At 72.0% G+C, this 115,343-nt stretch carries 59 protein-coding genes and 1 pseudogene (1 of these 60 running past the window's edge); 27 read left to right on the top strand and 33 right to left on the bottom strand.

All coding sequences use genetic code 11. The features are described 5' to 3' along the window. Window positions 1-3,138: the 3' portion of an FG-GAP-like repeat-containing protein gene (locus ACIQOU_RS04295; RefSeq protein ID WP_401533752.1), read on the top strand. 450 nt of this gene lie to the left of the window's left edge; only the last 3,138 of its 3,588 coding nucleotides appear in the window; the start codon falls outside the window, past its left edge; the stop codon is at window positions 3,136-3,138. A 172-nt stretch (window positions 3,139-3,310) separates the two neighbouring features. Here the strand turns inward: ACIQOU_RS04295 and ACIQOU_RS04290 are convergent. The 4 genes and pseudogenes from ACIQOU_RS04290 to ACIQOU_RS04275 all read right to left on the bottom strand — a co-directional run. Further along, a pseudogene (locus ACIQOU_RS04290) lies at window positions 3,311-17,608 on the bottom strand (SDR family NAD(P)-dependent oxidoreductase); the annotation flags it as partial. A 128-nt stretch (window positions 17,609-17,736) separates the two neighbouring features. Next, a complete protein-coding gene (locus ACIQOU_RS04285; protein WP_401533751.1) occupies window positions 17,737-27,006 on the bottom strand; it encodes a type I polyketide synthase in 9,270 nt (3,089 codons plus the stop codon). Window positions 27,007-27,070: 64 nt separating this feature from the next. Then, window positions 27,071-28,243, bottom strand: coding sequence for an alpha/beta hydrolase (locus ACIQOU_RS04280; RefSeq protein WP_401533750.1), 1,173 nt, complete (start codon window positions 28,241-28,243; stop codon window positions 27,071-27,073). Continuing rightward, the gene (locus ACIQOU_RS04275; RefSeq protein WP_401533748.1) at window positions 28,240-30,732 is read right to left on the bottom strand and encodes a thioester reductase domain-containing protein; all 2,493 of its coding nucleotides are present in this window, start codon (window positions 30,730-30,732) and stop codon (window positions 28,240-28,242) included. The genes ACIQOU_RS04280 and ACIQOU_RS04275 overlap by 4 nt, the downstream gene beginning before the upstream one ends. 808 nt (window positions 30,733-31,540) lie before the next feature. Here ACIQOU_RS04275 and ACIQOU_RS04270 point away from each other — a divergent pair. Further along, a complete protein-coding gene (locus ACIQOU_RS04270; protein WP_401533746.1) occupies window positions 31,541-32,536 on the top strand; it encodes a LuxR C-terminal-related transcriptional regulator in 996 nt (331 codons plus the stop codon). Window positions 32,537-32,812: 276 nt separating this feature from the next. Then, window positions 32,813-33,388, top strand: a complete 576-nt coding sequence (locus tag ACIQOU_RS04265; protein WP_401533744.1) for a hypothetical protein — start codon at window positions 32,813-32,815, stop codon at window positions 33,386-33,388. A 64-nt stretch (window positions 33,389-33,452) separates the two neighbouring features. Here ACIQOU_RS04265 and ACIQOU_RS04260 read toward each other — a convergent pair whose 3' ends face one another. The 6 genes from ACIQOU_RS04260 to ACIQOU_RS04235 form a co-directional block, all read right to left on the bottom strand. Then, complete coding sequence (locus ACIQOU_RS04260) at window positions 33,453-34,067, bottom strand: hypothetical protein (protein ID WP_401533743.1); 615 nt, start codon at window positions 34,065-34,067, stop codon at window positions 33,453-33,455. Continuing rightward, entirely contained in the window at window positions 34,064-34,840 is a 777-nt protein-coding gene (locus ACIQOU_RS04255) for a carbohydrate ABC transporter permease (protein WP_401534631.1), read from the bottom strand. Before ACIQOU_RS04255 ends, ACIQOU_RS04260 begins: the two co-directional genes overlap by 4 nt. 155 nt (window positions 34,841-34,995) lie before the next feature. Beyond that, on the bottom strand, window positions 34,996-35,934 hold the full coding sequence (locus ACIQOU_RS04250; protein WP_401533741.1) for a carbohydrate ABC transporter permease: 939 nt from the start codon (window positions 35,932-35,934) through the stop codon (window positions 34,996-34,998). Then, window positions 35,931-37,208, bottom strand: a complete 1,278-nt coding sequence (locus ACIQOU_RS04245; RefSeq protein WP_401533740.1) for an ABC transporter substrate-binding protein — start codon at window positions 37,206-37,208, stop codon at window positions 35,931-35,933. The genes ACIQOU_RS04250 and ACIQOU_RS04245 overlap by 4 nt, the downstream gene beginning before the upstream one ends. Window positions 37,209-37,298: 90 nt before the next feature. Then, on the bottom strand, window positions 37,299-38,222 hold the full coding sequence (locus ACIQOU_RS04240; protein WP_401533739.1) for a PmoA family protein: 924 nt from the start codon (window positions 38,220-38,222) through the stop codon (window positions 37,299-37,301). A gap of 476 nt (window positions 38,223-38,698) precedes the next feature. Continuing rightward, complete coding sequence (locus tag ACIQOU_RS04235) at window positions 38,699-39,052, bottom strand: hypothetical protein (protein WP_401533737.1); 354 nt, start codon at window positions 39,050-39,052, stop codon at window positions 38,699-38,701. A 522-nt stretch (window positions 39,053-39,574) separates the two neighbouring features. Between ACIQOU_RS04235 and ACIQOU_RS04230 the strand changes: the two genes are divergently transcribed. The 4 genes from ACIQOU_RS04230 (at window position 39,575) to ACIQOU_RS04215 (ending at window position 43,465) form a co-directional block, all read left to right on the top strand. Then, window positions 39,575-40,378: a response regulator transcription factor gene (locus ACIQOU_RS04230; RefSeq protein ID WP_401533736.1), complete on the top strand. Its 804-nt coding sequence runs from the start codon at window positions 39,575-39,577 to the stop codon at window positions 40,376-40,378. After that, on the top strand, window positions 40,375-41,826 hold the full coding sequence (locus ACIQOU_RS04225; RefSeq protein ID WP_401534628.1) for a sensor histidine kinase: 1,452 nt from the start codon (window positions 40,375-40,377) through the stop codon (window positions 41,824-41,826). Before ACIQOU_RS04230 ends, ACIQOU_RS04225 begins: the two co-directional genes overlap by 4 nt. A gap of 371 nt (window positions 41,827-42,197) precedes the next feature. Then, on the top strand, window positions 42,198-42,431 hold the full coding sequence (locus ACIQOU_RS04220) for a DUF397 domain-containing protein (RefSeq protein ID WP_401533735.1): 234 nt from the start codon (window positions 42,198-42,200) through the stop codon (window positions 42,429-42,431). A 92-nt stretch (window positions 42,432-42,523) separates the two neighbouring features. Continuing rightward, on the top strand, window positions 42,524-43,465 hold the full coding sequence (locus tag ACIQOU_RS04215; RefSeq protein ID WP_401533734.1) for a DUF5753 domain-containing protein: 942 nt from the start codon (window positions 42,524-42,526) through the stop codon (window positions 43,463-43,465). 83 nt (window positions 43,466-43,548) lie between these two features. On the opposite strand, the gene ACIQOU_RS04210 is transcribed toward ACIQOU_RS04215, so the two are convergent. The 6 genes from ACIQOU_RS04210 to ACIQOU_RS04185 all read right to left on the bottom strand — a co-directional run bounded on the left by ACIQOU_RS04210 (window position 43,549) and on the right by ACIQOU_RS04185 (window position 51,132). Further along, window positions 43,549-44,394, bottom strand: a complete 846-nt coding sequence (locus ACIQOU_RS04210; protein WP_401533732.1) for an SAM-dependent methyltransferase — start codon at window positions 44,392-44,394, stop codon at window positions 43,549-43,551. Window positions 44,395-44,549: 155 nt separating this feature from the next. Continuing rightward, window positions 44,550-45,104, bottom strand: coding sequence for a hypothetical protein (locus ACIQOU_RS04205; protein ID WP_401533730.1), 555 nt, complete (start codon window positions 45,102-45,104; stop codon window positions 44,550-44,552). A gap of 182 nt (window positions 45,105-45,286) precedes the next feature. Further along, window positions 45,287-45,460: a hypothetical protein gene (locus ACIQOU_RS04200; protein WP_401533729.1), complete on the bottom strand. Its 174-nt coding sequence runs from the start codon at window positions 45,458-45,460 to the stop codon at window positions 45,287-45,289. 603 nt (window positions 45,461-46,063) lie between these two features. Further along, entirely contained in the window at window positions 46,064-47,992 is a 1,929-nt protein-coding gene (locus tag ACIQOU_RS04195) for an ABC transporter ATP-binding protein (protein ID WP_401533728.1), read from the bottom strand. After that, window positions 47,992-49,725: an ABC transporter ATP-binding protein gene (locus ACIQOU_RS04190; RefSeq protein ID WP_401533727.1), complete on the bottom strand. Its 1,734-nt coding sequence runs from the start codon at window positions 49,723-49,725 to the stop codon at window positions 47,992-47,994. Before ACIQOU_RS04190 ends, ACIQOU_RS04195 begins: the two co-directional genes overlap by 1 nt. Window positions 49,726-49,830: 105 nt before the next feature. Further along, window positions 49,831-51,132: a response regulator transcription factor gene (locus tag ACIQOU_RS04185; RefSeq protein ID WP_401533725.1), complete on the bottom strand. Its 1,302-nt coding sequence runs from the start codon at window positions 51,130-51,132 to the stop codon at window positions 49,831-49,833. 591 nt (window positions 51,133-51,723) lie between these two features. On the opposite strand from ACIQOU_RS04185, the gene ACIQOU_RS04180 reads away from it, so the two are divergent. The 9 genes from ACIQOU_RS04180 to ACIQOU_RS04140 all read left to right on the top strand — a co-directional run bounded on the left by ACIQOU_RS04180 (window position 51,724) and on the right by ACIQOU_RS04140 (window position 68,759). Then, complete coding sequence (locus ACIQOU_RS04180) at window positions 51,724-51,936, top strand: MbtH family protein (protein WP_401533724.1); 213 nt, start codon at window positions 51,724-51,726, stop codon at window positions 51,934-51,936. A 132-nt stretch (window positions 51,937-52,068) separates the two neighbouring features. Further along, a complete protein-coding gene (locus ACIQOU_RS04175) occupies window positions 52,069-58,530 on the top strand; it encodes an amino acid adenylation domain-containing protein (RefSeq protein WP_401533723.1) in 6,462 nt (2,153 codons plus the stop codon). A 94-nt stretch (window positions 58,531-58,624) separates the two neighbouring features. Beyond that, entirely contained in the window at window positions 58,625-59,944 is a 1,320-nt protein-coding gene (locus tag ACIQOU_RS04170) for a cytochrome P450 (protein ID WP_401533721.1), read from the top strand. Window positions 59,945-59,953: 9 nt separating this feature from the next. Beyond that, window positions 59,954-63,016 (top strand): amino acid adenylation domain-containing protein, encoded by a 3,063-nt coding sequence (locus ACIQOU_RS04165; RefSeq protein ID WP_401533719.1) that lies wholly within the window; start codon window positions 59,954-59,956, stop codon window positions 63,014-63,016. Next, window positions 63,013-63,834, top strand: coding sequence for a thioesterase II family protein (locus ACIQOU_RS04160; RefSeq protein WP_401533717.1), 822 nt, complete (start codon window positions 63,013-63,015; stop codon window positions 63,832-63,834). Before ACIQOU_RS04165 ends, ACIQOU_RS04160 begins: the two co-directional genes overlap by 4 nt. Further along, window positions 63,831-65,264, top strand: coding sequence for an enoyl-CoA hydratase/isomerase family protein (locus tag ACIQOU_RS04155; RefSeq protein ID WP_401533715.1), 1,434 nt, complete (start codon window positions 63,831-63,833; stop codon window positions 65,262-65,264). The genes ACIQOU_RS04160 and ACIQOU_RS04155 overlap by 4 nt, the downstream gene beginning before the upstream one ends. 54 nt (window positions 65,265-65,318) lie before the next feature. Next, window positions 65,319-66,455, top strand: a complete 1,137-nt coding sequence (gene pdhA / locus ACIQOU_RS04150) for a pyruvate dehydrogenase (acetyl-transferring) E1 component subunit alpha (protein ID WP_401533713.1) — start codon at window positions 65,319-65,321, stop codon at window positions 66,453-66,455. Further along, window positions 66,448-67,467, top strand: a complete 1,020-nt coding sequence (locus ACIQOU_RS04145) for an alpha-ketoacid dehydrogenase subunit beta (protein ID WP_401533710.1) — start codon at window positions 66,448-66,450, stop codon at window positions 67,465-67,467. Before pdhA ends, ACIQOU_RS04145 begins: the two co-directional genes overlap by 8 nt. Next, on the top strand, window positions 67,464-68,759 hold the full coding sequence (locus ACIQOU_RS04140) for a dihydrolipoamide acetyltransferase family protein (RefSeq protein WP_401533708.1): 1,296 nt from the start codon (window positions 67,464-67,466) through the stop codon (window positions 68,757-68,759). The genes ACIQOU_RS04145 and ACIQOU_RS04140 overlap by 4 nt, the downstream gene beginning before the upstream one ends. Before the next feature lie 124 nt (window positions 68,760-68,883). On the opposite strand, the gene ACIQOU_RS04135 is transcribed toward ACIQOU_RS04140, so the two are convergent. Genes ACIQOU_RS04135 through ACIQOU_RS04125 form a run of 3 tightly spaced genes read right to left on the bottom strand, consistent with a single transcriptional unit; the run spans window position 68,884 to window position 88,740 of the window. Further along, on the bottom strand, window positions 68,884-86,361 hold the full coding sequence (locus ACIQOU_RS04135) for an amino acid adenylation domain-containing protein (RefSeq protein WP_401533705.1): 17,478 nt from the start codon (window positions 86,359-86,361) through the stop codon (window positions 68,884-68,886). Further along, the gene (locus ACIQOU_RS04130) at window positions 86,358-88,262 is read right to left on the bottom strand and encodes an amino acid adenylation domain-containing protein (RefSeq protein WP_401533704.1); all 1,905 of its coding nucleotides are present in this window, start codon (window positions 88,260-88,262) and stop codon (window positions 86,358-86,360) included. The genes ACIQOU_RS04135 and ACIQOU_RS04130 overlap by 4 nt, the downstream gene beginning before the upstream one ends. Before the next feature lie 13 nt (window positions 88,263-88,275). Next, the gene (locus ACIQOU_RS04125; protein WP_401533703.1) at window positions 88,276-88,740 is read right to left on the bottom strand and encodes a hypothetical protein; all 465 of its coding nucleotides are present in this window, start codon (window positions 88,738-88,740) and stop codon (window positions 88,276-88,278) included. A gap of 41 nt (window positions 88,741-88,781) precedes the next feature. Here ACIQOU_RS04125 and dpgA point away from each other — a divergent pair, with 41 nt between their 5' ends. From dpgA to dpgD, 5 genes are all read left to right on the top strand, one after another. Further along, window positions 88,782-89,897: a 3,5-dihydroxyphenylacetyl-CoA synthase DpgA gene (dpgA, locus tag ACIQOU_RS04120; protein ID WP_401533702.1), complete on the top strand. Its 1,116-nt coding sequence runs from the start codon at window positions 88,782-88,784 to the stop codon at window positions 89,895-89,897. 61 nt (window positions 89,898-89,958) lie between these two features. Further along, entirely contained in the window at window positions 89,959-90,648 is a 690-nt protein-coding gene (gene dpgB / locus ACIQOU_RS04115) for an enoyl-CoA-hydratase DpgB (RefSeq protein WP_401533701.1), read from the top strand. Beyond that, entirely contained in the window at window positions 90,648-91,967 is a 1,320-nt protein-coding gene (gene dpgC, locus ACIQOU_RS04110; protein WP_401533699.1) for a (3,5-dihydroxyphenyl)acetyl-CoA 1,2-dioxygenase DpgC, read from the top strand. Before dpgB ends, dpgC begins: the two co-directional genes overlap by 1 nt. Beyond that, complete coding sequence (locus tag ACIQOU_RS04105) at window positions 91,964-93,280, top strand: PLP-dependent aminotransferase family protein (RefSeq protein WP_401533698.1); 1,317 nt, start codon at window positions 91,964-91,966, stop codon at window positions 93,278-93,280. Before dpgC ends, ACIQOU_RS04105 begins: the two co-directional genes overlap by 4 nt. Continuing rightward, on the top strand, window positions 93,277-94,089 hold the full coding sequence (gene dpgD / locus ACIQOU_RS04100) for an enoyl-CoA-hydratase DpgD (RefSeq protein ID WP_401533696.1): 813 nt from the start codon (window positions 93,277-93,279) through the stop codon (window positions 94,087-94,089). Before ACIQOU_RS04105 ends, dpgD begins: the two co-directional genes overlap by 4 nt. Before the next feature lie 22 nt (window positions 94,090-94,111). Here the strand turns inward: dpgD and ACIQOU_RS04095 are convergent, their stop codons facing one another. Beyond that, a complete protein-coding gene (locus ACIQOU_RS04095; RefSeq protein ID WP_401533695.1) occupies window positions 94,112-95,038 on the bottom strand; it encodes a S41 family peptidase in 927 nt (308 codons plus the stop codon). Between the two features lie 96 nt (window positions 95,039-95,134). Between ACIQOU_RS04095 and ACIQOU_RS04090 the strand changes: the two genes are divergently transcribed. Next, on the top strand, window positions 95,135-95,608 hold the full coding sequence (locus ACIQOU_RS04090; RefSeq protein WP_401533693.1) for an ArsR/SmtB family transcription factor: 474 nt from the start codon (window positions 95,135-95,137) through the stop codon (window positions 95,606-95,608). Window positions 95,609-95,678: 70 nt separating this feature from the next. Continuing rightward, entirely contained in the window at window positions 95,679-96,062 is a 384-nt protein-coding gene (locus tag ACIQOU_RS04085; RefSeq protein ID WP_401533691.1) for a hypothetical protein, read from the top strand. 34 nt (window positions 96,063-96,096) lie between these two features. Here ACIQOU_RS04085 and ACIQOU_RS04080 read toward each other — a convergent pair whose 3' ends face one another. The 4 genes from ACIQOU_RS04080 to ACIQOU_RS04065 form a co-directional block, all read right to left on the bottom strand. Beyond that, on the bottom strand, window positions 96,097-97,689 hold the full coding sequence (locus ACIQOU_RS04080) for an NnrS multi-domain protein (RefSeq protein ID WP_401533690.1): 1,593 nt from the start codon (window positions 97,687-97,689) through the stop codon (window positions 96,097-96,099). 121 nt (window positions 97,690-97,810) lie between these two features. Further along, window positions 97,811-98,470, bottom strand: coding sequence for a hypothetical protein (locus ACIQOU_RS04075; RefSeq protein WP_401533688.1), 660 nt, complete (start codon window positions 98,468-98,470; stop codon window positions 97,811-97,813). Between the two features lie 61 nt (window positions 98,471-98,531). After that, on the bottom strand, window positions 98,532-99,452 hold the full coding sequence (locus ACIQOU_RS04070) for a hypothetical protein (protein WP_401533685.1): 921 nt from the start codon (window positions 99,450-99,452) through the stop codon (window positions 98,532-98,534). Then, complete coding sequence (locus ACIQOU_RS04065; protein ID WP_401533682.1) at window positions 99,449-101,230, bottom strand: hypothetical protein; 1,782 nt, start codon at window positions 101,228-101,230, stop codon at window positions 99,449-99,451. The genes ACIQOU_RS04070 and ACIQOU_RS04065 overlap by 4 nt, the downstream gene beginning before the upstream one ends. A gap of 86 nt (window positions 101,231-101,316) precedes the next feature. On the opposite strand from ACIQOU_RS04065, the gene ACIQOU_RS04060 reads away from it, so the two are divergent. Then, window positions 101,317-102,039, top strand: a complete 723-nt coding sequence (locus tag ACIQOU_RS04060) for an NUDIX hydrolase (RefSeq protein WP_401533680.1) — start codon at window positions 101,317-101,319, stop codon at window positions 102,037-102,039. 414 nt (window positions 102,040-102,453) lie between these two features. On the opposite strand, the gene ACIQOU_RS04055 is transcribed toward ACIQOU_RS04060, so the two are convergent. After that, entirely contained in the window at window positions 102,454-103,866 is a 1,413-nt protein-coding gene (locus ACIQOU_RS04055; RefSeq protein WP_401533677.1) for a class I SAM-dependent RNA methyltransferase, read from the bottom strand. Window positions 103,867-103,932: 66 nt separating this feature from the next. After that, window positions 103,933-105,981, bottom strand: coding sequence for an APC family permease (locus tag ACIQOU_RS04050; protein ID WP_401533676.1), 2,049 nt, complete (start codon window positions 105,979-105,981; stop codon window positions 103,933-103,935). 472 nt (window positions 105,982-106,453) lie between these two features. On the opposite strand from ACIQOU_RS04050, the gene ACIQOU_RS04045 reads away from it, so the two are divergent. Together ACIQOU_RS04045 and ACIQOU_RS04040 are read left to right on the top strand one after the other, a co-directional pair. Continuing rightward, complete coding sequence (locus tag ACIQOU_RS04045; RefSeq protein WP_401533675.1) at window positions 106,454-107,125, top strand: potassium channel family protein; 672 nt, start codon at window positions 106,454-106,456, stop codon at window positions 107,123-107,125. Then, window positions 107,125-107,793, top strand: coding sequence for a potassium channel family protein (locus ACIQOU_RS04040; RefSeq protein WP_401533674.1), 669 nt, complete (start codon window positions 107,125-107,127; stop codon window positions 107,791-107,793). The genes ACIQOU_RS04045 and ACIQOU_RS04040 overlap by 1 nt, the downstream gene beginning before the upstream one ends. Before the next feature lie 142 nt (window positions 107,794-107,935). Here the strand turns inward: ACIQOU_RS04040 and ACIQOU_RS04035 are convergent, their stop codons facing one another. The 7 genes from ACIQOU_RS04035 to ACIQOU_RS04005 form a co-directional block, all read right to left on the bottom strand. Continuing rightward, window positions 107,936-108,685, bottom strand: coding sequence for a DUF3159 domain-containing protein (locus tag ACIQOU_RS04035; protein ID WP_401533672.1), 750 nt, complete (start codon window positions 108,683-108,685; stop codon window positions 107,936-107,938). Window positions 108,686-108,688: 3 nt separating this feature from the next. After that, complete coding sequence (locus tag ACIQOU_RS04030; RefSeq protein WP_401533671.1) at window positions 108,689-109,087, bottom strand: OB-fold nucleic acid binding domain-containing protein; 399 nt, start codon at window positions 109,085-109,087, stop codon at window positions 108,689-108,691. 113 nt (window positions 109,088-109,200) lie between these two features. Further along, on the bottom strand, window positions 109,201-109,887 hold the full coding sequence (locus ACIQOU_RS04025; RefSeq protein WP_401533670.1) for a response regulator: 687 nt from the start codon (window positions 109,885-109,887) through the stop codon (window positions 109,201-109,203). After that, window positions 109,884-112,436, bottom strand: a complete 2,553-nt coding sequence (locus ACIQOU_RS04020) for an ATP-binding protein (protein WP_401533667.1) — start codon at window positions 112,434-112,436, stop codon at window positions 109,884-109,886. Before ACIQOU_RS04020 ends, ACIQOU_RS04025 begins: the two co-directional genes overlap by 4 nt. A gap of 376 nt (window positions 112,437-112,812) precedes the next feature. Then, entirely contained in the window at window positions 112,813-113,574 is a 762-nt protein-coding gene (locus tag ACIQOU_RS04015; protein ID WP_401533666.1) for a DUF3710 domain-containing protein, read from the bottom strand. Between the two features lies 1 nt (window position 113,575). Continuing rightward, complete coding sequence (gene dut / locus ACIQOU_RS04010) at window positions 113,576-114,139, bottom strand: dUTP diphosphatase (protein WP_401533665.1); 564 nt, start codon at window positions 114,137-114,139, stop codon at window positions 113,576-113,578. Then, on the bottom strand, window positions 114,136-114,720 hold the full coding sequence (locus ACIQOU_RS04005) for a PaaI family thioesterase (protein ID WP_401533664.1): 585 nt from the start codon (window positions 114,718-114,720) through the stop codon (window positions 114,136-114,138). The genes dut and ACIQOU_RS04005 overlap by 4 nt, the downstream gene beginning before the upstream one ends. Window positions 114,721-114,778: 58 nt before the next feature. Between ACIQOU_RS04005 and ACIQOU_RS04000 the strand changes: the two genes are divergently transcribed. After that, complete coding sequence (locus tag ACIQOU_RS04000; protein WP_401533663.1) at window positions 114,779-115,243, top strand: DUF3093 domain-containing protein; 465 nt, start codon at window positions 114,779-114,781, stop codon at window positions 115,241-115,243. The last annotated feature ends 100 nt before the right edge of the window (window positions 115,244-115,343 follow it).

Below are 115,343 nucleotides of genomic sequence, written 5' to 3'. Positions count from 1 at the left end.
GGCGGCGACGGCTCCGGGGCGGACCGTGCGGGTGCGCGCGCGTCGGGTGGCTCGGTCCGCTCGGCCGTGTTCCGTGCCGGTGCCGCCGACGCCGTCGCGGCCGCCGACGACACGTGGTCGCCGTTGCTGACGATGACGGCCGAGGGGCACGAGGTCGCGTTCGCGTGGCCGGGTGCGCTGCCGGAGCCGGTCGTCGAGGACAACCGGGCGCTGTACGAGGGCGTGTTGCCGGACGTGGACCTGATGCTGTCCGCGCGCACCACCGGGTTCACCCATGTCCTGGTGGTCCACTCGGCCGAGGCCGCGGCCGCGCTGGCCGCCGATCCGCCGCGCTACCGGGTCACCTCGCCGACCCTGTCGTTCACGCTCGATCCGGGCACCGACGTGCTCACCGCGAAGGACGACGCGGGCCAGGAGATCGTGGTCTCGCCGACGCCGTTCCTGTGGGACTCGGCGGGCACCCATGACACGGACGAGACGTCCGCCGACCCGGACGCCGCGGCCGGCACCAACGAGAACCCCGAGGTCGTCGAGGAGGGCCCGGCGCGCCCCAGCGAGGAGCCTCCGGTCGAGGGCCGCGGGGACGCCGACCGCGACGAGAACGCGGTGGAGAACGACCCCGGCGAGCCCGGTGATGCCGGTGACTCCGGTGATTCCGGTTCCGGTGATTCCGGTGGCGTGGAGGGCGGGGCCGATCCGGTCGCGTTCGCCGCGGGCAACGCGCTGGGGCTGCCCGCCGCGAACGGTCCCGGCGAGGGTGCTCACGCCTCCACGGCGGGCGCGGCGTTCGCCGGTGACGTGCTGACGATCAGCCCGCCGAAGGGCTATCTCACCGAGACCGAGGGGCTGACCTACCCGCTGTTCCTCGACCCCTCCACGGTCGGTACCCGCTCCAACTGGACGACGGTGTACAAGAAATACCCCGGCTCCAGCTTCTACGACGGCGCCAACTACAACGAGGACACCAAGGAGGCCCGGGTCGGCTTCGAGCGGCAGACCTGGGGCACCGCACGGTCGTTCTTCAAGCTGAAGCTGAAGAAGTCCATCAAGGGCGCGGACGTCTCCAGCGCCGTCATGTCGGTCCTGGAGACGCACTCCTGGTCGTGCAGCAAGCGCACGGTCCAGCTGTGGCGCACCGACTCCTTCAACTCCAAGACCACCTGGAACCGGCAGCCGTCCTGGAAGCGGAAGGTCACCTCGAAGTCGTTCGCGTACGGCTGGAAGTCCAACAGCTCCTGCCCGGACACGAACGTCAAGTTCACCACCACGACGCTGGCCCAGGAGGCCGCGGACAACGGCTGGATGGACGTCAACATCGGTCTGGTGGCGTCGACGTCGTCGTCCGCGCCGACGGGTTCGGCGAGCGGCCTGGAGACGGACACCTACTCCTGGAAGAAGTTCAAGGCGGAGAGCACCGGTTCGCCGGAGATGACGGTCACGTACAACCGGAAGCCCAACACCCCGACGTCGGTGACGATGAGCCCCGGCACCTGTGACACCAGCACGTCCCCGTACATCAAGGTCGGCAAGTCCGAGACGCTCGCGATCAGCGCCAAGGGCACCGACCCGGACGGCGAACTCTCCAAGCTGGAGTTCGAGCTGTGGGAGACGGGCAAGCAGAGCACCACGACGCGGACGCTCAGCAAGAGCGTGAGGGACGGCGAGACCGGTGCCGTCGCGATCAAGTCGTACCTGGCCAACGGGAAGACGTACTCGTGGCGGGTGCGCGGCAAGGACGCCTCGACGAGCGGCGCGTGGGCGCCCACCGGCGGCGACGGGGTGTGCCGGTTCACGTATGACACCGCCCTGCCCGATTCACCCGCGCCGGTGATCTCGACGGACTTCCCGAGCGACAAGGACGACGGCATCGACGGGAACGAGGAGGACAGCGTTCCCGACGTCTGGTCGAAGAAGCCCTTCGGCAACGCCGGCAGCTTCACCTTCGAGCCCGGCTCGCCCAACGCCAGCGCGCCCGCGAACACGGACATCGTCAAGTTCGTCTACTCGATCAACAGCACCACCTACGCCGGCTGGGTCTGCGCGAACGGCGCCCAGGGCACCACGGGCGGTCTCACCAAGTCCTGCTCGACGCCGGTCAAGACGGCCACCGTCACCAATGTGCAGCCACCGGCCGCCGGGCCCAACACCCTGTACGTGAAGGCCGTCGACGCGGCCGGCAACATCTCGCCGAGCCCCACCAAGCACGTCTTCAACGTCACCCCGCGCTCCAAGGCCGACGGCCCGGGCGACCTGAACGGCGACGGGAACGCCGACCTCGCCCATGTCACCGCCGCGGGCAACCTCTGGATCGGCGCGGTCTCGCAGAACGGCACCTACCTGGTGAACACGTTCGGCACCCGCGAGAAGGGCGCCCTGATCAAGGACGGCGCCACCGCCCCGCACCTCTGGGACGGCAACGGCACCTACTCCCTGGTCACCCACAACGGTGACTTCGCGCCCGGCGACGGTGTCACGGACTGGGTGGTGCGCACCCCCGAAGGCCGCCTGTTCGTGTATCCCGGCGACGGCTACGGCTCGATCGACGTCAGCAAGCGCGTCGAGGTGCGGCTGCCGGCCAACGCCCCCGATCCGTCGACGTTCTCGGAGATCAAGGCGGCCGGTGACATCACCGGTGACGGGCAGCCCGAGCTGTTCGTGGCGGGCGGGGTCGGCGGGGCCGAGCTGTGGGTCCTCAGCGGCTACAGCGGCGGCGCGTTCGGTGAGGCCGTCCAGATGACGACGACCTCGTGGGCCCATGCCGACCGGGACTTCGTGGCCATCGCCGACTACAACGGTGACGGTGCGGCCGACCTGACCTATCGCACCGCGGGCGGCAACATCATCCTGCGCAAGGGCATCCTGGACAGCAGCGGCACGGGCACGGTCCTCAAGAGCCTCGGCCAGTCCGGCTGGAGCCTCGACGGGGACTCCGTGTACGCCTCCTCGTCGTTCACCCGGGCCGCGTTCCCGCAGGTCTACGGCACCCCGGACGCCACCGGCGACGGCATCCCGGACATGTGGGCCACCAACGCGGCCGGTGCCCTGCTCCTCTACAAGGGCGGCGCCGCCACGCTGGGCTCCCCGATCACCGTCCGCTCCAGCGGCTACGGCACGACGGTGGTCAAGCAACTGGGGTGAGCGGTAAGGCCGTTCACGACAGCACGTGGTTCCTGGGGTCGTGAACGGCACGGTGTGACGGAGGGCCGGACGGTGGCGTCCGGCCCTCTGTCGTGTGCGGAGGGGGCGGTCGGGCCGCCTCCTCGGCATCGGCCTCCCCGCCGCTCACCCCTCGGTGCTCAGCCCTCGGTGCTCAGCGCCAGGAGCGGAACTCCCTCAGCTGGTCCGGGGTGGTCACCGTCTCCAGGTGGTCGGTGTCCGCCTCGCCGCCGCCGAGGGCCGCGAGGAGGCGGCGGACCGGGATGTTGCGTTCGGTGCGCCGTGCGGTGAACCGGACCTTGGCGCAGTCCAGTTGCTCGGCGCGCTCGGCGAGCCAGGCCAACAGGCGTTCCTCCACGCCTCGGCCGAGGGCACGGCAGCTCATCGTCCAGGCGAGGACGTCGAGTTGACCGGCGTCGGCGCGGACGGCGAGCAGGCCGATCTGGCCGTAGTCGCCGTACCGGTCGCGCGCGGTGGCCGTCCACACCTCGCCGTGCTCCCGCCAGCGCTCCAGGTCCCGCCCGTCGGCGGAGCGGGCCCGCAGGGTGAACTGGTTGGTGCGGCGCACCAGTTGGGCGGCGCGAGGGGCGTCCTCGTCGGTGACGGGGCGGATCTCCACCGCCAGTTCCAGGCTCGCGAGGAACTCCTCGAACCCGGTCTGGGTGCGGACGGCGTCGCGTGCGCGTTCCTGCTCGTAGAAGCGGGCGCGCAGCCGGTCCTCGGCGGTGGCGGCGGCCGGGACGAGCGGCCACAACCGGTCCAGGAACGCGGTGAGTTCACCGGCGGGCGGGCAGGGCACCGAGTGGACCTGGGGCAGGGCCGCCCGCATCTTGGCGAGTTCGGCCGGGTTGTCGTCCAGGAACAGGAAGCTGTCGACGCCCAGGTTCAGCCGGCGTGCCGCCTCCTGGAGGCGTTCGGGCTTGGGGCCCCAGGCTGCCGACAGGACGCTGAAGTGCTCGGCGTCCAGGAGGCTTTCGGGGCGGTCCAGGACCGCGCGGACGGTCGCCTCGTCGTTGTTGCTGACCAGCATGAGGAGGGCGCCCGCCTCCCGCCACTGGAGCAGACGGCGTGCCAACTGGGCGCGGGCTCCGCCGAGTTCGACCGCTTCCGGGCCGATCTCGCCCGCGATGCCGCCCCACAGGGTCTCGTCGCCGTCGACGGCGATCACCTTCGGCGCCGGCCGCCGCACGGCGTTGACGGTCTCGGCCAGGGTGAGCGCCAGGGCCGCCTGGAACTCGGGGGTGAAGGGCAGGTGGGCCAGTTCCTCGGTGCCGGTGTCGAAGGGGTCCTCGACCTGGTGGTCGCGGGTCCAGTCGGCCGGGCGCAGCACCGCCACCCCGGGGGTGCCGTCGAGCGCGTCGGCCACCTCGGTCTCCCAGCGTGCCAGCCGTGCGTCGGGGCCGGCGGTGGGGGCGATGCCGACGATCAGCGGGGTGCCGGTCCGCCGCGCCAGTTCCCGTACCGCCGACGGGTAGGCGGCGGCCAGTTCGGCGAGGAGCGCGTCGTCGGCCGGGCCGAACCGTTCCAGGTCGGTGGCGCGCAGCAGGATCACGCCGAGGGCGGTGTCCGGGGCGTGCAGGGCGCCGGAGGGGTCCTTGAGGGCGGCGAGGACCTGGTGGTACGGGGCCTCCTCGACGGCGTGGGTGTCGTCGAGGGCCGCCTCGCACAGCACCGGGAGGTCACCGAGGGCGAAGGTCGCGGCGAGGGCGAGGACCGGGCGCCGTCGCTCCCGTTCCGGGCGCACCAGGGCCTCGGGGCGCTGGGCCGCCTCGGCCAGCAGCTCCAGGAACTCCTGGCCGAGGGTGAAGGTCGTCGCGGCGTCGAGGATGTCCGCGTTGTAGTCGAGCCGGACCCGTCCGGCGTCCGGGGTGAGGGTGACCATCAGGTCGAGGTCGCTGTAGCCGGTCCCGGCGGGCAGGACGTCGACGCCACCGGCCGGGGGCGCGCTGCGCACATAGTTGAAGTAGACCTCCACCAAGGGGGCGCCCGCCTGGTAGAGCCCTTGTGCGGCCAGTTCGGCGAGGGTGTCGGAGAACATGGCGCCCTGCTCCAGGACCTTCTCCAGGCGACCGTCGGTGCGGCGCAGCACGTCCTCGACGCGTTCGGCCTCCCGGGCCTCGGCGGGGAAGGGGACGGGGACGCCGAAGAAGCCGAGGGCGCCGGGCGCGTCGACGTGGATGCGGGTGTCGACCGGCACGGCCAGCACGAACCGCTCGCGCTCCCGGCGCCGGGCGAGCAGCACGGTGAAGGTGCCCAGGCAGAACGCGGCCGGGGTGATCGCGAGGGCTCCGGCGCGGGCCGCCACCCGGTCCATCAGCCCGTCGGGCACCGGCAGGGTGAGGCTGCCCGCGCGGTAGGACCGCTGCTCGGGGCGCGGGGCCGCGAGGGTGAGGTCGAGGCGCCGCACGCCGTCGAACGCGGCGGTCCACTCGGCGTCGACGGCCCCTTCGCCGCCGTTCGCGCCCGTTTCCTGGGAGCGCAGCAGCAGGGTGACGTCCCGGTTGGTGATCTCGGCGGGCAGGGGGGTGCCGGAGAGTTCGGCGTCGAGTTCGTCGGTGAGCAGCAGCAGGGACTGGAGGTCGCTGACCGCGTGGTGGGCGCCGAAGACCAGGATCTGGCCGCCGGGTCCGTGGTCGAGGAGTTCGAAGCGCCACAACGACGGTGTGGCCAGGTCGAACGCGGGTTCCAGCAGCGCGCGCAGCCGGTCGGCGGCGTCCGCCTCCGGGTCGGCCGCCTGGACCGACGTCCAGCGCAGCAGCGGGCCGGGCAGTTCGCGGTCCACGCGCAGGGCGCGGTCCTCGGCGACGACGGCGGTGCGCAGGGCGGCGTGCCGGGCGGCGAGCCGGTCGACGATGCCGGTGAGCCGTTCCCGGGTGGTCGGCTCGGGCAGCCGCAGCGCGAGCCCGATGGCGTGGGCCGCGTCGGGCACGCCCTGCTGGGCGGTGCGCAGCAGCCGGACGACGTCCCGGGTGGCCGGGAACACCGCGCTCGGCGGAACCTCGCCCTCCGGTTCGTCCGGTGCGGAACGGGTCCTGGTGGCCCCGTCGGCCAGCGCGGTCCGCAGGTCGGCCGCGAGGCCCCGGATGTCGGCCGCCGCGAACACCACCGAGGTCGGCAGGTCGACCAGGAGGTCACGCCCGAAGGCGTTGCGCAACTGGACGATCATCAGGGAGTCCAGGCCGAGTTCCTTCAGGGAGGTGGTCGGCGCGAGGCCGGTGACGCGGTCGCCGGTGACCTCGGCGACCTTGGTGCGCACATAGGTCTCCACCAGCTCCGCGTCGGGGTCGGGGTCGGCCAGGATCTGGGCGACCAGGTCGGTGGGTGCGCTGTCCGGGGTGGCGACGAGGTCGGCGAGGAGCGGCAGGGCGCGCACGCTCTCCGGGTTCCTGGCGAGGAACGGCCAGTCCAGGGCGGCCGGGGCGAGTTGCCGGGCGCCGCTGGTCAGGGCGCGGTCGAAGAGGGCGCCGCCTTCCTGCGGGGTGAGTCCGAGGAGCGCGCGGCGGCCTCCGGAGGCGGTGCGTCCGGCGGTCGCGGCGGCCATGCCGGCCTCCTCCCAGGCGCCCCAGTCCAGGCTGAGCGCGGGGCGTTCGACGTGGTGGGCCCAGGCGTCGAGGAAGGCGTTGGCCGCCGCGTAGGGGGCCTGTCCCGCCGAGCCGAAGAGTCCGGCGACGGAGGAGAAGAGCACGAAACTCCGTGCGTCCGGGGTGAGTTCGGCCAGCAGCGTGGTCCCGAGCACCTTCGGCGCGAGCACCCGCCGCACCCGTTCCTCGGTGAGATTCGCGAGGGTCGCGTCATCGAGGACACCAGCGGCGTGCACAACGGCGGTGACGGGCGCCCCGAGCCCGGCACGTACCGTGTCCAGCGCTGCCGTGAGAGCTGCGCGGTCGGTGACGTCGGCGCGGGCCATGACGATCTCGACGCCCTGTTCCCGCAGGCCGTCGGCCCAGCGGACGGCGTCCGGGGCGGCGGCGCCACGGCCCAGCAGGGCGAGCTTGCGCGCACCCCGGGCCACCAGCCGTTCGGCGACGACGCGACCGAGGCCGCCGAGGCCGCCGGTGATCAACTGGACGCCGTCGAGCGGGACTTCGGTGCTGTCGGTGACCTGGGCGCGGGCCAGCCTCGGCACCAGACGGCCCGACTCCCGCAGGGCGATGAGGAGTTCGGCGTCGGCGTGGCGGAGCTGGGTCCACAGGGCGTCGGTGCCGCCGGTGGCGGGCAGGTCGACCAGGGTGGCCGTCAGCTCCGGGTGCTCCTGGGCGACGGTGAGCCCGAAACCCCAGGCCAGCGCCTGCGCGGGGTGGGCGACGCCGGTCCCGTCGGCGGCCTGGGAGGCGCGGGTGACCAGGAACAGCCGGGGCGCCTTGCCCTGCCGGGGCCGCTCGGTGAGCGCCCGGACCAGGTGCAGGGTGCTCAGGCAGGTCAGCCGGGTCGCCTGGTCCGCCGTTTCGGCCGAGTCGATCGCGGGTGCGTCCAGGGCCGTCAACTGGACGACGGTCGTGGGGAGTTCACCGGCGAACGCCTCGTCCAGGAGGCGGGACAGATGGGCCGGCTCGGCCGGGTCCAGGGTGTAGCGGCCGGGGGCGTCGGCGGTGAACCCGGTGCCGCTGCGGGCGATCACATACGGCTCGGTGCCCAGGCGCGCGGCGAGATCGTCGCCGACTCCGGTGCCGTCCGCGAGGATCAACCAGGTTCCCCGGCGCGGGGGTTGCTGCGGTGCCGGGCGTGGCTGCCAGCGGACCTCCATGAGGGAGCGGTCCTGGGCGGCGAGGGCGGCGAGTTCGAACCCGTCGATCTCCAGGACCGGTCGGCCGTCCTGGTCGAGCAGCGTGACGTCCAACGTCAGCCGGTCGTCGTCGACGGAACGCACCCGGCAGGTCGTCCAGACGGGCGTGGTGCGGCCGGTGAGGCGCAGGGCGCCGATCGCCGCCGGGACGAACGGGCGCCCCGACGGGACCGCGTCCGGCAGAGCCGCCGCGTGGAAGGCCGCGTCGAGCACGGCCGGGTGGATCAGATGGCCCGCGAGCGGCCGCGCGGTCAGGCGGCCGAGGGCTGCCTCCTCCCCCGACCAGCCTTCGGCCAGGCCTCGGAAGGCGGGGCCGTAGTCGATGCCGGCGGCGGTGAAGTCGGCGTACACGGACGGGACTTCGGTGGCGCACTCGGCACGGAGGGCGGCGAGGGGGGAGTCGGCGGAGAGCGGGGCTGCGGTGCTCAGGGGGGCTTGTGCGAGGTGTCCGGTGGCGTGCGGGGTCCACGGGGTGCCGGGGGTGCGGGAGGCGATGGTGAAGGTGTCCGCGCGGAGCGTCAACTGCACGTCGACGGGGGTCTGTTCGTCCAGTCGGAGGGGCTGGACGAACTGGATGTCCGTGAGGTGGAGGTCGCCCTTGTGGAGGCGGGACGCGGCTTCGAGGGCCATTTCCAGGAAGGCGGCGCCGGGGAGCCAGACCTCGCCCAGGACGCGGTGGTCGGCGAGGTAGGCGTAGCGGGGGTCGCGCAGGTCGACGCGGGTCTGGAAGACATGCCGGCCGGGTTCGTCGCTCTGCTCGATGTGGGTGTCGACGAAGGGGGTCGCGCCCGCCCGGGGCGCCGGGGCCGGTGCCGTCCAATGCCGTTCCCGGGCGAAGGGGTAGGTGGGCAGCGGTGCCGGGCGGCCTGCCGGGAACAGCGCCGACCAGTCGGGGTCGTATCCGGCGGTGTACAACTTGCCTACGCCGGTGAGGAGTTCGCCCTGCTCGCGGCGGAGCGAGCCGACGGTGACGACGCGCACGCCCGCCTCGGCGGCGACCGCTTCGATGGACGCGGCCAGCGAGGGGTGCGGGCTCAGCTCGACGAACCAGCGGTAGCCGTCGTCCAGCATGCGCCGTACGGCGTCGGCGAAGCGCACCGGTTCGGCCAGGTTGGCGTACCAGTAGCCGGGGTCGAGCGCTTCACCGGCGGTGGGTTCGGCGGTCACCGCCGAGTAGAACGGGAGGGTTCCCGGCGTCGCCGCGAGCCCGTCGAGCCCCTTCAGGAAGGTCTCCCGGACGGCTGCCATCAGCGGGGTGTGCGAGGCGAACGGGGTGGACAGCTCCCGGGTGCGGATGTCACGGGCGTCCAACTCGCTGCGCAGCTGCGCCAGTTCGGCCGAGGTGCCCGAAATCGCCGTTGAGCGGGCGCTGTTGACGGCCGCGACGAAGAGGCGGCCCGCGTACGGGGTGAGCAGGTCGGCCACCTCGGCATGGGGCAACTCGACGGCCAGCATGCCGCCTTGGCGTTCCACGGGGACGACCGCGCGGGCCCGTCGGGTGACGACGGTGACGGCCGCGTCGAGGGTGAGCGCACCGGCGGCGTAGGCGGCGGCGATCTCGCCGAGGCTGTGTCCGAGGACCGCGTCGGGGCGGATGCCCAGCTCGCGCCAGGCCGCCGCGAGGGCCGCGTTCAGCGCGAACAGCACCGGCTGGAGGATCTCGGTGCGGTCGAACTCCGCGCCGCTGAGCGCGTCGAGCACCGACCAGCCCGCGATCCGCCGTACGGCCTCGTCGATGCGGGCCAGCTCCTCACGGAACGCGGTCGACTGCTGCGCCAACTCCCGTCCCATGCCGGGCCATTGGCCACCGTGTCCGGGGAACACGAACGCCACCTTGCCGGCCGGGACCTCGCCCGCGCCCGAGGGCAGCGGGGTGTCACCGGACGCCAACGCGTCGAGGGCGGTGCGGAGTTGGTCCCGGTCCTTGGCCACCACGGCGGCCCGGCGGTCGAAGTGGGTGCGGTGCCGGGCCAGCGTGTAGGCCAGCTCCGGGAGCGCGGCGTTCTCGGCGACCGTCCCGGCGAGGCGGGCGGCCTGGGCGCGGACGGCGTCGGGGGTGCGCCCGGAGAGGGTGAACAGGCCCGGGGCCGCCGGGGTTTCGGCGCGGGCGTCGGCCACCGGCGCCGGGGCCTCCTCGATGACCGCGTGGACGTTGGTCCCGCTGATCCCGAACGAGCTGATCCCGGCGCGGCGTACCCGGTCGGCGGCCGGGGTCCAGGGCAGATGGTCCTGGAGGAGTGCGAGGCCGCTGCCCTCCCAGGCGACGTGGCGGCTCGGTTCGGCGGCGTGCAGGGTGCGCGGGAGGGTCTCGTGGCGCAGCGACTGCACGACCTTGATGAGACCGGCGATGCCCGAAGCGGCTTGCGCGTGGCCGATGTTGGACTTCAGGGAGCCGATCCGCAGAGGGCGTCCTTCGGGCCGGGTGGCGCCGAAGACGGCGGCGAGGGCGTTCGCCTCGATGGGGTCGCCGAGCGTGGTGCCGGTGCCGTGCGCCTCGACGGTGTCGATGTCGGCGGGGGTGAGCCCGGACCGGGCGAGGGCGTGCCGGATCACCTCTTCCTGCGCGGGTCCGTTGGGGGCGCTCAGGCCCTGGCTGCGGCCGTCCTGGTTGACGGCGGTGCCCCGGACGACGGCCAGGATCTCGTCGCCGTCGCGCTGGGCGTCGGTCAGCCGCTTCAGGACGACCATCCCGACGCCCTCGGCCCAGATCGCGCCGTCGGCGTCGTCGGAGAAGGAGCGGCAGCGGCCGGTCGCGGAGACGCCGCGCAACCTGCTGAACTCGACGAACATTCGGGGCGTCACCATGAGGGTGACGCCGCCGGTCAGCGCGAGGTCGCACTCGCCCGCGCGCAGCGCCTGTACCGCGAGATGCAGCGCGACCAGCGACGACGAGCACGCCGTGTCGACGGACATGGCGGGGCCGCCCAGGCCGAGCGCGTAGGCGAGGCGTCCGGAGGCGACGCTGACGGCCGAGCCGGTGGTGACATAGCCGTCCATCCGGTCGAGCCCGGACGTGTTGTGGTAGCCGCTGTCGAAGAGGCCCAGGTAGACGCCGGTGGTGCTGCCCGCCAGGTCGGCCGGGACGATGTTCGCCCGCTCCAGCGCCTCCCAGGTGGTCTCCAGGAGCAGCCGTTGCTGCGGGTCCATCGCCGCCGCCTCCTTGGGGGCGATGCCGAAGAACCCGGCGTCGAAGGAGCCGATGTCGCTCAGGAAACCGCCCTCGCGGGCGTACGACGTGCCCGGTGTCTCCGGGTCGGGGTCGTAGAGCGCGTCGACGTCCCAGCGGTCGGCCGGGAAGGGGCCCACCGCGTCCCGGCCGTCCAGGACGAGGCGCCACAGGTCCTCGGGGGTGTGGACGTCGCCGGGGAGACGGCAGGCCATGGAGACGATCGCGATCGGCTCGTCGGTGGCCACCGGTTCGGCGCGGGTCCGCTGGGCGGCCGTCGGTCCGGTCACGCCCAGCACGGACGTCAGCAGATGGGCCGCGAGGCGCCGGGGTGTCGGGTGGTCGAAGAGCAGGGTCGCGGGGAGCTTCGCGCGGACCCGCGCGCTGACGCGGTTGCGCAGTTCGACGGCGAGGAGGGAGTCGAGGCCGTGCTCGCGCAGCGGCCGGTCGGGCTCCACGGCGTCCGGGGAGGTCAGGCCGAGGACGCGGGCGCTCTCGTCGCGGACCAGGGCGAGGACCTCGGCGGCCCGGTCGGCCTCGGGCAGCGCGGCGAGCCGGTCGGCGAGTCCGGTGCCGGTGTCGGCGCCGCTCACCGCCGTCCGGCGGGCCGGGGTGCGCACCAGGGAACGCAGCAGGGCCGGGACCGGGGCGGTGAGCCGCGCGGTGTCGAGCTTGGCCGGAACGACGGCCGCGGTACCGGCGTCGAGCGCCGCGTCGAGCAGGGCGAGCCCCTCGGTGTCGGTCATGGCGAGGGCGCCGCCGCTGGCGAGGCGGGCCCTGTCGGCGGCGCCGAGGTGCCCGGTCATGCCGCTGGTCTGCTCCCACAGGCCCCAGGCGAGGGAGAGGGCCGGGAGTCCGGCGCGGCTGCGGCGCTGGGCGAGGGCGTCCAACGCGGCGTTGGCGGCGGCGTAGTTGGCCTGCCCCGCGGTGCCGATGATCCCGGCGACGGAGGAGAAGAGGACGAAGTGCGTGAGGTCGTGCGCGAGGGTGAGGTCGTGCAGTGCCCGCGCCGCCCGCGACTTGGGGCGCAGCACCTTCTCCAGGCGTTCGGGGGTGAGGTGGGGGACGACGCCGTCGTCGAGGACGCCGGCCGCGTGCACGACCGCCGACAGCCGGTGCTCCGCCACCAGGGCGGCGAGGGCGTCCCGGTCGGCGACGTCACAGGCGGCCACCGTCACGTCGGCGCCCAACTCCTCCAGTTCCGCCTGGAGTTCGGGCATGCCGGTGGCGGCGGAGCCGCGCCTGCCGACGAGCAGCAGACGGCGTGCGCCGTGCCGGGTGACCAGGTGGCGGGCGACCAGGCGGCCCAGGGTGCCGGTGGCGCCGGTGATCAGGACGGTGCCGTCGGGGTCCAGCGGGCGCGGCATGGTCAGGACGACCTTGCCGATGTGCCGGGCCTGGCTGACGTACCGCAGGGCCTCGGGCGCCCGGCGCACGTCCCAGGTCGTGATCGGCAGCAGGGTGTACGCGCCCGCCTCCAGCAGGCCGAGCACCTCGGTGAGCATCTCCCGGGTCCGCCGGGGACCGGCCTCGCGCAGGTCGAAGGCGCGGTAGGAGAGTCCGGGGTGCTGTGCGGCGACCTCGTCGGCGTCGCGGATGTCGGTCTTGCCCATCTCCACGAACCGCCCCCCGTCCCCGAGGAGTCGAAGCGACGCGTCGACGAACTCACCGGCCAGCGAGTCGAGGACGACGTCCACCTTCGGGAACCGCCGCTCGAACTCCAGGTCACGCGAGTTCGCGATGTGCGCGTCGTCCAGGCCGAGTCCACGCAACGTGTCCCACTTGCCGGGGCTCGCCGTCCCGAACACCTCGGCACCGAGATGGCGCGCGATCTGCACGGCCGCCATGCCCACACCACCGGCGGCGGCATGGATCAGCACCTTCTCCCCCGCCTTCAGCCCGGCCAGGTCGACGAGGCCGTAGGAGGCGGTGAGGTAGGCGATCGGGACCGACGCCGCCTCGACGAAGGACCAGCCGTCCGGGACGCGGGCCAGCTGGTGCTGGTCGGTCACCGTCACGGGGCCGTAGCCGTCACCGGCGACCAGTCCCGTCACCCGGTCACCGACGGCGAGCCCGGTGACATCGGCGCCGGTCTCCAGCACGACACCGGCGGCCTCGTAGCCGAGCCCGGCGCCCTTCTCGACCATGCCGAGGGTGATGAGAACGTCCCGGAAGTTGACGCCGGTCGCCCGGACACCGACGCGGACCTCACCGCGGGCGAGGGGGCGCGACGCCGGCTCGTACGCGGCGAACTCCAGCCCCTCCAACGTGCCGCTCCCCGTCGCCGTGAGCCGCCAGGCGGGGGCGGCCGGAGGGACCAGGGCAGGGGCGGAGGGGGTGAGGCGGGGGGCGTACAGGCGGCCTGCACGGTAAGCGAGTTGGGGTTCACCGGAGGCCAACGCGGCTGCTATCGCGGGGGTGTTGGGCGCGAGCTGGGAGGTGCCGGTGGCGCCGGTGGCGGGGGCGTGGCCGTTCTCGCCCCGCCCGGCACCGTCATCCGGGCCGCTCCCGACGTCCACCAGCAGGAACCGGTCCGGCTGTTCGGACTGGGCCGAGCGGATCAGGCCCCAGACGGCGGCGAGTTCGGGGTCGGGGGCCGGGTCGGCGGGGCCGGTGGCGACGGCGCCCCGGGTGACGATCACCAGGCGGGGTGCGTCGGAGCGGACGGCGTCGAGGGCCTCCAACGCCGTGGCGCAGTGCACGACGGTCGCGTCCGGCGCCGTTTCCGGGCCCGTTGACGTTGCCGATGCCGTTGCCGCCGTTGCCTCCCCGGCCGCGACCGCCCCTCCGGCCGGTGTCTCGACCGGCGTCCAGGTCACCTCGTAGAGGTGGTCGACCGGGGTCGCGAGGGTCGCGCCGGTCGACTCGCGGAGGGTGAGGGTGTCGACGGTGAGGACGGGGGCGCCGGTGGTGTCGGCGGCGAGGAGGGTGATCTCGCCGGTTCCGGTGCGGCGCAGGCGGACGCGCAGCCGGGTCGCGCCGGTGGCGTGCAGGTGGACGCCGGACCAGTGGAAGGGCAGGCGCGGGGCGGCACCGGGGAACCAGTCGGCGGCCCGCAGCGCGTGCAGGGCCGCGTCCAGGAGCGCCGGGTGGAGGCCGAACTGCCCTGCGGTGTCGGTGAGTTCACCGGGCAGCTCGACGTCGGCGTACAGGTCGTCGCCGCTGTGGTGGACGGCGCGCAGGCCCTGGAAGTTGGGGCCGTAGCCGTAGCCCGCGTCAGCGAGAGTGGCGTACAGGCCGTCGACGGGGAGCGGCTCGGTGGCCGGGGGCGGCCAGGGGGTGAGGGTGTCGGGGGCGGCGGCCGGGGTGGTGGTGAGGGTGCCGGAGGCGTGCCGGGTCCAGGTGCTGGTGGAGTCGGGGGCCGAGGAGAGGGTGAGGGCGCGGCGGCCGTTGTCGTCGGGGGCCTCGACATGGACCTGGAGGCGCCGGGCCTCGCCCTCGGTGAGCGACAGCGGGGTGTGCAGGGTGAGTTCGTCGACGGCCGGGCAGCCCACCACGTCACCAGCGGTGACGGCGAGTTCGGCGAACGCGGTGCCGGGCAGCAGGACCCGGCCCGAGACCGCGTGGTCGGCGAGCCAGGGGTGGGTGCGCAGCGAGAGGCGGCCGGTCAGCAGCCACTGCCCGGTGTCCGCGACCGGCGCCGCCGCGCTGAGCAGGGGGTGTCCGGTGCCCTGGAGGCCCGCGCCGGTGAGCTGTCCGGGTCCGCCGGAGGAGGCGCGGTCGAGCCAGTGCCGGGTGCGCTGGAAGGCGTACGTCGGCAGGGGGATGCGGCGGCCGCCGGGGTGCGGGGCGGTCCAGTCGACGGGGATGCCCTGGACCCACGCCTCGGCGAGGGCGGTGAGCATCCGGGCCCAACTCCCTTGCTCCCGGCGGAGGGTGGAGGCGACGGCGGCGCCGGACTCCTCGACGGTCTGGGTGACGCCGACGGTGGCCACGGGGTGCGGGCTGACCTCGATGAACGCGTCGTGCCCGGCGCTGAGCGCGGCACGCAGGGCGGCCTCGAAGCGGACCGGGCGGCGCAGGTTGCGGTACCAGTAGGCGCCGTCGGTGGCGGTGACGGTGCGGTCCTCGCCGGTGACGGACGAGTAGAGCGGGATGCGGCCGGGCTCCGGGGCGATGTCGCCGAGGAGGGTGGCGAGTTCGGCCTCGATGCGCTCGACGTGGTGGGAGTGGGAGGCGTAGTCGACGGGGATGCGGCGGGCGTCCGGGCAGGCGGCGAGGAGTTCCTCGACGGCCTCGGTGTCGCCGCTGACGACGGTCAGGGCGGGCCCGTTGACGGCGGCGATCTCGATCCGGCCCGTCCAGGGGGCGAGCAGATCGGCGGTGTCCGCCTCGGACAGCGGCATGGAGACCATGCCGCCCTGTCCGGCCAGCGCGGTGATCGCCCGGGAGCGCAACGCGACGACGCGGGCGGCCTGTTCGAGCGGGAGGAGGCCCGCGATGTGCGCGGCGGCGATCTCGCCCTGGGAGTGGCCGACGACGGCGGTCGGCACGACCCCGGCCGACTCCCACAGCCGGGCCAGCGCGACCATCACGGCGAAGGACACCGGCTGGACCACGTCCACCCGCTCCAGCCAGCCGGCCTCGGGCCCGGCCCGCAGCACCTCGGTCAGCGACCAGTCGACGTGGGGCGCGAGGGCGGCCTCGCAGTCGGCGATCGCCGCCGCGAACACCGGTGCGGTGTCGAGGAGTTCGACCCCCATGCCGGCCCACTGGGCCCCCTGCCCGGGGAACACGAACACGGGCCGCCGCCGCACCACGGGCGCCTGCCCACGGACGACACCGCCGACGACGGCAGCGGCACCGGCACTCGCCTTCGCACGGCCGCCGGAACCAGAACCGGAACCGTCACCGGACCCGGCACCCCCCGTACCGCCCCCCTCCGCGTCCTCCCCCGCCGCGACCGTGTCGGTCAGCGCGCGGGCCGTGGCCGCGTCCGGGGCGATGACCACGGCCCGTTGCTCGAACCCGGCGCGGGCGGCGAGGGAGACGGCGATGTCGGCGGGGTCGGCGTCGGGGACGGCCTCGTTCAGGCGGGCGGCCTGGGCGGCGAGCGCGGCGTCGCCCTTGCCGGACAGCGGCCAGGCGAAGGCGGGGGCGCCAGGCGCGGGGGCGTGGGAGGGGTCGGCGGGCTCCTCCTCGGGGGCCTCCACGATCACATGCGCGTTGGTCCCGCTGACGCCGAAGGACGACACCCCGGCCCGGCGGGGTCGGCCGCTCTCCGGCCAGGGGACCGCCTCGCCGAGGGGGACGACTCCACCGCCGTTCCAGTCGACGTGCGGGGTGGGCTCGTCGAGGTGCAGGGTCGCGGGGAAGAGGCCGTGCCGCATCGCCATGACCATCTTGATGACCCCGGCGACACCGGCGGCGGCCTGCGTGTGGCCGATGTTGGACTTGACCGAGCCGAGCAGCAACGGCCGTTCCGCGGGCCGCCCTTGGCCGTAGGTCGCGATGAGCGCCGAGGCTTCCAGGGGGTCACCGAGGACGGTGCCGGTGCCGTGCGCCTCGACCGCGTCGACGCCGTCGGCGGAGAGCCCGGCGGCGGCGAGGGCCTGCCGGATGACCTTCTCCTGGGCGGGGCCGTTGGGGGCGGTGAGGCCGTTGCTGGTGCCGTCCTGGTTGACGGCGGTGCCGCGGATGACGGCCAGCACCTGATGGCCGTTGCGGCGGGCGTCGCAGAGCCGTTCGACGACGAGCATGCCCGCGCCCTCGCCCCAGCCGGTGCCGTCGGCGCCGGCCGCGAACGACTTGCAGCGGCCGTCGCGGGAGAGTCCGCCCTGGAGGCTGAACTGCACGAACGTCCCCGGCCCCGACATGAAGGTGACACCGCCGGTCAGCGCCAGCGAGCATTCGCCGCGCCGCAGCGCCGCCACCGCGAGGTGCAGCGCGACCAGTGAGGAGGAGCAGGCGGTGTCGACGGAGAGGGCGGGGCCGTGGAAGCCGAAGGTGTAGGAGATCCGCCCGGAGGCGACGCTGACCTGGTTGCCGGTGGCGACGTGGCCGCCCGCCTCACCGGGGTCGTCCATCCGGGGGCCGTACTCGTCGTCCATGACGCCCAGGTAGACGCCGGTGTCGGAGCCGCGCAGCGCGGCCGGGTCGAGGCCCGCGCGCTCCAGCGCCTCCCAGGCGGTCTCCAGGGCGAGCCGCTGCGCCGGGGCCATGCCGAGGACTTCCCGGGGGCTGATCCCGAAGAACGGCCCGTCGAACCGGTCGGCGTCGCGGACGAACGCGCCGCGCTGGACGTAGCTGGTGGCGGGGCCCTCGGGGGCGGCCAGGGCGTCGAGGTCCCAGCCCCGGTCGGTGGGGAAGTCGCCGGTGGCGTCCACGCCGTTCGCGACGAGCCGCCACAGGTCCTCGGGGGAGGCGACGTCGCCGGGGTAGCGGCAGGCCATGCCGACGATGGCGATGGGTTCGTCGGCGCGTTCCTGGAGGGCCGTCAGCTCGCGGCGGGTGCGGGCGAGGTCGGTCGTCGCGCGCTTGAGGTAGTCGCGCAGCGTGTCTTCGGTGACTGCCATGGGGTTTCGTCCCGGTTCTTCTCGTCGGGGGCGCACGGGCCGGCGGTGCGGCGCCGGCCCGTGCGGGTGCTTCCGGAGGGGGCGGATCTGCCGGGCCCGAGCGGGCCCGGGTGGGGTCAGATCTGCTGGTCGAGGTAGGCGAACATCTCCTCGTCGGAGTCGAACGACGGCTGCGCCTGCCCGGCGGACCCCGCCGGTCCGGCGGCCCCGTCGGCGGTGTCGGGCCCGGTCGCGGGGGTGTCGAGCCCGGCGAGGGTCTGCCGCAGGACGCGGACGAGGCCCTCGCGGACGGCGTCGTCCGCGCCGGCCTGCCCGGCCGCGCCGCGCAGCGCCTTCTCCAGCTCGTCCAGGGTCAGCACCCCGGCGGCCGGGCGGGCGGGTGCCTCGGCGGCGAGCTTGTCGTGGAGGTGGGCGGAGAGCTGTGCGGGCGTCGGGTAGTCGAAGACGACCGTGGTGGGCAGCCGCAGGCCGGTCAGGGCGGCGATCCGGTTGCGCAGTTCGACGGAGGTCAGCGAGTCGAAGCCCAGCTCGGTGAAGGCGCGGTCCAGGGCGACGGCGGAGTCGGCGCCGTAGCCGAGGGTGCCGGCGACGAGGGTGCGCACGGCGTCGGTGACCCGCTGGCGTGCGGCGTCCTGGTCGAGCCCGGCGAGGGTGTCCGCGAAGCTCTGGCCGCTCGCGGCGGCGGTCGGCGCGGATTCGGCGGCGCGGCGGCGGACCCGCACGAGTCCGCGCAGCGGGGCGGGCAGTTCGTCGCCCCGGGCGGCGCGGGCGCGCAGGGCGCCGAGGTCCCACGGGGAGGCGACGACGGCCGGTTCGGGTCCGGCCATCGCCGCGTCGAGCAGCGCGAGCCCCTCCTCGGTGGCCAGGGCGAGGGCGCCCGCGGTGGCGAGGCGGGCCTTCTCGGCGGCGCCGAGGTGTCCGGTCATGCCGCTCTCCTGGTCCCACAGCCCCCAGGCGATGGAGGTGGCGGCGAGCCCGGCGCGGGCCCGGCGCTCGGCGAGGGCGTCCAACGCGGCGTTGGCGGCGGCGTAGTTGGCCTGTCCGGCGTTGCCGATGATCCCGGCGATGGAGGAGAACAGCACGAAGTGGGTCAGGTCGTGATCGGCGGTCAGCTCGTGCAGGGCCCGCGCGCCCTCGGTCTTGGGCCGCAGCACCTTCTCCAGGCGTTCCGGGGTGAGCTGGGCGAGGACGCCGTCGTCGATGACGCCGGCCGCGTGCACGACGGCGGTCAGGGGGTGCCCGGCCGGCAGTGCCGTGAGGAGCTTGGCCAGGGCGTCCCGGTCCGCGATGTCACAGGCGGCGACGGTCACCTCGGCGCCCAACTCCTCCAGTTCCGCCTGGAGTTCGGGCATGCCGTCGGCGGCGGAGCCGCGCCTGCCGACGAGCAGCAGGTGCCGGGCGCCATGCTCGGTGACGAGGTGCCGGGCGACGAGGCCGCCGAGGGTGCCGGTGGCGCCGGTGATCAGGGCGGTGCCGTCGGGGTTGAGGGGGCGGGGCAGGGTGAGGACGACCTTGCCGGTGTGCCGGGCCTGGCTCAGGTACCGCAGGGCCTCGGGCGCCCGCCGCAGGTCCCAGGTGGTGACCGGCGTCGGCGTGAACTCGCCCTCGCTGAAGAGCCGCAGCACCTCGGTGAGCATCCGGCCCCGGTGCTCGGCCGCCAACTCCTGCACGTCGAAGGCGTCGTAGGCCACGCCGGGATGGTGTGCGGCGACCTCGTCGGCGTCGCGGATGTCGGTCTTGCCCATCTCCACGAACCGCCCCCCGTCCCCGAGGAGTCGAAGCGACGCGTCGACGAACTCACCGGCCAGCGAGTCGAGGACGACGTCCACCTTCGGGAACCGCCGCTCGAACTCCAGGTCACGCGAGTTCGCGATGTGCGCGTCGTCCAGGCCGAGTCCACGCAACGTGTCCCACTTGCCGGGGCTCGCCGTCCCGAACACCTCGGCACCGAGATGCCGGGCGACCTGCACGGCCGCCATGCCCACACCACCGGCGGCGGCATGGATCAGCACCTTCTCCCCCGCCTTCAGCCCGGCCAGGTCGATGAGCGCGTAGTGGGCGGTCACCCAGGCCAGCGGCACGGCGGCGGCCTGTACGAAGGACCAGCCCTCGGGGATGCGGACCAGGTCACGGCCGTCGACGACGGAGACCGGGGCGAAGCCGCTGCCCTGGACGGTGATGCCCGCGACGCGGTCGCCGACGGTCAGGTGGGTGACCTCGGAGCCGACGTCGGTGACGACACCGGCGGCCTCCCAGCCGAGCCCGGCGGTGTACTCCATCCGCCCGAGGGTGATCATCACGTCGCGGAAGTTCAGCCCGGCGGCCCGCGTCTCGAACCGCACCTCGTGCGCGCCGAGCGGCCGGTCGGTCGCGTCGCACGGCACCAGCGCGACGGCGTCCAGGGAGCCGCCGCCCTCGGGTGCCTCAAGGCGCCACAGCGGGGTGTCGGGCAGGGCGAGCGCCGCGCTGTCCTTGGCGAGCCGGGGCACGTACAACTCCCCTCCCCGCACCGCGAGTTGCGGTTCCCCGGTGGCGAGGGCGGCCGCGAGGGTCCCTTCCGCGTCGGGGGTGTCGAGGTCGACGAGGGTGAACCGTCCCGGGTTCTCCGACTGCGCGGTCCGCAACAGCCCCCAGACGGAGGCCTGTTCGGGATCGGCGGGCCGCGACTCCAGCCCGGTCGCCGCCGCGTCCCGGGTGAGGACCGTCAACGGCAGCCCGTCGTACGGCTCTTCGGTCAGCCAGCGGCGGACGACGGTGAGGGTGTTCCCCAGGGAGCCCGCGCGCAGCAGCACCCGCTCCGGGCGTGCTCCCCCGTTCAGGGACCCGGCGAGGGCGTCGAGGTCGTCGGGGCCGTCGAGGGTGACCAGGCCGGTGAGGGCGGCGGCCGGGGTCGTGGGGAGCTTCTCCCAGGCGACCCGGTGGAGGTGGGGCACGGGGCCCGCGGTGGCCGTGGGCAGGGCGCGCACCCTCAGCCGTTCGGCGGTGAGGACCGGGGTGCCGGCGGTGTCGGCGGCCTGGATGGCGAGGGTGTCGGGGCCGTCGGGGGCGAGGCGGACGCGCAGGGCGGTGGCACCGGTCGCGGCGAGCGTGACGCCCTGGAACGCGAACGGCAGCCGCAGTCCGCCGTCCGGGTCGGCGGCGACGTAGGGGTGCAGGGCCGCGTCCAGCAGCACGGGGTGCAGGCCGAAGCCGTCGGCGGTGAGCCCCTCGGTGAGGGCGACCTCGGCGAACGTCTCCTCGCCGCGCCGCCAGATCCGCCCCGCGGCCTGGAAGGCGGGCCCGTACTCGTAGCCGGTCTCGGCGAGCCGGTCGTAGGAGAAGTCGGCCGGGCTCGCGTCGGCCGGGGGCCAGGCGGTGGCCCAGTCGTAGGCGGTGGCCGGGGCGGCGTCGGCGTCGGCGTCGGCGTCGGTGACGGTGGCGGAGGCGTTGCGGACCCACTCCCCGTCGGTGTCGGTGCGGGAGTGCACCTGGACGGCGCCGTCCTGGGCGGCGACCTGGAGATGCAGGGCGCCGTCCTCGGGCAGGATCAACGGGGCCTCGAACGTCAGCTCCTCGACACGGGCGAGGCCGAGGTGGTCGGCGGCGTCCAGGACGAGGTCGAGGACGGCGGTGCCGGGCACGACGAGGCGGCCGCCCATCCGGTGGTCCGCGAGCCAGGGCAGGTCCGCGAGGGTGAGCCGCCCGGTGGCGACGGTGCCGTTGCCGTCGGCGCGCTCGATGCGGGCCCGCAGCAGGGGGTGCCCGGCGGGGCTGAGTCCGGCCGGGCCGACGTCGGCCGTATGGTCCTCGGTGACCCAGGCGCGCCGGTTGTCGAAGGCGTACGTCGGCAGGTCGATCCGGCGTCCGCCGGGGGCGAGGGCGGCGAGGTCGACGGGGACGCCCGCGCAGTGGGCCTCCGCGAGCGCGGCGCGCAGGGCGTCGGCCTCGTCCAGGTCCCGGCGGTGCAACGGCGTGACGGCGGCCGGGGCGGTCAGGCACTCCTGGGTCATCGCGGCGAGCACGGCGCGCGGGCCGACCTCGACGTAGGCGGTGGTGCGGCGCTCCTCCAGTTCGGTGACCAGGGAGCGGAACATCACCGTGCGGCGGACCTGCTCCAGCCAGTACGCCGGTTCGTGCCAGCCCACCTCGACGGTGCCGATCAGATCGGGGACGTAGGACAACTGCGGCTCGTGGAAGGCGAGTTCGTCGAGGACGGCGGCGAAGTCGGTGACCATCGGCTCCATCAGGGGCGAGTGGAAGGCGTGCGAGACGGTCAGCCGCTTCACCCGCCGCCCCCGCTCACGCCAGCTCTCGGCCACCGCGAGAACGGCGCTCTCGTCGCCCGAAATGACCACGCTGGACGGGCCGTTGACGGCGCCGACACCCCACAGGTGTTCCTGCCCCGCGAGTCCGGCGAGCACCTCCTCGTGGGACGCGCCGACGGCGACCATCGCGCCGGGCGCCTCCAGGGCCTGCATGAGGCGGCCCCGGGCGGTGACGAGGCGGGCGGCGTCAGCGAGGTTCCACACCCCGGCGACGTGCGCGGCGGCGATCGCGCCGACCGAGTGCCCGGCGACCTCGTCGGGGTGCGCTCCGAGGGACTCCAGCAGGCGGAACGCGGCGACCTGGTAGGCGAAGAGCGCGGGCTGCGTGTAGGCGGTCGTGTCGAGGAGCGCGGCGTCTCCGGTGCCGGACTCGGCCCACATGATCTGCTTCAGCGGGCGGTCGAGGTGGGCGTCGAGCGCGGTGAGCGTCTCGTCGAGGGCGGCGGCGAACACCGGGAACGCGGCGTGCAGTTCACGTCCCATGCCGGGGCGCTGGCCGCCCTGTCCGGTGAAGAGGAACGCGGTCTGGGCGGCGGCCCGGGCGGTGCCGGTGGCGGCGTTCGCCGCGAAGCCCCGCTCGCGCAGGTCGGCAAGCCCGGCGAGGAGGTCGGCGCGGGTGCGGCCGAGCAGGACGGCGCGGTGGTCGAGGCGGGCGCGGGTGGTGGCGAGGGAGTGGGCGACGTCCAGCGGGCGCAGCTCCGGGTCGGCGGTGAGCCGGTCGTGCAGGCGGGCGGCCTGGGCGCGCAGGGAGGTCTCGGTGGCGGCGCTGAGCGGCCAGGCCAGCGGGGTGTCGTCGACCGGTTCCACCGTCAACTCGGGCTCGGCCGGGGGCTGTTCGATGATGATGTGGGCGTTGGTGCCGCTGATGCCGAACGAGGAGATCGCCGCCCGGCGCGGCCGGTCCACCTCGGGCCACGCCCGGGGTGCGGCGAGCGGGACGACGGTACCGGCGCTCCAGTCGACGTGCGGGCTCGGCTCGGTGAAGTGGAGGATGCCGGGCAGGGTGCCGTGGCGCATCGCGTGGATCACCTTGATGATGCCGGCGGCGCCCGAAGCGGCCTGCGTGTGACCGATGTTGGACTTCACCGAGCCGATCAGCAGCGGCCGGTCCGCCGGACGCCCCGGACCGTAGGTCGCGATGAGCGCCTCGGCCTCGACCGGGTCGCCGAGCGAGGTGCCGGTGCCGTGCGCCTCGACGACGTCGATGTCGGCGGGGCCGAGCCCGGCGACGGCGAGGGCGCGGCGCACGACCTTCTCCTGGGCGGGGCCGTTGGGGGCGGTGAGGCCGTTGCTGGCGCCGTCGTGGTTGACGGCGGTGCCGCGCACCACGGCCAGCACGGTGTGGCCGAGGCGGCGGGCGGCGGAGAGGCGTTCGACGACGAGCATGCCGACGCCCTCGGCGAAGGCGGTGCCGTCGGCGGTGGCCGAGAACGGCTTGCAGCGGCCGTCGGGCGACAGCCCCTTCTGCCGGCTGAACTCGACGAACGTGCCCGGCCGGGACATCAGGGTGACGCCGCCCGCGAGCGCGAGGGAGCACTCGCCGCGCTTGAGGGCCTCGACGGCCAGGTGCAGGGCCACCCCGGAGGACGAGCAGGCGGTGTCGATGGACATCGCGGGCCCGTTGAAGCCGAAGGTGTAGGCGATCCGCCCGGAGGCGACGCTGAGGTGGGCGCCGGTCAGGAGGTGACCGTCGGTGCCGGGGGCGGGCCGGTCCTGGCGGGGTCCGTAGTCACCGACCATGAGACCGGCGAACACGCCGGTGTCGGAGCCGCGCAGCCCGGCCGGGTCGATCCCGGCGCGCTCCAGCGCCTCCCAGGAGGTCGCGAGCAGCAGCCGTTGCTGCGGGTCCATGGCCTGGGCCTCGCGGGGGCTGACGCCGAAGAACGGCGCGTCGAACTCGTCGGCGTCGTGCAGGAATCCGCCGCGGTGGACGTAACTGGTGCCGGAGCCCTCCCCGGACAGCGCCTCCAGGTCCCAGCCCCGGTTGGTGGGGAACTCGCTGGTGCAGTCGATGTGTTCGTCGACCACCCGCCACAGGTCCTCGGGGGAGGCGATGCCACCCGGGTAACGGCAGGCCATGCCGACGATGACGACGGGGTCGTCCGCGTCGGCGCGGGCGCGCGGCGCGGGGGTCGCCGGGGTGCGCGGGGCGCCGTCGAGCCGGTCACCCAGCTCCTGGGCGAGCCGCTGGGGGGTGGGGAAGTCGTAGGTGAGGGAGGCGGGCAGGGTGAGTCCGGTCGCGGCGGCGATCCGGCGCCGCAGCTCCAGCGCGCCCAGCGAGTCGAGGCCCAGTTCCCTGAACGGCAGCCCGGCGTCGGTGACTTCGGTGCCGCTGACCCCGCCGACGGTGTCGGTGATCAGCCGCAGCAGCTCCCGCGCCGGACGCCTCGGGGTGCGCTGCTCGGCCTGCGGTGCGGCGAATTCGGCGTCCAGCCAGTGCCGTTCGCGCTGGAAGGCGTAGGTCGGCAGCGCGGTGGTGCGGGTGCCGGGGGCGAGGAGGGTGCGGTCGACGGGGGCGCCGTGGACGTAGGCCTCGGCGAGGGCGCGGGTGAAGCGGGCGGTGCCGCCCTCGTCGCGGCGCAGGGTGCCGACGGCGGCGGCGGTGCGGCCGGTGGCCTCGGCGGCCTGCTCGACGGCGTCCAGGAGGACGGGGTGGCTGCCGCACTCGACGAACACGGCGCAGCCCTGCCCGAGGGCGGTGTCGAGGGCGTGGGTCAGGTCGACGGTCTCGCGCAGGTTGGCGTACCAGTAGGCGGCGTCCAGGCCGGTGGTGTCGAGGAGTTCGCCGGTGACCGTGGAGACGAACGGGATCGTGGTCGCGCGGGGGCGGACCGGGGCCAGCGCGGTGAGGAGTTCTTCGCGGACCTCCTCGACGAGGGCGCAGTGCGAGGCGTACCCGATGGGCAGCAGCCGGGTGCGGTGTCCTTGGCTCTCCAACTCCTCGGCGAACGCGGTGAGTCGGGTGACCGGTCCGGCCAGGACGGTGGAGCGGGGGCCGTTGACGACGGCGACCGACACCCCGTCCGGCAGTCGCAGCCCCGCGCGGGGCACGGCGACCGCCAGCATGCCGGCGCCCCGGCCCGCCAGTTGGCCGACGATCCGGGCGCGTTGGGCGACGACGAGGGCGCCGTCCGCCAGGCTGAGGGCGCCGGTGACGGTGGCGGCGGCGATCTCGCCCTGGGAGTGGCCGACGACCAGGTCGGGGGTGACGCCGTAGGACTCCCAGAGCGCGGCGAGGGAGACCATCACGGCCCAGAGCGCGGGCTGCACGATCTCCAGCCGGTCGAGGCCGGGCGCGTCGTCGGGTGCGGTGCCCTGGAGGATCGCGAGCAGGTCGTGCTCCAGGTGCGGGGCGAGGGCCGCGCAGCACTCCCGCAGCCGGGCCGCGAACACCGGTGCGGTGTGCAGGAGTTCGCGGGCCATGCCGGGCCACTCGGTGCCCTGCCCGGGGAACAGGAAGGCGGTGCGGCCGGGGGTGGCGGTGCCGGTGACGACGTTGTCGTGCGGCTCCCCCCGCCCGAGCGCGCCGAGGGCGTCCGGGTCGCCGCCGAGGACCACCGCACGCCGCTCGAACTCGGCCCGGGTACGGACGAGAGAGGCGGCGACGGCGGCCGGGGCGATGTCCTGACGGTCCGTCAAGTGATCGGCCAGGGCGGCTGCTTGAGCCTGAAGGGCGGGCGCGGACCGGGCGCTGAGAATCCAGGGAGCGGCGGCCCCCTCGGAGACCGAGGCCTCCTCGACGGCGTCGGAGTCCTCGGTGCCACCGGGCTCCCCGGCCACACCGGCACCCGGGTCCGGCAACTCGGCCAGGACCAGGTGGCAGTTGGTGCCGCCCATGCCGAACGAGCTGACGCCCGCGACGAGTCGGCGGCCCGGCGCGGGCCAGTCCTGGGCGTGGTCGGCGACGGCGAGGCCGAGGTCGGTGAGCGGGATGTCGGGGTGCGGAGTGCGGTGGTGGAGGGTCGGGGCGATCCGGCGATGGTGGATGCTGAGGACCACCTTGAGGAGGCCCGCGACACCGGCGGCGCCTTCCAGATGGCCGATGTTGGTCTTCGCCGAGCCGACCAGCAACCGTGCCTCGTCGGCGCGCCCGGCGCCGAGGGCAGCGCCGAGGGCGGCGGCCTCGACCGGGTCGCCGACGGGGGTGCCGGTGCCGTGGAGTTCGAGGTACTGGACGTCGTCGGGGGTGATCCCGGCGCGGGCGCAGGCGGTGCGGATGACGTCCCGCTGGGCGTCCGCGTCCGGCACGGTGAGCCCGGCGCCGCCGCCGTCGTTGTTGACGGCGCCGCCGAGGATGACGCTGAGCACCGGGTCGCCCGCGGCGAGCGCGGCGGACAGCGGCTTGAGGACGACGACGGCGCCGCCCTCGCCGCGCACATAGCCGTTGGCGCGGGCGTCGAAGACATGGCAGCGCCCGTCGGGCGAGAGCGCCCCGAACCGGCCGATGGTGTCGGTGGTCTCCGGCAGCAGCGCCAGGTTGACGCCGCCCGCGAGCGCCACCTCGGTCTCGCCCCGGCGCAGGCTCTCGCAGGCCGCGTGCACGGCGACCAGCGAGGACGACTGACCGGTGTCCACGGTCAGGCTCGGCCCGCGCAGCCCCAGTTGGTAGGAGACCCGGCCCGCGATGACCCCGCGCTGGGTGCCGGGGAGTTCATAGGCGGAGCCGGTGGCGTGCCGGTCGTGCAGCACGGCGTAGTCGTCGCCGTTGGCGCCGATGAACACGCCGGTCGCCGACGACCGCAGCCGTTCCGGGACGATCCGGGCGTCCTCCAGGGCCTGCCAGGCGAGTTCGAGGATCAGCCGGTGCTGCGGGTCCATCGCGGCCGCCTCGTAGGGCGGGATGTCGAAGAACCCGGCGTCGAAGCCGGCCACGTCGTCGATCAGCCCGGCCCTGCGGTACCCGGCGGCGGTCCCGGCGGGCCAGCGCTCCTCGGGCACGTCGACGACGGCGTCCCGGCCCGTACTGAGCAACTCCCAGTAGGCGGCGGGGTCATGGGCGCCGGGCAGGCGGCAGGAGACGCCGACGACGGCGATGGGTTCGTAGGGGGAGGCGGCGTCGGCCGACGGGTTCGCTGCGTTCATGGGTGGGGACCTCTGTGACTCGGGAGAACAGGAGCGGGGCGGGGAGGCGGAGCGGCGGTCGGCTCTAACGCAGCTCGTCCAGGAAGTTCACGATGTGCCCGAAGACGTCGAAGGCGGCGCCGCGTCCGATGAACGGGTCGACGTGGCCGTACCCGGCGACCTCGGTGTAGCGGACGTCCAGGTGGGGATGGCGGCTGGTGAGGACCTCGTGGCAGACCTTGTTGGAGTCGGCCCACAACTTGTTCTCGTTGCCGGAGATCAGCAGGACCGGGCAGTCGATGCGCCCGGCGGCGGCGACGGCGTCCACCGGGAGGGCGGCGTAGCGGCGGTCGCTCTGGTGCCAGCGGCCGACGGTGTGGGCGAGGTCCATCTGCCGCAGGTGCGCGGTGGTGGACAGCGGGGCGGAGCCGAAGAGTTCGGCGAGCCGGTCGTGGGTGCGCGGGTGCAGGTTCTCGTGGACGTAGAGCGAAGCGCCCATGCCCCAGGCCGAGTTGTGCAGGATCTGGCAGGTGGGGTCGGTGCATTCGGCGCCGCGTGCGGCGAGCGCGAAGGCGAGGGTCTGGCTGGAGAACAGCCCGGCCTTGCGGATGTCGACGGCCTGGTAACTCTGGCGGCCGCGCAGGAGTTCGGGGCCGATCATCATCGGCAGCCGGGACTTGCCGTACAGCTTGGGGGTGAGGAAGACGCCCTGCGCGACGACGCCGGACAGGCCGGGCACCAGGCCCGCGGTCAGGCTCAGGGACAGGGTGAGGGCGCCGATGCAGTGGGCGACGGCGAAGAGCTGCGCGTCGGCTCCGATGCGGCTGCGGATGTGGGCGACGGCCTCGGGGATGTCGTACAGGGCGACGTCGTCGTAGCTGTAGCGGGGGCCGCGTTCGTTGTAGGGCAGACGGCAGCTGCCGCGCCAGTCCAGGAGCCAGGGTTCGTAACCGGCGTCGAGGAGGGCCTCGGTGAGGTTGCGGGTCTCGGGCAGCGTGAACATGTCGGCGGACGCGGTGTGTCCGTGCAGCAGCAGCACGGCGGGGCGGGGCAGGTCGTCGCCCCGGTGGACGCGGCAGAGGGCGAGGTGGGTGCCGTCGGCGACGCGCAGCGGGATGTGTTCGAGCACGGCGCCGGTGAGGCCGTGGGCGACGAGGGGGCGCGGGGTGACGCGGACGCCGTCGAGGCCGCGGCGCAGCGGGGCGGGGGCGGTGCGGGCGGCGATCCGCCCGGCGCGCCGCAGGGAGCGCAGGATCATCGGGTCAGCTCCTTGTGGTCGATCGGGCGGGGGGTGGTGTCGGCGCGCAGGTCGAGGAGTTCGGCTCCGGCCCGCAGCATGGGTTCCATCAGCCCCTGGCCGATCTGGGAGCCGAACCAGGCCATCCAGGTGAGCTTGGCGAGGCGGCGTTCCTTGCCCGACAGCGACGACTTGACCTTGATGCCGTCGACCTGTTCGGGCAGGTAGCTCTTGCGGGGGACCTTGAGGACGCCGGTGACGGTGGCCTCCTCGCCCTCGCGGCCGATCTCGACGGCGAGGGTGAAGCACTGCGCGAGCAGGTCGCGGCGGGCGCGGGCGGTCTTCTGCCCCTCCAGCCACCACAGTCGGCCGTCGGCGTCGCGCAGGCGCAGCCGGTAGCGCAGCAGCGGATGCCGGATGCCGGGGCCGCGCGGCACGCCGTGCTGGGGGCGCACCCACAGGTCGCCGCCGGTGACGGTGAGCGGCTCGGCGTGCAGCCGGGCGCAGCGCAGGGTGCCGCCCTCGCGGACGTCGACGCGGCGGTGCTTGACCAGCTGGTACATGCCGGCGACGGAGAGGGTGAGCTTCAGGTGGGCGAACGTGTCGGGCGCCGCGCCGGCCGCGCCGAGGCGCCCGCGCATGGTCTCCCCGAACGACAGGTAGGGCTCGTCGTCACGGTGCGGGAGGCGGGCGACGCCGCTCTGGGCCATCCGCTCGAACGCCGCGGTCTGCGCCTCGGCACCGTACACCTCGGCCGGGGGCAGGTTGTGCCGGGCGACGAAGGCGTCGGTGCGGTGGCTGGTGGCGGCCGGGGAGTGCAGGAACGCCTCGCACAGTTTGTGCGCGGTGCGGTTCTCCATCATCCGTACCAGGAAGTCGAGTTGGGGCAGCTGTTCCTTGGCGGCCCAGGCGAGGAAGTCCGCGCGCCACTCCTCCCAGTCGACGACCTCGACGTTCATGCCGCTGAGCTGCATCTCGCGGACCATGCCGTCGAGGGTGCCGGGGCGGCCGGTGAGGTTGTAGGTCTGGCCCCAGGCGTCGGGGTCGCAGATGATCGCGGCGACGACCCGGCTGATCCAGTCGACGGGGGCGACGTTCATGCTGCGGAACGCGGGCAGGGTCCGCATCCGGGTGAAGGCGCCGAGCAGCCCGGTGCTGAGGTCGAGCGGGTTGTGGGCGCCGGTGACGGTGTGCCCCGCGATGCCGCCGGGCCGGAACAGCGTGACGCGCAGGCCGTGTTCACGGGCCCGGCGCAGGGCGACCTCGGCGGCCCATTTGGACTGGTTGTAGCCGCCGATCATCCGGTCGACCCGGCCCAGCGGCGAGTCCTCGTCCATCGCGGCGATGCCGAGTTCGTTGTAGACGGCCGTCGAGGAGACCTGGTGCAACGGCTTCGGCGCCCCGGTGGCGGCGAGTTCGGCGAGGGTGAGCGGGCCGAGGACGTTGGTCTGGCGCAGGGAGGCGTAGCCGCGCAGGAAGTCGACGGCGGCGCCGACACTGACGACGGAGTCGACGTCGTCGGCGAGCGCCCGCCAGGCCGCGTCGTCGAGGCCGAGGTGCGGTTTGCCGATGTCGCCGAGCAGGACGGTGATCCGGCGCCGCAACTCGCCCGACCAGGGCATGAGGTAGCCGGTGAGGGCGTCGGCCAGCTTGCGTTCGGCGGCCTCCTGGTCGGCGGCGCGGACCAGGCACACCACATGGGCGTCGCTGCGGCGCAGCAGGTCGAACAGCAGGTGGGCGCCGAGGAATCCGGTGGCGCCGGTGAGCAGGATGCGGCGGGGTGCCACGGGGTCGGGGGCGGCGACGAAGGGGAGGGCGTCGGCGCGGGCGAGATCGTCGAGGATCAGCGGCAGCCCGGCACCGGACGCGGCGAGCGCCATGGCGGTGGCGCCGGGGCGCGCGGCGGCGCGTGCGGTGACCCCGGGGGCTCCAACGGCCGTGGTGGCTCCGGTGACTTGGGCGTCGGCGTCGGTCGCGGTGGCAGCGGCGTCGGTGCCCGGTGAGGCGTCGGCGCCTCGGGCGGCCAGCCAGTGTTCCGCGAGCCTGCGGGGGCGGGCGTCGGCGAAGACGTCGTCGAGGCTGAGCCGCACGCCGTGCTCCCGGCGCAGCGCGGCGACGAACTCGACGGCGGCGACGGAGGACGCGCCCGCGTCGAAGAGGTCGGTCTCGGGGTCGAGGTCCGCCGCGCCGAGCAGCCGGGACGCCGTGGCCGCGATCCGGGAGGCGAGGCCGGTGACGTCCTGCGGGGCCTCGTCGGGCGCCGCCGGTTCCGACGTCGCGCCGGGTGCCGGGTCTCCCGGGGTGCGGCCGGGTGCCGGGTCTTCCGGGGGGCGGCCGGGTGCCGTGGTGGCGGCGGTGCCTGCGGTGCCTGCGGTGCCTGCGGTGCCTGCGGGGGCCGTTCCCCCCGTGCCGGTGCTGGACGGGGCCCGTCGCCGGACCCGGTTCAGCAGGCTGGACACCGCGTCGGGTGTCTGGTGCTGGCGGTCGTCGCCGCCCGTTGTCTTGCTCATCGCGTCATCCCCAAAGCCTTTTGCTCTCACCGCGGCCACGGAAAATCAGTCACCGAGGGACCGGATGCGTCCCTCATACGTCGTGACCCCGCCCTCAGTGGCCGTCGCGACCGTCCCGGATTCCCCGCGCAGAACTTCCTCGCACAGGGGTTCCTTGCGCAGGGTTTCCTCGTGCAGAGTTTCCTTGCACGGGTTGCACACGGGCTTCCCTATCGGCTCTGCCCTTCCGGAGCAGAAGATTCCGATGCTGTAAGCATCTCCGGGAAGAGGGGCGGCGTCACCCTTCCCAGGTGTCCTTATCCGGCACCTGCATAAACCGTCCTGATGGGCCGGTCGGGTAAACGACCGATGAATGCATGAATCGACCGACCTATGGACCGAGTAAAAGTACGGACCGTCCGCAGTGCGGACCGAGACAATAGCCACCGGGACAGCGAACGCGCCCACAGCCGCGTCACAGAGACCCGTACCCGCACCCCCGCGGGCATGACGTGCCCATGACGGCCTGCGCGGACGGGCCGCCATTCACCACGAAATACCTGAAATCAGATCTCATCGAATCGAACGGCGGAAAATATTCCGCTCTATCGATTTACACCTGATTCAGATATGCGCCGGGAGCATGCGTCACCTTGGCTGTCATTTCCAGACATTCAACCGGATGCCCTCTACACTGACCGGAACTTGTTGTCTTGAATCTGACCCCTATTCAGGGATTGACAGCCCTTGACCATGGCTAAGATGTGAAGCCTTGTTGAAGGTTCCAGTAAGGTCAGCGGATTCCCGTCATCCGCAGAAGGGACTGTGCATGCTGGAGGATCTCGGTCTCGATGAGACCTGTACTTCCGTCTACCGCACCCTCCTCTCCCAGCCGCAGGCCGGTTTCAACGAGTTGCACAGTCGACTCGGACTGAGTGAACACGATCTGTCGAAAAGCCTCGACCGACTCAGCGAGCTGGCCCTCATTCGGGAAATGTCGAGCGAGCCTCTGGTACTTCAGGCGGTGAACCCGGCGATCGGAGTCGAATCCCTCATCTCCCAGCAGCAGGCCCATATCGCGGCGGAGCAGGGGAGGTTGGAGAATATCCGACTGATCTCCATGCGACTCGCCGAGGAATTCTCCGCGGCCCGCCTGCGCGAACTCCAGGGAATAGAACGGCTCAACGGCGTCGAAGAGGTCAGGGACCGCATCCGGCTGCTGGCGAAGGGCGTCCGCTCCGAGTACCTGGTCTTCGCACCCGGCGGCGCCCTCACCGAGGCCGACCTCGCGGTGACCCGGCCCCGGGACGAGGCGCTGCTGCGCCGCAACGTCCGGATGCGCACCCTCTACCTCGACAGCATCCGCTGCAAGCCGTCGGCACTGGCCCACGCCCACCGGCTGGCCGACCAGGGCGCCCAGGTCCGCACCGCGCCGAGCCTGCCCCTCCGGCTGGCGATCGCGGACCGCTCGACGGCGCTCATCCCGCTCGACAACGAGAACAGCGAGGCCGACACCCTCGTCCTCACCTGCCCCGGCCCGGTGATCGCCCTGTGCGCCCTCTTCGACGCGCTGTGGGACCAGGCCACCCCGCTGGGCGCCCGCCCCTCGCCCGCCCACGCCGCCCCCCTCTCCCCGCAGGAGTCGGAGGTCCTCCGCCTCCTCGCCCAGGGCCACACGGACGAGGCCGTCGCCAAACGCCTGGGCGTCTCCCCCCGCACCGCCCGCCGGATCGCGGCCGACCTCATGGACAAGCTCGACGCCCGCAGCCGCTTCCAGGCCGGCGCCCGAGCCGTGGCCCACGGCTGGCTGGTCGACCAGGCCTGACCCCACGGGGGAAACACCGAGAACACCGCTTCCCCCCTCCGCCGAGGGCGCGAGCGCGGGCCGGCAGCACGGCCGACGGAGAGCGTGCGGCGCGTCAACTCCCCCACCGCGCACGGCAGTCCGAGCACCTTCGCCGAGTAGGACGGAACCCTCTCTCCCCTCGGGGAGAGACCAACCACCATCTGAACGCCCGGAAACCGCAGGCCGGTAGCGTCTGGTGACCACAGTCGGCGACCACCACGCCGAAGTCCCTCGCCCCGCTCCCCGGAGACCCCCATGCCCCGCACCCTCCCCCTGGCCCGCGTCGTCACCGACGCTCTGCAACCCCGGAACGTGCTGGTCGGCGGGATGCTCGGGGTCGGGCTTGCCGCGGCCGGGGAGTGGACGGGGCTGGTGTGGGGGTTGCTCGGGGCGGTGTGCGCCGGGATCGTGCCGGCCGGGTACATCGAGTGGGAGCGCCGGCGCGGCACGTGGGGTGACCGGCATGTCGTCGACCGCACCAAGCGGGCGCCGATCTTCCTCGTCATCCTCGGCTCGGTCGGCGCCGGTGCGGCGGTGATGGTGCTCGGGAACGCGCCGACCGGCATCCTCGCCGCGATGCTCGGGCTGTGGGTGATGACCGTGGCCCTGCTCGCCGTGAACACGGTCTGGAAGATATCGGTGGACTCCGCCGTCGCCTCGGCGGTCGTGACCCTGCTCGCCGTGGTCCACTCCCCGTGGTGGCTGCTCGCCTACGCGGTCGTGGCCGCCGTGTGCTGGTCACGGGTCGCCCTGCGCTACCACACGGTCGCCCAGACGGTGGCGGGCAGCGCGCTCGGCACGGCGACGTCGGCGGCGTTCCTGTTTGTCTGACGTTGCGTCAGGCACGTTGGCCCGTGCGGGTGTTCAGGAGTTCACCAGCCGCCCCCCTCTCCCCTCACCGAGTCAAGTCGCCCTGAAGCGCCGCCTCCTTCCCTCTCCCCCGCACCTCGATCGCCGTCAACGCCAACGCCATCGGGCCCGGTACCAAGAAGGCCAGCGGGAGCATCATCCAGGCGCAGAACGCCGATGTCGCGACCGCCAGCAGGATCAGGGCGGTGCCTCCGGCGTCCCGTACGGCGTCGCGGGCGGCGGCGCGGAGGGCTGCGGGCCAGTCGGTGAGGGACTCGGGGCGGGCGCAGGCCCGCAGGGCGACCAGCGCGGCACAGACGCCGATCAGCGCGGCGGCGACGGTGAAGAAGGCGCCGCCCGGCAGCCCCGCACGGGCCAGCGCGAGGTCGGCCGCGCACAGCAGCACCCCGGCGACGACGACCGCGCCCGCCATCAGGTCCCCGGCGCGCAGCCGGCGTCGGAGCAGGGCGATGTAGCGGCCCGCGGTCGCCGGACGGTCCTCACCCGCGCCGCGCAGGACCGCGCACGCCGTCGACAGCGCGGCCGGGATCGTCACAACGGGCAGGCAGGACACGGCCGTTGCGAGGCCGATGCTCAGGACGTCGGCGAACAGGGTGAACCGGGGGCCGAACACCTCGCCGGGTTCCCGTACCGCGCTCATCCCTTGAGTCCCGAGCTGGCCATGCCCTCCACCAGGAACCGCTGGAAGGCGAGGAAGAACAGCACGATCGGCAGCAGGGCGATCACCGACATGGCGAACATCGGGCCGAACGACGACTGGCTGGAGGCGTCGACGAAGGACCGCAGGGCGAGGGTGAGGGTGAACTTGTCGGGGTCGAAGAGGTAGATGAGCTGGGTGAAGAAGTCGTTCCAGGTCCAGATGAAGGTGAAGATGGCGGTGGTGATCAGCGCGGGCCGGGTCAGCGGCAGGATGATGTGGAAGAAGCTGCGGAACGGCCCGCAGCCGTCGATCCGGGCCGCCTCCTCCAGTTCGCGCGGCAGGGAGCGCATGAACTGGACGATCAGGAAGACGAAGAACGCCTCGGTGGCGAGGAACTTCGGCAGGATCAGCGGCCAGTAAGTATCCACCAGGCCAAGCTTGTTGAAGATGATGTACTGCGGGATCAGCACCGCGTGGTGGGGCAGCATGATCGTCGCGATCATGAACGCGAACAGCGGCCCGCGCATCCGGAACCGCAGCCGCGCGAACGCGTACGCGGCCAGTGAGCAGCTGAGGACGTTGCCGATGACCGCGCCGCCCGCGATCAGCAGCGAGTTGGTGAGGAGCCGGCCGACGGAGACGCCGTTGACGCCCTCCAGGGCGGTGGAGTAGTTGGACCATTCCACGTGGCGGGGAAGGAGGTTGAGGCTGGCGATGACCTCGTCGGCGGGCTTGAGCGAGGTCGCGAGCAGCCAGGCCAGCGGGTAGAGCATCACCAGCAGCGCGGCCAGGCACCCGGCGTGCAGGGCGATGCGGCGCCGGTTACGGACCAGCGGGGCCAAGGGAGTTGACGGCCCCAACCGAGGTGACGATCCGTCAGTTGCCGCAGGCGTCGGTGCGGTCGGTTCGGTCACGGGAGTCGTCGGCATCAACGGTCTCCTTCCGCTGCGTAGAAGACCCAGGACCGGGACGTGCGGAACAGCACCGCCGTGACCGCGCCGATGACCAGCAGCAACACCCAGGCCATGGCCGAGGCGTAGCCCATGTGGGAGGCGACGAAGCCCCGGTCGTAGAGGTACATGGTGTAGACGAGGGTGGAGTCGGCGGGCCCGCCCTTGCCCGCGCTGATCGCGAAGGCGGGGGTGAAGACCTGGAAGGCCTGGATGGTCTGGAGGACCAGGTTGAAGAAGAGGACCGGGGAGAGCATCGGCACGGTGATGGACCAGAACTGGCGTCGCCTGCTCGCCCCGTCCACCGCCGCCGCCTCGTACAACTCCCCCGGGATCTGCTGGAGTCCGGCGAGGAAGATGACCATCGGCGCCCCGAACTGCCACACGGTCAGCAGCGCGACGGACAGCAGCGCCCAGCCGGGCCGGTTGACCCAGCCGCCGGTGCCGAGCAGGTTGTCGACCGTGCCGCCGTCGTTGAAGATCGCCCGCCAGACCAGGGCGATGGACATCGACGCGCCGAGCAGCGAGGGCGCGTAGAACGCCGAGCGGTAGAAGGCGCGGCCCCGGCGCATGGACTTCAGGGCGAGCGCCACGCCCAGGGCCAGGGCGAGTTGGAGCGGGACGGCGATGACGACGTACGTCAGGGTCGTCACGACCGAGCGCCAGTAGCGGGGGTCCTCGGTGAACATCTGCGTGTAGTTGCGCAGACCGATCCAGTGCGGCGGGTTGAAGAGGTCGTAGTCCGTGAAGGAGAGGTACAGCGACACGGCCATGGGCAGCAGGGTGAGGCCGATCGCGCCGACCACCCATGGCGAGAGGAACACCCAGGCGGCGCCTTCTCGCCTGCGCCGGGGGCGAGTTGGGGCGGCGGACGGCCGCGCGGGCCGGGCGACGGAGACGTCGGTGGTGGTGGTCATGACCTCAACTCCGCCTTCGCCTCGGTGACATAGTTCTCGGCCGCCTCGCGGGGCGACATGCGCTGGTACGACACCTGGTCGTAGTCGCGCTGGAAGGTGGTCTGGAGGGCGTTGTCACCGGAGGGCGGCGCCTGCGGCGGGGTCTTGAGGGTTCCGTCGAGGGACGCCTGGTAGTCGGCCACCGTCCGGTCGAATCCGGTGAGTTGGGGCTCGACGGCCTTGCGGATCGACTCGTTGACGGGGATGCCCCGGGTGGCGCCGAGGACCTCGGCCGCGCCGGGGTCGTTGAGCAGGAAGTCGATGAGCCGGGCGGCCGCCTCGGGGTGCCGGGTGTCGGCGGAGGCGCCGAGGAACATCGACGGCTTGAAGTACTGGCCGGGGGTGCCGTCGGCGCCGGTCGGCATCGGCGCCAGGGCGATCCCGCCGGCGACGAGGGCGGTGAACCCGCTTGCGGGAGCGTCCCAGTTGGCGTCGGTGACGGACTCGCCGCGCCCCAACGGGGTGTTCTCCACGGTGCCGTCGAGCTGTGTGGTCTGCTCGGCGGTCGAGACGGCACCGGCCCGGCGCAACCCGTCGGTGAACGTCCACCAGCGCGTCAAGTCCGCGCTGGTGAAGCCCAGTTGGTTGTCCTTCGTGTACAGGGACTTGCCCTGGCCACGCAGCCAGACCTCGAACGAGTCCTCGCTCTGCCCCGGGTCGGTGGCGCCGGGTTTGCCGGTCTCGCGGGCGAGGTCACGCATGGCGTCGGCCCATTCGTCCCACGTCCAGGCCCCCTTGGGCAGCGGCACCCCGGACGCCTTCCAGGTCTTCACGTCGTAGACGACGGTCTCGGTGCCGCGCCCCTGCGGAATCGCGAACTGCGTGCCGTCGACGCGGCCGGTCGCGAGCAGCCCGGCATCGATCTCGCCGGTGCGCAGCGCGGCCTTCTCCTTGCCGAGGTCGAGCAGGACCCCGCCGGTCGCGTACTGGTCGATCTGGCGGTAGTCGAGCTGCATGACATCGGGGGCGTCGCCGCCCGCGGCCTGCGTGGCGAGCTTCTGCTTGTAGGCGTCGTAACCGGCGAACGACGTACGGACGTCGATCCCCGGGTTCGCCTTCTCGAACAGGGCAATGGCCTTCTCGGTGCGCGCGGCCCGGTCGGGGTTGCCCCACCAGGTGTAGCTCAGCACGACCTTGCCGTCGGCCGCGGCCGACCCACCGCAACCGGCCAGCAGCGCGCACATCAACAGTGCGGTGGCCGACGCGCAGAACCCCTTCGTCCTGTGTCCGGGCATGCGAACCTCGTTCTCTGTATCTCCGTGCGTATCTCTCTGTACCGCTGTTCTCGGTCCCCTAGGGTTTCCGGGCCCGCCCGGCGCCGCGCCTCACCAGGCCAGCCCCGCCAGATGCGCCGCGACCCGCTCCCGGTCCCACGCCCCGTCCGCGAACACCACCCGGTAGCGGTAGGCGAACGACTCCCCCGCCGGCAGCGCGAACTCCTCGTGGAACGCCCACGAGAACGCCACCGTCGGAATCGGCTCCGCCCGCACGAACCAGTGCGAGGCGTGGATCGCCGTCGCGTCGTCCAGATTCTCGGGAGCATGCGCGAAAACGAGGGTGGAGTGCCCGTCGACGTCGTCGTGCTCGGCGCTGTACGCGAGCCAGGCCCCCGCCGTGCCCATCAGCTCCTCGGCCCCGTCGCCGTCGGCCGCGAAGGCGGTGCCGCCGGTGAAGTCGCGCGGCCCGCGCCAGTGCAGCCCGGTGTACCCGGCGCTGTCCCGCCCGGCGGTGGTCGGCGAACCGAAGGCGAGCGGCGCATCACGGAGGTTGGTCAGCCGGATCGACCAGTCCAGCGCCCAGGCACCGGCCGCCTCGTCGACGGAGTGCACGGTGACCCCGCGCACCTCCCGCGCCCACTCCTCGCCGCCGTTCTCGACCCAGGTCAACTCCTCGGTGAACCGCAGCCGTTCGTCCTCCACGGCGAACTCCGTGAACCCGTCGTGCCGCATCGACCCGACGATCTCCGGCAGATCGAGGTACCCCTCGCCGTGCACATAACTGTGCCCACCCCAGAAGTTCTGCCCGGACAGATGACTCGCCGTCATCTGCAAGCCCTTGTGCCAACGGTGATCACTGGGCCGGTACCCGCTGACGACCCGCCCGCCGAGGGTCCGCAACGGATGCGCGTACGGTTTGCGCGCCTCGTACGCCTCGGCGTCCGGCCGGTAGACGTACCGCAGGATCTCGGTACCGTTCGCCGCCTCGACCGCGACATGGTCGCCATGCACATGGCTGACACGGATGGTCATGCGTACTCCTGCTCCTCGGACGTGCGACGTACTGGTGGAGAGAAGAAAGAGAAGAAAGGGGGAGACAAGGGGCAAGGAAGGGGTGGGGAAGGGAAGGCGCGGGGCGGGGAAAGCGCTTGCTCTCGCGTGACCATAGGTCCCGGCAGAAAGTCAGGACAACCCCCGTGCAGGACTTATGTGAGAAAGGTCGGGTGCGGGAGGTGGGGCGGGTGGGGTGGGAGGGGCGGCATTGGGGAGGAGCGGCCTTGGGGAGGAGCGGCCTTGGGGAGGGCGCGACCTCGACCAGACTGGACGTACAGGGTTGAGTGCCTCAACCGGACCGGGTGCTGAGGGTTGACCGCGTCAAGGTTGATGACTTCATCCAGATCAGCCGTACAGAGTTGACGACCTTGTCCAGATTGGACTGGTGGAGTTGACGGTCGGCATCAACGGGTTGATGGCACCGGGGTTGAGGTCAACAGGTTGATCCGGGACGCCTATCCATGGTCCGCACCCTCGTCACCCTCGTCATCCTCATCGTCAACGTCGTCATCCTCGTCGTCGCTCCCATCATCGTCGTCGTCAAGGTCATCAACGTCGTCAATGTCACCGTCACCGTCGTCATCGTCGTCGTCACCGTCGTCATCATCGCCGGTCGGCAGGGCGCCGTTGCCTGTCGCCGGGTCCGTCGGGAGGCCCGAGGAGGAGGGGTCGGCGGTGGGGGGTGTCGTGGGGGCGGCCGGTTCCTCGGGCAGGGGGTCCTGGCTCGGGGGGTTCACGTTCGAGGCGCTCCCTCCTGCGGGCCGGGTCCTGTCGGAGGTGAAGGTGATGCCGTCCGTGATCATCGACATGACGAGGAGCACGCCGAGGAGAACGAGCCCCGCTGCGGCGGCCGTGACGGCGGTGGCCCTGCGGTCGCCCAGCCGGTCCCACAACCCGGGGCGGCTGTCGGGGCCCGGCGTTGGCGATCCGGTCGGCGATGCCGTTTCGGGGTCGGGGTCGGGGTCGGGGTCGGGGGACACGGTGTCCTTTCTCTCGGTCGGGGAAAGGCCTCTGTCCGGCGGTGAGTTGGGGCGGCGAGGCTCCGCTGCGGGTGCCCGACCGGGCTCACCCACACCCTAGGAGACCGTCGGTAGGGCCAGGACAGCGTTGCGCCAGCGGAGAGTTAAGCAACGGCCAATGGTCCGCCGTTCCTGCCCGGACGTTCCTGACCGGACGTTCCTGAGCAGGCGCGCGCGGACGCACGCGCCCCCGGCCGACCCGGCCCCCGTGAACGCCGGACGGCTTCCGTGCGTACCCCAGGGCGGTGGCCTCGCCGGGGGCTGCACGGGAGGGGACTTCGCGACTCCGTGAATCATGGAGGAACGGGACGTATGGGCGTACGGGTGCTGCTGATCGAGGACGACGATCGGGTGGCCGGTCCGCTGATCGAGGGGCTGAACCGTTTCGGGTTCACCGTCGACCGTGCCCGCACCGGCAGGGAGGGGCTCGCCGCCGGGGAGTCCGACATGGTCCTGTTGGACCTGGGGCTGCCCGACATGGACGGCATCGAGGTGTGCCGGGCGCTCCGGCTCCGTTCGCAGGTGCCGATCATCATCATCACGGCGCGGAGCGACGAGGTCGACCGCGTCCTCGGTCTGGAGATCGGCGCCGACGACTACGTGTCCAAGCCGTTCGGCGTCCGCGAACTCATCGCCCGTATCCGCGCCGTGAGCCGCCGGGCCCAGGCGGCGTTCACGGTGGCCGGACCCGCACCGGCGGGACCGGGGTCGCGGGGACCCGCCGAGCCTGCCGAACTCCTCCAGCGGATCGGCCCGTTGACGATCGACCGGCGCACCCGCCACGTGCATCTGGAGCGGGCGCCGATCGCGCTGTCACCGAAGGAGTTCGACCTGCTGGTCTGCCTGGCCGACGATCCCGGCGCCGTCTGCACCCGGCAGCACATCCTGGACACGGTCTGGCACCCGAACTACTTCGGCCCGACCAAGACGTTGGACGTCCACATCGCCGCGCTGCGCCGCAAACTCGGTGACTCCGCCTGGATCGACACCATCCGGGGCGTGGGCTTCCGCCTCCAACCGCCCGTCGACGCGCCCGAGTTACCCGACTCGCCGCACTCCCCCGACTCCCCCGCAGGCGTTGCCGTGTGGCAGGTGCCGCCCTGGGGTGCGCGGTGACGCGGCGGCTCGTGCTCAGTTACCTCAGCCTCACGATGCTCGTCCTGCTCGGTCTGGAAGTGCCGCTCGGCTATGTGTACGCGCGCGGCGAGATCTCCCGTTTCACCGGCGACGGACGGCACTCCGCCGAGTTGCTGACGCAGGTCCTTCAGGCCCGGGTCGAACGGCGGGCCACCTCCGAAGTCCCGGCGCTGCTGGCCGACTTCGTGAAGGAGAACGGCAGCCGCGTCGTCGTTCTGGACGCCACCGGGGGCGTGCTCGCCGACTCGCGCGGCGCCGTCGCCACCGGCACGGACCTGTCCGCCGAGCCCGACATCGCGACCGCCCTGCGCGACCGTTCCCTGTCGACGACCCGCGAGGACCGTGCCGTCGACGGCGACGCGTTCACGGTCACCGTGCCGTGCTCCCCCTCCGGGGGCAGTGTCGATTGCGTGGTGCGCGTCTCCTTTCCGGTCGCGCCGGTGACGTCGAAGATCCACGGCACCTGGATGACGTTGGCCCTCATCGGTCTGGGGGTGCTGGTGGCGGTGGCGGCGATCGCGTTCGCGCTGGCCCACTGGGCCACCGGTCCCGTGCGGGCCCTGGAGCGGGCCACCGCCGAACTGGCCGACGGCCGCCTCAAGGACCCGCCCACCATCACGCAGGGTCCGCCCGAACTGCGGCGCCTGGCCTCGACGTTCTCGCGCACGGCGACCCGGTTGCAGCATCTGCTGCACGCGCAGCGGGCGTTCGCCTCCGAGGCGTCCCACCAGTTGAAGACGCCGCTGACGGCGTTGCGCCTGCGGTTGGAGAACTTCGAGCCCTACCTCGACCCTCGCGCCCACGCCAGCCTCGACGAGGCGGTGGGCGAAGTGGAACGGCTCGGCCGGATGGTGCAGGGGCTGCTCGCGCTGGCCCGGCTGGAGAACTCCGCGAGCACCCCGGAGGCCACCGACCTGGACGCCGTCGTCGCCGACCGTGCCCTCACCTGGGCCGCGTTCGCCGCCGAGAACCACGTCGACATCACCGTGACCGGTGCCGAGGCGGGCGAGGTGTGGGCGATCCCCGGCGCCCTGGAGCAGGTCATCGACAACCTGCTCTCGAACGCGCTGCGGGTGTCGCCGCCGGGCACCACCATCACGTTGGCCACGACGTTCGCCGCCGACCCGCGGAGCCCGGGTGTCGAGCTGCACGTCGTCGACCAGGGGCCCGGCATGACCGAGGCCGAACGCGCGCGTGCCTTCGACCGTTTCTGGCGGGCCGCCGACTCCTGCCACGACGGCACGGGGCTCGGCCTGCCCATCGTGCGGCAACTCACCCTGGCCGGTGGCGGAGACGTCACCCTCGACGCGGCACCCGACGGCGGTCTCGACGCCGTCGTCCGGCTCCGCCCCGCCGGGCACCGCCGCACCGCACCCCACCGCGGCCCCCGCGTCACGCCCCGCAGATCCCACGTATCGGCGTTCTGACAGCCCGGCCCCGGGGGGACGTCAGAACTGTTCGAACAGCGGCGCGAAATGCGGCTGATTCGAGAAACGGAACGAAATCATCCTCTCGACGGAGGCGGACCGTCGACCATTTTTGCCAGGGGCGATGTTCAGCCATTCCCGGGAAGATACTCCCTCACCTTCCGCATCAATCGGATTTTCACACTTACTCTTTCCATCCCGCAGGAACGCCCAATCGAGGGACACCGCCACCCGGTCCCGGGGGTCTAGACTTTCCTTCACTTTCGCAGGGCCGCGAAATTCTCCCGGAGCGGCGAAAGTCAAGGACGAGGCGACCGGAGCCCACCGTGGGCATGGAATCGCCACTGGTCAGAGAGAGAAACGGGTGCACTGTGAGTCACATCATCAACGGAATCGGCGCCGGCGAACTGGTAGGCGCGCAGTGGGTGAAGGCGACCGCGAGCGACGCGATCGGGGACTGCGTCGAACTTGCCGAGGTTCACGAAAACATCGCGGTCCGCAACTCGCGCGACCCCGAGGGACCGGCCTTGATCTTCACAAAAGCGGAGCTGTCTGCTTTCGTCGACGGGGCACGTAAGGGCGAATTCGACAGGCTCACTGTCTGAAATCTTTTTGGCCAGGGGTTGCAGTGAGCCGAATGGGCGAATAATGCTGTTCGCGGGGCGGTAAGAGTGCCGCCCACGCGCGAGGAGTGAAGATGTCCGCTCAGCTCACTTTCCTGCCTGGCGGTCAGGGGAAGAAGTCGTCGCAGCCCGCGCCTCATCCGTTGGCGCGGGCTGTCGGCGCGATGATGCGGCTTCACCGCCAGCAGAAGGGGTGGAACCAGGCCGACGCGGTGCAGGCGACGCAGGTGTTCAACTCGGTGCCCGTCCTGAGCAAGTACGAGACCGGGACCACGAAGCAGGACCCCCTGAAGGTCGACGCGTTCCTTCGGGACTGCGGTGCTCCGGAATGGGTCCTGGAAGAAGCGGACCGGCATCTTCGCCGCATCGGCAGCTCTCCGTACTGGGCCAATCCGTCGGACGTCGTCGATGAACCGCTGGCCGGCCTGTTCGCCCTTGAGGCGATCTCCAAGGTGATCCGCACCTATCAGGAGAGCAGCGTCCCCGGGATGCTCCAGACCCGCGCCTACGCCAAGTCCCTCATGAACGACTTCACCCGCGCCCAACAGAACCCCGAGCTCCAGAGCAAGTTCAAGAAACTGATGCACCTCAGACTGGCGATCCGTTTGCAGCGCCAGACTCTCCTCGAAGAGGACGATGCCCCGATCTTCGAGGCGCTCATCGCCCAGTCCGTACTGCGCTTGGAGATGGGCGGCCGGATCGTTCTGCGCGAGCAGCTGCGGCATCTGTTCAACATGGCGGAGAACAGGCCGAACATGCATATCCGCATCCTGCCCGGCTCCGCCCTGCACCAGGGCAGCCCGATACACCCCTCGATGACCCTGCTCAAGCCCGACGAGGAGTCCACCGGCCGCGCGGTCTATCTGGAGGAGCGGAACCGCGGCGGCTCGCTGCTCCAGGAAGAGGACGAGGTCGAGCTGTATCAGGCGTCGATGGACGACCTCTGGGGCAGGGCGTTGAGCAAGCAGGAATCCATGGACTGCCTGGCCAAGCACATCGACCGGCTCGTCGATTAGAGCCTGTCCGGCCGATCAAGTCGCAGGGAAGCAACGGTGGCTCGGCGGGCCCCGCGTCTGCGGCGTGATCGGCCGGACAGGTCCTAGCCGGGCTCCGGGGCGGACGGTCGGCTGATCCTGGCCACCCCGCCGTAATTGACCCACTCCTTGCTGCGCTGCCGGGGTGCCAGGTCGCTGTCGGGTCGCCATGACGAGACCTCGTCGGGCCTGTCCGCCTCCAGAAGCTCAAAGCCGTCGAAGAATCGCGCGACCTCTTTGGTCGAACGGACCTCGCCCCAGCGGTCGTCCGTGACGTCGGCCATGAAGTCGGTGATTCTCCCACGGAGTTCGGCGTCGTCGCTGGCGAGATGCGAGATCACGAGGTAGCTGCCGGCGGGTAACCGCTCGGCCACGCGCCGGACGAGATCCCATGGTTCGTCGCTGCTGGGGACGCAGTGCAGCACCGACACGAAGAGAGCGGCGACGGGCCGGCCGTCCGCCACCAGTCTCCGCACCTCGGGGCTTTCGAAAATGCGGTCCGTATGACGGATATCGGCGTTCAGGACCGCCGTGGTGTGCGGGTCCTCGGCGAGCATCCCACGGCCGTGAGCGTAGACGACGGGGTCCTTGTCGATATAGACGACCTGACTCGACGGATCTACGTCCTGGGCGACCTGGTGGACATTGGGCCGGGTCGGCAGACCGGAGCCGTGGTCGAGAAAGTGGCGCACGCCGCACTCGCGGGCGAGATAGCGCACGGATCTGACGAGAAAGGCTCTGTTCACCAGGGCGAGTTCACGCGTACTGGGAGCCATGGCCAGTAACGCTTCGCAGGTTTCCCGGTCGACCGCGTAATTGTCGGTTCCGCCCAGCAAGAAATCGTACATTCGAGCAATGCTGGGTTTACTGAGGTCAAGAATGAGCCGCTCCCCACACTTTCGGCCGCGCACATCCCCCTGAGACGTGGCGGTTCCCCGAAGGCAGAAACGTCATGCTAGGAGGCAGGGCAGACCGACAGCTACCCGCTTTCGGGTATGCGCGAAACTCCCTGAAGCGGATTCAGTGGTCATACGGCCCGAAGTGCCCCGGCGCACAACTCCTCGGCTCAGAGCGCATCCGACATTGGCATATGCCCCTCGCGGGGAAGGTCCTCGTGGGGAGGGTTCTCGTGGGGAAGGTCGTCGCGGGGAAGGGTGGTGGCCCTCCTCAGAGCGTTGCGTGTGAGCAGTGCGACGGCTGACGGTTCGATGCCCATGGCGTGTCCGGCCTGTCGTGGCGTCAGGCCGAGCCGGTAGCGCAGGACGAGCGCGTCGGTCTCTCGCGGGGCGAGGTTCCGTTGCAGTGTGCGGATGGTGGGCGTCCTGCTGGAGGCCGTGGTGGCGCGCAGGAGCGACCAGGCCAGGGCGGAGGGAAGGGCGCTGCGCAGGGCGGTGGGCCACTGGGCGCCGAGTTCCCGCAGGGCGGCGCGGGCGAGCCGGTCTCCGGTCGCGGGGTCGCCGGTGACGGCGGCGGCGTACTGCCGGTAGGTCGGCCAGTGGTCGCGGCAGAAGGCGGCGTAGGCCGCTGCGGCGTGGGGAGTCACGGGGGCGGAGGCGGGCTGCCGCCGGGCGGAGGCGGCGGCTGCTGCTGCTCTGGGTGCGGGCGGGGCGGATGGCGGCATGACGGTCGTCTCGCAGCTGGTGGTCCCGTCGAGCGGGAGGCTCGGTGCGGAGCGGAAGCCGCCTTCGGGAGCGGCTTGCCTTCGACGGGAAAGACCGGGCAGGTGAACGCGGGTGTCCCGAACGACGCCGAGGCCGACTCGGCCGAGTCGGCCTCGGCGTCGTTCAGCGGAGCAGGCCGGTGCTAGCGGGTGCGGCGCAGTTTCAGGCGGACGACTCGGCTGCGGTCCGAAAGGGCGGAGGCGAGGATCGTGACCAGCACCTGTGCGGGGAGGGAGTGCGGCCATCGCGCGGTGGCCACGGTGACGCCCAGAGTCAGTACGGAACTGAAGTGGAAGGTCGTCAGGGTGATGCTCACCAGGCTGGTTTGCAGGACGGCGGAAATCGGAATGCTAATCTCAGGCGCTGCCGGAAAGAGACGTGTCATCTTCCGGCGGACGTGCCACATCATGCCCTTCTCCTCATGTCGGGTGCGGTTCGGTACGGCGGGGAGGACTCCGCTGCTGATGCCAACCAACTCGGAGTCCTTTCCGCGCCACGTCGAACACTAATCTCGGCACGCGGACGGCGGGCGGCGCGGAAATCCACGAAAGTGAATCCGGGTTCCCCGGAGGCGACCCTCCAGAACCGTCCCCCGAGTTCCCTCGGAGATAATTCGGGCCACTGACTGGCCAGGTTCGAACTGCTGCGGTCAAAAATGGCCAGGGAATTCCCCGTGTGCCACGAAAGCACGCGCGAGACCCACGAGGGATGGTCACTCGTCCGAGTGAACGGGCCTGGCCGTTGCTGACAGCCGCGAAAGTCCGCTCGCCCACCCGGGCCAGGAGTACCCGCACCGACGAAAGGCCCATCGGCGCAGCGCCTGCGGGGAGGCGTCTGCGGGGAGGGCCCGTTCGGGTGCCGCCCGCGCCGGTGCGGGGCGCCCTCTCCGGTGCGGGGCGCCCTCGCCCGGAGCGCGTTCTCAGCCGACCTCGGCGACCGCCTGTGCGAACTGTGCCTGGTACAGCCGGGCGTAGGCTCCCTCGGCTCCCAACAGTTCGCTGTGGGTGCCTTGTTCGACGAGGGAGCCGTTCTCCATGACGAGGATGGTGTCCGCGTCGCGGATGGTGGAGAGGCGGTGGGCGATGACGAACGAGGTGCGTCCGTCGGCGAGTTTGGCCATGGCTTTCTGGATGAGTACTTCGGTGCGGGTGTCGACGGAGCTGGTGGCTTCGTCGAGGACGAGGATGACGGGGTCGGAGAGGAAGGCGCGGGCGATGGTGATGAGTTGTTTCTCGCCGGCGCTGACGCCGGTGCCTTCGTCGTCGATGACGGTGTCGTAGCCGTCGGGCAGGGTGCGTACGAACCGGTCGGCGTGTGCGGCGCGGGCGGCTTCCTCGATCTCGCCCTGGGTGACGTCGCGGGAGGCTCCGTAGGCGATGTTCTCGGCGATGGTGCCGCCGAAGAGCCAGGTGTCCTGGAGGACCATGCCGATGCCGGCGCGGAGTTCGTCGCGGGACATCCGGGCGATGTCGACGCCGTCGAGGGTGATGCGTCCGCCGGAGACCTCGTAGAACCGCATCAAAAGGTTGACCAGGGTGGTCTTCCCCGCCCCGGTCGGCCCGACGATCGCGACGGTCTGGCCCGGCTCGACCTTCAACGACAGGTCCTCGATGAGGGGTTTGTCGGGGTCGTAGCGGAAGGAGACGTTCTCCAGGGCGACGCGTCCGCGCAGTTCGTCGGGGCGTACGCCGGGGACCGGGTCGGCGTCCTGTTCGTCGGCGTCGAGGAGTTCGAAGATCCGCTCGGCGGAGGCGACGCCGGACTGGACCAGGTTCGCCATCGACGCGACCTGCGTCAGGGGCATGGAGAACTGCCGCGAGTACTGGATGAACGCCTGCACATCCCCGATGGACAGGGACCCGGAGGCCACCCGCAGCCCGCCGACGACGGCGACCAGCACATAGTTCAGGTTGGAGACGAACATCATCAGCGGCTGCATGATCCCGCTGTTGAACTGGGCCCGGAATCCCGCGTCGTACAGGGCGTCGTTCTGCTCGGCGAACTGCTTGGCGGACTCCTCGTGCCGCCCGAACACCTTGACCAGGGTGTGCCCGGTGTACATCTCCTCGACGTGGGCGTTCAGCTTGCCGGTGGAGCGCCACTGCTGGACGAAGTGCGGCTGCGACCGCTTGCCCACCCGGGTCGCGATGAGGAACGACAACGGCACCGTCACCAACGCCACCAGGGCGAGAATCCACGACACCCACAGCATCATGACCAGGACGCCGACGATGTTCAGCAGCGAGTTCACGACCTGCCCCATGGACTGCTGGAGGGTCTGGCCGAGATTGTCGATGTCGTTGGTCGCCCGGCTCAGCACCTCACCGCGCTGACGCCGGTCGAAGTAGGACAGCGGCAGCCGCGACAGCTTGCCCTGCACGTCCTCACGCATCCGGAACATCGCCTGGTTCACGGCCCTGTTGACCATCCGTGTCGCCACCGCCATCAGCAGCCCGGCGGTCAGGAACGTCCCGAGGGCGAGCGACAGGACCCCGCCCAGCGCGTGGAAGTCGATGCCCTTGCCGGGCGTGAAGTCGGTGCTCGCGAGCATGTCGGCGACGCCGCCCGAGCCGTGCGCCCGCAACCCCGCGAGGGCCTGTTCCCTGCTCGTGCCCGCCCGCATCCGCCGCCCGACGATCCCGGCGAACACCAGGTCGGTGGCGTTGCCGAGGAGCTTCGGGCCGACGACGTTGAGGCCGACGCTCAGCGCCATGGAGCACACCATCAGGCAGAGGGTGCCCCGCTCGGCACGGAAGCGGGCCAGCAGCCGTCCGCCGGACACCCTGAAGTCCATGGAGCGGCTGTCGGGACCGTTGTCGGCCATCGTGCGGTCCAGGGGCCCGGCCATCAGGCGGCCTCCGCTTCCGTGAGCTGGGAGAGGACGATCTCCCGGTAGGTGTCGTTGCCGGCCATCAGTTCGTGATGGCGGCCGGCGCCGACGACCCGGCCCTCGTCGAGGACGACGATCTGGTCGGCGTCACGGATGGTCGCCACCCGCTGCGCGACGATGACGACGGTCGCCCCGGCGGTCTCCCGCCCCAGCGCCGCCCGCAACGCCGCGTCCGTCGCGTAGTCCAGCGCGGAGAACGAGTCGTCGAACAGGTAGATCTCCGGGCGCTGCACCAGCGTGCGCGCGATGGCCAGACGCTGGCGCTGACCGCCGGAGACGTTGGTGCCGCCCTGCGCGATCGGCGCCTCCAGGCCGCCCTCCAGCTTCCGAACGAAGTCCTCGGCCTGCGCCACCTTCAGCGCGTGCCACAACTCCTCGTCGCTCGCGTCCGGCTTGCCGTAGCGCAGGTTGGTGGCGACGGTCCCGGCGAACAGATACGGCTTCTGCGGCACCAGACTCACCGTCCGGGCAAGCAACGTCGGCTCGATGGCCGCGACCCCGGTGCCGTCGACGAGGATCTCGCCGTCGGTCGCGTCGAACAGCCGCGGAATCAGCCCCAGCAGCGTGGACTTGCCACTGCCCGTCGAACCGATCACAGCGGTCGTCTCACCCGGCCTCGCCACCAGATCGACCGACTTCAGCACCGACTCCTCCGCCCCCGGATAACGGAACCCGGCACCCCGAAGCTCCAGATGCCCATGCCGGGGCAGCTCCGTCACCGGGTCGATCGGCGGCACCACGCTGGAGGAGGTCTCCAGCACCGCGAGGATACGTTCGGCGCAGACCTCGGCGCGCGGGGCGGTCATGAACATGAAGGTGGCCATGACCACGGCGAGGACGATCTGCATCAAGTAGGCGAGGAACGCGGTCAGATCGCCGATCTGCATGCCCCCGCTGTCGATGCGGTGAGCGCCGAACCAGACCACCGCGATCGACGACAGGTTCACCGTCGTCATCACCACCGGGAACATCAGCGCGAGCAGATTGCCCGTCTTCAACGACATCTCGGTGAGATCGGCGTTGGCCTTCCCGAACCGCCGTTGCTCGTCACCGTCGCGGACGAACGCCCGGATGACCCGGTTGCCGGTGATCTGCTCACGCAGCACCCGGTTCACGGTGTCCAGCCGCCCCTGCATCGACCGGAACAACGGCCGCAACCGGCGCACGATCAACGTCACGCAGACACCCAACGTCGGCACCACCGCCACCAGCACGCCCGACAGCGGCACGTCGAGGCCCAGCGCCAGCACGACCCCGCCGACACACATGAGGGGGGCGACCACCATCTGGGTGAACGTCATCAAGGCCAGCATCTGGACCTGCTGCACGTCGTTGGTCGTCCGGGTGATCAGCGAGGGGGTGCCGAACCGGCCGACCTCCCGGGCCGAGAAGGACTGCACCCGGTCGAAGATCCCGGCGCGCAGGTCCCGGCCGATCGCGGCGGCGGTCTTCGTGCCGTGGTGGACGGCGCCGATGTTGCCGGCGACCTGGACCAGCGAGACCCCGACCATCAGCGCGCCGAGGGACAGGATGCGGCCGGTGTCGCCCTTGACGACGCCGTTGTCGATGACGTCGGCGTTCAGGGTGGGCAGCCAGAGCATGGCGCAGGTCTGGAGAAGCTGGAGCAGCACCAGCAGCGCGAGGGGTCTCCGGTACGGCCGGAGGTGGGTGCGCAGGAGGCGTATGAGCATGCGGGGTCTCTCGGGATCGACGGGAGGGACAGGACGTTCCGTCGCCCTGTCCCTCCTCCTCTCACCGCGCCGGGGGCCGGGGCCGTGAGCGGCGCGACATCGTTGTCAGGCTGTCCGGCGTGAGTTCTCGTGCCACATGCACATCAATTCCGCGCGTGATTCGACGTCGAGCTTCTTGAAGATTTTCCGCAGGTGGAAAGCGACGGTGTGCTTGGAGAGAAAGAGCTGATGGGCGACCTGGGCGTTGGTGAATCCCTGGGCGACCAGGCTGGCGACCTTGTGTTCGCTCTCGGTCAGGCCGAGTTCGCCCGCCGGGTTCTGCGGCTCGTCGGTGCGGCCGTCCCGCCAGCGCACATGGCGCCGGGCGCGTCCGGAGGTCCGCATCCGCCGCTTGACCCGCGCGCAGTCCCGGGAGGCCTGAGCGGACTCGTACGCCTCCGCGGCCCGCTCCAGTGTCTCGGTGAGCTGGTGGTCCGGCTGGCCGCGCTGGGCCAGCAGCACGGCCAGATCCTCCAGCGCCGAGGCCTTCGCCCAGGTGTCGCGGTGCTGGCAGACCGCGTCCCGCAACTGCTCCACATCGGCGTCGAGGAGGCCACGCGCGTGATGCGCCGCCGCGGTCAGCGAGGGAAACCGCGGTGAGAGCGCGGCGAATTCCTCGGCGGCCGCCGTCACCGCCTCGGCGGCGGTCCGGTTGTTCTCCTTGAGCAGCAACCGCACCAGCCAGGAGGCCGCGGCCGGTTCGGAGAGCAGCAGGGCGGTCCGGCCGGGGCCGGGGGCCGAGAACTGCCGCGCGAGCGCTGCGGCACGCGCCGCCCCGTGCTTCGCCTCGATGAGCTGGAGGTGGGTCCAGACCACCGGACCGTAGGCGAAGCAGTAGTGATTGATGAGCAGATTCTCCTGCAACTGCTCATCGCATCGGGAGGCTTCACGGATATCCGCCCTGCGGAACGCGGACACGGCCATGACGGCGACGCCGAACGCGACGGTCTGGCTCACCGACTGCTCTTCGAGCGCCGCGAGACCGGTCGCGGCCAGAACGGATGCCTGCGCCTGCCGACCCTGGCAGTACCGGGAATAGGCCTGCATCAGCATCAGGGAATTCTGGAGTTCCTTGTTCCGGCTGCTTTCGATTCGCCGCCGGGCTTCCCTGATGAGCGATTCCGCCGACTCCGCGTCCCGCAGACCGCTGAAGAGCGCGGAAAGCCAGGTGGTGGAGGCCTCGGCCCAGTAGCAGCCGGAATCGATCCGGCAGCCCTGGAGCACGGCGCGCATCGCCCATTGGACCGCACCTTCGGCACTGCCCGCCATCCATTTACTGACGGAATGCTTGAGAACATCCTGTGTCTCGCACGAGTGATAGTGGCGTTCCTTCTCCCGCGCATCCACCAGACCGCCGCTCAGCAGCATACGAAGCCCTTCTCGTGACCGGCTCCCCCCGTGAGAGAGACCGGATATCCAGCCCCCTCAAGGGAACCAGGCCGCGACGGAACAACAGCAGAATCCCCCGTCATTCCGAAGCCTTGTTGGGGAGAACGTACATATCCGGCCACCGGTTCCGCAATGTGGCAGGTGTGAATAACGGGTAAATTACGGCGATCTATCTCACAGATTAAACCGAAGGGCGACGCAGCGGCGCCCGAGGTAAATAATTCTTACCACTTCATCACCATCCTCAACCCGGTGGAGCCCTGTGACTTCCGCGGCAGGGGTCCGGATCGTACGCGAAAGAACGGCATGGGATTTCCACAGGAATCGATGGTCAGGGGGAAACCCGCAGGTGCTGTAGGGCGGGGCTCAATTTCCGTCCCGGCCTTCGAGACGGCCCTCCCCGTCGCGGAACCGTCAATCCATGCAGTTCCACCGGTGCGGCCGGTCGGGAAACACTGACGGCACGATCGGACCGCGGCACGCGCGACCGGAGTGGGAGCCCCCTGCCGCCCCCTTCCCGACCCTCCGCACGGCCCTTCCGGCACCGCACTCATGGAACGAGGAACCCCCGTGTCCAACCCCTTTGAGGACGAGAACGGCACCTTCCTGGTCCTCGTCAACGACGAGAACCAGCACTCGATCTGGCCGTCGTTCGCCGACGTTCCGGCGGGGTGGACCATCGCGCACGGGCCGGACGGCCGTGGCGCCTGCCTCGACTTCGTGGAGACCCACTGGACGGACATGCGGCCGGCGAGTCTCGCCCGCGCGATGTCACAGGCGTAGCCGGGACCGCCGCGCGCCGGTCCGTTCGCTCGCACCGCAGGGCAGCGCCGGTGCGGGCGAGTTGTCTCTGCCGCCTCGCGCGTCCCCGCCGCACCGAGGTGGATCTTGTCGAAATCAACGGAGTGACGTGCTGTGAGCAACGCGAAGATCCAGGACATCCTGCCGCTGTCCCCGCTCCAGGAGGGTCTGCTCTTCCACGCCCTCTACGACCCGGAGGCCCTCGACGTCTACACCATGCAGTTGGCGTTCGAGGTGGCCGGGCCGGTCGACCTGGACGTGCTGCGGGCGGCGGGCCAGGGGCTGCTGGCACGGCACGCCAACCTCCGGGCGGGCTTTCGGCAGGCGGCCTCGGGGCGGGCGGTCCAGGTGATCGCGCCCGCCGTCAAGCTGCCGTGCGCCGAGGTCGACCTGCGTCATCTGGCCGGGACGGGGCGGCAGGACGCGGAGGTCGAGCGGGTCCTCGCGGAGGACCGGGCACGCCGCTTCGACATGGCCCGCCCGCCCCTGCTGCGCCTGACCCTGGTCCGCCTCGCGGCCGACCGGCAGCTGCTCGTCCTGAACGTGCATCACATCCTGTGGGACGGCTGGTCGATGCCGCTGGTCCTGGACGAGCTGTTCACGCTCTACGCCCAGGACGGCGACCCCACGGGCCTGCGCCCGGTCGTCCCGTTCCGCGACTATCTGCGCTGGCTCACCCGTCAGGACCAGGACGCGGCCGTCGCGGCCTGGCAGCGGGCCCTGCGCGGACTCGAAGAGCCCACCCTGCTCGCCCCCGCCGACGCCGACCGCGCCCCGCTCGTCCCGGAACGGGCCCGCGTCGAACTGTCCGAGGACCTCACCGCGCGGCTCACCCGGACGGCACGGGGCCTCGGTCTGACCCTCAACACCGTCGTTCAGGGCGCGTGGGCGCTGCTGCTGGCCGGGCTGACCGGACGTCAGGACGTGGTCTTCGGCGGGACGGTCGCCGGCCGGCCGCCCGAGCTGCCCGGTGTGGAGGACATGATCGGGCTCTTCGTCAACACCGTCCCGGTCCGGGCGCGGCTGGACCCCGCCGAGACCTTCGCGGGGCTCCTGGCCCGTATCCAGGACGAGCAGACCGCGCTCCAGTCGTTCCAGTACGTGCGGCTCTCCGACATCCAGCGCACGGTCGGGCTCGGCGACCTGTTCGACACCTCCACCGTCTTCGAGAACTACCCGCTCGCCGACGACCCCGAGGGCCCGGCGGCGACGGGGCTGCGCGTCACGTCCGTCCAGGGGCGCAGCGCCACGCACTATCCGCTGCTGCTCGTCGCGGAGCCGGGCGCGCGGCTGGTCCTGGCGTTGTGCTACCGCCCCGATGTGTTCGCCCGCGCGGAGGCCGAGGTGTTCGGAGAGCGGCTCCACGCGCTCCTGGAGACCTTCGCGGCGGCGCCGGACACGCGCGTGGCGCGGCTGGAGACCCTGACGGCCGAGGAACGGCGGCTGCTCCCGCGCCCGGCGGACGCCACCCCGCTCGACGTGTCGCCCGCCACCCTTGCCGACCTCTTCGAGGAGCAGGTGGCCCGTACCCCGGACGCGGTGGCCGTCGTGCGTGAGGACGAACGTCTGACCTACGCGCAGCTCGACGACCGGGCGAACCGGCTGGCCGATCGTCTGGTCCGGCACGGGGTGGGGCCCGAGGATCTCGTGGTCGTCCTGATGGAACGCTCGGTGGAGCTGATCGTGGCGATCCTCGCGGTGACGAAGGCGGGCGGTGTCTACGCGCCGTTGGAGCCGAAGTCCGCGGCCGAGCAGTTGCCGAGGGTCGCCGACGCGGTCGGCGGGGCGGTGGTCCTGACGGATCACGCGTCCCGGGACATCCCGGCACGCTGCGGCCTGACGGACCTGACGACCCTGGTGGTCGACGCCGCGAGCACACCCGACGGGGACGGGACGGCGCAACGGGTCCCGGTGCGCCGTCACCTGGATCAGGCGGCCTACGTGATGTTCACGTCGGGGTCGACCGGCCGCCCCAAGGGCGTCGCCGTCACCCATCGCAACGTGCGGGACCTGGCCCATGACCGGGTCTGGAACGCCGCTCACCGGCGCATGCTGTTCCACTCCTCGCACGCCTGGGACGCCTCGACCTACGAGCTGTGGGTGCCGCTGCTGAACGGTGGCGAGGTGGTCGTCGCACCGCCGGGGGCGCTGGACGCCGAGGCGCTGCGTGCGGCGGTGACCCGGCATCGGATCGGTGCCGTCTGGCTGACCGCGGGCCTGTTCCGGGTGTTCGCGGAGGAGTCGCCCGGCTGCTTCGCCGGACTGCGCGAGGTGTGGACCGGTGGGGACAAGGTGCCCGCGGCGGCCGTGCGCAAGGTCCTGGAGGCCTGCCCGGACACCGTCGTCGTCAACGGCTACGGCCCGACGGAGACCACCGTCTTCGCGACCTGCCTGCCGATGAGGTCACCGGCCGGTGTCGTCGAGCCGGTGCCGATCGGCCGGCCGCTGGACCACACGCGGGCGTATGTCCTCGACGGCTGGCTGCGCCCGGTCCCGGTCGGTGTGGCGGGTGAGCTGTACGTCGCGGGAGCCGGTCTGGGGCGTGGCTATCACCGGCGTCCGGGCCCGACCGCCGAGCGGTTCGTGGCCTGTCCCCTCGGGGTGCCGGGTGAGCGGATGTACCGCACCGGGGACATCGTCCGCCGACGTGCGGACGGCACCCTCGCCTTCGTCGGCCGCGCCGACGACCAGGTCAAGATCCGCGGCTACCGGGTCGAGCCCGGCGAGATCGAGGCGAGCCTCGCCGCCCATCCGGAGGTGGGCGAGGTCGTCGTCGTCGCCCGCGAGGACGCGCCCGGGGTCAAGCACCTCGTCGCCTATGTCACGTCCGCCCGCCCGGACTCCCCGCCCGACCCCGCCGCGCTGCGGGACCACCTCGCCGCCCAGCTGCCCGAGCACCTGGTTCCGGCGGCCGTGCTGGTCCTGGCCGCGCTGCCGTTGAGCGCCAACGGCAAGGTCGACCAGAAGGCCCTGCCCGCCGTCGACTTCACGGCCGCCGCCACCCATCGAGCGCCCCGCACCGAGGCCGAACGCACCCTCGCCGACCTGTACGCCGCCCTGCTCGGCGTCGAACGCGTCGGTGTCGACGACAGTTTCTTCACGCTGGGCGGCGACTCGATCACCTCCATCCAGCTCGTGGCCCGCGCCCGCCGGGCGGGACTGGTCCTCACCCCCCGTGAGGTCTTCCAGCACAAGACCGTCGCGGCGCTGGCGCACCTCGCCCGCGCCCGGGGCGACGAACCGGCCGACACCGCAGGCCAGGCCCCGTTGCTGACGCTCACCGACGAGGAGCGGCGCGACCTGGACAGCGGCGGCGACCGGCCGGGCGGAGGGGCCGTCGAGGAGGTGCTGCCGCTCTCCCCGCTCCAGGAGGGCCTGCTCTTCCACGCCCTCTACGACCCGGAGGCCCTCGACGTCTACACCATGCAGACGGCGTTCGAGGTCGCCGGAGCGCTCGACGCGGACGTCCTGCGGGCGGCGGGCGAGAGCCTGGTGGCGCGGCACGCCAACCTCCGCGCCCACTTCCGGCAGACGGCCTCGGGCCGGGCGGTCCAGGTCGTCATGGACCGCGCGCGGCTGCCCTGGACGGAGATCGACCTGAGCCATCTCGCGGGCCCGGAGCAGCGGGCCGAGGTGCGGCGGCTGCTCGGGGCCGACCGGCTGCGGCGCTTCGAGATGTCCGCCGCTCCCCTGCTCCGGCTGACCCTGATCCGGCTCACGGCCGACCGGCATGTGGTCGTCCTGAGCGCCCACCACATCCTGTGGGACGGCTGGTCGCTGCCGCTGGTCCTGAACGATCTGCTCGACCTCTACGCGCGGGGCGGCAGCGGCGGCGGGCTGCGGCCGGTCGTCCCGTTCCGCGACTATCTGCGCTGGCTCGCCCGTCAGGACCGGGACGGCGCCGGGCAGGCGTGGCAGCGGGCGCTGGCCGGGCTCGAAGAGCCCACGCTGCTCGCGCCGAGGAAGGCGCTCGACAGGACGCCGACCGCGCCCCGGCAACTCGACACGGCCCTCACCCCGGACGTCACCGCGCGGCTCACGGAGGCGGCGCAGCGGCACGGCCTCACCCTCAACACCGTGGTGCAGGGCGCCTGGGCGCTGCTGCTGGCCGGGGTGACGGGGCGTCAGGACGTCGTCTTCGGTGCGACGGTGGCGGGCCGTCCCGCCGATCTGCCCCAGGTCGAGTCGATGATCGGTCTGTTCATCAACACCGTCCCGGTGCGGGTGCGGATCGACCCCACGGAGACCTTCGCCGGGCTGCTGGCCCGCGTCCAGGACGAGCAGAGCGCGCTCCAGCCGCACCAGTACCTCGGGCTGGCCGACATCCAGCGGCTCGCCGGGCACAGTGAACTCTTCGACACCACCACCGTCTTCCAGAACCTGTCGACCGTCAGGGGCACCAGGAGCCCGGCCGCGGAGCACAGCGCCCTGCGGATCACCCCCGTCGACCGGGCTGACGACGCCATCGGCGGCACGCACTACCCGCTGGCCCTGACCGCGCTCCCGGGTGACTCCCTGCGGTTCGAGCTGAGTTACCGGTCGGACGCGTTCGGCCGGGATGAAGTGGCGGCGCTGGGTGAGCGGTTGAGGCTGCTGCTGGAGAAGTTCGCGGCTGATCCCGGGGTGTTGGTGGGCCGGGTGGAGGTGCTGTCGGCCGGTGAGCGGGCGTTGGTGCTGGACGCGTGGCAGGGTGCCGAGGTTGAGGTGCCGGATGCGGACTTGGCGGTGTTGTTCGGGGAGCGGGTGAAGGCGTCCCCGGATGCGGTGGCGTTGGTGGAGGGGGAACGGGAGTTCTCCTACCGGGAGTTGGACGAGCGGGCGGGGCGGGTTGCCGCGCGGCTCGCTGGGCTGGGGGTGGGGCCCGAGGTCGGCGTGGGTGTGCTGATGGGGCGTTCGGCGGACCTCGTCGTGGGGCTCCTCGGTGTGGTGAAGTCGGGCGGCTTCTACGCTCCGCTGGACTCCCGATACCCCTTGGTGCGGCGGCGGTTGGTGCTGGCGGAGACCGGATGCCGGGTCGTGCTGACCGACGCGGCGCATGCCGGTGAGGCGGAGGAAGCCGCGCGCGGGGAGTCCGGGGACGCCGGTCTCGTGGTGGTCGACGTTGCCGAGGCGCAGAGCGGGCCGCTCGGTGCCGTCGCCGTGGCCCCTGGGCACCCCGACCGCCTGACGCACGTGATGTTCACATCGGGTTCGACCGGGGTGGCCAAGGGCGTGGCGATCAGCCACCGTTCCGTCGCGGCCATGGTCCATGACCGGCACTACGACGACTTCGACCGGGGCCGGTTCCTGCTGGCGGCCTCCTACGCCTTCGACGCCTCCACGGCCGAGCTGTGGGTGGCGTTGCTGCGGGGCGGCGCGGTGGTGGTGGCGCCGGACGGGGTCCTGTCGGGCGCCGAGATCGAGGAACTCGTCACCCGGCACGCGGTGACCACGGCGTTGCCGCCGTCGGGTCTGCTGCGGGTGCTGGCCGAGGAGCGCCCGGAGTGCTTCACCGGGGTGCGGGAGATCCTGACCGGCGGTGACGTGGTGTCCCCGAGCGCGGTCGCCCGCATCCGCCGACACAGCCCCGGCACCCGCGTGTTCATCAGCTACGGCCCGACCGAGAACACCGTGCTGACCACGCTCCAGGAGCTACGGGAACCCGACCTGACCGGTGGGCCGGTGCCGGTGGGCGGGGCGATGGACAACACGCGGATGTATGTGCTGGACGGGTTCCTGCGGCCGGTGCCTCCCGGGGTGATCGGCGAGTTGTACATCGGCGGTGCCGGTCTGGCGCGTGGGTATCACGGGCGGCCCGGGCTGACGGGTGAGCGGTTCGTCGCGTGCCCGTTCGGGGAACCCGGCGCGCGGATGTACCGGACCGGCGACCTCGTCTCCTGGAACCCGAACGGCAGCCTCGCCTTCGTCGGACGCGGGGACCAGCAGACCAAACTGCGCGGCTTCCGTATCGAACTCGGGGAGATCGAGGCCGCGTTGGCCACCCACCCCGCCGTCACTGACGCTGTCGTCGCCGTGCGTGAAGACACGGCCGGGGGCAAGCAGTTGGTCGCCTACGTCACCGTGGACAGCGAAGTGCCGGTGGAACCCGCCGAGTTGCGGGCGTACACCGGCGAGGCCCTGCCCGCGTACATGGTCCCCGCCGCCGTTCTCATCCTCGACGCCTTCCCCGTGAACGCCAACGGCAAGGTCGACCACAAAGCCCTGCCCGCACCCACCTTCACCACCCACGCCCACGACCACGCCCCCAGCACCGACACCGAGCAGGCTCTTGCCGGGCTGTTCACCCAACTCCTCGGTCTGGAGAGCGTCGGCGTCCACGACAGCTTCTTCGACCTCGGCGGCGACTCCATCATCTCCATCCAACTCGTCGCCCGCGCCCGCACCGCAGGCCTCCACCTCACCCCGCGTGACATCTTCCAGCACCGGACCATCGCCAACCTCGCCGCGCTGGCCGGGGCGGAGGAACCTGCGGCGACGGAGGACACGACGCGTGAGCTGTCCGACAAGCCCCTCGTCGAGGCGGACGAGGAGGAGGCCGCCCGCTTGGCCGGTCTGCTCTGGATGGGAGCCCTCTAGGCGGCCCCGTGGCCCGTCCCGTGGCCGGCCCCGGTCCGGGATTCCTGAGCGAACAGCGACCGATCTCACCTCTCGAAGAAAGAAAGCCCCCTCCATGCGCATCACCGACGGCGCCCCCGACTGTTCCGGCATGGCGGGCGAGCCAGGACCCGATCTGTCCGACCCGCACTACTTCGGCACCGGGGACCCGCACCCGGTATGGGCCGCGCTGCGCCAGGGCGACCCCGTGCACCGCCAGTGCCCGCACGCCGGGAAGCCGGAGTTCTGGGCGCTGGTCCGGTACGAGGACGTCTCCCGGGTGCTGTCCCGGCACGACGAGTTCACCGCCGCCCGGGGCAACATCCTCACCACCCTGGGCCAGACGGACGTCGCGGGCGGCAAGATGCTCGCGGTCACCGACCCGCCGCAGCACAAGCGGCTGAAGGAACCGCTGAGCCCCCGGCTGAGCAAGCAGTCGGTGCACGCGCTCGAACCCGCGCTCAGGGAACTCGCCCGACGGCTGCTCAGCGCCGGTGCCCGCCAGGACGCGTGGGACTTCGCGGCGCAGGCGACGTTCTATCCCATCGCGATCGCCGGTCTCCTGCTCGGCATCCCCGAGACGTCCTGGGGCCACCTCAAGCACTTCACCTACGCGGCCGTCGCCGAGTCGGACCCCGACTACGCCGGTTCCGGCGACGGCGGCGACCAGCCCGACGTGCTCAGCCGGGCCCACTCCGAGATCTTCCTCTTCTTCCACCGCGAGGTGTCCCGGCCCGGCCGCGCGGACGCCGACGACCTCATCGGGGCGCTGCTGCGGGCCAGGTCGGACGAGGGCGAACCGCTCACCCGCGAAGAGGTGATCCTCAACGCCTACAGCCTCCTGATCGGCGCGACCGTCACCACCTCCCACGCGGCCAGCGCGGGCCTGCTCGCCCTCCTGGAGAACCCGGCCGAGTACGCCCGGTGGCGTGAGAGCGGCGACACCGCCTCGCTCGTGGAGGAGATCCTGCGCTGGTCCTCACCGGCCAACCACGCGCTGCGGCACACCACGGGGCCGGTGCGGATGCACGGGACGACCATCCCGGCCGGGCAGCCGGTCGCCGCCTGGCTGGGCTCGGCCAACCGCGACGAGAGCGTCTTCGACGACCCGTTCCGGTTCCGCGCCGACCGCTCCCCCAACCGGCATATCGCGTTCGGGGTGGGCGCACACCGCTGCGTCGGGGCGCACACCGCCCGGCTCGCCCTGACCGTCCTGTTCGAGGAGATCGCCAAGAACTTCGAACGCATCGACCTCGACGGAGAGCCCCGGCATCTGCACTCCACGTTCATCGCGGGGATCAAGAGCCTCCCCGTGCGGACGGTGCTGCGACCGGACGGAGCCGCGCTCGCGGAACTGCGGCCCCTCGGCGACCCCGATCACCACCCTCACCCCTGAAGGAGCACCGTGACGTCCGCGCCGCACCTGGCATCGTCCTCCGCGCCGCCCGCGCCCGGGACCGGGCCCGCCGTACCGTCGCACCCCTCGCACCACGTGGTCCGCTGTCTGCTGATCGAGGGGGAACTCGACGTACCGGCGGCGCGCGCGGCCCTGCGCGCGGTGACGGTGGCGGCCGACTTCGCCGAGACGGCCGTCCGCTCCCGGCAGGAGGCGACCGAGCGCGCCGTGCGGGAGGCCGCCGTTCCGTTCGACCTCGGGGGCGGGCCGCTGCTGCGCGTGCGGGTGCTGCGCGTCAGCGACCGGGAGTCTCTGCTGCTGGCCGTCGCGCATCGCTCGGCGTTCGACCCGGTGACCCTCGACGCGGTGCTGCACGCACACGCGCGCGCCTGCGCCGCGATCCGGCGGGGCGAGCCCGTCCCCGACGCCGTGCCGGGGACGGGCCGGCCCGATGCCAGTGCGGCCGCCGCCGACCAGGACCACTGGGCGCGGCTGCTGGCCGACGGTGCCGTGCTCGACCTGCCGACGGACCGGCCGCGGCTGCCCCGGGAGTTCCGCCCCGGGGGCGTGGAGCGCTTCACCCTGTCGGGCCCGTCGGCCCGGTGGGTCCGTGAGCTGTCCGGGGCGGCCGGGGACCAGGACGCGCTGTGTGCCGGTGTGGCCGCGCTGCTCGCCCGGCACACCCCGCAGCGCGCGATACCGCTGCTGGTCCCGGTGCGCCCCGGCGCCGCCGACGCGGACGGTCCGTCCGGGCCGCCGGAGACCGACGTCGTGCTGAGCTTCCAGGTCGGTGATGGGACGTCGCTGCCCGACCTGGTCGCCCAGGCCCGCGCCGAGACCGTCCGGGCCCGCGCGCACGCCGCCGTTGCACCGGGCGCGCTCGCCGGGGTGACCGGGGCGTGCGGCGCCCCGGAACGGCAGCCGGTGCCGGTCAAGTGCGCCGTGCGCAGGGCCGCCACGGTGCCGGACTACCCGGACGCGTCCTGCGCGCCGGTCGATCTGCGTCTCGGCACCGCGTCCCGCGATCTCACCTTCGCCTTCGAGGTGGGCGACGACGAGGTGCGCGGCGTCCTGGAGTACGACAGCGACCTGTTCGAGCCGGTCACGGCGCGGCGGCTGGCGCGCAGGCTGGACCTCCTGCTGACCGGGGCGTCGGAGAACCCCGGCACCCCGGTCCTGGCGCTGCCCGTGCTGCCGCCCGAGGAACGGTCCCTCGTGCTGTCCGAGTGGAACCGCACCGCGCGTGACTTCCCCCGCGACCGGACCACGGCGTCGCTGTTCGAGGAGCAGGCCGGGCGCGACCCGGACGCGACGGCCGTCGAGCACGAGGACGTGCGCCTGTCCTATGGGGAACTCAACGCGCGGGCCAACCGGCTGGCCCACCGTCTGATCGCGGAGGGCGTCGGCCCCGACGTCCGGGTCGGCCTGTGTCTGCCCCGGTCGGTCGAGATGGTCGTGTGTCTCCTCGGCATCCTCAAGGCGGGCGGTGCCTATCTGCCGCTCGACCCCGAACACCCCGCGCGGCGGCTCGCGTACGTGGTGCGGGACGCCTCGGCACGCGTCGTGCTGACGGACTCCGCACACCGGGAGGCGTTCGCGGACACCCCCGTCACGGTCCTGTGCCCCGACGGCCCGGACAGCCCGACCACGGCAACGGTCACAACGGCGACCACGGCGACCACGGCGACGGCAACGGCGGCCACGGCACCGGCGTGGCCGGACACCGACCCGGTGGTCGCGGGCGACGCCGAGCAGCTCGCCTACGTCATCTACACGTCGGGCTCCACCGGGGAGCCCAAGGGCGTCGCCGTCTCGCACCGCGCCCTGAGCCGCCTCGTCAAGGGCGCCGACTACCTCGAACTCGGCCCGGACCAAGCCCACTTGCAGCTGTCGCCGCTCACCTTCGACGCCTCCCTCATCGAGGTGTGGGGCGCCCTGCTCAACGGCGGCACCCTGGTCCTGCCGCCGTCGGGGCTGCCGTTCCCCGATCTGCTGGAGGCCGCGCTGCGCCGGCACCGCGTCACGACGCTGCTGCTGGTCTCGCCGCAACTGCATGTCGCGGCCGAGCGGTTCCCCGAACAGCTGGGCCGAGTGCGGCAGTTGATGGTGGGCGGTGATGTGCTCTCGCCCGCCAGCGCCGCGCGGCTGCTGCCGTATCTCGGGGACACCCGGTTCCTGCATGTCTACGGGCCCACGGAGTGCACCCTGTTCGCGACGTGGAAGCCCATCGAACCCGCCGACACCGAGCGCCCCACCATCCCCATCGGACGGCCGATCGCCAACACCCGGACCTATGTGCTCGACGACGACCTGACGCCCCTGCCCATCGGGGTCCCCGGTCAACTCTGGCTCGGCGGTGCGGGGTTGGCGCGCGGCTATCTCGGGCGTCCCGAACTGACCGCCGAACGGTTCCTCGACGACCCGTTCGGTCCGCCGGGCGAACGGATCTACCGCACCGGCGACCTGGCCCGCTGGCTGCCGGACGGGAACCTGGAGTTCCTGGGCCGGGGCGACGACCAGGTCAAGATCCGGGGCTACCGGATCGAACTGGGCGAGGTGGACGCGGCGTTGGTCTCCCACCCGGGGGTCTCGGCGGTGGCCACCCTGGTCTGCGAGGAGGCGCCCGGCGGCCGGGCCCTGGCCGCGTACCTGGTGGGCGACGCCGTTCCCGACGACACCGCGTTGCGCGCGCACCTGGCGTCCCGGGTGCCGTCGTACATGGTTCCGGCGGCCTTCGTCCGGCTCGACGCGATTCCGCTCACGGCCAACGGCAAGCTCGACCGGAAGGCCCTGCCGGTACCGGAGTTCGGGAGCGCCCTGCCGCACACGGAGCCCCTCGACTCGACGCGGGGGCGGGTCCTCGCCCTCATGGCCGAGGCGCTGGGCGCGGGCGCGGTCGGCCCGGACGACGACTTCTTCGCGGTGGGCGGCAACTCGCTGCTGCTGGTGGACCTGTACGTCCGGATCGGGCAGGAGTTCCCCGACCGGGCACTGAGCCTCGTCGAACTCCTCGACAACCGGACCGGTGCCCGGATCGCCGAGATCCTCGACGCCGGGCGGGGTGACGCGTGAGCCCCGCCCCGGCCTCGTGGCTGCTCGGCCCGCCCGCCGACGACCCGTCCAGGACGCGGGTGTTCTGCTTCCCGCACGCGGGCAGCGGCGCGAGCGCGTTCACGGCCTGGCGGGCTCGGCTGCCGGAGCCGTTGGAGCTGTGCCCCGTCCAACTGCCGGGCCGGGAGAGCCGGTTCGGCGATCCGATGCCGGACACCCTGGAGGAGCTGACGGAGCAGACGGCTCAGGCGCTGCTGCCGTTCCTGCGGCCGCCGTTCGTCCTGCTCGGGCACAGCTTCGGCGGGCTGCTCGCCTACGCGCTGACCCGGTACCTGCGCGAGCGGGGGCTTCCGCCGCCGCGCGCGCTGCTGATCTCCGGGGCGCGTCCCCCGCATGTGCCGGCCGAGGCGGCGCACCACACGTGGCCGCACGAACGGCTCGTGGAGCATCTCCGGGCGACCGGGGGTGTGCCCGACGTCCTCCTCCAGCACGAGGAGTTCGTGCGGCGGCTGCTCCAGATCCTCCGTACCGACCTGCGGACGGCCGCCGGGTACCGGCCCGCGCCCGCCGCGCCGCTGGCGTGCCCCGTCGAGGTCTTCGCGGCGCTGGACGACCCGGTGGTCGCGCCCTCGGCCGTCGCGGGCTGGCGGGAGTACGCCGGTGGGGAGTTCGGCGTGCATCGGGGTCCCGGCGGCCATTACGCGGTCTACGACACCTCGGGTGACCTGTTCGGCGCGGTCGTGCGGTCCGCGCTCGCCCCGCGCCCCGGCCCGGGCGGCGACCGCGCATCAGACGGACCAGAAGGACCGGAAGGCCCAGAAGGAGACACCACACCATGACCACAGGCATGCCGACGCGAGTGCCCGGGCAACGCCCCGACCCGGCCGGAGCCCCGGACCCCGGGACACCCCGGGCGCCGCAGCTGACCGGGGAGTGGAAGGCGGACACCCGGCTGCTCGGCGACCACGTCACGGCCTGCGAGGCGCTGACGGCCGCCCTGCCCCCGCGCACCGAGCGTTCCCCCGCGCAGCGTGAGCGTGCCGGGCACGTCGAGGAGGCGGCGCGGCGGGCCAGGCACCGTTTCCTGACCCTGCACACCGCGCGCGTCCACGACGAGCTGACCGACGGCCGCGCCCGGCGCCCGAGGCTGGACGAGCTGGCGTTCGCGGCGGCGGAGATCTGCCCGGGACTGGTGCCCACCCGGGCCCGGATCGACGCCGACCGGCGGCTCACCCAGGCCGAGAAGTCGAGCGGCGAGGTGGATCAGGGCATCTTCTTCGCGCACGTCCTGCACGGACGGGACACCGGCGAGCATCTGATGCGCTCGATGCTGGCGCCGACGGCGCGCGCGCTGGCCCTGCTGCCCGAGTTCCGCGCGGCGGGGCACGTGGATCTCGGGGAGGCCGTCGTGCGCCGGGACGGAGGTGTGGCCGAGGTGACCATCTGCAATCAGGGCGTGCTCAACGCCGAGGACGACGCGGTGGTCGAGGCCCTGGAGACCGCCGTGGATCTGGCGCTGCTCGACGACGAGGTGACCGTCGGTGTGCTGCGCGGCGGCGTCCTGTCCCACCCCCGGTACAGCGGTCGCCGTGCCTTCGGTGCCGGGATCAATCTGACCCACCTCTACACGGGGAAGATCGGCTTCGTCGACTTCATGCTCCGCCGCGAGCTGGGCTACATCCGCAAGCTGGTCCACGGCCTCGATCACGGCCTGGCGGACGACCCGTTCGGCCCGCGCGGCGGCAAGCCGTGGATCGGTGCCGTCGACACGTTCGCGATCGGCGGGGCCGCCCAGGTCGCGCTGGTCCTGGACCGGGTGATCGCGGGCGCCGACGCCTACTTCTCGCTGCCCGCGCTGGCCGAGGGCATCGTGCCCGGCGCGGCCAACCTGCGGCTCGCCCGGGTGGTGGGGCGGCGTCAGGCGCACCGGCTGATCTTCTTCGGCGAGCGGGTCGCGGCGACCGACCCGGAGGCCCGCGACCTGTGCGACGAGGTGGTGGCGCCCGAGGCGGTCGGCACCGCCACGGCGGCGGCCGCCGAGCGGCTCGCGGACGCGGCCGTCCCCGCCAACCGGCGCATGCTCCACCTGCACGAGGAGTCCGACGACATGTTCCGGAGTTACCTGAGCCGGTACGCGCTGGAGCAGTCCGCGCGGATGCACAGCCCCGATGTGGTGGCGAAGCTGGAGCGCACCTGGCTCGGCCGGAAGGCGCCCGCGGCCGCCGGGCCCGCGGCCGGACCGGCCGCCGGCACGTCCGCGCCCGCCTGACGCCGCCACCCCGCACCGATCCGCGCCGCCCGCGAAGAAAGCGAGTCCGTCCTCATGCCCGCCATGGTTGCCGAGTCCGTGCAAGACGGACGACCCCCGGCGCAGGCCCTGCTGCCCTCGGCCGTCCCCGTGCAGTTCGTCACCGAGGCCGGTACGGCGGCCTCGGCCGCCCCGGCGGGTCACGCCGAGCCGCCGGGTGAGCGGCTGCGCGAGGCGTACCGGCTGATGGTCCGGGGCCGGCGTTTCGACCAGCAGGCCACCGCGCTGAGCCGGCAGGGGCGGCTCGCCGTCTATCCGTCGAGCCGGGGCCAGGAGGCCTGCCAGATCGCCGGGGCGCTCGCGCTGCGGGAGGGCGACTGGCTCTTCCCCACCTACCGGGACACGGTCGCGATGGTGACCCGGGGGGTGGACCCGGTGCAGGCGCTGACCCTGCTGCGCGGGGACCGGCACTGCGGTTTTGATCCCCCGGCGGTCCGGGTGGCGCCGCCGTGCACGCCGCTCGCCACGCATCTCCCGCACGCCACCGGCATGGCGGACGCCCTGCGCCGCAAGGGCGCGGGCGGGGTGGTGCTGGCGCTGGTCGGGGACGGCGGGACCAGCGAGGGCGACTTCCACGAGGCGTTGAACTTCGCCGCCGTCTTCCGGGCCCCGGTGGTCTTCCTCATCCAGAACAACCGGTACGCGATCTCCGTGCCGCTCGCCCGGCAGAGCGCGGCCCCGGCCCTAGCCTACAAGGGGGTCGGCTACGGGGTGCCCTCCGAACAGGTCGACGGCAACGACCTGGTGGCCGTCACGGCGGTGCTGACCACGGCCGTCGACCACGCCCGCGCCGGACAGGGGCCCTTCCTGGTGGAGGCGCACACCTACCGGGTGGACGGGCACACCAACGCCGACGACCCGGGCCGCTACCGGGACGACGACGAGGTACGACGCTGGCTCGCGGCAGACCCGTTGCGGCGCCTGGAGACCTATCTGCTGGGCCGGGGACTGCTCACCGAACGGGACGTCGAGGCCGCGCGGGCGGACGCCGAGGAGCTGGCGGCGGACCTGCGCGCCCGGATGGACGTCGACGTGCGCCCCGACCCGCTCGACCTGTTCGCGCACGTCTACGCCGAGCCCACCGCCCAGTTGGTGGAGCAGCGCGCCCGCCTCGCGGCCGAGTCGGCGGACACGGAGAGCAGTCATGGCTGAGACCCCCACCCTGGCGCGGGCCCTGAACGCGGCGCTGCGGGACGAGTTGCGCGCGGACGACCGGGTGCTGGTGTTCGGCGAGGACGTCGGCCGGCTCGGCGGTGTCTTCCGCGTCACCGACGGACTCACCGCGGAGTTCGGTGAGGAACGCTGCTTCGACACACCGCTCGCCGAGTCCGGCATCGTCGGACACGCGATCGGCCTCGCGATGGGCGGGTTCCGGCCGGTCGTGGAGATGCAGTTCGACGCCTTCGCCTACCCGGCGTTCGAACAGATCGCCTCGCACCTGGCGAAGATGCGCAACCGCACCCGGGGCGCGGTGACCCTGCCGGTGGTGGTCCGGGTCCCGTACGGGGGCGGGATCGGCGGCGTCGAGCACCACAGCGACTCCAGCGAGGCCTATTACGTACACACCCCGGGTCTGAAGGTGCTCTGCCCGGCGACCGTCGAGGACGCCTACTGGCTGCTGCGGGACGCCGTGCGGGACCCGGACCCGGTGGTGTTCCTCGAACCGAAGCGGCTCTACTGGTCCCGGCAGGACGCCGACCTGGAACGACGGAGTGCGGCGCCGTTCGGCCGGGCGGTGGTCCGGCGCGCCGGGCGGGACGCCACGCTGGTCGCCTACGGGCCGTCGGTGCAGGTCGCCCTCGACTCCGCGGCCGAGGCGGCGCGGGAGGGCCTGGACGTCGAGGTGGTGGACCTGAGATCGCTGGTGCCGTTCGACGACGAGACGGTGGCCAGGTCGGTGCGGCGGACCGGACGCTGTGTGGTGGTCCAGGAGGCGCAGGGGTTCGCCGGGGTCGGCGCCGAGATCGCGGCGCGGGTGCAGGAGCGCTGCTTCCACTCGCTGGCCGCTCCCGTGCTGCGGGTCGCGGGATTCGACATCCCGTATCCGCCGCCGAAGGCGGAGCACGCGTATCTGCCCGGTGTGGACCGGGTGGTGGACGCGCTGCGCCGGCTCCAGTTCGACGACGAACCCGACGTTCACCATCTCGCCCGGAGTGCCTCATGACCACGTCACCGCCCGCCCGGGTCTTCACACTGCCCGACCTCGGCGAGGGGCTCACCGGGGCCGAGGTCGTCGCGTGGCGGGTCGCGGTCGGCGACCGGGTCGCGATCGATCAGGTGGTCGTGGACGTCGAGACCGCGAAGGCGACGGTCGAGGTGCCGGTGCCGTTCGCGGGGACCGTGCTGGAGCTGCACGGCGACGCGGGTGAGGTTCTCGACGTCGGGGCGCCGCTGCTGACGGTCGGGGTGGCCGCCGCCGACCGCCCTGCGGTGCCCGCGCCGCGCGCGAACGGCAGCGGCAGCGTCCTGGTCGGCTACGGGACGGAGCATCTGACGGCCCGCCGCCGACGCGACCGGGGTGCCGCCGCACCGGCCACGCCGAACGGGTGCGCCGCGTCCGCCCCGGCGCGGCAGACGCCGCCCGGTGATCCGGCCGCGCCGTTGGTGATCTCCCCGCTGGTGCGCAGGTTCGCCCGGGAGCACGGCGTCGATGTCGCTCTGCTCACCGGCAGCGGCCCGCACGGCGTCGTGTGCCGCCGGGACGTCGAGGAGGCGATCAGCCGCGCGGCGCACCCGGCGCCGTCCGGTGCCGGGGAGCGGTCCGGCGGAACCGAACGCGTGCCGCTGCGGGGCGTGTTGGGGTCTGCGGCCGAGAAGTTCGCCGTGAGCGGGCGGACGCCGACCGCGACCGCCTGGGTCGATGTGGACGCGACCGGTCTCCTGGAGGCCAGGGAGGTGCTGCGCGCGGCCCGACCGGCCCGGGGCATCGGCCTGTTGGCGCTGCTGGCCCGGATCTGTGTCACCGGGCTCGGGGAGTTCCCGGAGCTGAACGCGACGCTGGACGCCGGGCGGGGTGAGATCGTCCGCTTCCGTGAGGTGCACCTCGGGTTCGCCGCCCAGACGGACCGTGGTCTCCTCGTCCCGGTCGTGCGGGGGGCGCACGCCAGGTCGACGGCGGGCCTTGCGGCGGACCTCTCCCGGCTGACGGCGCTGGCGCGGGCGGGCGAGCTGCGGCCGGGTGCGCTGACCGGGGGGACGTTCACGCTCAACAACTACGGGGTGTTCGGCGTCGACGGCTCCACGCCGCTGCTGAACCCTCCCGAGGCCGCGATGCTCGGCGTCGGCCGTATCGTCGACAAGCCCTGGGTGTGCGGCGGGCAGCTCGCCGTCCGCAAGGTCGTGCAGCTGTCGATCACGTTCGACCACCGGGTCTGCGACGGCCGTTCCGCCGCCGGGTTCCTGCGTCATGTCGCGGACCGCGTGGAGCGGCCCACGCTGCTGCTGGCCGACCTCTGACCGGCCGGAACACGAGAAAAGGGGTGAGCCCCTCCCGTCGGGAGGGGCTCACCCCTTTTCTCGGCTTTCTCGGCTTTCTCGGCATCCGCGGTCCGCCGTCGTCCGGCGGACCGAGGACGGACCGTCACAGGCTGTCGTCCCATTCCTCCTCGATGAGTTCGATGTCCTCCTGGGAGAGGTCGAGCAGGAAGTCGGACGGGGTGTGGCCGCCGGCCGTCGGCCCCGAGGCGTGCTCGGCGAGCAGCCGCAGGGTGTCGATCCAGCCGTCGGCGAGTTCGGCGACGGCGTCCCGGCCGAGCAGGTCAGGCGGCCACGTCCAGGTCGCCTTCAGGCAGGGCCCGTCGGTGCCGTCCACCGTCATGGCGCTGATCTCGACGACGTGGGTGAGGGCGGCGGCCTCGTCGGCACCGCCGCCGAGGATCTCGTCCTCGGGCGCGTGGGACCAGTCGGCGGTGGGTCCGTCGGCGGTGGCGAACCGGCCGAGGTAGTTGAAGCCGATCTGCGGCCGGGGCAGGGCGGCGAGGACGGGGGCGGTGTCGGGGTTGAGGTGGCGCAGCAGCCCGTAGCCGATGCCGTGGTCGGGTATCGCGCGCAGCTGTTCCTTGACCGCCTTCAACGCCCGCTCCAGCGCCTGTGGGTCCCCGCCGCGCCGGTCCGCCTCCGTGATCCCGGGGTCCAGCCGGACCGGGTACCGGGTGGTGAACCAGCCGACGGTGCGGGAGAGGTCGACGCCCTCGACGATCTCCTCCCGCCCGTGGCCTTCGAGTTCGACGAGGACGCCGTCCGCGTTCCGCCCTCGCGCGCCGCGCCATTGGGCCACCGCCCACCACAACGCGGTCAGCAGCACGTCGTTGACCTCGGCGTGGAAGGCGGCGGGCACCGCTGTCAGCACCGCCCGCGTCGCTTCCTCCGGCAGCCGCACGGTCAGGTTCTCCGACGTCCCGAGGGTGTGCGCGCCGCTCAGCGGAACGTCGGTGAAGCCGCCGTCGCCGCCCTCCAACACCGCGTTCCACAGCGGGAGTTCCGTCACCCGGCGGTCCCGTACCGCCTCCTGGCCCAGGACCCCGGCCCAGGTGCGCAGGGAGACCGGCACCGGTCCGAGGGCAGGTGTCTCACCGCGCGCGAGGGCCTGCCACGCGTCCCGCAGGTCGGGCAGCAGAATCCGCCAGGACACCCCGTCCACCACCAGGTGATGCACGGTGACCAGCAGCCGCCCCGCGTCGCTCTCCCCCGCGTCGAACCACACCACCTGCACCATGACCCCGTCGGCCGGAGCGAGCCGCTCCCGCGCAGCCGCAGACTCCCGGCCCAGCACCCCTTCCCACTCCCCGCCGGACAGCCCCCGTACGTCGATCCGGCGGACACAGGTCTCGGCCCGCACCGTGCCCGGCCCCCCGACATGCACCGTCCACGCACCGTCCGCGCCGACCTGGAGCCGGGCCCGCAACGCGTCGTGCGTGTCAAGTACCGTCTGCACGGCCGAGGTCAGCCGTGCAGATCCCAGCCCCGACGGCACCCGGAGCAGCATCGACTGCGCGAACGAGTCCATCAACTCCCCGCGAGCGCGCAGCTCTTCGACCACCGGCAACGCCGCCACCGCACCCACGCCCGCACCGGCCGGCTCCGACACCGCGTCCCGCGCCGACCCGACCACGGGCGCCAAGGCGGCGATCGTCCGGTGCTGGAAGATGTCGCGGGGAGTGAGGAGCAGCCCCGCTGTACGGGCGCGGGCGACGAGTTGGATGGAGACGATGGAGTCGCCGCCGAGATCGAAGAAGCTGTCGTGCACGCCGACGCTCTCCAGGCCGAGGAGTTGGGTGAACAGCCCGGCGAGGGCCTGCTCCATCTCCGTGCTCGGGGCGTGATCGCCCGCGCCGGTGACGTACTGCGGCGCGGGCAACGCCGTGTGATCGACCTTGCCGTTGGCGTTCACCGGCAGGGCGTCCAGGACGAGAACGGCGGCCGGGACCATGTACTCGGGCAGACTCGTCGCCGTATGCGCCCGCAACTCGGCCGGTTCCACGGGGACTTCGCTGTCCACGGTGACATAGGCGATCAGCTGCTTGCCCGCGGCCGTGTCCTCGCGGACGGCGACGACGGCATCCGTGACGGCGGGATGGGCGGCCAACGCGGCCTCGATCTCCCCGAGTTCGATACGGAAGCCGCGCAACTTGGTCTGGTGGTCGCCGCGCCCCACGAAGGCGACGCTGCCGTCCGGGTTCCAGGTGACGACGTCACCGGTCCGGTACATCCGCGCACCCGGTTCCCCGAACGGGCAGGCGACGAACCGCTCACCCGTCAGCCCAGGCCGCCCGTGGTACCCGCGCGCCAGACCCGCGCCGCCGATGTACAGCTCACCGGGCACGCCGGGAGGCACCGGGCGCAGGAACCCGTCGAGGATGTAGAGCCCGGTGTTGTCCATCGCCCGCCCGACCGGCAACGGGCCGCCGAGGTCGGACGCCCGCAGCTCCTGGACCGTCGCCAGCACCGTGTTCTCGGTCGGGCCGTAGCTGGTGACCAGGCGGGTGCCGGGGTTGTGCTTCAGAATCCGGGCGACCGCGCTCGGGGACACCACGTCACCGCCGGTCAGGATCTCGGGGATACCGGCGAAACAGTCGGGGCGTTCCTCGGCCAGCACCCGCAGCAGTCCGGCCGGCGGCAGCATCGCGCTCACCTCGTGCCGGGTGATCAGCTCCTCGACCTCGGTGCCGGACAGCAGCCCGTCCGGCGCCACCACCACGGTGCCGCCGCGCAGCAGGGTCACCCACAGCTCCACCGTCGACGCGTCGAAGGCGTACGACGACGACAGCAGGTAGCGCCGGTGGGTCTCCGCCCGGTCGAAGCACCGGTCGTGGGCCAGGGCCGCGACGGAACGGTGGCTGATCGCCACGCCCTTGGCCACCCCGGTCGAACCCGACGTGAACATCACGTACGCCAGACCGTCGGCGTGCGCGGCGGAGACGGCACCGGCGCGCGGAACGCCGTTCTCCGTCTCGGCGTCCAGCGGCCCGTGCTGTGCCCCGGCGACGTCGACCACCACGAGACCGGCGTCCCCGGACTCCCCGCACGCGGCCTCCTCCGCCTCCCCGGCATGCGCCGCGTCGGTCAGCACGACCCGGCAGCCGGTCTCCGCCAGCACCAACCGGCGCCGCGCCAACGGGAACCGGGAGTCCAGCGGGACGTAGAAGCCGCCCGCCTTGATCACGCCGAGCAGCGCCACGACCAGCTCCGCCGAACGCGTCATCAGCACACCGACGCCGACCTCGGGACCCACCCCCAGCCCGGCCAGCCGCGCGGCGATTAGCGCCGCCCGCTCGTCCAACTCCCGGTAGGAGAACTCCCGTTCACCGTCCACCAACGCCACCGCGTCCGGAGCGGACGTCACCCGCTCCCCGAACAGCGTCGCGAGATCCCGGCCCGGCAGCTCGGTCCCGGTCCCCTGCCACGCGTCGAGGACCAGCGCCCGTTCACCGGCGGACAGCACATCCGCCCGGCCCACCAGCATCCCCGGATCGGCCGCGAACCCCTCAAGGAGCAGCCGCAGCCGTGCGCCGATGTCCCGCACGAACGCCTCGGTGAGGGAGTCCGGGCGGAAACTCAGGTCGAGGCGGAGTCCGTCGCCTGGCGCCACCGCGAGGCTCAGCGGGTAGTGGGCCGCGTCCTCGCCCTCGGGTTCGACGATCCGCAGGCCGGGGCAGAGGTGGCCGATACCGTCCGGTGCGACGGGGTAGTTCTCGTAGACCATGGTGGTGTCGAAGAGTTCCCCGATGCCCACCCGGCGCTGGATGTCGGCCAGCCCCACATGCTGGAACGGCATCAACGCGGCCTGCTCGTCCTGCACCCGGGCGCACAACGCGCCCAGCGACTCGGCCGGGTCCAGCCGCACCCGCACCGGCAGCGTGTTGATGAACAGCCCGACCATCGACTCGACGCCCGGCAGCTCGGCGGGCCGACCCGCCACCGTCGCCCCGAACACCGCCTCGTCCCGCCCGGTCAGCACACCCAGCACGACGCCCCACACGCCCTGCACCACACTGTTCAACGTCACCCCGTGCGCCCGTGCCGTGCCCGCCAGCGCGGCCGACGTCTGCGGCGACAGCTCCACGCGGACCCGTTCGACCTCGCCGCCGCCGCGCGGGCCGGACGCCGGTGCCAGCAAGGTCGGCCCCGCCACCCCGTCCAGCGCCGCCGCCCACGCGGCCAGCGCCGCCTCCCGGTCCTGCGTGGCCAGCCAGGCCAGATAGTCCCGGAACGGCGTGACATCGCGGAGCCCGGACGCGTCGCCCCCGTGCGCGTACAGGTCGAACAGCTCGCGGAAGAGCAGGGAACCCGACCAGCCGTCCCGCAGGATGTGATGGCCCGTGACCACCAGCCGGTGGTCCTCCTCGGCGAGCCGGACCAGGGTGAAGCGCAGCAGGGGCGGTGCGTCCATCGCGAACCGCCGGTGCCGGTCGGCGTCGAGCAGCCGCGTCAGCTGGTCCCGTCGTTCGCTGTCGTCGGCGTGGGTGAGGTCGACGTCGGTCCACGGCAGTTGCACGGCCCGGGGGATGACCTGGACCGAGGTCCCGGAGTCGAGCTGGAGGAACCCGGCGCCGAGGTTCGGGTGACGGTCCAACAGGGCCTGCGCCGAGGAGCGCAGGGCGCCGGTGTCGAGCGGGCCGTGCAGGCCGAAGACCAGTTGGGTGACGTAGGAGTCCGCCTCGGACTCGTCGTACAGGGCGTGGAAGAGCAGCCCTTCCTGGAGGGGCGACAGGGGCAGGACGTCGTCGAGGCCGACGGCCGCGTACTGCCGCTCCAGCTGTTCCACCTCATGCTGGCCGACCATGACCAGGGGCAGGTCGGACGGGGTGAGGCCACCGGCACCCGGCGTCGAGGCGTGTTCGGCCAGCGCGGACAGCGCCGCGAACCACGCCTCGGCGAGCGCGCGCACCTCGTGCTCGGTCAGCAGGTCCTCGGCCCAGGACCAGTCGGCGACGAGGCAGGGGCCCTCGGCGCGGTCCTCGGTGACCGCGTTCACGGTGACGGCGTGGTCCAACGGCATGCCCGCGTCGGCGCCGCCGCCCACCACGTCGTGCTCCGGCGCGCCGGCCCAGTCGGCGTCCTTGCCGGTGGTGAACCGGCCGAGGTAGTTGAAGCCGATCTGCGGCCGGGGCAGGGCGGCGAGGACGGGGGCGGTCTCGGGGTTGAGGTGGCGCAGCAGCCCGTAGCCGATGCCGTGGTCGGGTATCGCGCGCAACTGCTCCTTGACCGCCTTCAACGCCCGTTCCAGCGCCCGGGGTTCGCCGGGTGCGCAGGTCCCGGGGTCGAGCCGGACCGGGTAGTGGGTGGTGAACCAGCCGACGGTACGGGACAGGTCGACGGTCGCGGCGATCTGCTCGCGTCCGTGGCCTTCGAGATCGACGAGGACGTCCGTGCGGCCGTCGTCGCCGCGTCCTCGGTCCCTGCGCCAGTCGGCCACCGCGAGCGCGAGCGCGGTGAGGAGAACGTCGTTGACCTCGGCCCGGAACGCGCCGGGGAGCCGGGTCAGCAGGACGCCGGTGGTCCCCGGGGGCAGGGTGAGCCGCAGCGAGCGCGAGGTGGCCACGACATCGCGGCGCGGGTCCAGCGGACGGTCGGTCAGCGCGGGGTCGCCGCCCTCGGACATGCCGGTCCACAACGGGAGTTCGGCATGCCGGGCGGGGGTGGTGGCCTCGGTGGCCAGCAGCCGGGACCAGGTCCGCAGGGACATCGGCACGGGGGCGAGTGCCCCGGGCGCGGGCACCGCGTCGGCGCCGGTGTCCGCGTCGGCGCCGGTGTCCACGTCGGCGCCGGTGTCCACGTCGGCGCCGGTGTCCGCGAGGGCCGCCGCCTGCCAGGCCTCGGCCAGGTCGGCCAGGAGAATCCGCCAGGACACGCCGTCGACCACGAGGTGGTGCACGACGACGAGGAGCCGCCCCGGCCGCCGGGGACCGGCGTCGATCCACACGAACTGGACCATCACGCCCTCGTCGGGCCGCAGCCGGGCCTGGGCACGCTCGCTCTGCTCCCGCACGACACGTTCAAGACCCGGCCCGTCAGCGGCGTCGGCGGCGAGCGCGACCCGTGTCACGCGGTCCTGTGCCGTGACCGTGCCGGTCTGCGGCACCGTGAACGTCCACCGGCCCGTGCCGTCCTGCGTCGTGAGCCGGGCGCGCAACGCGTCGTGCCGGTCCAGCAGCGCTTGGACGGCGCTGAGGAGCCGCGCCTGTCCCAGCTCCGCCGGGACCCGGAGCAGCGACGACTGGGAGTACGTCGCGTAGGGGGCGCCGCTCTCCCGCAGCCGTTCGGCGGCCGGGGTCGGGGCCGTCTCGCCCACTCCGGCGTGCGGGGCCTCGATGGGGGCGGCCGTGTCCTCGCGGGCGACCGCCGCCAGGGCGGCCACCGTGCGGTGGGTGAACACCTCGCGCGGCGAGAGCAGCAGCCCCACGCGCCGGGCGCGGGCGACGAGTTGGATGGAGACGATCGAGTCGCCGCCCAGGTCGAAGAAGCTGTCGTCGATGCCGACCTCGGTGAGCCCCAGCGCCTGCGCGAACAGTTCGCAGAGAAGCCGCTCGCGGGGGGTGCGCGGGGCGCGACCGGTGCTCAGGGACGCGAAGTCGGGTGCGGGCAGCGCCCGGTGGTCCACCTTGCCGTTGATGGTCATGGGCAGCGCGTCGAGCACGAGGACGGCGGCGGGCACCATGTAGTCCGGCAGGGACTCACCGAGCCAGCCGCGCAGCCGGGCCGGGTCCACCGCCGCCTCGGCGCGGGGGACGACATAGCCGATCAGGCGCGTCACGCTCTGCGCGTCCTCGCGGGCCACCACCACGGCCTGGTCGAGGTCCGGGTGGGCCGCCAGCGCGGTGGCGATCTCACCGGGCTCCACCCGGAAGCCGCGGATCTTGACCTGTTCGTCGGCCCGTCCCACGAACTCCAGGGCCCCGTCCGGGAGTCGGCGCACGACGTCACCGGTCCGGTACATCAGGGAACCGGCGGGTCCGAACGGATTCGCGACGAACCGTCCGGCGGTCAGTCCCGGCCGGTCGAGGTAGCCGCGGGCCAGACCTGCTCCCGCCGCGTACAGCTCACCGGGCACGCCGGTCGGCACGGGGCGCAACCACGCGTCGAGCACATGGAGCGCGGTGCGGGGCAGCGCGTGGCCGATGGCGGTGGGCCGGGAGGCGTCGTCCGCCCAGGCCGCGGTGACGTCGACGGTGGCCTCGGTCGGGCCGTACATGTTGAGCAGCCCCACGCCGGGCGCGGCAAGCAGCCGCCGCCAGAGGCTGTCGGCGGGCTTCTCACCCCCGAGCCACACATCCAGCACATGCCCGTTCCCGGCTCCGGTTCCGGCTCCCTCCTCGATGCCGGTTCCGGCTCCGGTTCCGGTTCCGGGGAGGCGTTCCAGCAGGCCGGTCTCGACCAGGCGGCCCAGGTATCCCGGCGTGCACGGCAGGACGTTGATGCGGTGGGCGAGGAGGTAGTCGGCGCAGGCGTCGAGGTCGAGGCGTACGTCATCGGTGAGGACGTGCAGCGCGGCCCCGCGGGCCAGGCCGGTCAGGGCCTTGAGGGACATGTCGAAGGAGAGCGCGGTGACCCAGGCGACGCGCTCGTCGGTGCCGTGGTGGGCGGCGAGACCGGCCAGCGTCTCGGCGATGTCCGCGAGGGCGCGGTGCCCGACCGTCACGCCCTTGGGCCGGCCGGTGGAGCCCGAGGTGTAGATGACGTACGCGGGGTGGTCCGGCAGGAGCGCGTGCCGCTCGGGGGCGGTGAGCGGCTCGCCGGGGAGGGTCCGCAGGTGCGCGGCGAGACCGGGAGCGTCGGGCACGATCCGCGCGCCGGGCGGCACGGCCGCGTCCGGCAGCAGGTGCGCGGTGCTCGATGCGGCGATGACGAGGGCGGGGCGCGCGTCGGTCAGGATGTATGCGACACGGTCGGCCGGATAGTCCGGATCGACGGGGAGATAGGCGGCTCCCGACTTCAGCACCGCGAGCAGCGCGACGACGAACTCGGCCGAACGGTGCAGCAGCAGGCCGACGACACGTTCGGGCCGCGCCCCGTGCGCCACCAGGTGCCGGGCCAGTCGATTGGCCCGCGCGTCGAGCTGCGCGTACGTCAGCCGGACGTCCCCGCAGACGACCGCCGTCGCGTCCGGCGTCCGGCACACCCGCGCCGCGAACAGGTCGAGGAACGTTCCGTCGTGGGCGGCACGCGCGGTGCCGTCACCTTCCCGCGACGCCGTGTGCTCCGGTTCCTGCGACGCCGTGTGCTCCGGCCCGCCGAGCAGGTCGAGCCTGGCCAGCACGGTGTCGGGCGCGGTCGCGAACTCCGTGACCAGCCGCCGCAGTTGGACGGCGGCCCGCTCGACGGTCTCGCGTGCGAAGCAGTCCGGCCGGAAGCTCAGCGTCAGCCGCAGCCGCTCGCCCGGCACGGCGATCAGGTGGAGCGGGTAGTGCGTGGTGTCCTCGCCCTCGGTCTGCACGATCCGCAGCCCGGTGGCGGCCAGCTGCCCGCTCTCCTCGGTGTCGGGATAGTTCTGGAAGACCATGGTGGTGTCGAAGAGTTCACCGGCGCCCGCGATCCGCTGGATCTCGGAGAGCCTGACGTGCTGATGCGGGACCAGCGCGGCCTGCTCGTCCTGGACGCGGGTGAGCAGCTGGGCGAGGGTCTCGGCGGGCGCCATCCGCACCCGCACGGGAACGGTGTTGATGAGCAGGCCGATGATGCTCTCGACGCCCGGCAGTTCGGCGGGCCGCCCGGCGACGGTGGCCCCGAACACCACGTCCTGACGGCCCGTCAGGGCGCCGATGAGCAGCGCCCACGCCCCCTGGAGGACGGTGTTGACGGTCAGGCCCAGCTTCCGGGCGGTGGTGGCGAGCGCGGCCGTCGTCTCCTCGTCGCACGCGAGGTCCACGCGCTCGGGGAACGTCGCGTCCCTGCTCGCGCCGGGGGCCACGAGGGTCGGTCCGTCGACGCCGGCCAGGGCCGCGTTCCAGGCGTCGAGCGCGGCGGGCCGGTCCTGGGCGACCATCCAGGCCAGGTAGTCCTTGAACGGTGTCACGCGGGGCAGGGCGCGGGCATCGCCGCCCCGGGCGTAGCCCTCGAACAGCTCGGCCAGGATCAGCGGCAGCGACCAGCCGTCCAGAAGGATGTGGTGGGCCGTGAGCACGAGGACGTGCCGGGTGTCGGCGAGCCGGACGAGGGTGAGGCGCAGCAGCGGGGGCGCCGCCAGCGTGAACCGCCGTTCCCGGTCGGCCCGGAGCAGCCGGGCCAACTCGGCGTCCTGGGCGTCGGGTTCCGCGAGGTGGCTGAGGTCCACCGCCGTCCACGGCAGGTCCACCGGCTCGGGCACGGCCTGCACGCTGTGCCCGGAACCCGTCTGGTGGAAACCGGCGCGCAGGTTCGCGTGCCGGTCGAGCAGGGCCTGTCCCGCCGCGCGCAACGCCTCCGCGTCGAGGGTTCCTTCGAGCGCGAACGTCGTCTGGAGCAGATAGAGGTCGGTCTCGCTCTCGTCGTAGAGGGCGTGGAAGACGAAGCCCTCCTGCAACGGTGACAGGGGCAGCACGTCGACGAGTCCGGCCTCCGCGTAGTGCGCCTCCAGGGCGTCCACCTCGGGCTGGTCGAGGGCGGCGACCAGCGGGAAGTCGGACGGGGTGTGCCCGCCGGTGTGCGCGGGGGCCGAGACCAGTTCCCGCAGCGCCTCGGCCCAGCCGTGGGCGAGTTCGGCGACGTCGTCCTCGGCCAGCAGCTCCGAGGGCCACGCCCAGGTGGCGACCAGGTGGGACCCGTCCGCGCGGTCCTCGGTCAGGGCGTTGACCTCGATGAGGTGGGTGAGCGGCGTGCGGGGGTCGTCGTCACCGCTGCCGCCGAGGATCTCGCCCTCGGGCGCGAGCGGCCACTCGGCGGCCTGCCCGGCGGTGAGGTCGGCGGTGAGGTCGGCGGTAGCTGTGGCGGTGGCGAAGCGGCCGAGGTAGTTGAAGGTGATCTGGGGGGTGGGGAGTTCCGCGAGGACGGGGGCGGTGTCGGGGTTGAGGTGGCGGAGCAGCCCGTAGCCGATGCCGTGGTCGGGTATCGCCCGCAACTGCTCCTTGACCACCTTCAACGCCCGCCCCAGCACGTATCCCGGCGCGTGTCCCGGCGTGTGTCCCGGCGCGTGTCCCGGCGCGTGTCCCAGCGCGTGTCCCGGCACGTGTCCCGGCGTCGAGGGACCGTCGGCCGTCGCGGGGTCGGCCTCCAGCCAGACCGGATACCGCGTGGTGAACCAGCCGACCGTCCGCGAGAGATCGGCTCCCTGAACGGCGTTCTCCTCCCGGCCGTGTCCTTCCAGCTCCACCAGCACGCCGTCCCCGGCGCCCCCGCGCGCGCCGCGCCATCTGACCACCGCCCACCACAGCGCGGTCAGCAGCACGTCGTTGATCTCGGCGTGGAACGCGGCGGGCACCTGGGTGAGCAGCGCCTCGGTCACCGCGACCGGCAGCGACACGGTCAACGCCCCGGCGGTCCCCGTGACATCCCGGTCCGGGTCCAACGGCCGCTGCGCGAGGGGGAGTTCAGGCTGCCGAGCCGTGGTCTCCCGCCAGAACTCCAGCTCGGCCACCCGACGCGGACTCCGCGCCTGCTCAGCGAGGCGGTCGGCCCATGTGCGCAGCGAGGTGGGGACGGATGCGAGGGCGGGTGTCTCACCGCGTGCGAGGGCCTGCCACGCGTCCCGCAGGTCGGGCAGCAGAATCCGCCAGGACACCCCGTCCACCACCAGGTGATGAACGACGACCAACAGCCGCCCCGTTTCCCGCTCCCCCGCGTCGAACCACACCACCTGCACCATGACCCCGTCGGCCGGAGCAAGCCGCTCCCGCGCAGCCGCAGACTCCTTCCCCAGCACCCCTTCCCACTCCCCGCCGGACAGGCCCCGCACATCGACCCGCCGCACACACGCCTCGGCCCGAACGGCGCCAACCGCACCGACGTGCAACGTCCAGGTACTGTCCGCGCCGACCTGAAGCCTGGCCCGCAACGCGTCATGCGTGTCGAGCACCGTCTGCACAGCCGAGGTCAGCCGGTCCGCGCCCACCTCGGAGGGCACCGTCAACAGCATCGACTGCGCGAACGAGTCCGCCAACTCCCCACGGCCACGCAGCTCTTCGACCACCGGCAACGCCGCCACCGCGCCCACACCCGCACCGGCCGGCTCCGACACCGCGTCCCGCGCCGACCCCGCCATCAGGGCGAGGTTGGCGATGGTCTTGTGCCGGAAGATGTCACGCGGGGTCAGGAGAAGCCCTGCGGTACGGGCGCGGGCGACGAGTTGGATGGAGATGATGGAGTCGCCGCCGAGGTCGAAGAAGCTGTCGTGGACGCCGACGCTCTCCAGACCGAGGAGTTGGGTGAACAGCCCGGCAAGAGCACGCTCGGTGTCGGTGCTCGGGGCGTGATCGAGAGCGTGGGTGGTGAAGGTGGGCGCGGGCAACGCCTTGTGGTCCACCTTGCCGTTGGCGTTCACGGGGAAGGCGTCGAGGACGAGAACGGCGGCGGGGACCATGTACGCGGGCAGGGCCTCGCCGGTGTACGCCCGCAACTCGGCGGGTTCCACCGGCACTTCACTGTCCACGGTGACGTAGGCGACCAACTGCTTGCCCCCGGCCGTGTCTTCACGCACGGCGACAACGGCATCCGTGACGGCGGGGTGGGCGGCCAACGCGGCCTCGATCTCACCGAGTTCGATACGGAAGCCGCGCAACTTGGTCTGCTGGTCCCCGCGTCCGACGAAGGCGAGGCTGCCGTCAGGGTTCCATGACACGAGGTCCCCGGTCCGGTACATCCGCGCCCCGGGTCCACCGAACGGGCACGCGACGAACCGCTCACCCGTCAGCCCCGGACGCCCGTGATACCCACGCGCCAGCCCCGCACCGCCGATATACAACTCCCCCACCACACCGGGAGGCACCGGCCGCAGGAACCCATCCAGTACATAGAGTTGGGTGTTGTCCATGGCCCGGCCCACCGGCAACGGCCCACCGAGGTCCGACGCCCGCAACTCCTGCACCGTGGCCAACATCGTGTTCTCGGTCGGCCCATAACTGGTCACCACCCGAGTCCCCGGACTGCGCTCCAGAATCCGGGCGACCGCACTCGGGGACACCACGTCACCGCCGGTCAGAATCTCCCCGACCCCGGTGAAGCACTCCGGACGCTCCTCGGCCAGCACCCGCAACAGCCCCGACGGCGGCAACACCGCAGTCACCCCATGCCGAGAAATCAACTCCTCATACTCAGCACCCGACAGGACCCCGTCCGGCGCCACCACGACGGTCCCCCCGCCCAACAACGCCACCCACAACTCGGCGGTCGAAGCGTCGAAGGCATAGGAAGCCGCCAACAGAACCCGCCCGAAACGACCCTGCCCGAACCACCGATCCCGAGCCAGAGCCACCACCGAACGACGAGAAACCGCAACCCCCTTGGCCACCCCCGTCGACCCCGACGTGAACATCACATACGCCAGACCATCAGCACCGGATGCAACACCGTCGGCGCCGAATGACCCCGCCCACACCCCACCGTCGAACACCCCGCTCTGCGCCTCAGCAACGTCGACCACAGCAAGGCCGGAGCCACCCGACTCCTCCCGCGCCGCCTCCTCCGCCTCACCGGCATGCGCCGCGTCCGTCAGCACGACCCGGCATCCGGTCTCCGCTAGCACCAACCGCCGCCGCACCAACGGGAATCGAGAATCCAGCGGAACGTAGAACCCACCCGCCTTCACCACACCCAGCAACCCCACCACCAGGTCCGCCGAACGCCCCATCAGCACACCCACACCGACCTCGGGACCCACCCCCAGCCCAACGAGCCGCACGGCAACCCGCCCCGCCAACTCATCCAACTCCCGGTAGGAGAACTCCCGTTCCCCCTCCACCAACGCCACCGCATCCGGAGCGCACTTCACCCGCTCCCCGAACAACACCGCCAAGTCCACACCCGGCACCTCAACCTCGGCACCCTGCCACGCGTCCAGCACCAACGCCCGCTCACCGGCCGACAGCACCTCCACCCGGCCCACCAACAACCCCGGATCAGCCGCGAACCCCTCCAGCAACAAGCGCAGCCGCTCGCCCAGCGTCTCCGCCTCGTCCCGGTTGAAGGCCTCCGACCGGAAGCTCACCTCGAACCGCAGGCAGTCACCTGGGAAGGCGGTCAGGGCCAACGGGTAATGCGTCGACCCGGCGGAGTCGTCGGTCACGTCGATCTCACGGACGGCGAGTCCCGCGACGTCACGGCTCAACTGCCCGTCAGGGGCGTTCTCGTACACCATGGTGGTGTCGAAGAGTTCACCGATTCCGATCCGGCGCTGGATGTCGGCCAGCCCCACATGTTGATACGGCATCAGCGCGGCCTGCTCGTCCTGCACCCGCCCGAAGAATCCCGCCAACGACTCGGCAGGGTCCAGCCGCACCCGCACCGGAACCGTGTTGATGAACATGCCGACCATCGACTCGACGCCCGGCAACTCAGCGGGCCGACCCGCCACCGTCGCCCCGAACACCACGTCCTGACGCCCCGTCAGCATGCCCAGCAGCAAGGCCCATGCGCCCTGCACGACGCTGTTCAACGTCACGCCACACGAACGCGCCGCCCCCGACAGCGCGGCCGACACCTCCGGCGACAGGTCCACACAGACACGCTCCGGCATCGACGCGGCGGCCTGTCCCAACGAGGGTGCGACCAGGGTAGGTTCCTCCGTCCCCTCCAGCGCCGCGCCCCAGGCGTCCAACGCCGCCTCATGGTCCTGCCCCGCCAACCAGGCCAGGTAATCGCGGAACGGCGGTACAGCCTGCGGGAGTTCAGCACCACGGCCCTCGTAGTGGGCGAGCAGCTCCGCCAGGATGAGCGGCATCGACCAGCCGTCCCACAGGATGTGGTGCGCGGTCACGATCAGAACATGCCGGTCCGCAGCGAGGCGGGCCAGCGTGCAGCGGATGAGCGGAGGCTCGGCCATGTCGAACCGCCGCGTACGGTCGGCTTCGGCGAGCCGGGCCAGTTCCTCCGCGATATCGCCCTCGGTGCGCGCGTCGACGTGGATCTCCGCCCACGGAATGTCCGTGGCGTCCGCGAACAGCTGGAAACCCTGTCCGGCGGAGGTGACGCCGGAACTGGCACGGAGATTCGGGTGACGTTCCAGAAGGGCCTGCCCGGCCTTGCGCAGCCGCGCCGGCTCCAGAGAATCACCGACGAATTCCAGCGCTGCCTGGAGCGTGTAGACATCGGCCTCGGAGTCGTCATAGAGGGCGTGGAAAAGAAGGCCCTCCTGCAACGGAGTCAACGGCAGGAAGTCGTCCTGCTCCGCCCCGGGCCACTGGGCACGCAGTTCCTGCAACTCCTCCCCGCTGAGGGTGACGAGGGGCACTACCGGAGCCGCCGCCGCTTCGTCGACGTCGAGTGCGATGTCCCGGACCACCGTCGCGAGGTTGGCGATGGTCCGGTGCTGGAAGACGTCACGCGGAGTGAGGAGCAGCCCTGCGGTACGGGCGCGGGCGACCAACTGGATGGAGATGATCGAGTCGCCGCCGAGGTCGAAGAAGCTGTCGTGGACGCCGACGCTCTCCAGACCGAGGAGTTGGGTGAAGAGTGCGGCGAGGGCGTGCTCGGTGTCGGTGCTCGGGGCGTGGTCCAGGGCGTGGGTGGTGAAGGTGGGCGCGGGCAACGCCCTGTGGTCCACCTTGCCGTTGGCGTTCACGGGCAGGGCATCGAGGACGAGGACAGCGGCCGGGACCATGTACTCAGGCAGACTCGTCGCCGTATACGCCCGCAACTCGGCGGGTTCCACCGGCACTTCACTGTCCACGGTGACGTAGGCGACCAACTGCTTGCCCCCGGCGGCATCTTCACGCACGGCGACGACAGCATCCGTGACCCCGGGATATGCGGCCAACGCGGCCTCGATCTCACCGAGTTCGATACGGAAGCCGCGCAGTTTGGTCTGCTGGTCCCCGCGTCCGACGAAGGCGAGGCTGCCGTCCGGGTTCCAGGAGACGAGGTCCCCGGTCCGGTACATCCGCGCCCCGGGTTCCCCGAACGGGCACGCGACGAACCGCTCCCCCGTCAGCCCAGGACGCCCGTGATACCCACGCGCCAGACCGGCACCGCCGATGTACAACTCCCCCACCACACCCGCAGGCACCGGCCGCAAAAACCCGTCCAGTACATACAGCTGCGTGTTGTCCATGGCCCGCCCGACCGGCAACGGCCCGCCGAGGTCGGACAGGCTCAGTTCCTGCACCGTGGCCAGCATCGTGTTCTCGGTCGGCCCGTAGCTGGTGACCAGCCGGGTGTCGGGGTTGCGCTCCAACACCCGGGCGACGGCACTCGGGGACACCACGTCACCGCCGGTCAGAATCTCCCGCACCCCGGTGAAGCACTCCGGCCGCTCCTCGGCCAGCACCCGCAACAACCCCGACGGCGGCAACACCGCAGTCACCCCATGCCGAGAAATCAACTCCTCATACTCAGCACCCGACAGGACCCCGTCCGGCGCCACCACGACGGTCCCCCCGCCCAACAACGCCACCCACAACTCGGCGGTCGAAGCGTCGAAGGCATAGGAAGCCGCCAACAGAACCCGCCCGAAACGACCCTGCCCGAACCACCGATCCCGAGCCAGAGCCACCACCGAACGACGAGAAACCGCAACCCCCTTGGCCACCCCCGTCGACCCCGACGTGAACATCACATACGCCAGACCATCAGCACCGGATGCAACACCGGCGGCGTCGGAAGCCCCCGTCCACACCTCACCGTCGAACGCCCCGCTCTGCGCCTCAGCAACGTCGACCACCACGAGGCCGGAGCCACCCGACTCCCCGCGCGCAGCCTCCTCCGCCTCGACACGGTGCCCCGCATCCGTCAGCACCACCCGGCACCCGGTCTCCGCCAACACCAACCGCCGCCGCACCAACGGGAATCGGGAGTCCAGCGGAACGTAGAACCCACCCGCCTTCACCACACCCAGCAGCCCCACGACGAGGTCCGCCGAACGCCCCATCAGCACACCCACACCGACCTCGGGCCCCACCCCCAGCCCAGCCAACCGCGAAGCCACCCGCCCCGCCAACTCATCCAACTCCCGGTAAGAGAACTCCCGTTCCCCCTCCACCAACGCCACCGCATCCGGAGCGCACTTCACCCGCTCCCCGAACAACACCGCCAAGTCCACACCCGGCACCTCAACCTCGGCACCCTGCCACGCGCCCAGCACCAACGCCCGCTCACCGGCCGACAGCACCTCCAACCGACCCACCAACACCCCGGGCTCAGCCGCGAACCCCTCCAGCAGCAGCCTCAACCGCTCACCCAGCGCCGCCACTTCATCCCGGCCGAACGCGTCCGACCGGAAGCTCAGCTCGAACCGCAGGCGCTCCCCGGGAAACGTCGTCAGGGTCAGCGGGTAGTGCGTCGCGTCCGGAGCTGGTTTCTGGGTGACCTGGAGGCCGAGGTCGTCGAGGAAGGTGAGGTCGTCGATCTCCGTCGGATAGTTCTGGAAGACGGTGGTGGTGTCGAAGAGTTCACCGATCCCCACGCCACGCTGGATGTCCGCGAGCCCGAGATGCTGATGCGGCATCAGCTCGGCCTGCTCGTCCTGCACCCGCCCGAACAACGCCGCCAACGACTCGGCAGGGTCCAACCGCACCCGCACCGGCACCGTGTTGATGAACAACCCGACCATCGACTCGACACCCGGCAACTCCGCAGGACGCCCCGCCACCGTCGCCCCGAACACCACATCCTGACGCCCCGTCAGCACCCCCAACAGCGCGCCCCACGCGCCCTGCACGACACTGTTCAACGTCACACCGCACGAACGCGCCGCCCCCGACAACGCGGCCGACACCTCCGGCGACAGGTCGACCTCCACGCGCTCGGGGACCCGGGCCGACCGCCCGGCGCCGGGCGCCACCCGGGTCGGTTCCTCGACGCCCTCCAGCGCCGTACGCCAAGCGGCCGACGCCGCCTCACGGTCCTGACCCGCCAGCCATCCCAGATAGTCCCGGTACTCCCGGCGCCTCGGCAGCGCGGGCGGCAGCTCGGCGGGGTGCGCGGCCCCCGCGCGGAAGGCGTAGAGGCGGAGGATCTCCTCCAGGATCAGCGGCTCCGACCAGCCGTCCAGAAGGATGTGGTGCGCGCACAGCACCAGAACATGCCGCTCCTCGGCGAGCCGTACCAGGGTGAACCGCAGCAACGGCGGCTGCGCGACGTCGAACGGTGCCACGCGGTCGGCGTCGACGAGGTCGGTCAGCCGAGCGTCCTGCGCGGCCGCGTCCAGGCCCGTGAAATCGACGTCACGCCAGGGCACGTCCACGGACTCGGGGATCAGCTGCACGGACCGGCCCGAGCCCAACTGGCGGAAGGCGGCACGGAGGTTGGCGTTCCGCGCCACGAGATCCTGGGCTGCCGCGCGCAGCGCCACCGGGTCCACCGGGCCGTCGAGTTGGACGACCGTCTGGAGGACGTAGATGTCGACCGCGTCGCTGTCGGCCTCGTAGAGGGAGTGGAAGAGAAGCCCCTCCTGCAAGGGCGTCAGCGGCAGGACAGCCTCGATCTTCGGCTCGTTCATGTGATCCTCCACGCGACCGTGATCTCGTCGAATTCTTCGGGGCTCAGCGACAGGAGTGGGACCGGCGGAACAGGCGGTGCCTCGGCGTCCGCCCCGATGTCCCGCGCGACGGCGGCGAGCGCCGCGACGGTCTTGTGGACGAAGACGTCCCCGGCGGACAGCGCGAGGCCGAACTGCCGTGCCTTCGCGACGACTTGGGCGGCGAGGACGGAGTCGCCGCCGAGCGCGAAGAAGTCGTCGGTCCGCCGCCCGCCGCCCGGCAACGCCAGGACGGCGATGAAGACATCGCTCAGGGCACGTTCACGCGCGTCGCGCGGGGCGTCGTCGTCCGTGGCCCCGGCGGTACGGAACTCGGGGGCCGGCAGCGCGCGCCGGTCGATCTTGCCGTTGGGGGTCAGTGGCAGCGCGTCGAGGACCACGACGGCCGCGGGCACCATGTACGCGGGAAGGGACGCCGCGAGGTGGGCGCGCAGCTGTCCGGCGTCGAGTTCCGGCGCCGCCGGTCGGGGTCCGGTCCGGCGGCTCGCGACGGCGTACGCCACCAGGCGCCGGACGTCCGGGCCGTCGTCCTGCCGGACCACGGCCACCGCCTGCTCGACGCCCGGATGGGCGCGCAGCGCGGCCGCCACCTCGCCGAGTTCCACCCGGTGGCCGCGGAGCTTCACCTGATGGTCCGCGCGGCCGACGAACTCCACGGCGCCGTCGGGCCGTTGGAGGACGAGGTCGCCGGTGCGGTACATGCGCGTTCCGGCGGGCCCGTACGGGTCGGCCACGAACCGTTCGGCCGTCAGCGCCGGCCGCCGCAGGTACCCGCGGGCAAGGGCCGCACCGGCGATGTACAGCTCGCCCGCCGTCCCCGCCGCCACCGGGCGCAGGGACGCGTCCAGGACGTAGGCGGCCACGTTCTCCAGCGGGCGCCCGACGGACACGTCCTGCGCCGTGCACGCGCCGGTGAGTCCGTCGCCGGCGAACTCGGACGCCCCGTAGTAGTTGAACAACCGGGCGCCGGGCAGCGCCTCGGCGAACCGGTGGGCGAGCCGCGAGGGCAGCTCCTCGCCACTGCACACCCACCGTGTGCACGAGGCGAGCGATGCCGTCGGTTCGACGCTGTCCAGGATCGCCGTGAGGAGGCTCGGCACCAGCACGACATGGTGAATCCCGTGCCGGGCGATCAGCTCGCCCAGCGCCTGGGGGTCCTTCGCCTGCCGTGCGTCGGCCAGGACCACGCAGGCTCCGTGCAGCAGGGGGCCGAGCAGTTGCGTCGAGCCGTCCACGAAGCTGAGCGAACTCTGCGCCAGGGCGACGCTGCCCGCCGGATACGGATACCGGCGCCCGAGGGCGGTGAGGTGGTTCACCTCACCGGCGTGCGTGCCGATCACGCCCTTCGGTTCTCCCGTGGAACCCGAGGTGTGCAGGACGTAGGCCGGATGCCCGGGGGCCAGGGGCCGGACGCGTTCCTCGTCGCGTACCGGCCGCGCCGACTCCCGCTCCAGGAGGGACCCGACCGCCGGATCGTCCAGCACGAGGAGCGGTACGCCGTGCCGGGCGGCGGTCTCCTCGGTCGCGCGGACCCCGAGGACCAGCCGGGGCGCGGCGTCGGACAGCAGGTGGGCGGTGCGTTCGGCCGGGTAGTCCGGGTCGAACGGCACATAGGCCGCCCCGCACTTGAGGACGGCGAGCAGGGCCACGACCAGCTCCACCGACCTCGGCAGCAGCAGCCCGACGAGGTCCTCCGGTCCCATGCCGCGCCGGAGCAGCAGCCGTGCGAGCCGGTTGGCCCGCCCGTCGAGTGCGGCGTACGACAGGGTGGTTCCGTCGTACATCAGCGCCGGAGCTTCGGGAACGCGGCGGACTTCGGCGTCGAACAGCTCAGGCAGCGTCCTGCTCGCAAGCGAATGCATGGTATGTATCGTTCTATTCATCCAGAATCAGGCTCGGCATGAAAAGGGCGCAGCCGCCTACAATGCCGGGAAATCCGAGAAGGCCAAGAAATCCGAGAAGGCCGAGAAAGCCGAAAAACCGGCCGCCCCGGGTGACGGCGTTTTCGGTGTCGCGGAGGGTCCTGCGGGGACGGAATCGGGACGGAATGGTGGGCTCTGCGACCGCGACCCTCTCGCCAGCTTGTCCGGCGACGTGACACAGGGTCAAGGGCAGCGCGGCCGAACCGTCAGCGTTGGTGGTGGCGGCCGCCCGGTCGGCGCTCCCAGGTAAGAGGAACGGGCCGTTCTCACCTGTCACCACCAGGTTTGATAGTTCGCGCGGCAGTGCCTTGACCCCTCGCTCGGCACGTCGCCACAATCCACGGTACTTGCACAGTGCGACCTCGTCGCCATGACGGATTGCCCTTGAGAGTCTTCTCGCGAGTTTGTGCTCGAACATCGTGTGGCGAACACGCAGGCGAAACTCTAAGCGGAGACACCTTGCCTACTCTGAGCGAATCACCTTTCCCCGACAACGGTCCGCGCATCGTCGGGGCGGCCACCGCGGTACCCCCCGAGTCGTACACGCAGCGGGAGATCCTCGACCTTTACGGCATCACCGATCCCCGGCTCAGATCCCTGTTCCTGTCCGGCGCCATCGAACGCCGCCACCTCACGCTGGCGCCACCGGCACCGGGCGGCGGGCCGAGTTTCGAGAGCCAGGGGGAGCTGCTCGCGAAGCACCGCAGGACCGGCCTCGACATGGGCAGGCGCGCGCTGGCCGCGTGTCTGGAGGAGATCGGCGCGAGCGTGGACGACGTCGGCTACCTCTGCTGCGTCACCACCACCGGGCTGCTCACCCCCGGGTTCTCCGCCCTGCTCATCAAGGAGGCGGGGCTGCCGTCGTCGTGCTCCCGCGTCGACGTGGTCGGGATGGGGTGCAACGCGGGGCTGAACGGGCTGACGACGGTGGCCGGTTGGGCGGCCACCCACCCGGGCCGGCTCGCCGTGATGGTCTGCATCGAGGCCTGCTCGGCGGCCTACGTGTTCGACGACACCATGCGCAGTGCCGTGGTGAACAGCCTGTTCGGTGACGGCTCGGCGGCGGTCGCCGTCATCGCCGACGCTCCGGGCGGCGCGGGAGCGGAATCATCGGCGCCGCCCGAGCGGGCGCGGGGGCCGCGCATCCTGAAGTTCGCCAGCCGGGTCATCCCCGAGGCGATCGACGCGATGCGCTACGACTGGGACGACGGTCACGGCAAGTACAGCTTCTACCTGGAACGCGACATCCCGTACGTGGTGGGCGGTTCGGTCGAGGAGGTGATCGGCCGGCTGCTGGACGGAACGGGGCTGCGCAGGTCCGAGATCGCGCACTGGCTGATCCACTCCGGGGGCAAGAAGGTCATCGACTCCGTGCGCGTGAACCTGGGCCTGACCCGGCACGACGTGCGCCACACCACGAGCGTGCTGCGCGACTACGGCAACCTCTCCAGCGGCTCCTTCCTCTTCTCCTACCAGCGCCTGGCCGCGGAGGACGTGGTCCGTCCCGGCGACTTCGGCGTCCTGATGACGATGGGCCCCGGCTCGACCGTCGAGACCGCGCTGGCGCGTTGGTGACCGCAGGTCCCGACCCGATGGCCCCCACCGACCGCCCCGATGTGATGACGGAGTTTGAACCATGCACGATTCCCCGGCACCGCGACGACTCGATGTCGCTGTCGACCTCGGTCTCCCCCTCGCCGACCTCGCCAAGGTGCTGACGGGGGCCTGCGAGCAGGTGGAGGACACCGCCGCGCGCCTGGTGGTGGCGTCGGTCACCGGCTGCGGTGACCAATCGGGCGCGCCGGGTACGACGGGCGTCCACGAGGTCAACGGCTGGGAACGCGCCCTGCGTCGTTGGGAACGGCTCGACGCGCTCACCGTGGCCGTCGCCGTCGGCAATTGTGCGGGGCCCGCCCTGGACCTGCTCAGCGCGTGCGACCTGCGGGTGGCGGGACCGGCCCTGAGCCTCGCGCTCCCCGGCACCCCGTCGACCGGTTTCTGGCCCGGGACCGTCCTGCACCGACTGACCCAGCGCAACGGCGGCCGCGCCACCCGTCACCTGTGTCTGCTGGCGGACCGGAGCAGGCCGCTCACCGCGGCCCGGGCGCTGGAACTCGGCCTGGTGGACGAGATCCACGGCCCGGCGGAACTCGACGCGCACCTCGCCGAACTGGCCGCGCGTCTGCCCGCCCGCATGGAGCCCGCGCTGTTGCGTCAGCTCGTCGCGGACGCCGAGCACACCTCGTTCGAGGAGGCGCTCGGCGTGCATCTGGCCGCCTGCGACCGGGTGTTGAAGGTCGGCGCGGCGCACCCGGACGACGTCTGATGGCACCGGCGGCGGACCCGGACGGCACTGCGCTCCTGCACGATCTGGCGCGGGCGGCCGGTGCGGAGGAACGGGCGCTCGCGCACCTCCCGCCCAAGCCCCGGCGCACGCCCGAGGAGCAGCGGAGTCTGGACGAGCTGCGGGAAGGGGCCCGGCGGCTCCGTTTCTCGTTCGTCGACGCCCACGCCGAGCGGATCTACGCCGAACTCACCGACGGCGGCGCCGACCGGCCCCGGCTCTCCGCCCTCGTCGCCCGCGCGGCGGAGCGCTGGCCGGGACTGCTGCCGAGCGAGGAGCGGATGGCCGCCGAGTCCCGGTGTGCGCAGCGGGACAAGGAAGGCCTGGAGGTCGACCAGGCGATCTTCGTCCACGGTGTGCTCGGCGCCCGCCGGGCCGGCCGGCATCTGCTGGAGTCGATGCGGCTGCCGACGCGGCGGGCCCTGGAGCTGCTGGCGGAGTTCTCGGCGCGGGGCCGGGTGGACCTGGGGCCGGTGCTGCTGGAGCGCGCCGCGCCCGCCGCCCACCTCACCCTCACCGCGCCGGACACCCTCAACGCCGAGACGGACGCGCTCGTCGCCGCGATGGAGACGGCCGTGGATCTGGTCTTGCTCGATCCCGAGGTCCGGGTGGGTGTGGTGCGGGGCGGGCCGGTGACGCCCGCGCGCTACGCGGGGCGCCGGGTCTTCAGCTCCGGCATCAACCTCGCCCATCTGCACCAGGGCCGGATCTCCTACCTCGACTTCCTGATCGGGCGTGAGATCGGCCTGGTGAGCAAGGTGCTGCGGGGGCTGTACCTGCCTCCGGAGACCGGCTGCTGGACGGGGGCGCACGGGCACAAGCCCTGGATCGGCGCGGTGGACACCTTCGCGATCGGCGGCGGGATGCAGCTGCTGTTCACGATGGACCGGGTGATCGCCGGGTCCGACGCCTACTTCTCGCTGCCCGCCGCCCGCGAGGGCATCGTGCCCGGCGCCGGGAACCTCCGGCTGCCCCGGCTGGCCGGCAACCGGCTGGCCCGGCAGGTGATCCTCACCGGCCGCCGCATCCGGGCCGACGAACCGGCCGCGCACCTGATCTGCGACGAGGTGGTCGAGCCCGGCGCCCTGGAGGGCGCCGTCGACATCGCCGTCGAGCAGTTGGCGGCGCCCGCGGTGGCCGCCAACCGGGCGATGCTGAGCGTCGCGGAGGAGCCGCCGGACGATTTCCGCAGGTACATGGCCGAGTTCGCCCTGCAACAGGGGGCTCGGCTCTACGCGAGCGACGTCCTGGAGAAGGTCTCCGGGTTCGTCGGTCCGCGTCCCGACCGGGAGGCACGATGAACACCCTCGTACTGGACTCGGCGCAGCTGCACGCCGGGATCACCGATCCGACGATCGAATCGCTCGGTTTCCTCAACGAGGCCGGCAGCCGCTACCCCGACGCGGTGTCCTTCGCCGCCGGCGCCCCGCACACCTCGTTCCTCGACGACGTGGACATCCCGGAGTGCCTCGACCGCTTCACCGGGTACCTCGTCCAGGAGCGTGGGCTGACCCCGGTGGCCGCCCGGCGCCTGCTCCAGGAGTACGGGCCGAGCCGCGGCATCATCAACGACCTGGTCGCCCGCGCCCTGACCCTGGATCACGGGCTGGCCGTGGACGCGTCGTCGATCGTGGTCACGGCGGGGTGCCAGGAGGCGATGCTGCTGGCGGTGCGGGCGCTGTGCGCCGGTCCCGGGGACCTGCTCGCGGTGGTCGACCCGTCGTTCGTGGGGATCGTGGGCGCGGCCCGGCTGCTGGACGTGCCCGTCGTGCCGGTGCCGGAGACCGCCGACGGCATCGACCTCGACGAACTGCGCCGGCTGTGCCGTGGGGCCCGGTCGGCCGGGCGCCGGGTGCGGGCCCTGTACGTCGCGCCGGACTACGCCAACCCGTCCGGCACGGTGCTGGACCGCGCGGCCCGGCTGGCCCTCCTCGACCTGGCCGAGCAGGAGGATCTGCTGCTCCTGGAGGACATCGCCTACGGGTTCACCGCGCCGCCTGGCCAGGATCTGCCGCCGCTCAAGGCTCTCGACGCCGGTGGCCGGGTGATCCTGCTCGGTACCTTCGCGAAGGTCTGTCTGCCCGGGGCGCGGGTCGGTTTCGCCGTCGCCGACCAGCGGGTGCGGGACGCGCGGACCGGGCAGGTCCGTCCGCTGGCGCGGGCGATGGCCGAACTCAAGACCATGGTCACGGTGAACACCTCGCCGATCGCCCAGGGCGTGGTGGGCGGCATGCTGTTGCGGCACGGCGGTTCGCTGGCCGGGCTCGGGCGGGCGAAGGCCGCTCTGTACCGGCGCAACCTGGCGCTGCTGCTGGAGGCGCTGGACCGCCAGGTGGCGGCCGCGGTGCCCGAGGTGTCCTGGAACAGGCCGACCGCCGGTTTCTTCGTCCGGCTGCGGCTGCCCGTCGAGGTCGACATGGCACTCCTTGAGCGTTCGGCGCGGGAGTACCGCGTGCTGTGGACGCCGATGGCGCCGTTCTATCTCGGCGGTGACGGCGCGCGGCAGTTGCGGCTGTCCTGTAGCTATCTGGAACCGGGCGAGATCGACGAGGGGGCCGGCCGTCTGGCGCGGTTCCTCAAGGACGTCGTCGCGGGCTCCGGGGCCACCGCGTGAGCGGGGCCGGCTCCCGGCCTCGGGTGCGCTACGAGAAGACCGGCCGGGTGGCCCGGGTGACGCTCGACCGGCCCGAGGTGCTCAACGCCATGGATCTGCGCACGCACGAGGAACTGGCCGAGATCTGGGACGACTTCGAGGCCGACGACGAGCTGTGGGTCGCGGTGCTGTCCGGCGCCGGGACGCGCGCGTTCTCCGTCGGCCAGGACCTCAAGGAGCTGTCGGCCCGCACCAGCGCGGGCGAGGCGGGAACGGCGACCTTCGGCAGCCGGGGCAGACCGGGCTGGCCCCGGCTCACCGAGCGCTTCGGCCTGAGCAAGCCGGTCGTCGCCAAGGTCCGGGGATACGCGCTGGGCGGCGGGTTCGAACTGGCCCTGGCCTGCGATCTCGTCATCGCCTCCAGCGACGCCGTGTTCGCGCTGCCCGAGGCGAAGCTCGGCCTGATGGCCGGGGCGGGCGGCGTGTTCCGGCTCACCCGCCAGCTCCCCTGGAAGACCGCGATGGGACACCTGCTGACGGGACGGCCGCTGAGTGCCGAGCGGGCCTTCGCGCTCGGTCTGGTCAACGAGGTGGTGGCGCCCGAGGAGCTCGACGACTGCGCCGAGAGCTGGGTGAGCGACCTCGTGCGGTGCGCTCCGCTGTCGGTCCGGGCCATCAAGGAGGCGGCGACCGTGTCCGCCACGATGCCGCTGGAGCAGGCGTTCGCCACCCGCTATCCGTGGGAGGAGCGCAGATCGCACAGCGCGGACGCGGTGGAGGGGCCCCGGGCGTTCGTCGAGAAACGCCCTCCCCGCTGGCAGGCGCGCTGACGTTCCGCCGGGCGCGGGCGGCTCAGGCCCCGGCGGCGACCGGCGGCCGCAGGGAGATGTGGTCGAGGGCGGCGGCGTGCGCGACCTTCAACGCCCCGTCGGCCGGTGCCTCGATGTCCGGCACCACACCGACGCCCTCCCAGTCGGTGCCGGTGACCGGGTTGATGGAACGGCTGGTGGGAATGCCCGCCTCCAGGTTCGGGTGCACCCGGACGCCGATACGGGGGTGGGCGCCGCCCGCGGTGACCTCGCCGACGAGGGTGACCCGGCCGGCGTGGCGCAGGTCGTGGGCGAGCGCCTCGCCGCCGGAGTAGGTCTGGCGGCTGGTCAGCACATAGACCGGGCGCTCGGTCCCGTACCGCGGGCCGGGCACATGCGGCAACGTCCAGTACTGCCGCGTCAGGTCCTTGGCGCGGTCGTAGACGTCGGTGAGGTGGGTGCCGGAGGGGAGGAGATAGGTGCAGAAGTACGCGAGGGCGCCCGGGTCGCTGCCGATGCAGTGCCGCAGGTCGATGATGAGCGCCTCGGTGTGGCGCAGGACGCGCATCGCGGCCGCGATCTCGTCGCCGACGAGATGGACGCCGAAGAGCGCCGGCTCGATCTCCAGCAGCCCGATGTTCCCGGCCAGCCTCTCGATCCGCCCGATGCCGCTCATGGTGGCGTGCACCCGGCGCTCGATGACGGCGTTCAGGGCCGCTCCCTCGGGCAGGTCGGGGAGGGGCCTGGGGTGGTGGATGAGTTGCAGATGGCTGTCGTCGTTGCACCGCTGGAGATCCTCGGTGACCACGGAGGCGAGGGTGGCCGGATCGGTGACGGCGGCGTACCGGCCGGTGCGTACGGCCTCGTCCAGCCGTCGCGCGACGCGCTCGCCGACCTCGGGGAAGACGTAGCGGGTGCGGACCAGTTCGCTGATCTCCGCCACGATCCGGTCGGTCTCTTCGCGTTCCATGGAGTGCTCCGTTCTCGGGCCCGCAGGCGCCGTGCCGTCAGTACACAGGGCCGCCGATCAAAGCGTCAAGGAATCACGACAGTTACAGTTGACGGTATGGCTGACCACGTCCCCGGCGAAGCGCCGCGTGTCTCGGACGCCGAGCGGCACAAGGCGATGGGCCACCCGACACGGCAACTGCTGCTCTCCTGGCTCGGCCGCGGCCCCGCCACGATCAGCCAGTTGGCGGGCTCGCTCGGGGTGGCCAAGGGCAGCGTCGGCTACCACCTCAAGGTGCTGCACGGCGCGGGTCTCGTGCACGTCTGCGAGACCCGCCGGGTCCGCGGCGGCACCGAGCGCTACTACCGCCGCACGCCCCCCACCGCCGCCCCGCCGACGCAACCCCGCCCCGCCGAACTCCCCCCGCCCGACAACGAACCCCTCACGATCCTCCGCCACCTCCACCTGACCCCCACCCAGGCCACCCACCTCCGCACCACCCTGGCGGAACTGGCCGAGAACACACCCCCGCAGACCGAATCCCCGAACGCCGCCCACTACGCCCTCCTCCTCACCCTGTACCGCCGCTGAACCCACCGGCCCGCCCCGCCGCACGGCAGGCCGAGCGGGTATACCTGGGCCGAGAGAAGTGAGGTGACCCGTGGTCAGATGGATCGTGCTGGTGCTGCTGCTGGCGCCGCCTGTGCTGTTCTTCGCGATACTGATCGGCGCGGCGCTCCACCGCCTGAAGCCGAACCCGACCTATTCGACGCCGCGCCCGACACCTCCTCCGGCCCCACCGTCCGTCCCACGGGTACCGGCACCGAGGAGTAACCCCGTTTCGTCCGACGAGACCAACGCCTGGCTCGCGGAGTACCGACGCGCGCACCCCAACGCCACTCCGGAGATGGAGAGGGCCGCCGCACGCGAGTTCCACAAGGACAGAACGGAGTACCGCGGCATGCGACCGGGCATGAAGGCCGCACACAAGGCGATCGAAAAACAACGCCGCACAACCAACTGGAACACCGACTGGACCGACTGAGACCGCCCGTCTCAGACGGAGGCGCTGGTACGCGTCAGGCGTCCTTCGGCAGGCTCGCGTACGAGAAGGAGCACCGGACCCGGCCATCGGCCACCGGGACGAGGCGCACCTGCTCGGCGGGCAACTGGAGCACTCTGCCCGCCGGTTCATCCCACAGCGACACCGTTCCGCCGGCCTCCCCGAACGAGAGGTACGGCCGCTCGGGACGGAGCACGCCACCCCGGCTGCCGAGTTTCGCCGCGGGAACCGTCGGCTCGACGCACGTCCACTCCGGCGCCACCCCGAAGTACGACGGCGGAACCGTCTTCCGGACCGCGGCCGCGCGGACGTCCTTCACCGCGTCTCCCGCCGAGTCGAGCGCCCCGATCGCGCACATCGCCACCACCGTCATCTGGGTGAGGACGTACAGCGGGACGCCGAGCTGTTCGACAGGGCTGACGAACGGGGCGTGCACATGCTTCGCGATCCCCCACAGCGCCGGCACGAGCAGGGCGTAGCTGAGCAGGCTCGACAGCTTCACCGCCGATGCGGCCTGCCAGACCCCCGGAACGTCGAGGTCACCGGGTGTCAGCCCGAGACGCACCGCGTACAGCGCGTGCAGCACCGATCCGGACGCCACCACGAAGGACACGACCGCCGTGAACACGAGCGGCGCCGCCCAGGCCAGCCACTCGCCCCACGCCCACTGGCGGACCAGCAGCCAGATCCCGCCCACGGTCGCCGTGACGGCAAAGAACGACAGCATCTCCGCCGGGGTCCAGCCGCTGCCGTCCTTGCCCGCGCCGAACGCGACAAAAAGGAAGCAGACGGACGCCGCACTGACCACGAAAAGGCTCGTCACGCGACCGCCGGCCTCGAACATGCCGTACGCCAACCGGGCTCCTCCGGCGAAGCACACCACCGCCGCACCGGCCCACACCCACGTCTGCACACCACTGTGGTGCCGGGCGACCACGGCGCAGAAGGTCATGGCGAACAGCCAGGCCGCGAGGCGGAACGTACGACGCCGACCGTCTTCGTCGCGACGCGGCACGATGTGCCGTCGCTCCCGGCCGTAGAGCGGCCGTACGTCGATGCCAGCCCCCGGAGCGGAACCGCCGGGCAGGTCCATGCGGGAGAGCCGGCGGGCTTCCGACGCCGTACCCGTGACCACCATGCCCGTGTCGTGGTAGCCACGCCGCACCGAGGTCCGCGCACGCGCCAGCACCGCCGCGTTGCGCAATCCCTCCATCGACGTCCGCGGCCGGGGGACGGGTGCGCGCGGTGGTCTGTGGGCCACCGTATGCACCCGCCAGCCGGTCAGCTCCTCCCGGTCCCGGTCCACCACCTCGCAACGCCGGGCGTACATCTCCAACCCGGCCACCCGTGCCAGCCGCTCCACCCGCCAGGTGGCCGCCCGCTCGGTGCGCCGGTTGCGGGCCCCGAAGAACCGCACCTCGACGGAGTACAACCGTGCCGGTTCGGCCTCGCTCAGCACACCCCGCGACGCGCCCTCCCCACGGGCGAACGCCGTCACGACCGGCCAGCCCTGCCGGTCGAACAGCAGCTCCGCCTCGTCCCAGTCGCGCTGCTCCCCCCGTACCTCGACGAGCACCAAAACCCGTTGGTCATAACGAACCCCCGGCATCAGCCCCCCTCTCACCAGACTCCGAACGTACAACGGCCCGGTACCGCGGTGGACATCGAGCGGCGCACCCGCGCCGTGCTCCCCCTGGTTCAGTCGCGCCTGGCCATCGGGGCGGTAGAGGTCAGGGAGTAGGGCGGGCTGAGGAACTGTTCGTCCACGCCACGTCGAACTGCTGGAGGGCTATCGAGTACAGGAGTCCGGGGGCCCGGGCGTATAGGCAAGGGGAGTTCCTGCCGTGGCTGGAGCTGCTGTAGAAGGTGAGGTAGGCTGCCCGGTCCGTGGCGATCACACGGCAGGTGTTGGGGAGGTTGAAGCTGCGCAGTTGTACGTGGGGCTGCGCGCGGGTCACCTGAGCCATGTAGTCCATGTTCGCCCGAACCTGGTTCTTGAGCAGGTCGGGCGTGAAGCCGGGATCGAAGAGGCGCAGATCCTGTGAGCGTCGGTCGAGCCAGGAGTCGCCCGGTGCGAGCGTGTCGGGCAGCAGCACCTGGACGGACCCCGGGGATAGCTCCCCCGACCACAGAGGCGAGAAGACCTCGCGGGTGAGTACGTTTCCTCGTCCCGCCAAGACCTTGATCCAACTGGCTCGACCGAGGTCGCGGGCGATGTCGCCTTCAGCGGACGACTGGTGACGGTACACACGGGCGAGCCCGGTGCCGGTGAGGCGCGAGCAGACCGCGACCAGCCACCACAGAGGGCGGGAGCCGCGTACGAGGCCGAGTACGAGGCCGATCGCGCTGGCTGCGAGCGAACTGAGTATTCCGAACAGGAAAGCAGTCATGCGAGCCATCTCCCTGTGTATGCCTGATCTCGGGCGGGCGGATTTGGCGTTTCGCGGAGAGTCAGCAGAGATAGGGCAAGAGTTCTCGTAGGATGTATGCGGCGTTCCGGGCCGCCAGCTCGTGAAAGTCGTGGCCCTTATCCTGGTCGGCATTGTCGGACACGCCCCGGATGACGATCCAGCCGGGATTGGTGGCGCCATGGACTGAGTTCTCCTGCCAGTACTGACTCAGTCCGCCGGCTTCCATGTCCACCGCCAGGACCTTCTCGTGATACTTCTTGAGCCATTCGCGAATGTCGCTCTCCCGGTCGGCGATGACGGCTTCACCAGATCCGATCAATCCTGGGTAGACTTCGAACTCCTCCGATACGTGCGTGGCAACTTGGCCATGAATCCGTGCCGGAGTTCCGTGATCGGTAAAGAAGGCGTTCACCGCGTGGACAACCGGCGCGGGAGCCTGGCGGTGTTCCCCGCGCCGGCGGACGTCCCCCAGCGGGTTGATCTTGCGGTTCTCGTAGTACACGATCTCGGTGGAGACGACGACGTTGCCGACACGCGCGTGCTGATCGTGGATTCCACCGCCCACGCCCACGAGCGCCCACAGCCGCGGGGCGTAGTGGCGACGCAGGTTTTCCAGGGCGGCCATCGCCGAGCGCTGCCCCTGGCTCTGACTCTGCGTGGCCACGATGCGTGCGGTCACCTGCGGAGTAGCGTGTTCGCCCTGGTAGAAATATAGTCCGCCGCCCACCCTGTGCCGTTCGAGTTTCAACTCGTCCACTACGGAGCGCAGTTCCTCACTCAAGATCGTGACCACACCAATGTCCCATCCGGCGGAGTCCGGTTCGTCGTCCGAGCCGACCTCGGCGGGGCGCGTGGAGTGGGAGGAGGGCGCGGTCAGGGAGACGCAAGCGTGCTCCCCGATGGCGTTGTTGCTGTAAGTGTTGTGGTCGCCGTGGCTGACGATTCCGCGATTGGCGTTCATTTACTTCCTCCACCGCTGGGATTGGTGCCTGACGATTCTTGTGCGGACGCGCCGACCTGGGCAGCGTCGCCCACGGCGTTGTTGCTGAAATTGTTGTTGTCGCCGAAGTTGAAGATGCCACTATTGATGATTTTGGTCGCGCGGTCATTGAACTCGGACGCATCCACGTCGTGAGTGGCCAGGAAGTCACCGGTAGCCCGGAGTAGCCGGCGCTCAATCGTCTTCATCCGGCCGAGAATTTCGGTCTTTTCTAGTTGGATCTTGGACCATTCTTGCGCCGACTTCTCTCGTATGCTCATGCGGCTGCCGATCAGAACGTTACGGATTGGCGTGGAGGTGAGGTCGCGGGGAAATATGACTGCTTTTCCCAGGGAATAGAGATAGCGCACGAGTCGCCAGGAGTGTCGGATCTCCGAAGGCAGTATGGCCAGCTCACGCAGAGCCGCCCAGGCGACTGCCAGGACACCATGGTGCCCAAATTCTGCGGTGCGCTGGAAAGATCTCGGCGTGTGGGCGAGGACGCACGCGGCGGTGGAGATGCTCAGCGTGCGCCCTTGAACGCTGATGTGCAGCAGGACCGTCGCGACGAACTCAGCCCCTTCCGCGGGAGTGGTCACTTCAAGGAAGTGGTACTCCTTCGATCCTGGCGTGTTAATGATTTCCCGCAGCCGGATTGCGTCGAATTCGCGGGTCAGAAGCGAACGGTCAATCGCCACATCGGTCTCGGCAACGTACACGCGGTCGGTGACTCGTGCCGGAAGCCGGACGTCCTGACTGTCGGTGTCGAGCAGCTGGACCGCCTCGCGGAGATAGTCGACCAGTTCATGCGCCCGGAACGGAGGGACGGGGTGCTCACGGTCGTGCAGCGGCGCGCCGTCGTCGTCAGAGGGGCGGAGCAGTTGGATGCTCATGGGCGGGTTCCACTGGTAGACCAGCTCACCCGCCCCGATGAAGGGTGACTCGTCGCCGAACAGTGTGAAGACAGCGAAGTCGTCCTCGTCATCGTCCTCGCTGTGACGAGCGCGGCGGTAGACCGCACAGGGATGGCGCTGCTCCATGTCTGCCGCCTGCTCCCGGCGGGACAGGTACCGAGGCCGCAGAGTCGGTGCCCGCATGATGCGGTGGAGTATCAACTGCTTCACGGCTCCGACGCCGAGGCATACGAACGTGATACCCGCGCCTATGTGGATGGCGGTAGTCGCCTGGCGCGGATGGGTGAGCGCGAACATCAGGCCGACTAGCGTCAGGGACAGCGCAGCCCAGCCGACACGTCTGAGGGCGCGTGCACTCTCCGAATACCTACGAGGGAACAGCCATCTCAACAGAGCCCGAGGGCCCCGCACCGGCCCCAGCCCCCGGCGCGTGGACTTCCGCGCCCTCCGTCTGCTGGGCCTGGTCCGCCCGATCCGGTCGAGCTCCGGCTCCCGGTCCAGCTTCCTCAGCTCGACGGCGAGCGGAATCAGGCACAGGAGAGCGAGACCGCAGGAGACCATGACGGCGGTGGGCAAGGCGCCAAGGTAGACCGGGACACTCACCGCGCCGGCCACCGTCCCCCGTAGCAGCGCGGTCAGCGCGGCGGCCCGCCACGCATGGCGCATGACGGGGACGATGTCAAACCCGTAAGACGGGGCGACCCTGCGGTACGGGACGGTGCACACCTCGTCGATCACGAGATCCCGGAAGCGCTCGTCCACGTATACGCCGCTGCATAAGTGACGGGTGGCAGCGGACAATTCGTCACCCACCGCCTTGGCTGGTGGCGCATGGGAAGTGAACATGCCCTGCCCCTGCCCTCGTTGGATTTTGGTCTATGAGACCATAAGTCGAGCAGGTGTTTAAGTCAATGCGACCTTTAGGGGTTCTCGTGGATGACTGGCTCAAAGACTCCACTGAGGTGGATGTGTCCTGGGTGACTGTCGACCTGGCGATCTACACGATCAGGTCCGGGCAGTTGATGGTGCTGCTGATCGAGCGAGGGGTGGAACCTTTCCTTGGCCGGCCTGCGCTACCCGGTGGTTACGTCCAGAAGGACGAGACCTTGCGTGAAGGCGCGCTCCGCGAACTCCGCGAGGAGGCCGGAATTGACGGGAAGAAGTTGCATCTCGAACAACTCGGCGCCTACGGGGACCCTCGACGCGACCCGAGGGGGCGAGTGGTCACGATCGCCTATCTCGCATTGGGGCCGGACCTGCCAGCCCCCGTAGGCGGCACCGACGCCAGGCGCGCCTACTGGGCTCCCGTGTCCCAGCTGGAAGGCGAAGGAGCGGCGTTGGCGTTTGATCATGCGGCGATCCTTGACGAGGCCGTGGAGCAGGTCCGCAGCAAGCTCGAATACACCGCCGTCGCCACGGCCTTCTGCGGGGACCTCTTCACCCTCAGCGAGTTGCGCGCGGTCTACGAAGTCATCTGGGACCAGCAACTGGACCCGAGTAACTTCCGCCGCAAGGTGCTCAACACCACGGGCTTCGTCAAGCCCACCGGCGACCAACGCTTCCCTCCCACCGGCCGCCCGGCCGCCCTCTACCGCCGCGGTGACGCCTGGCTGCTCAACCCGCCGCTGCTGCGCGGTGCCGGGCACACGATGTGACTCGGGCCCGAAGTCGAGGGGTGCCTGCGGTCGACCCCGCCATACCGCCTTCGGTCAAACCGTCGTCCAGCCCACCGCGCTGAGGCGGGTCACGCCGAGGCAAACTCCCTGACGCTGGATATGCCGTACGACGACGCGGCCCGCGCCGGATCACGCCCGTGGGCCACCATCAGGTACCGGGCCCCCCGAGCCCGCACAGCACATTGCGCCATGCCCAGTCGGTCTGCACCCAGCGTCGCCTGCCCTCATCGCACCAGCGATGCTCAGCACCCTGACGTGGTTTGACCTGCCCAACAAGGCACCTGACACCTCATCAGAACGAGCGTCAAATGAGCGTCACGAGCGTCATTTCAGCTTCACGACACCGCCCGTAACGCCCGCACCGCACATACCGTGCACGCGAAAACCCGCAGCTCAGGCACCCTTAGCGGCAGGCTCCAAAATCGCCACGCACTCCATGTGATGCGTCATCGGAAACAGGTCGAACACCCGCAGCACCCGTACCCGGTACCCGCCCTCCCGGAAGTACCCCAGGTCGCGGGCGAGGGCGGCCGGGTCGCAGGCCACGTAGGCGATGCGGCGGGCGGCGAGGGAGGCGAGGTGGGCGACCGTCTTGCGGCCCGCGCCCGCGCGAGGGGGGTCGAGGACGATGAGGTCGACCTCACTGATGCCCGTGCGCGGCAGCACCGTGTCGACCTTGCCCTGCTCGATCCGCACCCGGGGGAAGTCCTCCAGGTTGTGCCGCGCGTCCTCGACCGCACGCTTGCCGGACTCGATGCCGAGCACCGCGCCCGCCTCCCCGAGCCGGTCCGCGAGGGCGCCCGCGAAGAGGCCGGCGCCGCAGTACAGGTCGAGGGCGGTCTCGCCCTTGCGGGGCATCAGGCCCTGCATGACGGCGGTCACGAGGGTGTCGGCCGCCTTCGGGTGGACCTGCCAGAAACCGCCGTTGCCCACCCGGTAGGTGCGGCCGTCGGCCCGCTCGCGGACGAACGGGCGGCCGTGGACGCGGTGGACGCCGCCGTCCTTCTCACCGACCCGCAGGACGGAGACCGGCCGGTCCAGTTCGACGATCGGGAGGCGCTCGCCGAGTGCCGGGGTGAGGATGACCTGCCGGTCCTGCGACCCGGTCGCGGCGATCGCGTCGACGGACTCCATGCCCGACCAGTCGCGCTTCTCGATGCCCAGCTCGCTGATCCCGGGCGCCGCGATCATGCAGTGGTCGATGGGCTCGACCTCGTGCGAGCGGTGCCGGCGCAGCCCCGCGTGCCCGTCCGCGTCCACCGCGTACTGCACCCGCGTCCGCCACTGCGGGACCTCGCCCGAGGGCAGCTTGTCGCCGTCGGCCGGCATCACCGTGCCGTCCCAGCCGGCCTCCTCCGGGGTGAGCCCCGCGAGCCGCTGGAGCTGCTCCGCGACGACCTCGCCCTTGAGCCGGCGTTGCGCTCCCGGCTTGGCGTGCTGCCAGTCGCAGCCGCCGCAGCGGCCGGGACCGGCGTAGGGGCAGGGCGCCTCGATGCGGTCCTTGGACGGGGTGAGCACCTCGACCGCGTCGGCGCGCAGGAAACGGGCGCCCTCCTCGCCGTCGGTCACCCGGGCCACGACCCGCTCGCCGGGCAGCGCGTGCCGGACGAAGAGCACCTGGCCCGCGTCGGTGCGGGCGATGCAGTGGCCGCCGTGCGCGACGGGCCCGACCTCGACCTCGTACTCCTCCCCCACCAGGGAGACCGCCGGGGATTCCGCCGGTGATGCCACCGGGGATTCCGCCGGCGTTTCCGTCGGAGTGCCTGCCTCGGACCCCGCCTGCGTTTTCTTCGGTTCTGCCTGCATGGCGGGGTGACTCCAAGATCAAGAGGGGGGTGGCCCGGTCGACGGGCCCGACATCAGCCCTCCACTCTAGTTCCTGGTGCCGGTCTCCTTCGCCCGCTCCTCGGCGGGCCCCCGCCGCACCGAACCCGGCGCGTTCCACTCCTGCCGCCTGCGGGCGCGGTTGCGGGCCGCCTCGGAGGACTGGAGCTGGTAGGGGACAGACGTCACCATGATGCCCGGGGTGAACAGGAGCCGGCCCTTCAGGCGCAGCGCGCTCTGGTTGTGCAGCAGGTGTTCGTACCAGTGGCCGACCACGTACTCGGGGATGATCACGGCGACCGCGTCGCGTGGTGATTCCTTGCGCAGGCTCTTGACGTACTCGATGATCGGCCGCGTGATCTCCCGGTACGGCGAGTCCAGGACCTTCAGCGGAACGTCCATCCCGCGCCGTTCCCACTCCTCGCGCAGCACCTTGGTCTCGGCCGGGTCGACGTTGACGGTGAGCGCCTCCAGGGTGTCGGAGCGCATCAGCTTGGCGTAGGCGAGGGCGCGCAGGGTCGGCCGGTGGATCTTGGAGATCAGGACGACCGAGTGGACCCGGGAGGGCCGCACGCTGTCGTCGCCGGGGCCCTCGGGGGCGGCGATCTCGGCGGCGACGCCGTCGTAGTGCTTACGGATCGCCGTCATCGTCGTATAGAAGATGACCATGCCGAGCAGGGCGACCCAGGCGCCGTGGGTGAACTTGGTGACCAGGACGACGACCAGGACCAGGCCGGTGAAGAAGGCTCCGAAGGAGTTGATGGCGCGCGAGCGGACCATGTGGCGGCGGGTGGCGAGGTCGCGCTCGGTGGCCAGATGGCGGTTCCAGTGCCGGACCATGCCGATCTGGCTGAGCGTGAAGGACACGAACACGCCGACGATGTAGAGCTGGATCAGCCGGGTGGAGTCGGCGCCGTAGATCACGATCAGCAGGGTCGCGGCGCCCGCGAGCAGCACGATGCCGTTGGAGAAGGCGAGGCGGTCGCCGCGGGTGTGCAGCTGGCGGGGGAGATAGCGGTCCTGGGCGAGGATCGAGCCGAGCACCGGGAAGCCGTTGTAGGCGGTGTTGGCGGCCAGGAACAGCACGAGCGCGGTGGCCGCCGCGAGCACCACGAACAGGAAGCTGCCCTTGCCGAAGACGGCCTCGGCGACCTGCGTGATGACCGGGTTCTGGACGTATCCGGAACCGATTCCGGCGCCGTTCTTGAGGAGGTCGACGGCGGGGTTCTCGGCCATCCTGACCTTGGTCACCAGGGCGAGGACGATGATCCCGCAGAACATGGTGACGGCGAGCAGGCCCATGGCGGCCAGCGTGGACGCCGCGTTCTTCGACTTGGGCTTGCGAAAGGCCGGGACGCCGTTGGAGATGGCCTCGACGCCGGTGAGCGCGGCGCAGCCGGAGGAGAAGGCGCGCAGCAGCAGGAAGACCAGGGCGAAACCGGCCAGGCCCTGGTGCTCGGCCTTGATGGTGTAGCCGGCGGTGGGCGCCCGCATGGTGTCGCCGAGGACCAGGCCGCGGAAGGCGCCCCAGGCGATCATGATGAAGACACCGGCGACGAACACATAGGTGGGGATGGCGAAGAGCTTGCCGGACTCCTTGACCCCGCGCAGGTTCATCAGCGTGAGCAGCACGATCACGGCGACGGCGCAGGCGACCTTGTGCTCGACGACGAACGGGAGGGCGGAGCCGAGATTCTCGATGCCGGAGGCGATGGAGACGGCGACCGTGAGGACGTAGTCGACGAGCAGGGCGCTGGCCACGGTGAGGCCGGCCTTGGGGCCGAGGTTGGTGGTCGCCACCTCGTAGTCGCCGCCACCGCTCGGGTAGGCGTGCACGTTCTGCCGGTAGGACGCCACCACGGTGAACATCAGCACGACCACCGCGAGGGCGATCCAGGGGCTGAAGTGGTACGCCGACACGCCCGCGACGGACAGGACCAGCAGCACCTCGCCGGGCGCGTAGGCGACGGAGGACAGCGGGTCGGAGGCGAAGACGGGGAGGGCGATGCGCTTGGGCAGGAGGGTTTCTCCCAGCCGGTCACTGCGCAGTGCGCGCCCGATCAGAATCCGCTTGGGCACGTCGGTCAGTTTGGACACAACAGTGCATCGTAGGCGTTCGAACGAGTGCGCAACCACTCTCCCCCACTCTCGGCGCCCCCAAGCAGCGGACCCCGGTGCCCGCGTCTGCTCTCCGAGTGAATTCGGGACCGTCCGCGCGGCGGATTCCGCAGGTCGCCGACGTGCGCGCCGAAGCCCGTGCCTAGATGGCTGACCCCGCAGGTTCCCTGGTCCTTCACCTCTTTCTTACCGTTTTGGCAGCTCGCCGTTCACCGCCCCGGAGGTCGTATGCCCGCCCCAGCTGAGCTGATCGGTGCCGTGGCGGCGCTGGTCGGCCTCGTGCTTCTCACCCTCGCGAGCATCCGCAGCATCAGCAGGCGCTGACCTCACCGCAGTCGTGGCGGCAACCGTGCACAGGGGTGCCCTCCGTGTACCGCGCGTGTGTAGCTTGGGCGTCGGTCTGAGACCCTGATGTGGCTGAGCAGTATCTCTTGACACCGGAAGGACGGTCGTGCACATCGTCATCATGGGCTGCGGCAGAGTGGGTTCCGCTCTCGCCCAGACCCTGGAGCAACAGGGGCACACGGTCGCCGTGATCGACCAGGACCCCACCGCCTTCCGCCGTCTGGGCCCCGGGTTCGGTGGCCGTCGGGTCACGGGGGTCGGCTTCGACCAGGACACCCTGCGCGAGGCCGGCATCGAGGAGGCCGGTGCCTTCGCCGCCGTCTCCAGCGGTGACAACTCGAACATCATCTCGGCCCGGGTGGCCCGCGAGATGTTCGGCGTGGAGAACGTCGCGGCCCGCATCTACGACCCCCGCCGCGCCGAGGTCTACCAGCGCCTGGGCATCCCCACGGTGGCGACGGTCCGCTGGACGGCCGACCAGATGCTGCGCCGGCTGCTCCCCTCGGGCGCCGAGCCGCTGTGGCGCGACCCCACCGGCGGGGTCCAGCTCGCCGAGGTGCACACGTCGGCCGCCTGGGTCGGCCACAAGATCAGCAGGCTCCAGGAGGAGACGGGCGTCCGGGTGGCGTTCGTGACCCGGCTCGGCGAGGCCATCCTGCCGACCTCGCAGACGGTGCTCCAGGAGGGCGATCTGGTGCACGTGATGATGCGCACCGACGAGATCGACACGGTCGAGGCCGCGTTCACCAAGGGTCCCGAAGAGGAGGGCGGTCACTGATGAGGGTCGCCATTGCCGGTGCCGGTGCGGTCGGCCGCTCGATCGCGGGCGAGCTGCTGGAGAACGGGCACGAGATTCTGCTGATCGACAAGGCGCCGACGGCCATCTCGGTCGAGCGCGTCCCGCGGGCGGAGTGGCTGCTCGCCGACGCCTGCGAGATCACGTCCCTGGACGAGGCGGCGCTCCAGCGCTGCAACGTCGTCATCGCCGCGACCGGCGACGACAAGGTGAACCTGGTCGTCTCGCTGCTCGCCAAGACGGAGTACGGCGTTCCGCGCGTCGTCGCCCGCGTCAACAACCCCAAGAACGAGTGGCTCTTCAACGAGTCCTGGGGCGTCGACGTCGCCGTCTCCACCCCGCGTCTGATGTCGGCCCTGGTCGAGGAGGCGGTGAGCGTCGGCGACCTGGTCCGCCTGCTCCGCTTCAGCCACGGGGACGCCAACCTCGTCGAACTGACCCTCCCCGAGGAGTCGGCGCTGGCCGGTACCCAGGTCGGCGACGTGGAGTGGCCCGAGGACACGTCCCTGGTGACGATCATCCGGGGCACCCGGGTCCTCACCCCGACCCAGGAGGACTCCCTGGAAGCAGGAGACGAACTCCTCTTCGTCGCCGCCCAGGCGAGGGAGGAACAGCTGGAGGACCTCCTCTCGGTGAGACGCGAGAACTGACCCCCGAGACGGACAAGAAGCAGGGTGCCCCGGGCAAGAAGGGGCGCCCTGCTTCGTCGTGGTCGCCCGTTCAGGGCCGAAGCGGGGGCACGGGGGCGGCAGCCCCGCAACGCGGGCCGGCATCCACGCCGGGTGCCCCTGCCTACCGGCGATGCCGACCGGTGACGTCGCCGCCCTCAGCGGCCAGCGCCGTGCGCTCCTCCTCCGCCTTCTCGGCGGCTTCCATCTCCGCGAACACGTCGATCGGCGCGGGCGCCTTCGCCAGGAACACCCACGTCAGCCACACGGCGAGCAGGAACGGCGGGATCTTGAGGGCGACCAGCACCCAGCCCAACTGCGCCGTATTGGCCCACAGGTACAGCGGGAAGAGGATCGCGCACTTGGCGAGAAGGATGAGCCCCCAGGCCCAACTGGCCTTCGCGTACGCCTTCTTGCGCCCGGGGTTGCGGGTCCGCCAGGAGAGGTTCTCCTTGAAGACGGGACCGAGGATCAGCCCGATCAACGGCACCCCGCACACCGTCGTGACGATGTACGCGAGCGCCAGCCCCAGCGTGTAGAGCATGCCCGGCAGATAGAAGTCCTTGGCGTTGCCGGTCATCATCGCGAAGACGACACCGAAGGCGACGCCGAAGACCCCGCTGAACGCGTGCTTCATGGTGCTGCGGGTGACCAGGCGGCCCACCACGAGCAGCAGGGAGACGACGAGCGCGGCGATCGCGGACCAGTGCAGGTCCTTGTTGATCGTGAAGATGGTGACGAAGAGGAGGCCGGGCAGCACCGTCTCGACCATGCCCCGCACCCCGCCGAACGCCTCGAACAGCGCGGCCTCGGTCACCGCCCTGGCGTCGTCGTCGGCCTGAGTGTCTTCGGTCGGCTTGTCGAGCGACGTCACCGGCTACTCCCGTCCGAGGGGTTTCAGTTCGTATTTCGGGTTGAACAGCACCCGGCGGCCTCTGCTCATCGCGATCCGGCCGGACGCGACGAGCCTGCGTCCCGGTTCGATCCCGACGATGGAACGGCGGCCGAGCCACACCACGTCCAGCGCCGCGGAGCCGTCGAACAGCTCGGCCTCCAGGGCGGGGACCCCGGCGCGTGGCCGGAGGGTGACCGTGCGCAAGGTACCAGTAACGGTGACGATCTGCCGGTCGTGGCAGTCACCGATACGGGTGCAGCCCGAGGTCTCGGTCTCCTCCCGCAGCTCCTCGGACTCCAGGTCCTCCTGCGAGGTGGAGAGCCGGTCGAGCATGCGTCGCAACCGGCCCACCGGTTTGTCCGAACGAGGAACGGCACTCATACCCGAAAGCGTACCGGGACCCACCGACAGCACCGCACGCGCGCCCGGTCCCGCGGCCGACCCGGGCCTCGTCGCCGTTGCGCAGGCGCCGTACGCGGGCGTCGTACCCGGCGTCAGCGCTCGAAGCGGTACCCCATGCCCGGCTCGGTGATGAAGTGGCGGGGGTGCGACGGGTCGGTCTCCAGTTTGCGGCGCAGCTGGGCCATGTAGACGCGCAGGTAGTTGGTCTCGGTCCCGTAGGAGGGGCCCCACACCTCCTGGAGCAGCTGTTTCTGGCTGACCAGGCGGCCGGTGTTGCGGACCAGGACCTCCAGCAGATGCCACTCGGTGGGGGTGAGGCGGACGTCCTTGCCGTCCCGGTGGACCTTCTTGGCGGCGAGGTCGACGGTGAACTGTTCGGTCTCCACGGTCGTCAGCTCGTCCTCGCCCGCGCCGACGGGTTCGGCCCGGCGGACGGCGGCCCGCAGCCGGGCGAGGAGTTCGTCCATGCCGAACGGCTTGGTGACGTAGTCGTCGGCGCCGGCGTCGAGGGCCTCGACCTTCTCGTCGGAGGAGTGCCGGGCGGACAGCACCAGGATCGGCACCCGGGTCCAGCCGCGCAGGCCGCGGATCACCTCGACGCCGTCCATGTCGGGCAGGCCCAGGTCCAGGACGATCACGTCGGGGTGGCGGGCGGCGGCCAGTTCGAGGGCGGTGGCCCCGTCGTGGGCCGCGTCGACCTCGTACTTGCGGGCCTTGAGGTTGATCACGAGGGCGCGCACGATCTGCGGCTCGTCGTCGATCACGAGCACCCGGGTCATGAGGCCTGCCTTTCGGGTTCTTGCGGTGGTACGGGGTGGGGCTGCTCCTGGCGTGATCCTGCCGCCTGGAGGGTGAGGACCATGGTGAGGCCGCCGCCTGGCGTGTCCTCGGCGGTGAGGGAGCCGCCCATGGCCTCGGCGAAGCCGCGCGCGACGGCGAGCCCGAGGCCGACGCCGGCTCCGCGCGGGGCGTCACCGTAGCGCTGGAAGGGCGCGAAGATGCGTTCCTTGGCCTCGTCGGGGACGCCGGGGCCGCGGTCGACCACCCGGACCTCCACCCGGTCGGCGATGGCGCTGGCGGCCACCAGGACGTCGTTGTCGCGCGGGCTGTACTTGACGGCGTTCTCGACCAGGTTGGCGACCGACCGTTCCAGGAGCCCGGGGTCGACGGCGACCATGGGCAGCGTCTCCGGGACGTCGAGGGCGACGCTGTCCTCGGGGACGCCGACGAGCGCCATCGGCACCACCTCGTCGAGGTCGATCTCGCGGATCAGCGGGGTGACGGTGCCGGTCTGGAGGCGGGACATGTCGAGCAGGTTGCCGACCAGGTGGTCGAGGCGGTCGGCGCCCTCCTCGATGCCTTCGAGCAGTTCGGCCTGGTCCTCCTCCGACCAGGCCACGTCGTCGGAGCGCAGGGAGGAGACGGCGGCCTTGATGCCGGCCAGCGGGGTGCGCAGGTCGTGGCTGACGGCGGCGAGCAGGGCGGTGCGGATGCGGTTGCCCTCGGCGAGGGTGCGGGCCCGGTCGGCCTCCTCCTGGAGGCGCCTGCGGTCCAGGACGACGGCGGCCTGCGCGGCGAACGCGGCGAGCACCCGGCGGTCCTCGGCGGGCAGCACCCGGCCGGTCAGCGCGAGCGCCATGTGGTCGCCGACGGGCACGTCCACGTCCGCCTCCTCCGGCCGTCGGACGGCGCGTCCGGTGCCGACGCGGCCCGCGCAGGTCCACGGCGCGACGTCGCCCGCCCGCTCCAGCAGGGCCGCGGACTCCATGCCGAACGTCTCCCGGACCCGTTCGAGCAGGTCTTCGAGGCCGGTCTCGCCGCGCAGCACGTTGCCCGCGAGGAAGGAGAGGATCTCGGACTCGGCGCGCAGCCGGGCGGCCTGGTGGGTGCGGCGGGCGGCGAGGTCGACGACGGAGGCCACCGAGACGCCGACCCCGACGAAGATCGCGATGGCGACGATGTTCTTCGGGTCGGAGATGGTCCAGCGGTGCAGGGGCGGTGTGTAGAAGTAGTTCAGCAGCAGCGAGCCGACGGCGGCCGAGGCCAGCGCGGGCAGCAGGCCGCCGAGCAGGGCGGCGGCGACCGTCACCGCGAGGAACAGCAGCATGTCGTTGGCGAGGCCGAGGTTGACGGTGTTCAGGAGCAGCGCGAGCAGGACGGGGCCGCCGACGCCGATCAGCCAGCCCCACAGGATGCGGGCCCGCCCGAGCCGCCCGCCCCGGGCGACCGGGAGGCCGCGGCCCTTGCCGGCCTCGGGGTGGGTCATGAGGTGGACGTCGAGGTCGGGTCCCGAGTCGCGGGCGACGGTGGCGCCGACGCCGGGTCCGAAGACGTACTGCCAGGTCTTGCGGCGGGAGACGCCCAGCATGATCTGGGTGGCGTTGACGCCGCGCGCGAAGGCGAGCAGGGCGGCCGGTATGTCGTCGCCGACGACATGGTGGAACGTTCCACCGAGGTCCTCCACCAGGGTGCGCTGGACGGCGAGTTCCTTGGGCGAGGCGCCGGTCAGGCCGTCGCTGCTGGCGATGTAGACGGCGAGCACCTCGCCGCCCGCGCCCTTCTCGGCGAGCCGGGCGGCGCGCCGGATCAGGGTGCGGCCCTCGGGTCCGCCGGTCAGTCCGACGACGATGCGTTCCCGTGAGCCCCATATCTTCGAGACCCGGTGTTCGCTGCGGTACCGCTGGAGGTACTCGTCGACGCGGTCGGCCACCCAGAGCAGGGCGAGTTCGCGCAGGGCGGTGAGGTTGCCGGGGCGGAAGTAGTTGGAGAGGGCCGCGTCGACCTTGTCGGGCTTGTAGACGTTGCCGTGGGCCATGCGGCGGCGCAGCGACTCGGGCGACATGTCGACCAGCTCGATCTGGTCGGCCCGGCGCACCACCTCGTCCGGCACGGTCTCGCGCTGGCGTACGCCGGTGATGGACTCGACGACGTCGCCGAGCGACTCCAGGTGCTGGATGTTGACGGTGGAGACGACGTCGACGCCGGCCGCGAGGAGTTCCTCGACGTCCTGCCAGCGCTTGGCGTTGCGGGAGCCGGGCACATTGGTGTGGGCGAGTTCGTCGACCAGGGCGACCTGGGGGGCGCGGGCGAGGACGGCGTCGACGTCCATCTCGGTGAAGGCGGCACCGCGGTGCTCAAGGGTGCGCCTGGGCACCTGTTCGAGGCCGTGCAGCATGACCTCGGTGCGGGGGCGGTCGTGGTGCTCGACGAAGCCGACGACGCAGTCGGTGCCCCGCTCCACCCGGCGGTGGGCCTCGGCGAGCATGGCGTACGTCTTGCCGACGCCCGGTGCCGCACCGAGGTATATCCGAAGCTTGCCGCGTCCCATGGCCTCATTGTCTTCCGGTCGACCGCCGCCTGCGCAGCGTCGACCTTACGGCCGGTTCTCGCGGCGGAACGGGCCGTGGAGGGGCGCGGGCCGGTCCTTGACGCAACTCTGACGCCCGCCGCCCCACCCGGGGTGGTCGCCGTGCGTGAGGGGCCCCGGCGACGCAGAGGCCGTCGGTTCCGGGCGGGCGGTCGCGCGGGGTCGGCGTCCAGGTGGGAGGCACGGGGATGCCGAGGCGGTGGCGCAGGGCGGGGCTCCTGGCGGGGCCGGTGCCGACGGCGGACGGGGCCTCGCAGCGAGCGGCGGCCGTCACGGGTCCCGGCACACGGAAGGGCCGCACCCCAGTGGAGGGGTACGGCCCTGTGCGTCGTGCGGGTCAGCGGACCTCGGTGATCTCCGGTCCGCGCTGGAGCTGGCCCATGCCGCCCGAGAAGCGGGAGTTCTCCTCCTGCTGCTGCACACCCTCGGGGACCATCTGGGCGTCGTTCGGGAGCTTCAGGACGATCGGGTCGCGGGGCGCCATCGGGCCCTCGCCGCGCACCACGACGGTGTCCCGGAAGATCTGCTCCAGCACCCCGGCCGCCTGCGGCTGCACCGCGCCCTGCCCGGAGATCACCCCGCGCAGGAACCAGCGCGGGCCGTCCACGCCGACGAACCGTACGACCTGGAAGCCGCCCGTGCCGTCCGGCAGCTGCACCGGCACCTGCGCCCGCAGCTCCCAGCCGAGGGGACCCTCGACCTCGTCGACGATGCCGCCCTGCTGGGTGATGCCGCCCGCGATCTCGTCGCGGACCTCGCCCCAGATGCCCTCGCGCTTGGGTGCGGCGAAGGCCTGGAGCTGGACGGCGCTGTCGCGCAGCACGACCGTCGCCGCGACGATCGCGTCACCGGCGACCTCGACCCGAAGCTCCATGCCGTCGACACCCGGCACGAACAGACCTCCCAGGTCCACCCGGCCCTCTGCGGGGTCGCGGACCTCGGTGTCGTCCCAGGGCCCGTCGGGCCGGGGCTCGGGCTCCAGGCGCGCGCGCTCGCGCGTGCCCTGCGCACCGTCCTCGGTGTCCACGCTGTCGACGACCTGCTCGGCCTCGCCGGCCGCGTCCTCGGCGGCACCCTTCTTGTTGCGACGTCCGAACACGTCACTGTCCTTCCCGGTCGGATACGACCGAAGCGTATCGATTCCCACCCGTTGCACCGCCGTCGGCGGCCTCACCGATTGTGCTGCCCGTCCGGGCCACCGCGGCATGACCGCCGGTGGACCCGAAGCCCCCTCCGGCCCGCGCCGAGTCGGGAAGCTCCGCCACCTCCTGGAAGCGGACCCTCTCGACCTGCTGGACGACCAGTTGGGCGATCCGGTCGAAGCGCTCGAACCGCACGGTCTCGCGCGGATCGAGATTCACCACGATCACCTTGATCTCCCCACGGTACCCGGCATCAACCGTCCCTGGGGCATTCACCAGGGCGACACCGCAGCGGGCGGCGAGGCCGGAACGGGGGTGCACGAAGGCCGCGTACCCCTCCGGGAGCGCGAGGGACACCCCCGTCGGCAGCACGGCCCGCTCACCGGGAGCGAGGGCGCACCCCTCGGTGGTGCGCAGATCGGCGCCCGCGTCCCCGGGATGCTCGTACGACGGAAGCGGAACGTCCGCGTCGACGCGCCGGATCAGCACGTCCAGGGGCTCACGGCTGCTCACAGGGGTCACGGGTTCACCTCGAAGGCGCGTGCGCGCCGGCTCTGGTCCGGGTCGTCCATGGCCGCGCGGATCTCCTCCGGGCGGCCGTTGTCGAGGAAGTGCTCGACCTTCACCTCGACGAAGAGGGCGTCGGCGCGGACGGCGACGGGGCCGTCGGGGCCGCCGATCCGTCCGGTGGCGGTGGAGTAGATCTTCCGCCCGGCCACGGCCGTCACCTCGGCGGCCAGGTGCAGCACGGCTCCCACCGGCACCGGCCGCACGAAGTCCGTCTCCAGCCGTCCGGTGACGGCGATCTTCCGCAGCATCCAGTTCAGCGAGCCGAGCGTCTCGTCGAGCGCGGTGGCCAGCACCCCGCCGTGCGCGAGCCCCGGCGCGCCCTGGTGGGCGGGGCGTACGGTGAACTCCGCGACGACGCCGACCCCCTCGCCCGCCCGCGCCACCAGGTGCAGCCCGTGGGACTGCCCGCCGCCGCATCCGAAACACTGTTCGTAGTGCGCACCGAGCGGCTCCCCGGGCGCGGGAGCGTCAGGGTGCCGAACGGGTCTGACCGCGTCGGCGGGGGGCTCAAGAGCTGCGGACGTAGCACTCACAGCCGCAGACCTTACCCGCGCGTCGGCCCGTTCCGGACACCGTGCCAAGCTTGGCTCCATGCAGCTTTCCGCCGCCCCGTACGAAGAACGCCTCACCGCCCCGCGGTCCTGGTGGTTGATCTCCCTGCTGGTCGGGCTCGCGATGGCCCTGATCATGCTTCCGTTCGGCACCCTTCCGCTCCTCGGCGGCCTGGTCGGCGGCACCGCGGTGGCCGCCGTCATGGCGAGCGCGTACGGCTCGGTGCGGATTCGGGTGGTCGGCGACTCGCTGATCGCGGGCGAGGCCAAGATCCCCCTGAAGGCGCTGGGCACGTCGGAGATCATGGACGCCGAGGAGGCCCAGGCCTGGCGCACCTACAAGGCCGACACCCGCGCCTTCCTGCTGCTGCGGGCCTACATCCCCACCGCGCTGCGCGTGGAGGTCACCGACCCCGAGGACCCGACGCCGTACCTGTACCTGTCGACGCGCGAGCCGCAGCGCCTCGCCGAGGCCCTGCGCGCGGGCCGCGAGTCCGCCGCTTAGATGAATGAGTCCGATGTTTTCAGTGGTCGTAGGCGATGAGTGAGCGTTTGACTGTGGCTCCGGTGTGCCAGTTGTGCCAGATCGCGGTGGCGAGGGCGAG

The organism is Streptomyces sp. NPDC091279 (assembly GCF_044757465.1).
GTDB lineage: Bacteria > Actinomycetota > Actinomycetes > Streptomycetales > Streptomycetaceae > Streptomyces.
Note: the sequence above shows the minus strand (reverse complement) of the source record. Positions and strands in the feature narration are given on the sequence as shown.

Coding starts and splice junctions, on each gene's coding strand:
- ACIQOU_RS04285 (WP_401533751.1), bottom strand. CDS start 27,006: ATGAACGCAGCGAACCCGTCGGCCGACGCCGCCTCCCCCTACGAACCC.
- ACIQOU_RS04280 (WP_401533750.1), bottom strand. CDS start 28,243: ATGATCCTGCGCTCCCTGCGGCGCGCCGGGCGGATCGCCGCCCGCACC.
- ACIQOU_RS04275 (WP_401533748.1), bottom strand. CDS start 30,732: ATGAGCAAGACAACGGGCGGCGACGACCGCCAGCACCAGACACCCGAC.
- ACIQOU_RS04270 (WP_401533746.1), top strand. CDS start 31,541: ATGCTGGAGGATCTCGGTCTCGATGAGACCTGTACTTCCGTCTACCGC.
- ACIQOU_RS04265 (WP_401533744.1), top strand. CDS start 32,813: ATGCCCCGCACCCTCCCCCTGGCCCGCGTCGTCACCGACGCTCTGCAA.
- ACIQOU_RS04260 (WP_401533743.1), bottom strand. CDS start 34,067: ATGAGCGCGGTACGGGAACCCGGCGAGGTGTTCGGCCCCCGGTTCACC.
- ACIQOU_RS04255 (WP_401534631.1), bottom strand. CDS start 34,840: ATGCTCTACCCGCTGGCCTGGCTGCTCGCGACCTCGCTCAAGCCCGCC.
- ACIQOU_RS04250 (WP_401533741.1), bottom strand. CDS start 35,934: ATGACCACCACCACCGACGTCTCCGTCGCCCGGCCCGCGCGGCCGTCC.
- ACIQOU_RS04245 (WP_401533740.1), bottom strand. CDS start 37,208: ATGCCCGGACACAGGACGAAGGGGTTCTGCGCGTCGGCCACCGCACTG.
- ACIQOU_RS04240 (WP_401533739.1), bottom strand. CDS start 38,222: ATGACCATCCGTGTCAGCCATGTGCATGGCGACCATGTCGCGGTCGAG.
- ACIQOU_RS04235 (WP_401533737.1), bottom strand. CDS start 39,052: ATGTCGATGATCACGGACGGCATCACCTTCACCTCCGACAGGACCCGG.
- ACIQOU_RS04230 (WP_401533736.1), top strand. CDS start 39,575: ATGGGCGTACGGGTGCTGCTGATCGAGGACGACGATCGGGTGGCCGGT.
- ACIQOU_RS04215 (WP_401533734.1), top strand. CDS start 42,524: ATGTCCGCTCAGCTCACTTTCCTGCCTGGCGGTCAGGGGAAGAAGTCG.
- ACIQOU_RS04205 (WP_401533730.1), bottom strand. CDS start 45,104: ATGCCGCCATCCGCCCCGCCCGCACCCAGAGCAGCAGCAGCCGCCGCC.
- ACIQOU_RS04195 (WP_401533728.1), bottom strand. CDS start 47,992: ATGGCCGGGCCCCTGGACCGCACGATGGCCGACAACGGTCCCGACAGC.
- ACIQOU_RS04190 (WP_401533727.1), bottom strand. CDS start 49,725: ATGCTCATACGCCTCCTGCGCACCCACCTCCGGCCGTACCGGAGACCC.
- ACIQOU_RS04185 (WP_401533725.1), bottom strand. CDS start 51,132: ATGCTGCTGAGCGGCGGTCTGGTGGATGCGCGGGAGAAGGAACGCCAC.
- ACIQOU_RS04170 (WP_401533721.1), top strand. CDS start 58,625: ATGCGCATCACCGACGGCGCCCCCGACTGTTCCGGCATGGCGGGCGAG.
- ACIQOU_RS04155 (WP_401533715.1), top strand. CDS start 63,831: ATGACCACAGGCATGCCGACGCGAGTGCCCGGGCAACGCCCCGACCCG.
- pdhA (WP_401533713.1), top strand. CDS start 65,319: ATGCCCGCCATGGTTGCCGAGTCCGTGCAAGACGGACGACCCCCGGCG.
- ACIQOU_RS04145 (WP_401533710.1), top strand. CDS start 66,448: ATGGCTGAGACCCCCACCCTGGCGCGGGCCCTGAACGCGGCGCTGCGG.
- ACIQOU_RS04140 (WP_401533708.1), top strand. CDS start 67,464: ATGACCACGTCACCGCCCGCCCGGGTCTTCACACTGCCCGACCTCGGC.
- ACIQOU_RS04135 (WP_401533705.1), bottom strand. CDS start 86,361: ATGAACGAGCCGAAGATCGAGGCTGTCCTGCCGCTGACGCCCTTGCAG.
- ACIQOU_RS04130 (WP_401533704.1), bottom strand. CDS start 88,262: ATGCATTCGCTTGCGAGCAGGACGCTGCCTGAGCTGTTCGACGCCGAA.
- ACIQOU_RS04125 (WP_401533703.1), bottom strand. CDS start 88,740: ATGTTCGAGCACAAACTCGCGAGAAGACTCTCAAGGGCAATCCGTCAT.
- dpgB (WP_401533701.1), top strand. CDS start 89,959: ATGCACGATTCCCCGGCACCGCGACGACTCGATGTCGCTGTCGACCTC.
- dpgC (WP_401533699.1), top strand. CDS start 90,648: ATGGCACCGGCGGCGGACCCGGACGGCACTGCGCTCCTGCACGATCTG.
- ACIQOU_RS04105 (WP_401533698.1), top strand. CDS start 91,964: ATGAACACCCTCGTACTGGACTCGGCGCAGCTGCACGCCGGGATCACC.
- ACIQOU_RS04095 (WP_401533695.1), bottom strand. CDS start 95,038: ATGGAACGCGAAGAGACCGACCGGATCGTGGCGGAGATCAGCGAACTG.
- ACIQOU_RS04090 (WP_401533693.1), top strand. CDS start 95,135: ATGGCTGACCACGTCCCCGGCGAAGCGCCGCGTGTCTCGGACGCCGAG.
- ACIQOU_RS04080 (WP_401533690.1), bottom strand. CDS start 97,689: ATGCCGGGGGTTCGTTATGACCAACGGGTTTTGGTGCTCGTCGAGGTA.
- ACIQOU_RS04075 (WP_401533688.1), bottom strand. CDS start 98,470: ATGACTGCTTTCCTGTTCGGAATACTCAGTTCGCTCGCAGCCAGCGCG.
- ACIQOU_RS04070 (WP_401533685.1), bottom strand. CDS start 99,452: ATGAACGCCAATCGCGGAATCGTCAGCCACGGCGACCACAACACTTAC.
- ACIQOU_RS04065 (WP_401533682.1), bottom strand. CDS start 101,230: ATGTTCACTTCCCATGCGCCACCAGCCAAGGCGGTGGGTGACGAATTG.
- ACIQOU_RS04055 (WP_401533677.1), bottom strand. CDS start 103,866: ATGCAGGCAGAACCGAAGAAAACGCAGGCGGGGTCCGAGGCAGGCACT.
- ACIQOU_RS04040 (WP_401533674.1), top strand. CDS start 107,125: ATGAGGGTCGCCATTGCCGGTGCCGGTGCGGTCGGCCGCTCGATCGCG.
- ACIQOU_RS04030 (WP_401533671.1), bottom strand. CDS start 109,087: ATGAGTGCCGTTCCTCGTTCGGACAAACCGGTGGGCCGGTTGCGACGC.
- ACIQOU_RS04025 (WP_401533670.1), bottom strand. CDS start 109,887: ATGACCCGGGTGCTCGTGATCGACGACGAGCCGCAGATCGTGCGCGCC.
- ACIQOU_RS04020 (WP_401533667.1), bottom strand. CDS start 112,436: ATGGGACGCGGCAAGCTTCGGATATACCTCGGTGCGGCACCGGGCGTC.
- ACIQOU_RS04000 (WP_401533663.1), top strand. CDS start 114,779: ATGCAGCTTTCCGCCGCCCCGTACGAAGAACGCCTCACCGCCCCGCGG.